Annotated in this window: 101 protein-coding genes and 1 tRNA gene (1 of these 102 running past the window's edge); 55 read left to right on the forward strand and 47 right to left on the reverse strand. The window is 49.1% G+C overall.

The genetic code is table 11. The features are described from left to right. Positions 1–416 precede the first annotated feature (416 nt). Positions 417–488 (reverse strand) — tRNA-Gly (locus CVV44_16090). A gap of 298 nt (positions 489–786) precedes the next feature. Here CVV44_16090 and CVV44_16095 point away from each other — a divergent pair. Next, a complete protein-coding gene (locus CVV44_16095; protein PKL37156.1) occupies positions 787–2,724 on the forward strand; it encodes a hypothetical protein in 1,938 nt (645 codons plus the stop codon). A 3-nt stretch (positions 2,725–2,727) separates the two neighbouring features. Then, positions 2,728–4,314, forward strand: coding sequence for a hypothetical protein (locus tag CVV44_16100; protein PKL37157.1), 1,587 nt, complete (start codon positions 2,728–2,730; stop codon positions 4,312–4,314). An 11-nt stretch (positions 4,315–4,325) separates the two neighbouring features. Here CVV44_16100 and CVV44_16105 read toward each other — a convergent pair whose 3' ends face one another. From CVV44_16105 to CVV44_16120, 4 genes are all read right to left on the reverse strand, one after another. Next, a complete protein-coding gene (locus CVV44_16105; GenBank protein PKL37158.1) occupies positions 4,326–4,649 on the reverse strand; it encodes an anti-sigma factor antagonist in 324 nt (107 codons plus the stop codon). A 167-nt stretch (positions 4,650–4,816) separates the two neighbouring features. Further along, positions 4,817–6,190 (reverse strand): hypothetical protein, encoded by a 1,374-nt coding sequence (locus tag CVV44_16110; protein ID PKL37159.1) that lies wholly within the window; start codon positions 6,188–6,190, stop codon positions 4,817–4,819. A gap of 8 nt (positions 6,191–6,198) precedes the next feature. Beyond that, complete coding sequence (locus CVV44_16115) at positions 6,199–7,107, reverse strand: ATPase (protein ID PKL37160.1); 909 nt, start codon at positions 7,105–7,107, stop codon at positions 6,199–6,201. Between the two features lie 284 nt (positions 7,108–7,391). Beyond that, positions 7,392–8,360 (reverse strand): hypothetical protein, encoded by a 969-nt coding sequence (locus tag CVV44_16120; protein PKL37161.1) that lies wholly within the window; start codon positions 8,358–8,360, stop codon positions 7,392–7,394. A 315-nt stretch (positions 8,361–8,675) separates the two neighbouring features. On the opposite strand from CVV44_16120, the gene CVV44_16125 reads away from it, so the two are divergent. Beyond that, positions 8,676–11,093 carry a hypothetical protein gene (locus tag CVV44_16125; GenBank protein ID PKL37162.1) on the forward strand — a complete coding sequence of 806 codons (2,418 nt, stop codon included), beginning with the start codon at positions 8,676–8,678 and terminating at the stop codon, positions 11,091–11,093. Between the two features lie 227 nt (positions 11,094–11,320). Here CVV44_16125 and CVV44_16130 read toward each other — a convergent pair whose 3' ends face one another. Genes CVV44_16130 through CVV44_16155 form a run of 6 tightly spaced genes read right to left on the reverse strand, consistent with a single transcriptional unit; the run spans position 11,321 to position 17,541 of the window. Continuing rightward, positions 11,321–12,523, reverse strand: a complete 1,203-nt coding sequence (locus CVV44_16130; protein PKL37163.1) for an argininosuccinate synthase — start codon at positions 12,521–12,523, stop codon at positions 11,321–11,323. A gap of 60 nt (positions 12,524–12,583) precedes the next feature. Continuing rightward, positions 12,584–13,522 carry an ornithine carbamoyltransferase gene (argF, locus tag CVV44_16135; GenBank protein PKL37164.1) on the reverse strand — a complete coding sequence of 313 codons (939 nt, stop codon included), beginning with the start codon at positions 13,520–13,522 and terminating at the stop codon, positions 12,584–12,586. Beyond that, entirely contained in the window at positions 13,519–14,799 is a 1,281-nt protein-coding gene (locus CVV44_16140; GenBank protein ID PKL37165.1) for an aspartate aminotransferase family protein, read from the reverse strand. The genes argF and CVV44_16140 overlap by 4 nt, the downstream gene beginning before the upstream one ends. Before the next feature lie 39 nt (positions 14,800–14,838). After that, on the reverse strand, positions 14,839–15,198 hold the full coding sequence (locus CVV44_16145) for a hypothetical protein (GenBank protein ID PKL37166.1): 360 nt from the start codon (positions 15,196–15,198) through the stop codon (positions 14,839–14,841). A gap of 31 nt (positions 15,199–15,229) precedes the next feature. Continuing rightward, positions 15,230–16,306: a hypothetical protein gene (locus tag CVV44_16150; protein PKL37167.1), complete on the reverse strand. Its 1,077-nt coding sequence runs from the start codon at positions 16,304–16,306 to the stop codon at positions 15,230–15,232. A gap of 44 nt (positions 16,307–16,350) precedes the next feature. Next, on the reverse strand, positions 16,351–17,541 hold the full coding sequence (locus tag CVV44_16155; protein ID PKL37168.1) for an ornithine acetyltransferase: 1,191 nt from the start codon (positions 17,539–17,541) through the stop codon (positions 16,351–16,353). Between the two features lie 227 nt (positions 17,542–17,768). On the opposite strand from CVV44_16155, the gene CVV44_16160 reads away from it, so the two are divergent. The 5 genes from CVV44_16160 (at position 17,769) to CVV44_16180 (ending at position 23,417) form a co-directional block, all read left to right on the forward strand. Next, the gene (locus tag CVV44_16160) at positions 17,769–18,107 is read left to right on the forward strand and encodes a hypothetical protein (GenBank protein PKL37169.1); all 339 of its coding nucleotides are present in this window, start codon (positions 17,769–17,771) and stop codon (positions 18,105–18,107) included. 51 nt (positions 18,108–18,158) lie between these two features. Further along, complete coding sequence (locus CVV44_16165) at positions 18,159–18,650, forward strand: NlpC/P60 family protein (protein PKL37170.1); 492 nt, start codon at positions 18,159–18,161, stop codon at positions 18,648–18,650. Between the two features lie 132 nt (positions 18,651–18,782). Then, positions 18,783–19,460 carry a hypothetical protein gene (locus CVV44_16170; GenBank protein PKL37171.1) on the forward strand — a complete coding sequence of 226 codons (678 nt, stop codon included), beginning with the start codon at positions 18,783–18,785 and terminating at the stop codon, positions 19,458–19,460. 25 nt (positions 19,461–19,485) lie between these two features. Beyond that, positions 19,486–22,455 carry a formate acetyltransferase gene (locus CVV44_16175; GenBank protein ID PKL37370.1) on the forward strand — a complete coding sequence of 990 codons (2,970 nt, stop codon included), beginning with the start codon at positions 19,486–19,488 and terminating at the stop codon, positions 22,453–22,455. Between the two features lie 8 nt (positions 22,456–22,463). Continuing rightward, on the forward strand, positions 22,464–23,417 hold the full coding sequence (locus CVV44_16180) for a glycyl-radical enzyme activating protein (protein ID PKL37172.1): 954 nt from the start codon (positions 22,464–22,466) through the stop codon (positions 23,415–23,417). Positions 23,418–23,478: 61 nt separating this feature from the next. On the opposite strand, the gene CVV44_16185 is transcribed toward CVV44_16180, so the two are convergent. The 4 genes from CVV44_16185 to CVV44_16200 form a co-directional block, all read right to left on the reverse strand. Beyond that, positions 23,479–25,038 carry a carbohydrate kinase gene (locus tag CVV44_16185; GenBank protein ID PKL37173.1) on the reverse strand — a complete coding sequence of 520 codons (1,560 nt, stop codon included), beginning with the start codon at positions 25,036–25,038 and terminating at the stop codon, positions 23,479–23,481. 79 nt (positions 25,039–25,117) lie between these two features. Next, on the reverse strand, positions 25,118–26,812 hold the full coding sequence (locus CVV44_16190; protein PKL37371.1) for an FAD-binding oxidoreductase: 1,695 nt from the start codon (positions 26,810–26,812) through the stop codon (positions 25,118–25,120). Between the two features lie 33 nt (positions 26,813–26,845). Beyond that, positions 26,846–28,489, reverse strand: coding sequence for a glycerol-3-phosphate dehydrogenase (locus CVV44_16195; protein PKL37174.1), 1,644 nt, complete (start codon positions 28,487–28,489; stop codon positions 26,846–26,848). A gap of 236 nt (positions 28,490–28,725) precedes the next feature. Next, positions 28,726–30,024 carry a hypothetical protein gene (locus tag CVV44_16200; GenBank protein PKL37175.1) on the reverse strand — a complete coding sequence of 433 codons (1,299 nt, stop codon included), beginning with the start codon at positions 30,022–30,024 and terminating at the stop codon, positions 28,726–28,728. Positions 30,025–30,400: 376 nt separating this feature from the next. Between CVV44_16200 and CVV44_16205 the strand changes: the two genes are divergently transcribed. After that, positions 30,401–31,504, forward strand: coding sequence for a hypothetical protein (locus tag CVV44_16205; protein PKL37176.1), 1,104 nt, complete (start codon positions 30,401–30,403; stop codon positions 31,502–31,504). Positions 31,505–31,519: 15 nt separating this feature from the next. Here CVV44_16205 and CVV44_16210 read toward each other — a convergent pair whose 3' ends face one another. From CVV44_16210 to CVV44_16240, 7 genes are all read right to left on the reverse strand, one after another. Next, positions 31,520–31,768, reverse strand: a complete 249-nt coding sequence (locus CVV44_16210; protein ID PKL37177.1) for a hypothetical protein — start codon at positions 31,766–31,768, stop codon at positions 31,520–31,522. 111 nt (positions 31,769–31,879) lie between these two features. After that, positions 31,880–32,764: an MBL fold metallo-hydrolase gene (locus tag CVV44_16215; GenBank protein PKL37178.1), complete on the reverse strand. Its 885-nt coding sequence runs from the start codon at positions 32,762–32,764 to the stop codon at positions 31,880–31,882. A gap of 7 nt (positions 32,765–32,771) precedes the next feature. Further along, complete coding sequence (locus CVV44_16220; protein PKL37179.1) at positions 32,772–33,020, reverse strand: hypothetical protein; 249 nt, start codon at positions 33,018–33,020, stop codon at positions 32,772–32,774. A 60-nt stretch (positions 33,021–33,080) separates the two neighbouring features. Next, complete coding sequence (locus tag CVV44_16225; GenBank protein ID PKL37180.1) at positions 33,081–33,488, reverse strand: hypothetical protein; 408 nt, start codon at positions 33,486–33,488, stop codon at positions 33,081–33,083. A 284-nt stretch (positions 33,489–33,772) separates the two neighbouring features. Then, positions 33,773–35,158 carry an iron-sulfur protein gene (locus tag CVV44_16230; GenBank protein PKL37181.1) on the reverse strand — a complete coding sequence of 462 codons (1,386 nt, stop codon included), beginning with the start codon at positions 35,156–35,158 and terminating at the stop codon, positions 33,773–33,775. A gap of 170 nt (positions 35,159–35,328) precedes the next feature. Beyond that, positions 35,329–35,742, reverse strand: coding sequence for a DUF2784 domain-containing protein (locus CVV44_16235; protein PKL37182.1), 414 nt, complete (start codon positions 35,740–35,742; stop codon positions 35,329–35,331). Between the two features lie 57 nt (positions 35,743–35,799). Beyond that, the gene (locus CVV44_16240; GenBank protein PKL37183.1) at positions 35,800–36,882 is read right to left on the reverse strand and encodes a hypothetical protein; all 1,083 of its coding nucleotides are present in this window, start codon (positions 36,880–36,882) and stop codon (positions 35,800–35,802) included. Between the two features lie 372 nt (positions 36,883–37,254). On the opposite strand from CVV44_16240, the gene CVV44_16245 reads away from it, so the two are divergent. Both CVV44_16245 and cyaB read left to right on the forward strand, forming a co-directional pair. Then, positions 37,255–38,064, forward strand: coding sequence for a hypothetical protein (locus CVV44_16245; GenBank protein ID PKL37184.1), 810 nt, complete (start codon positions 37,255–37,257; stop codon positions 38,062–38,064). Between the two features lie 4 nt (positions 38,065–38,068). Then, entirely contained in the window at positions 38,069–38,590 is a 522-nt protein-coding gene (cyaB, locus tag CVV44_16250; protein ID PKL37185.1) for a class IV adenylate cyclase, read from the forward strand. A 151-nt stretch (positions 38,591–38,741) separates the two neighbouring features. On the opposite strand, the gene CVV44_16255 is transcribed toward cyaB, so the two are convergent. From CVV44_16255 to CVV44_16285, 7 genes are all read right to left on the reverse strand, one after another. Continuing rightward, positions 38,742–40,301: a hypothetical protein gene (locus tag CVV44_16255; protein PKL37186.1), complete on the reverse strand. Its 1,560-nt coding sequence runs from the start codon at positions 40,299–40,301 to the stop codon at positions 38,742–38,744. Positions 40,302–40,384: 83 nt separating this feature from the next. Beyond that, positions 40,385–40,570, reverse strand: coding sequence for a hypothetical protein (locus CVV44_16260; protein ID PKL37187.1), 186 nt, complete (start codon positions 40,568–40,570; stop codon positions 40,385–40,387). A 131-nt stretch (positions 40,571–40,701) separates the two neighbouring features. After that, on the reverse strand, positions 40,702–41,100 hold the full coding sequence (locus CVV44_16265; protein ID PKL37188.1) for a VapC toxin family PIN domain ribonuclease: 399 nt from the start codon (positions 41,098–41,100) through the stop codon (positions 40,702–40,704). Next, positions 41,097–41,342: an AbrB family transcriptional regulator gene (locus tag CVV44_16270; protein PKL37189.1), complete on the reverse strand. Its 246-nt coding sequence runs from the start codon at positions 41,340–41,342 to the stop codon at positions 41,097–41,099. The genes CVV44_16265 and CVV44_16270 overlap by 4 nt, the downstream gene beginning before the upstream one ends. Before the next feature lie 199 nt (positions 41,343–41,541). Next, complete coding sequence (locus CVV44_16275; GenBank protein PKL37190.1) at positions 41,542–43,938, reverse strand: phenylalanine--tRNA ligase subunit beta; 2,397 nt, start codon at positions 43,936–43,938, stop codon at positions 41,542–41,544. Between the two features lie 14 nt (positions 43,939–43,952). Continuing rightward, the gene (locus CVV44_16280; protein PKL37191.1) at positions 43,953–44,981 is read right to left on the reverse strand and encodes a phenylalanine--tRNA ligase subunit alpha; all 1,029 of its coding nucleotides are present in this window, start codon (positions 44,979–44,981) and stop codon (positions 43,953–43,955) included. Positions 44,982–45,483: 502 nt separating this feature from the next. Further along, positions 45,484–46,335 (reverse strand): hypothetical protein, encoded by an 852-nt coding sequence (locus tag CVV44_16285; GenBank protein ID PKL37192.1) that lies wholly within the window; start codon positions 46,333–46,335, stop codon positions 45,484–45,486. A gap of 304 nt (positions 46,336–46,639) precedes the next feature. On the opposite strand from CVV44_16285, the gene CVV44_16290 reads away from it, so the two are divergent. From CVV44_16290 to CVV44_16305, 4 genes are all read left to right on the forward strand, one after another. Then, positions 46,640–50,746: a hypothetical protein gene (locus CVV44_16290; GenBank protein ID PKL37193.1), complete on the forward strand. Its 4,107-nt coding sequence runs from the start codon at positions 46,640–46,642 to the stop codon at positions 50,744–50,746. 86 nt (positions 50,747–50,832) lie between these two features. Next, the gene (locus tag CVV44_16295) at positions 50,833–52,827 is read left to right on the forward strand and encodes a hypothetical protein (GenBank protein PKL37194.1); all 1,995 of its coding nucleotides are present in this window, start codon (positions 50,833–50,835) and stop codon (positions 52,825–52,827) included. Positions 52,828–53,064: 237 nt separating this feature from the next. Further along, positions 53,065–53,433, forward strand: a complete 369-nt coding sequence (locus tag CVV44_16300) for a hypothetical protein (protein PKL37195.1) — start codon at positions 53,065–53,067, stop codon at positions 53,431–53,433. Between the two features lie 81 nt (positions 53,434–53,514). After that, positions 53,515–53,775 carry a hypothetical protein gene (locus CVV44_16305; GenBank protein ID PKL37196.1) on the forward strand — a complete coding sequence of 87 codons (261 nt, stop codon included), beginning with the start codon at positions 53,515–53,517 and terminating at the stop codon, positions 53,773–53,775. Positions 53,776–53,779: 4 nt separating this feature from the next. Here the strand turns inward: CVV44_16305 and CVV44_16310 are convergent, their stop codons facing one another. The 4 genes from CVV44_16310 to CVV44_16325 form a co-directional block, all read right to left on the reverse strand. After that, positions 53,780–54,679, reverse strand: coding sequence for a hypothetical protein (locus CVV44_16310; GenBank protein PKL37197.1), 900 nt, complete (start codon positions 54,677–54,679; stop codon positions 53,780–53,782). 181 nt (positions 54,680–54,860) lie between these two features. Continuing rightward, positions 54,861–56,141, reverse strand: coding sequence for an alanine racemase (locus tag CVV44_16315; GenBank protein ID PKL37198.1), 1,281 nt, complete (start codon positions 56,139–56,141; stop codon positions 54,861–54,863). A 149-nt stretch (positions 56,142–56,290) separates the two neighbouring features. After that, positions 56,291–57,781 (reverse strand): carnitine dehydratase, encoded by a 1,491-nt coding sequence (locus tag CVV44_16320; protein PKL37199.1) that lies wholly within the window; start codon positions 57,779–57,781, stop codon positions 56,291–56,293. Positions 57,782–57,832: 51 nt separating this feature from the next. After that, on the reverse strand, positions 57,833–58,651 hold the full coding sequence (locus tag CVV44_16325; protein ID PKL37200.1) for a thioesterase family protein: 819 nt from the start codon (positions 58,649–58,651) through the stop codon (positions 57,833–57,835). A gap of 200 nt (positions 58,652–58,851) precedes the next feature. On the opposite strand from CVV44_16325, the gene bfr reads away from it, so the two are divergent. Continuing rightward, positions 58,852–59,322, forward strand: a complete 471-nt coding sequence (bfr, locus tag CVV44_16330) for a bacterioferritin (protein ID PKL37201.1) — start codon at positions 58,852–58,854, stop codon at positions 59,320–59,322. On the opposite strand, the gene CVV44_16335 is transcribed toward bfr, so the two are convergent. Continuing rightward, the gene (locus CVV44_16335; protein ID PKL37202.1) at positions 59,323–59,715 is read right to left on the reverse strand and encodes a hypothetical protein; all 393 of its coding nucleotides are present in this window, start codon (positions 59,713–59,715) and stop codon (positions 59,323–59,325) included. A gap of 61 nt (positions 59,716–59,776) precedes the next feature. On the opposite strand from CVV44_16335, the gene CVV44_16340 reads away from it, so the two are divergent. After that, positions 59,777–62,335: a hypothetical protein gene (locus CVV44_16340; GenBank protein PKL37203.1), complete on the forward strand. Its 2,559-nt coding sequence runs from the start codon at positions 59,777–59,779 to the stop codon at positions 62,333–62,335. A 74-nt stretch (positions 62,336–62,409) separates the two neighbouring features. On the opposite strand, the gene CVV44_16345 is transcribed toward CVV44_16340, so the two are convergent. Further along, positions 62,410–62,664, reverse strand: coding sequence for a zinc/iron-chelating domain-containing protein (locus CVV44_16345; protein ID PKL37204.1), 255 nt, complete (start codon positions 62,662–62,664; stop codon positions 62,410–62,412). Next, positions 62,661–63,614, reverse strand: coding sequence for a hypothetical protein (locus CVV44_16350; GenBank protein PKL37205.1), 954 nt, complete (start codon positions 63,612–63,614; stop codon positions 62,661–62,663). Before CVV44_16350 ends, CVV44_16345 begins: the two co-directional genes overlap by 4 nt. Positions 63,615–63,861: 247 nt before the next feature. Between CVV44_16350 and CVV44_16355 the strand changes: the two genes are divergently transcribed. Together CVV44_16355 and CVV44_16360 are read left to right on the forward strand one after the other, a co-directional pair. Then, on the forward strand, positions 63,862–64,710 hold the full coding sequence (locus CVV44_16355; protein ID PKL37206.1) for a hypothetical protein: 849 nt from the start codon (positions 63,862–63,864) through the stop codon (positions 64,708–64,710). Between the two features lie 176 nt (positions 64,711–64,886). Then, positions 64,887–66,434 (forward strand): hypothetical protein, encoded by a 1,548-nt coding sequence (locus tag CVV44_16360; GenBank protein ID PKL37207.1) that lies wholly within the window; start codon positions 64,887–64,889, stop codon positions 66,432–66,434. Between the two features lie 62 nt (positions 66,435–66,496). On the opposite strand, the gene CVV44_16365 is transcribed toward CVV44_16360, so the two are convergent. Continuing rightward, a complete protein-coding gene (locus CVV44_16365; protein PKL37208.1) occupies positions 66,497–67,633 on the reverse strand; it encodes a hypothetical protein in 1,137 nt (378 codons plus the stop codon). 199 nt (positions 67,634–67,832) lie between these two features. Here CVV44_16365 and CVV44_16370 point away from each other — a divergent pair, with 199 nt between their 5' ends. Beyond that, a complete protein-coding gene (locus CVV44_16370; protein PKL37209.1) occupies positions 67,833–68,828 on the forward strand; it encodes a hypothetical protein in 996 nt (331 codons plus the stop codon). An 84-nt stretch (positions 68,829–68,912) separates the two neighbouring features. Here CVV44_16370 and CVV44_16375 read toward each other — a convergent pair whose 3' ends face one another. Further along, positions 68,913–69,281 carry a hypothetical protein gene (locus CVV44_16375; GenBank protein ID PKL37210.1) on the reverse strand — a complete coding sequence of 123 codons (369 nt, stop codon included), beginning with the start codon at positions 69,279–69,281 and terminating at the stop codon, positions 68,913–68,915. A gap of 37 nt (positions 69,282–69,318) precedes the next feature. After that, positions 69,319–70,002, reverse strand: a complete 684-nt coding sequence (locus tag CVV44_16380; protein PKL37211.1) for a hypothetical protein — start codon at positions 70,000–70,002, stop codon at positions 69,319–69,321. Positions 70,003–70,260: 258 nt separating this feature from the next. Between CVV44_16380 and CVV44_16385 the strand changes: the two genes are divergently transcribed. The 23 genes from CVV44_16385 (at position 70,261) to CVV44_16495 (ending at position 94,406) form a co-directional block, all read left to right on the forward strand. Then, complete coding sequence (locus tag CVV44_16385; GenBank protein PKL37212.1) at positions 70,261–70,944, forward strand: hypothetical protein; 684 nt, start codon at positions 70,261–70,263, stop codon at positions 70,942–70,944. 117 nt (positions 70,945–71,061) lie between these two features. Continuing rightward, positions 71,062–71,574, forward strand: coding sequence for a hypothetical protein (locus tag CVV44_16390; GenBank protein PKL37213.1), 513 nt, complete (start codon positions 71,062–71,064; stop codon positions 71,572–71,574). 239 nt (positions 71,575–71,813) lie between these two features. After that, positions 71,814–74,465, forward strand: a complete 2,652-nt coding sequence (locus tag CVV44_16395; protein ID PKL37214.1) for a hypothetical protein — start codon at positions 71,814–71,816, stop codon at positions 74,463–74,465. After that, the gene (locus CVV44_16400) at positions 74,449–74,751 is read left to right on the forward strand and encodes a hypothetical protein (GenBank protein ID PKL37215.1); all 303 of its coding nucleotides are present in this window, start codon (positions 74,449–74,451) and stop codon (positions 74,749–74,751) included. The genes CVV44_16395 and CVV44_16400 overlap by 17 nt, the downstream gene beginning before the upstream one ends. Then, entirely contained in the window at positions 74,748–75,296 is a 549-nt protein-coding gene (locus tag CVV44_16405; protein ID PKL37216.1) for a hypothetical protein, read from the forward strand. Before CVV44_16400 ends, CVV44_16405 begins: the two co-directional genes overlap by 4 nt. Before the next feature lie 111 nt (positions 75,297–75,407). Then, positions 75,408–76,553 carry a propanoyl-CoA acyltransferase gene (locus CVV44_16410; GenBank protein PKL37217.1) on the forward strand — a complete coding sequence of 382 codons (1,146 nt, stop codon included), beginning with the start codon at positions 75,408–75,410 and terminating at the stop codon, positions 76,551–76,553. 12 nt (positions 76,554–76,565) lie between these two features. Continuing rightward, on the forward strand, positions 76,566–77,762 hold the full coding sequence (locus CVV44_16415) for a propanoyl-CoA acyltransferase (GenBank protein PKL37218.1): 1,197 nt from the start codon (positions 76,566–76,568) through the stop codon (positions 77,760–77,762). Positions 77,763–77,772: 10 nt separating this feature from the next. Then, positions 77,773–79,311, forward strand: a complete 1,539-nt coding sequence (locus tag CVV44_16420) for a hypothetical protein (protein ID PKL37219.1) — start codon at positions 77,773–77,775, stop codon at positions 79,309–79,311. A gap of 11 nt (positions 79,312–79,322) precedes the next feature. Further along, positions 79,323–80,747, forward strand: coding sequence for a hypothetical protein (locus CVV44_16425; protein PKL37220.1), 1,425 nt, complete (start codon positions 79,323–79,325; stop codon positions 80,745–80,747). Between the two features lie 75 nt (positions 80,748–80,822). Continuing rightward, complete coding sequence (locus CVV44_16430; protein ID PKL37221.1) at positions 80,823–81,602, forward strand: hypothetical protein; 780 nt, start codon at positions 80,823–80,825, stop codon at positions 81,600–81,602. A 31-nt stretch (positions 81,603–81,633) separates the two neighbouring features. Further along, positions 81,634–83,454, forward strand: a complete 1,821-nt coding sequence (locus tag CVV44_16435; GenBank protein ID PKL37222.1) for a long-chain fatty acid--CoA ligase — start codon at positions 81,634–81,636, stop codon at positions 83,452–83,454. Positions 83,455–83,515: 61 nt separating this feature from the next. Then, complete coding sequence (locus CVV44_16440; GenBank protein ID PKL37372.1) at positions 83,516–84,520, forward strand: CoA transferase subunit A; 1,005 nt, start codon at positions 83,516–83,518, stop codon at positions 84,518–84,520. Then, the gene (locus tag CVV44_16445; protein ID PKL37223.1) at positions 84,520–85,290 is read left to right on the forward strand and encodes a 3-oxoacid CoA-transferase; all 771 of its coding nucleotides are present in this window, start codon (positions 84,520–84,522) and stop codon (positions 85,288–85,290) included. The genes CVV44_16440 and CVV44_16445 overlap by 1 nt, the downstream gene beginning before the upstream one ends. A 28-nt stretch (positions 85,291–85,318) precedes the next feature. Further along, a complete protein-coding gene (locus CVV44_16450) occupies positions 85,319–85,801 on the forward strand; it encodes a DNA-binding protein (GenBank protein PKL37224.1) in 483 nt (160 codons plus the stop codon). A 15-nt stretch (positions 85,802–85,816) separates the two neighbouring features. Further along, the gene (locus CVV44_16455; GenBank protein PKL37225.1) at positions 85,817–86,962 is read left to right on the forward strand and encodes a propanoyl-CoA acyltransferase; all 1,146 of its coding nucleotides are present in this window, start codon (positions 85,817–85,819) and stop codon (positions 86,960–86,962) included. An 11-nt stretch (positions 86,963–86,973) separates the two neighbouring features. After that, entirely contained in the window at positions 86,974–88,134 is a 1,161-nt protein-coding gene (locus CVV44_16460) for a propanoyl-CoA acyltransferase (protein ID PKL37226.1), read from the forward strand. A gap of 33 nt (positions 88,135–88,167) precedes the next feature. Next, positions 88,168–88,608, forward strand: a complete 441-nt coding sequence (locus CVV44_16465; GenBank protein PKL37373.1) for a hypothetical protein — start codon at positions 88,168–88,170, stop codon at positions 88,606–88,608. Positions 88,609–88,664: 56 nt separating this feature from the next. Next, entirely contained in the window at positions 88,665–89,507 is an 843-nt protein-coding gene (locus CVV44_16470) for a hypothetical protein (GenBank protein ID PKL37227.1), read from the forward strand. Between the two features lie 179 nt (positions 89,508–89,686). Continuing rightward, positions 89,687–90,307, forward strand: a complete 621-nt coding sequence (locus CVV44_16475; GenBank protein ID PKL37228.1) for a hypothetical protein — start codon at positions 89,687–89,689, stop codon at positions 90,305–90,307. Between the two features lie 180 nt (positions 90,308–90,487). Further along, complete coding sequence (locus tag CVV44_16480; GenBank protein ID PKL37229.1) at positions 90,488–90,922, forward strand: hypothetical protein; 435 nt, start codon at positions 90,488–90,490, stop codon at positions 90,920–90,922. Between the two features lie 44 nt (positions 90,923–90,966). Beyond that, positions 90,967–92,118 carry an acyl-CoA dehydrogenase gene (locus CVV44_16485; protein ID PKL37230.1) on the forward strand — a complete coding sequence of 384 codons (1,152 nt, stop codon included), beginning with the start codon at positions 90,967–90,969 and terminating at the stop codon, positions 92,116–92,118. 13 nt (positions 92,119–92,131) lie between these two features. Next, entirely contained in the window at positions 92,132–93,304 is a 1,173-nt protein-coding gene (locus CVV44_16490) for an acyl-CoA dehydrogenase (GenBank protein ID PKL37231.1), read from the forward strand. 142 nt (positions 93,305–93,446) lie between these two features. After that, positions 93,447–94,406: an enoyl-[acyl-carrier-protein] reductase FabK gene (locus tag CVV44_16495; protein PKL37232.1), complete on the forward strand. Its 960-nt coding sequence runs from the start codon at positions 93,447–93,449 to the stop codon at positions 94,404–94,406. 364 nt (positions 94,407–94,770) lie between these two features. Here the strand turns inward: CVV44_16495 and CVV44_16500 are convergent, their stop codons facing one another. After that, positions 94,771–96,066, reverse strand: coding sequence for a hypothetical protein (locus tag CVV44_16500; GenBank protein PKL37233.1), 1,296 nt, complete (start codon positions 96,064–96,066; stop codon positions 94,771–94,773). A 62-nt stretch (positions 96,067–96,128) separates the two neighbouring features. Continuing rightward, entirely contained in the window at positions 96,129–97,010 is an 882-nt protein-coding gene (locus tag CVV44_16505; GenBank protein PKL37234.1) for a hypothetical protein, read from the reverse strand. 387 nt (positions 97,011–97,397) lie between these two features. On the opposite strand from CVV44_16505, the gene CVV44_16510 reads away from it, so the two are divergent. Then, complete coding sequence (locus CVV44_16510; GenBank protein PKL37235.1) at positions 97,398–98,015, forward strand: hypothetical protein; 618 nt, start codon at positions 97,398–97,400, stop codon at positions 98,013–98,015. Position 98,016: 1 nt separating this feature from the next. Here the strand turns inward: CVV44_16510 and CVV44_16515 are convergent, their stop codons facing one another. Next, on the reverse strand, positions 98,017–98,793 hold the full coding sequence (locus tag CVV44_16515; GenBank protein PKL37236.1) for a cyclase: 777 nt from the start codon (positions 98,791–98,793) through the stop codon (positions 98,017–98,019). 29 nt (positions 98,794–98,822) lie between these two features. Then, entirely contained in the window at positions 98,823–99,521 is a 699-nt protein-coding gene (locus tag CVV44_16520) for a hypothetical protein (protein PKL37237.1), read from the reverse strand. Between the two features lie 251 nt (positions 99,522–99,772). Between CVV44_16520 and CVV44_16525 the strand changes: the two genes are divergently transcribed. From CVV44_16525 to CVV44_16560, 8 genes are all read left to right on the forward strand, one after another. Then, complete coding sequence (locus tag CVV44_16525) at positions 99,773–101,647, forward strand: acyl-CoA dehydrogenase (protein PKL37238.1); 1,875 nt, start codon at positions 99,773–99,775, stop codon at positions 101,645–101,647. A 90-nt stretch (positions 101,648–101,737) separates the two neighbouring features. Then, a complete protein-coding gene (locus CVV44_16530; GenBank protein PKL37239.1) occupies positions 101,738–102,367 on the forward strand; it encodes a dephospho-CoA kinase in 630 nt (209 codons plus the stop codon). A gap of 51 nt (positions 102,368–102,418) precedes the next feature. Beyond that, the gene (locus tag CVV44_16535; GenBank protein PKL37240.1) at positions 102,419–103,261 is read left to right on the forward strand and encodes a hypothetical protein; all 843 of its coding nucleotides are present in this window, start codon (positions 102,419–102,421) and stop codon (positions 103,259–103,261) included. A 163-nt stretch (positions 103,262–103,424) separates the two neighbouring features. After that, positions 103,425–103,808 carry a hypothetical protein gene (locus CVV44_16540; GenBank protein PKL37241.1) on the forward strand — a complete coding sequence of 128 codons (384 nt, stop codon included), beginning with the start codon at positions 103,425–103,427 and terminating at the stop codon, positions 103,806–103,808. A 77-nt stretch (positions 103,809–103,885) separates the two neighbouring features. Then, entirely contained in the window at positions 103,886–104,269 is a 384-nt protein-coding gene (locus CVV44_16545) for a hypothetical protein (protein PKL37242.1), read from the forward strand. A gap of 128 nt (positions 104,270–104,397) precedes the next feature. After that, positions 104,398–105,357 (forward strand): hypothetical protein, encoded by a 960-nt coding sequence (locus CVV44_16550; GenBank protein PKL37243.1) that lies wholly within the window; start codon positions 104,398–104,400, stop codon positions 105,355–105,357. A 78-nt stretch (positions 105,358–105,435) separates the two neighbouring features. Beyond that, positions 105,436–106,491, forward strand: a complete 1,056-nt coding sequence (locus tag CVV44_16555; protein PKL37244.1) for a hypothetical protein — start codon at positions 105,436–105,438, stop codon at positions 106,489–106,491. Positions 106,492–106,500: 9 nt separating this feature from the next. Then, the gene (locus tag CVV44_16560) at positions 106,501–109,281 is read left to right on the forward strand and encodes a hypothetical protein (protein ID PKL37245.1); all 2,781 of its coding nucleotides are present in this window, start codon (positions 106,501–106,503) and stop codon (positions 109,279–109,281) included. 2 nt (positions 109,282–109,283) lie between these two features. Here the strand turns inward: CVV44_16560 and CVV44_16565 are convergent, their stop codons facing one another. Next, a complete protein-coding gene (locus tag CVV44_16565; GenBank protein PKL37246.1) occupies positions 109,284–109,820 on the reverse strand; it encodes a hypothetical protein in 537 nt (178 codons plus the stop codon). A 185-nt stretch (positions 109,821–110,005) separates the two neighbouring features. Here CVV44_16565 and CVV44_16570 point away from each other — a divergent pair, with 185 nt between their 5' ends. Then, positions 110,006–110,476: a hypothetical protein gene (locus CVV44_16570; protein ID PKL37247.1), complete on the forward strand. Its 471-nt coding sequence runs from the start codon at positions 110,006–110,008 to the stop codon at positions 110,474–110,476. Positions 110,477–110,644: 168 nt separating this feature from the next. Then, positions 110,645–111,913, forward strand: coding sequence for a hypothetical protein (locus tag CVV44_16575; protein ID PKL37248.1), 1,269 nt, complete (start codon positions 110,645–110,647; stop codon positions 111,911–111,913). 6 nt (positions 111,914–111,919) lie between these two features. Here CVV44_16575 and CVV44_16580 read toward each other — a convergent pair whose 3' ends face one another. The 3 genes from CVV44_16580 to CVV44_16590 are packed head-to-tail and all read right to left on the reverse strand — an operon-like array spanning position 111,920 to position 113,697. Further along, on the reverse strand, positions 111,920–112,357 hold the full coding sequence (locus tag CVV44_16580) for a hypothetical protein (protein ID PKL37249.1): 438 nt from the start codon (positions 112,355–112,357) through the stop codon (positions 111,920–111,922). A 1-nt stretch (position 112,358) separates the two neighbouring features. Then, positions 112,359–112,775: a hypothetical protein gene (locus CVV44_16585; protein ID PKL37250.1), complete on the reverse strand. Its 417-nt coding sequence runs from the start codon at positions 112,773–112,775 to the stop codon at positions 112,359–112,361. 10 nt (positions 112,776–112,785) lie between these two features. After that, complete coding sequence (locus CVV44_16590) at positions 112,786–113,697, reverse strand: serine/threonine protein kinase (protein ID PKL37251.1); 912 nt, start codon at positions 113,695–113,697, stop codon at positions 112,786–112,788. Positions 113,698–114,008: 311 nt separating this feature from the next. Between CVV44_16590 and CVV44_16595 the strand changes: the two genes are divergently transcribed. Then, on the forward strand, positions 114,009–115,343 hold the 5' portion of the coding sequence (locus tag CVV44_16595) for a hypothetical protein (GenBank protein ID PKL37252.1). 1,437 nt of this gene lie beyond the right edge of the window; 1,335 of the gene's 2,772 nt are visible here — the first part of the coding sequence; its start codon is at positions 114,009–114,011; the stop codon falls past the right edge of the window.

Below are 115,343 nucleotides of genomic sequence, written 5' to 3' on the forward strand. Positions count from 1 at the left end.
CGAGAAAACGGCTTGATTTTTCAACACCGATGGAATTGTTTTTGAAGAAAGGTGTTGCACTTAATTGTTGAATCTAAGTAATCAAACTAATTTGAATTTTAAATTTAGGTCATTGACCGATTGATTCATGAATTTTCACTGCAGGGATTTCCGCTTCAACAAGGACACTGTTGGCCGGATACCTGAAGCTGTGAAAGGAAATACACCGTTCTTGCCGTTCCTCCTCGGTTATGCCGATCTTTTCAAGGGCCTTCAGGAATGGTTTTATTATTACGTTTTCGTTAGTTGGGTTTACCGGTCATTTCTCTTTCTCCTCGTGGCACAAATTTTTGCTACATTTGTGCTACATTTGGGTATTTTAGAGAAACGCCAGTTGTCTGGTAGCTTCTATCTCCTGAATATATCAGGAGTTGATGAGCGGGTGACCGGAGTCGAACCGGCGACGTTCAGCTTGGGAAGCTGACATTCTACCACTGAATTACACCCGCAAAACTTCGTACAGACTAAATATCAGCATCTTTTTTTCAAGACTTTTCCGAGGGGAAGGGGATATTTTTTATAAACAGAGTATGTCATTTTAATGATATGAGCATTCAAATGATCCATATATCATCGTTTTCAGCCGGTATCAGGAGCATTTATCAGTGCTGATAATGCTTGACTGGAGCCGATAATAGCAATATATCAGTGCAGCGGGTTAAAAGTACGGATCTTTTTATTAACTAATTTCACCGCGCACTGTCTAAATAATGAAAAGTAAAATCCCTTTATAATATGTATCAAGACATGAAAAAACCGGTCAAAAAATTGTTCATACCATGTATTACAGCCGTCCTTACGGTTGTTGTTTTCATGACCGGATCGGTCCATTCCCAGAATATTAATGAGCTGGATAATCGCGCGCAGGAGCATTTTGATAAAAAAGAATTCAGCAGCGCCATAGCCCTGTGGCTCAACATCCTGGACATTGAGCCTGATAACGAAAAGATCCAGAACAAGATTGAAATGATATATGAGCTCAAGCAGAGAAAGGATGTGGCCCTGCAGACGGCCAAGCTGAATTACCAGATTGCAAAAAAAATCCTGGATACCAATTACGAACTGGGAAAGTCTAAAGCGAAAATTGCAATCAACAGCTATATTGAGGCTTACCGTATAGACCCCGAGGATCAGGAACTACAGGCGCTGAAGGACGACATGAGACGGCTTAATGACCAGATCTCTGCCGAGGAGGAGCGGCGGCGCCTGTCCAGAGAACTGCAGGAGAAAAACCTTCGTCTCAGGGCCATGGCCCAGCAGCACATGGAGGAAAAGCAGTATGAGCAGGCTCTTAAAATATGGAATGATATACTCTCTTTTCTGCCCAGCGACGTAATCGCCATAGAGGGAAAGAGGACCTGCAGGCTGGCCATTGACAATAGGCTTAAGTTTGAGAAGATACAGCAGTTCATGGCGAAGGGGAAGGAGCTTTTTGCGGCGAAAGAGTTCAAGATGGCACACCTGGAGTTTGTTCAGGTGCTGAGTCTTGACCCCGATAACCGTGATGCGAAAGAGTATATCACTGAAGTTAATGATGAGCTTGATAAGATAAGAAGGTTCGAGCAGCGGAAGCTTCAGGCCGAGGATTTTTATCAATCGGGGATACGAAATGTCGATGCGAATAATTTCGACCTGGCCCTTGAGGATTTTGAAAGCGCCCTGGCCCTTATAGAGGACTATAAGGATACAAAGCAGCGGATCGCCGGCATGGACAGGTTAAGAAAAGACTACCGGGAAAAGGAAAAGGAGCGCCGTCTTTTTACCATCAACAAGGAATTTCAGGACGGGATACTGGCCTTTTCCGAAGGGAATTACCGTATAGCCATCTCCGCCTTCAGTAAAACACTCAGTCTTGACCCGGACAATAAACCGGCAAAGGACTACCTCCAGAGAGCCCAGGATGCCCAGAGACAGCTGTCGGAGGAGGAGGTGGACCAGTTTTCTCCTTATTATGACATAGTCAATTCGCTGGTGATTTCAGGTAAGGGTCTGTATAATAAAGGCAAGTATTTTGAATCCCGGAAAAAGTGGGACCAGATATTGAAACTTTTTCCCAAGAATAAAATTGCCACGGAATACATATTAAAATGCGACTTGAAACTGAGTCCTGATTCCTATAAAGAATTTTCATTGCGGATCATAAATGAAGGCAAAGATTCGCTGAAAAAGAAGAAGTTTCCCGATGCATTGAAAAAATTCGAGTTGATTAAATCAATCGATGCCAATTATCCTGGTATAAATCAGTATATAGCCGCGGCCCGTGGCGGTATGACCGCGGAAAAAGACAACCTGACCGTGGCGGATAAAAGAGAAGTTGAACGTCGTCTTCAGCTGGCGGGAACATATTACCAGAGGGGCGGCAGGGATAATTATGAGCAGGCCCTGGTTCAGTATCGCTGGATAACCCAGCGGGACCCGGAAAATGTCAAGGCCGTAATCGGGGCCAATAAAATTGAATCAATGCTTCGCATTGAACCGGGACAGGGAGCGGCGGGGAAAAAACCCAGGCTTACGCCTGAACAGAATCAACTGGTTAAAAAATATTATTACAGTGGAATCAATTATTATACCAGTAATAATTTCCAGAAGGCTATTGATGAGTGGCGTAAAGTCCTGGCCATTGATCCGACACATGTGAAGGCTAAAAATAATATCAGGAAATCACTGGCATTTCTTGGAAGGTAATGGATGAATAAAAAGGAAGCGGCAGACAGGGAGCAGGATAAAAAAGCAGAGCCGGAATCGGGCTCTCCGGAAACGAAACGGGAGAAGATCCGATTCGGCCTTCGCCTTAAATTCACCCTGGCTATAATATCCCTCGTTTCCATTATCCTCCTGACCATAACTGTCTTTTTTGTCTGGCGGGAAAGCAACCTGCTTTCCTCCCAGGTTTTTGAATCGATGCAGCGTGAAATGGTTCACCTGTCCAATACGGCCCAGGAATCAATAGGCATTGATGAACTTGCCATTATAGCAGCTGTGAATGATCTCAAGAAAATCTCCTACCTGAAATACGCATTTGTCCTGAATGCGAAGGGACAGATCATACAGTATTTTGACCACCGCGGAGAGCGCGCCATCGGGAGCCCCATTGAGGATAACGTAAACCGTTCTCTCAATACGAAAAGTGGAGAGACAAACGCAACCATCGTAAGCTACAAGGACCCACAGGAGAGGGGAGGTAAAATATATGATTTTGCCCGTCCCGTTCTGAACAAGTTCGACAAGAAGAATATCGGTTTTGTTGTTATAGGACTCTCGGACATTATCATACGGGAAGAGGTGGCCAGGGTCGTGAAGATTATCGCCCTCATTTCATTGTCTTTTCTTTTTCTGTCCATAATAGGCACCATTATTCTCGCCGGCATCATCATCAAACCGATCCAGAAGCTTTCATCAGGGGCCGCTGAGATCGGCCAGGGCAACCTGGATTACCGCATCGAGATCAGCAGTTCCGATGAACTGGGGATGCTGGCCCGGGAATTCAATGTAATGACCGCTCAGATCAAAGAGGCGAAAAACAAGGAAATCGAATCCAGGATCATGGAAGAACAGCTCGAGATGGCCAAGGATATCCAGGAGGGCCTCAATCCCATGGAATATTACAACAAGGGAGGGGTGCAATTAAAGGGATATACCAAGGCTGCCAAGGGGGTCGGCGGGGACTATTTCGATTATATCGATATTGATGAATTCCGCGTCGGGGCCCTCATAAGTGATGTTTCCGGTAAGGGGGTTCCCGCATCGCTTGTCATGGTTATGATCCGTACTGTTTTTACTTCCTATATCACCCGGACAGATATTGACTGCGCCAGCGTGGTAAAGGCCATCAATGATTCGCTGAGCGCCGATTTCGCCATAGATAAATTTGCCACGCTGTTTTTCCTGATATACGACCGGAGGACCGGCGAGCTCTCCTTTTCTAATGCCGGTCACGGGCCTCTTTACTGTTACCGGGCAAATCTTAATGCCGTTACTACGGCAAAACTCGACGGGGTTCCCATTGGCCTCATGGAGGATGTGGATTATACCCAGGCAAAGGTAAAACTCAATCCCGGGGATATCGTTATCATGTTTACTGACGGTGTTACGGAGATGCGCAACGCCCAGAGAGAAGAATACGGACTGCACCGTGTTCAGAAGATGATTCTCGACAATCACCATCTCAATGCTGAAGAGTTTGTTGAATTGCTGGTTAATGATATTGACGCATTCAGGGGGGATGTTCCGCCGCATGATGATACCACCATGCTTCTTATGAAAAGGGAAAGTTGATCAGCCAGTTGTTATAAAAGTTCGTCCTCGGTATCGTAGATTTTAAAGAATTTATCCAGTGTTGCCAGCTTGAGAATGTTGAGAACGTCATCATGTATGTTCATCAAGGCGAATTTCCCATTGTGAGCCTTCATTTTTTTTTGTCCAGCCACCAGGGCCCCGATGCCCGAGGAATCCATGTAATTAACATTGGCCATGTCCACAACCACGCTGGTAAATTTGCCGTCGGTGATGCTGAAAAGGGCTTTTTTTAATTCACTGACATTATAAAGATCCACTTCTCCACTGACCAGGATGATTTTGTGTTCACCCAATTCTTTGAAAGAAATATCCATCAAGTCCTCCCCTGTACATCTGCAAGAATCGAATCTTATATGTTGAAACTATCGGGCTGTCAACATTTATTTGGAAAAATTATGTCGTTTATGTCACATCTTAGTTAAGATTATAAAGTAGCGCCCATTTTGTAAAGCAGAAAAATATTCAATTTGATCATAATCTTTCATTTATCAAGGAATAGTTTATCAATAAACTCAGAAAGATCAAGAAAATTATTTACTTCCTTCATTTCTACACAATGTTTTTGGTAAACCGAGGCAATGCTGTCACTCCAGTCCCAGAGATGTTTCCTGTCGGGATTGAGCCAGAAGATGTTGCGCGATCGTTCCTTTATTTTGATAAAGGAGTCCAGTCCGGGGTCCTGGTTGTTGTTGCGGGCATCGCCCAGCACGAGAACGGAGGTCTTTTTATTGAGGGCATCGCTGTAATTGCCAATGAACTGGTCGAAACAGCGGCCGTAATTACTGCCCCAGCCATAGGTGAAATCTGTATCGGCGAAGATGGAATTCATGGCCCGCTCCGGGTCCATCTCCCTGAAAAGGGGGGTGATTTCCACCAGGGTGCTGATAAAGGCGAAGGTGCGCACCTTGCTGAAGAGGCCCTGCAGCGTATGGGTCAGGAGCAGCATGAAGCGCGTATACTGGCTTACGGAACCGGAAATATCGCAGAGGACGACGAGCTGGGGCCGGTCGATTTTCATGTTGCGGTTATATATCTTGAAGGGAATGCCGTCATACTGCAGGCTGCTGCGGAAGGTCCGCTTGATGTCAATACTGCCGTGCTTCATCTTCTTTTTTCGGAGAGATATCCTGTTTTTCAGTTTCTGGCCGAATCGCTTTATGAGTTCGCGCATTTCCCGTATTTCTGCCGGGGTAAGCTGGTAGATATACTTGTTGAAGAGATAATCCTCCCTCTCCTGGAGAGATGAGCCGATCTTTTTCTTGTCGAGGCGGTTTTTCATCATGCCCAGGAGCAATTGGTCGTAAAAATTATCCCTTTCTCCCTCGCCGAGACCCTCTTCGCCGTCACGGCGCGCCGGACTGCTATAGGACTGTTGTACCGAACTCCGCGACTGGAAGAGCATCATCCCCATGCCGCCGCCGCCCGAATCGGACTCCATCAATTCATCGAGAAAAAGCGAGAGGAGCTCTTCGGCGGTTTTTTCGAAGATATCGTTTCGTGTCAGTTCATCGAGGAAGGAATCCATGCGTGATTCCAGGTCCCTTTTCTGTTCATCGGAAAGATCCTGCTCCCTGGTGTTATCAGCCTCGTCAAGAAAGGCTTCGAGGGAATCGCCTTTTTCAAAAAAACGGGTGAAGCATTCATCAAAAAGGGGAATATCCGTATAGTCTTTTATGAGTGTTGTTTTCAGTGTCTGCCTGAAGATGTTTCTGTCTTCAATAACCGTGTGGGACAGGGAATTGAAAAGGGAGAGTATCTCATCGGTGGAAATACGGATATGGGCATCGCGAAGAACGTCGATGAAATCATAAAACCGTGATTGGATGGGAGGTGTGTTGATTTTTGCCGGCATCATGGTCCCTTTTAATGGACAAAGATTTCCCTGGCATGCTTTTTGACCAGTTCTATGTCCTTTTCATATTTCAGGATGCAGTTCAGCGTAGTCACGGCTATATCATGATCCAGGTGTTCATAGCCCAGGAGTACCAGGGCCCTGGCCCAGTCCAGTGTTTCGCTTATGCTGGGTTCCTTTTTGAGCTGAAGCTCCCGGATTTTATGCACGGCCCGGACAACATCGTTGATCATGGTATTGCCGCATTCCGGGACTTTCAGCGAAACGATCCGCTCCTCCAGGTCACGGCTGGGATAATCTATGTAAAGGTGCAGGCACCGCCGCTTCAGCGCGTCGGACATTTCCCTGGCGCTGTTGGAAGTGAGTATTACAAAGGGTTTTTTCTTTGCTACGATGGTGCCGATTTCCGGAATACTCACCTGGAAATCCGAGAGTACCTCCAGCAGGAAGGCCTCGAATTCCGAGTCGCTTTTATCTATTTCGTCAATGAGCAGTACGCTCTGTTTCTCGCTGGTAATGGCCTTGAGAATGGGCCGGGGTATAAGAAATTTTTCTGAAAAGAACACGTCTTCTTCGGAGGATAGTCGGTTGACTGCCTCGGTCAGGGTTTTTTCATCCTGCAGCAGGGCCGAGAGTTTGTCTTTCAGAATCTGCGTATACAGGAGCTGCTTGGCATATTCCCACTCGTACAGGGCCTTGGCCTCATCGAGTCCTTCGTAGCACTGCATGCGGATCAGGTCCAGGTTCAGCGCCGAGGCCACGCATTTGCCCAGTTCCGTTTTCCCCACACCGGCGGGGCCTTCCACCAGGACAGGTTTTTCCATCATGAGGGCCAGGTACACCGTGGTGGCTATTTCCTTGGAGGAAATGTATCGTTCCTTCGCGAGAGATTCTATGGTGTGTTCAATACTTTTAAACATGACTGTTACCATCCGGGGAATCAAGAGTACGTTTATTCAGCCAGGGAATCGGACTCCCATATGAACATTGCATAAGAGTATGTATATTTTGCAAGGAATTAATTGTAAATCAGGGGGTCAGAGCCCTGGAAGGGGATTGGGGGTCAGAAATTACTTGCAGTGTGCTCGGCTATAGTGCTTAACTGTTTCAGGCTGCCATGTAGAAAAAGAAAAATTCAGGAGATTTGTGCTGATCACATCAATTGAAAACATATATTCGGAACAGGGGACCTCCACGGCCCCCTTTATTTTTTCCCCGCCATGGATAGGACAAAATCCAGGTCCCGGAAACGCAGCCCCATGTCTTCAGGCATGGAATCCCCGACAGCGGCGCCCCGGTCTTTCAGTTTCGTGATGAACGCCAGTACGGCGCCGAAGCTGCTGTAATCCGGTTCAAGCCGGTCGCCCTTAAGGGCCTTTGCAATCAGTTCATTGTTATTCCCAATCATCGTCGTCAGTATTTCTTCCACGGCAGCCTGCTCATTACGGTTTCCGGCAGCGGCGCCCGTGAGGATAGCCATGTCCTGGTCCAGGCCCAGGGCAAAGGCCGCATAAGCTTCCATTATCAGGGCGCGCTCCACGACACCCCATACCTTGATGTTTTTTCGTATGACCGGCGGCGCCATGGGTATGACCAGTCCCGGCGGAAGCACTTTCTCGCGCAGGATGAGGCGGCCGTGGGTCGTCGTATCGAGGTATCCCAGGTCCAGGTTCTCCATCTCTCCCGTTGATATTTCCGGGGAGGGGATGAAGACGAGGCGCGATATTTTTTCCTCGCCGCGATGGCGTGCCGTGAGAAGAATGAAGTCGGCGTTCATACCGGCCGTTATGTATTTTTTTACGCCCGAGATAACAATGGAATCGCATTTTTCCGCAATGGTCACCGGTTCATGGCCTGCCTCGGAATGGGCCAGGGCCCCGAGAGCGGCTTTTTTATCTCCGCCGATGATGGACAAAATCGACGGGGACTGCACCGGCACTTCTTTTACGGCCCGCAGCAGGGACTGTATCAGTGTGGCCTGTACGATCCAGAGCAGGGCCAGGCCCATATCACCGCCATGGCGGGCCAGGAGGAGGGAGGGGCGAAGGTTATCGTATATATCGATTTGAGGGGGATACAGGGCAGCCGCGCGCTGCCAGGCAATTTTCTGTTCCGCCGGATTTTTGTATCGCGCAATGTAGCTTTTTTTTATTTCTGCTAAATATGATTTCATTGTCATGCACCGTCCGGGATAAGTCTTGTGCCGCTGTAATATCCTCATGATACTTTTGTTTTTTTGGCTGTCAATGCAAATGTAGGGGACACAAATAACCGGTGAGAAAAAGGGCGGTAATCAAGGTATGGCGGGGAGTAACTGTAGTTGGTAATAATAGCCATAAAAAACCAACCGGACGGTTTCTTGATTGACAGAATCTATAAGCTGTTCTATAGTGCAGCATGTAGTTTTTACATTTATTTTTAAAGCAGCAATCAAGCCAGACAACAAAGATACCGCGGCACACTTCAATGCGGCAGTGGGGGTATATCTATGAAAAAAATACTGTTTTCATTATGCCTGATCCTTATAGGGATAATTCCCGGAAAACTCATGGCCCAGTCGGCCCTGGAAGGCATGTTCAGCACTGATCCCGTTACAATGGAAAGCATTAATCAGGACCTGGCTAATGCGGGCATTACAGGCGCCACGGTCTATTTCAACCAGGCGGTGACGGTACCTGCCATTGACAATCCGCATTCAAACGGTGATATAAAACTCTGGGCTACGGTGATCACGCCCGCATCAGCGGCGGCAAAGAAACTGCCCACGATCCTTATAGCTACGCCGTACCGCAGGGATGGTATGATCAAGGGGCTTTTCCCCTTCCTGAAAATGGATTATGCCGTCATGGTCATCGACATCCGGGGAACGGGCTCGTCGGGGGGATACTGGTGTTCCTTTGATCTTTGTGAACAGTATGATATCAAGTATGTCGTGGACCGTTGGATCCCGGCGCAGAAATGGTCCAATGGACAGGTGGGGATGTACGGGGCGTCCTATATGGGTATTATCCAGATGCTCACGGCCGGTCTTGTCGATGTCGATGAGGAGACCGGTGAGCCGGTACACCTGAAGGCCATATTTCCGGCCGTTCCCATGAGCGACGCATACCGGGATATAGTGATGCACGGCGGAAATGTGGACATGGCCTTCATTCCCCAGTGGATGGGAACCGTGGACATCATGGCCCTCATGCCGTCCCTGCTGTACCGGCAGGATGATGACGGTGTCACTGCCTATGATATAGCCGAGGCTGTTTTCAACTGGACGGCCAGCATGGAGCAGCTTGGCATCACCGCGGGATGGATCATGGACGCCGGCCATATTGAAGACGGCCCCTTTTATGACCGGAAATCGCCCATGATATACTGGCCCGTGAAACCGCAGGCCGGCTGGGGATTCACCGAAGGGGATACTCGGACAATTTCGACTTCACTCCCCGTTCTGACCATTGGGGGCTGGTTCGATATCTTCACCAGGGGCACACTCAATAATTTCCAGTATGGCCTGGCCGATCATGCGGCAGCCGACAAGGCCATGATAGTGGGAGAATGGTATCACGCCACGGCTGCCATGGGACCGGGAGTAACATCTCTGAGTAACGGAGAACTGGCAGTCCGCTGGTTTGACTGGAAGATTAAAAATAAAAGTGATTCCTTCATGGCGGAGTATCCCGTCCTGCTTTATGTTATGGGTGTTGACCGGTGGCGCGCTGAAAAATCATGGCCCCTGCCGGGAGACCGTGTGACGGGAAAGACCATGTTCTTATCCAGGGCGGTCATTGATCCCATAGAAGGTGACCCTTTTACAAACAGGGAGGGTAACCTGATTTACGGCCTTTGCGGGGACTCCGGCGCGGTTGATTATGATGGAGAAGATCCCGTTCTCAATCATTCCGAGTACCAGTATCTCCACGGATGGTCCTCGCGGTCCGACTGCCGGTGGATGGCCGGTCTTTTCGCCATTGAACAGCAGACCTCGAAACTGGAACAGGGTATAAATAACGACGCCGATTACTGGTTCGAAGATGAACGCAGCGACGACTGGAAGATACCGACTTTTACGACGGAGCCGCTCGAGGAGGATATGGAGATCACGGGACCGGTCCTTCTGAAATTCTGGGCCAGGACTGAATTTCCCAACACACTGTTTCCGCTCAAGATCGATGCCCTGACAAAACTGATTAAATTCAAGACCGGGATGAGTGAAAATCTCATCCTGGATATGTTGAATGACAAGGATGTCCAGTTTGTGGCTGAGCTGAATGATGTATTCCCCGATGGAAGGGCCAGAAATATCACCTCGGGATGGCTCAGGGCATCACACCGTCAAAAAAATTCTCAGGAATCACCGGCTGAAACGGAACATGCCCTTGACCCGGCATATGTTCCCTTTGATCCCTTCTACGATTCACCGGACAAAACACCTGAAAAAATCAGCGAGGGTGAACTCTATGAATACGCCATTGAACTCTGGCCGACCTGCAATGTATTCAGAAAAGGCCATCGTATTCGTGTAACGCTCAGCGCCTCGGATTTTCCCCATCTGCTGCCGATCCTGCAGCCTTCAAAAACGACCCTGGTCATGGATGAAGATCACCGGGCCGTCGTGGAGTTCTCCGTTACCGGCAGTGAAGGTGAGGGTGAGTCCTGGAAATGGGTAGATGATGTGGACAAATATCTGACAAAAGAAAAGGATGATCCCCGTTTTGGCGGTTATGACGGCAGATCGGCCGTTGACGATACGGCCGGTTCCCGGAATGCCGGGGGATGCGGATCGGCCGCCCATGCCGGGACAGGGCACGGTGTCGAAACAGCCATGCCCGGGCTTTTAAACCTCATGGCAACAATGCTGATTCCATTAATATTGGTACTACGGAGGCGATGGATAAAATATCCATCGCGATGATATAAGGATATACCGGAATATGCTTTGACCGATGTGTCCAACTGCTGCCCTTCTTTTACTTCCTTGATAGTTTTATACTATATCGTCTGGTATGGACTGCATCGGCAGGGCATGCCAGACGTTGTTTTTGTATCGGGGAGGATGAAGGCACCTCCATTAATTAATAATAGAAGAGGGATGCCCGTTGACGAGCATCCCTCTTCTATTATTGGCAGGTTTAACCGGAATTATCTTTTCTTTTTCAGCAGGGCTTCCACTCTCGATGGCAGACCGAAGATACGGAGAAATCCACTGGCGTCTTTCTGGTCATAGAGGGCGCTTTCATCAAATGTGGCGATATCGGGCTCATAAAGGGTGACGGAAGATTTTCTGCCCACAACCACGCAATTGCCCTTGTAGAGCTTGACCCGTACCGTACCGGTGACGTTTTTCTGGGTTTCGTTGATAAAGGCGTCCAGGGACTCGCGTCTCTTGGTAAACCACAGACCATTGTACACGATTTCCGCATATTCATTGGACAGACGGTCTTTCAGGTGCTGCGTATCGCGGTCCAGGGTGATGGATTCCAGGTCGCGGTGGGCTGCCAGGAGTACCGTTCCCGCCGGGGTTTCATAAACTCCCCGGGATTTTATGCCCACGAGACGGTTCTCGACGATGTCGATGCGGCCTACGCCGTTTTCACCGGCCGTCTTGTTGAGTTTTTTCATCAGCTCGACGGGACCCAGGCGTTTGCCGTCCAGAGCCACGGGGGTGCCCTGTTCGAAATCGATTTCAATATACGTGGGCTTGTCCGGCGCCGCTTCCGGTGATTTGGTCAGTATGAACATGCTGTCATCGGGCTCCCGGTAAGGATCCTCGAGAATGCCTCCTTCATAGGAAATGTGGAGGATGTTCCTGTCCATGCTGTAGGGCTTGTCCTTGGATACGGGAACGGGGATGCCATGCTTCTGGGCGTAGTCAAAGAGAGAGCTTCGGGAATTGAGGTCCCATATGCGCCAGGGAGCGATAATTGTCAGTTCCGGTGCCAGCGCCATGAAGGCCATTTCGAAACGAACCTGGTCATTTCCCTTGCCCGTGGCTCCATGACAGACCGCGTCTGCTCCTTCTTTAAGGGCGATTTCCACCTGTCTTTGGGCTATGATGGGGCGGGCCAGTGATGTTCCCAGGAGATACCGGTCTTCGTAAATTGCGTTGGCCTTGATCGCTGCGAACACGTAATCTCTGACGAAGGCCTCGGTGAGGTCCTCGATATAGCATTTGCTGGCGCCGGTCTTGATGGCTTTTGCCTCCAGGCCGTCGAGTTCCTCTTCCTGGCCCACATTTGCTGCGTAGGCTATTACTTCACAGTTATATGTATCAATGAGCCACTTTACGATAATGGATGTATCCAGTCCGCCTGAATACGCCAGTACTACTTTTTTAACCTTCATTGTATACCTCTTTCATATTGTGGAATGGTTGTTTACCCTGTATTTATTTAGTTAATGATTTCAACTCATGAGAGCGCACATGATAGATTTCTGCACGTGCAGCCTGTTTTCCGCCTGGTCAAAGACTATGGAGTGGGGAGAATCGATGACATTGGCGTCGATCTCCTCACCGCGGTGCGCCGGAAGACAGTGCATCACCTTGCATCCCGGGGCTGATTTTTTGACCAGGTCCAGGGTAATTTTAAATCCGGCGAAATCTTTTTTCCTCCGGGCCGTTTCTTTTTCCTGGCCCATGCTGATCCATACATCGGTATAGAGGTAATTGGCGTCCCTTACAGCGGCTTTAATATCACTGGTTATGGTTATCTCCGCTCCCGACAGGGAGGATATCTGATATGCCTTTTCCACCACGGCTATATCGGGCTGATATTTTTTCGGCGTTGCCACGGATATTTTTGATCCAAGTATGGCGGCGCAGAGCAGGAGTGAATTGGCTACATTGTTTCCGTCTCCCACATATGCCATCTTTACATTTTTCAGATCTCTGTTTCGTTCGTATATGGTAAAATAATCTGTCAGGGCCTGGCAGGGATGAAACGAATCGGTGAGACCGTTGATGACGGGGATAGAGGCCTCCCGCGCCAGGTCAGTCACTTTCTGGTGATTATCCGTTCGTATCATGATGCCGTCCACATAGCGTGACAGGACCTTGGCTGTATCGGTGAAGGTTTCCCCTCTCCCGAGCTGAATATCCGACGTGCTGAGAAAAAGGGCCTGTCCTCCCAGTTGGTAGATGCCGGCCTCGAAGGATACCCGTGTCCGTGTTGAACTCTTCTCGAAAATCATTGCCAGGGATTTTTTCTTGAGATAGGTATGCCTTTTCCCTTTCTGGCGTTCTTTTTTCAGTTTGACGGTAAAATCAAAGAGATTGAGAATTTCCTCCCTGCTTAGATCCGCTACATTCAGAAGGTCCTTTGTCCTTACTTTTGGTATCTTCACTGTGCCTTACCTTCTTCCATAATGATTTTTTCCAGAATATTCATACCCGCTTTTACAACGGGCATGGGAATGGTCAGTGCCGGCATAATCCGTATTACTTTTTCGGAAGTGCAGTTTATTACGAGGCCTCTCTGGAGAGCCTTTTTAACGAGTCCCGCTCCCGGTATGGTCAGTTCAAATCCGATATGCAGACCCAGCCCGCGTATGTCCTTGATGATATCGGTCTTTTTCTGTATGTCCGCAAGCCGCGTTACTATATACTGGCTTGCCTTTTTTACATTGTTGAGAACTTTCGGTTTTTTTATTTCCTTGAGCACCGCTTCGGCTGCGGCGCAGGCAAGGTGATTGCCGCCGAAAGTACTGCCGTGAAGGCCTTTGCTGAGATGTTCAACAAGGAAATTCTTTGTATGCATGGCTCCAATGGGAACTCCTCCGCCGAGTCCCTTGGCCATGGTGACCACATCAGGGATGATATCATACTGCTGGAAGGCAAACGGCGTTCCCGTGCGCCCGATCCCCGTCTGAACCTCGTCGATGATGGTGAGGATGCCGTACTTTTTGCATAAGCTGAAGACTTCTTTTACAAAAGATTTTTCAACGGTGATGATCCCGCCTTCGCCCTGGATGAGCTCCAGTATTACTGCCGCGATATTCCGGTTTTTTTTGACCTCCCTGGCAAAGGCCTCGATGTCATTGTACGGGAGGTATTTGAACCCGCGGGGAAGGGGACCGAAGCCTTCATGGATTTTTTTTTGCGCCGTGGCAGTCATGGCTCCCATGGTGCGGCCGTGGAATGAATTGGTGAAAGAAAGTATTTCATATCTTTCAGCATCCAGGCTCATGCCATAACGGCGTGCCAGTTTGATAGCCGCTTCATTTGCCTCGGTGCCGCTATTGGCAAATAGGGTTTTTCCCGGAAATGACAATTCCGAAACGAGGCGTGCCGCGTTGATCTGCTGCAGATTATAGTAGTGGTTCGAGGAATGCAGTATGGCGTCAACCTGGCCGTGCAGCGCCTTTTGAAGCGCAGGATTGCCATACCCGAGATTCGACACGGCTATGCCGGTGAAGAAATCTACGTATTCCTTCCCGTCCTGGTCATAGAGGTATGCACCGGAACCCCTGGTAAAACAGACCTGCTGTCTTTCCCCATAATTCTGGTAGAGGTATTCCCTGTCATTCTGTATAATTTTATCTAATTTGGATGCCGGCACGGTATTTTTCTCCCCAATCCCATAAAAATAAAAAATCGGGTTTGGCCCGATAAAAACAGTAATACATTATAGGGGATAAAAAATGTCAAGAATTAATTTTCATCAATGGCAGGCGAGGATTTTGTCGTGAATGAACTCCACCAGGTCATGTTCCATTTCACCGGCCGCTTCGAGAAATTTTTTTGCGATGATACCACCGTGGAACAGACCGTCCTTTGTCAGTATGGGGGTTTTCTTATGCCGTCCCGGGACTTCACCGTCATCAATATTGTCGTGGCTGTATCCCTTGTGCTTTTTCCAGGTCAGGACCTTTTCAATGCCTTCTTTGCCGTAGCATAGCTGGAATCCCTTCATGGTCTTATTGTCATCATACCAGACGATGAGATCGAAAAATTCATCACTGAACCATCGGCGGAATCCTTCTTCTTCTATCTGGCGTACGTGGGGTACTTCACGAAGCATAACGGGTCTCCTGTTGTTGAGATGGTAAATTTTAAAGATGAAAATCGAAACCGGTCATAATGGATAAACCGTCAAAACCCTGGTCGGTATAGAATATTCTTCTATAGGAAACACCAAGGCGGAATACAAAGGGACTGAAGTCAAAATGCAGGGCGCAGGCGGCGTCGGTGGAAAAATTGACAGTCTTCACATCGGCAACAATGGGGTCATCGGGGCCTCCCCCGCTGGGAAGAAAGAACCTGGTGCGTGTGAAAGCCGTGCCGGCTCCTGCAGTGAAAGCGAGTAATATATGGGACCGTACGGGATAAGTGTATTCGAAATCGATATATGTGTTCCAGACCTGCATGGTGGAATTGCTGGGGACATCCTTGTCCTCCGAATCGATGGAGAAAAATTCGGCGTTGAAAATGAAACCGGTTCCGGCCAGGAGCCTGTTCGAATCGTAACGGAGGTGAGGAGTTACAAACCAGGCATTGTTATAAATGTCGTGCCATGGACCGACGATGAACATTCTTCCCGCGTTGACACCGAAGGAAAAAGGCGAGAATGTGTTGTACAGCGGAATGTACGGCGACGGCGTGAGCAGTTTGATGTTTTCTTTTTCAAAGAGTTCAATCTGTCTGCCCAGTTTCGTGGAAAAAAGATCCATGGAGTTTTGCATGAGAACGCCGGTCTCTATGGAATTGTCGGGGAAAACAGCAGATTTGCCCGTGATGGTGTTATAGGCGATGACATCAATAAAGGTTTCATTTTCCCTGGTATGCATAAATCCGACGATGAAAAGGTCCGGAACGGGATATTTATCCGACATGGAATCCATGAGCTTCAGAAGTTCTTCGGAGCCTTCCTTCTCCTGGGCTGCGTTCAGGGTTATTATTTCATCATTCTTTATTTCAATTATATAGGATGTATTGTTTTGAAGGTACTTTTTCAGCGTTCGGGGGATGATGGACGAGTAATACTGAAAATCATTGTTTTCCATGCGGATATCGAATCCGAATATGGTGATATTGGTTTTAATGGGCTCCTTTTTTTTTGATTCCGCTGCCGTGAGGGGAATGGCGATGATAAGGATTCCCGCTATTATGGAAACTGTAGCTGTTCTCATATACTATCGGTAAACCATCCCGGGCATTCTGTCAATATGAAAATCTATGTTGTGTACTCGGCGTTGATTTTGACATAGTCGTAGGAGAAGTCACAGGTCATCATCATGGCCCCTGCCGTTCCCATGCCCAGATCAATCATCACATCGAATTCACGGTTCTTCATGATATTTTTCAGGGTTTCGTGGTCAAAGGGGACGGGCGTACCGTTTTTAAGCAGTGTGATGTCGCCGAATGATATGGTCAGGGTTTCCTCGTGAACATCGGCGCCCGAGTAGCCCGCAGCGCAGGCAACGCGGCCCCAGTTGGGGTCCTGGCCGAAAAAAGCGGTTTTTACCAAGGCGGACTGAGCCACGGCCCGGGCGACACGCCATGCGTCGTCGTCATTTTGCGCGCCCGTAACCCTGACCCTTACCAGCTTTGTGGCGCCTTCGCCGTCGGTTACCAGCATGGCGGCAAGCTCCATCAGGACATGCTCCAGCGCCGCATAAAAGGAAGCAAGATCGCCGTCTTCTTTAAGGTGCTCGGCCCCTGCCGGTGACAATATCAGGGCCGTATCATTGGTGGACATGTCTCCGTCGATGGTTATGGCATTCAGGGTTTTTTTGACGGCCTTCCTGAAGAGTGCCGTCAGGTTTTCCGACGCTACCGGGGCATCGGTGATGATGAAGGCCAGCATGGTGGCCATGTTGGGAGCTATCATACCCGAACCCTTGGTGGTGCCGGCAATGGTGTATGTGCCTTTTGACGTCTCGAAGGAGACCGATATGCTTTTCGGGAAAGTATCCGTTGTCATAATAGCTTTGGGGATAATTCCGCCGTTTTCCCGTGATAGCGAACCGGCCAGGTTTTCGTGGGCCGCCAGCATTTTTTCGACGGGGAGCTGGTGGCCGATAATTCCCGTGGAGCACATGAGAAGCGACGAGGATTCCGTGCCGAGCTTCGCGGCCATGTCTTCGGTCAGCGTCAGGGCATTGCCGTATCCCTGGTTACCGGTACAGGCATTGGCGTTCGTGGCATTGATGAGTATGCCGCGTATTTTATTGCCGATCCTTTCCCTGCAGAGTTTTACCGGTGCGGCTGAAACCCGGTTGGTGGTAAAAAGTCCCGCGGCGTTGCACGGTATATCGGACACAATGAGGGCGTAATCGAGCCTTCCCTCATACCTGATATTGCATGATAAGGCTGAAAATTTGAATCCCGGTACATTTTCAAGGCCGCCCTGAAGCACTTTCATATGATTTCTCCACTATGGAATGAGGATAACACTGTAAAGAAATAGCATATGCAGTAATGTCAATGATTTATGCAATTATTATTTTATGGAATCAGGGAAAACATGGATAGATGTTTATCCCGCCGATGCATTTTAATTCATCTTATTGGTGATATATATTTTTATAAAAATTGGTTTGATTTCATGATTATTCTTGATTATATGCATACATCGTGGTGAGATGAGTCATGGAAATAACAGTCAGGGAAAAGGGGTCCGTGGTTATCATGGACCTGGTAGGGCATTTCACGATCTATGATATTACGGATATCGAGAATATCTGGAACGGGTATCTGAAGAAAAATATCATGGTAATGGCTTTGAACTGCCGGGAAATACAGTTTATTGATTCCTCGGCCATTGGGAGCCTGGTAAAGATGGTAAACCTGGTAACGGGTTTCGGTATTCAAGTCATTTTCTATGACCTGGGTGAACCCGTTCAAAGAGTTTTTGCCGTGACCGGCCTCAACCGGATCCTCAATATAATGACCGCCGCTGCCTTTGAAGAGCGGTTTGCTGTCCGATAAATTCATCGCCAACCGCTCAATTTCGCCCGATCCGGGGCCGATAACTGGTATATGAGGACCATTATTCTGTGCATGATTTTTTCCCTGGCTGCAGCGGGATGTTCATCGGGCGGATTTCTGTACCGTGACGGGTGGATGTTTTCCCGGCCCGGGAATATACGCAGTCATGTCCCGGCGCGGCGCAGCAATATCGTCGAAACGGCGAAGCAATACCTGGGAACTGACTATCTCTATGGAGGGGTAACCCCTAAAGGATTCGACTGTTCCGGTTTTGTCATGTACGTGTACCGGCAGAACCGCATCACGGTGCCCCGGTCCACGCGGGACCAGTTTGAGGCGGGAACAAGAGTGGCATTGCGCAGGGCCCGGCCCGGGGATCTCGTATTCTTCCAGACATCGCGGAAAGGCATATCCCACGTGGGCATCTATCTGGGCAACTACCGGTTCATTCACGCTCCCAGTACGGGTAAAACCGTGAGTATTGCTGAAATTAAAAATCCCTACTGGCATAAACGCTTTCGGGGAGCCGTGACCTTCCTCTGACCCCGCCTGCCGATCGCCTGTTTCCGATAGATAAATATCCTGCTCAAAAAGAATAAAAATAGCTTGACTTTTACATTAACACTGTTATTCTAACACTGTTAATTGATAAGAAAGCATAACATGGACTGAAAAATGCCCAAATCACCGCGATTACCCCACGAGATTGAAGCTGTCCGGGAAGAAATTCTCGATACGGCCCTGGAGCTCATTATCGAAGACGGCTTCAACAACCTGAGTATGCGCCGTATCGCCGCAAAGCTGGGCATCACGGCCACCACCATCTACAACTATGTGACGGGCAAGGATGAACTGAACCTCATGATCCGCATGCGGGGATTCGACATGCTTTATGAACGGCTCGAGAAGGGGTACGGAAAACATGCCGGCCTGGTTGAACGGCTCGAGGCCATGATTCACGGGTATGTGGATTTCGGCATCACCTATCCCGCTTACTATGATATCATGTTCAATCTCACCACACCGAAATATACCGACTACATTGGGACCGATATGGAACCCATGGCGCTGCGTGAAAAAGAAACGGCCATGCGGTGTTTCGGGATTTTCAACAGGCTCTTGGGGGATTACGCCGCGGAAAACAATTTCGTCGTGGACGGGGACCTCATAGGGTATACCATCACAAAGATGTGGTCCGATCTTCACGGGATCATAAGCCTTTATAACAGCAGGGTGCTCTTCGAGGTGAATGAGGAGAGCAGGTCCGTGCTGGACCGGCGTGTGGAGGATATTATTGCCGCCGCCGTATATCTAAAAGAAATCCTTGAATCGGCGGGAGCCGGTAATAAATAAGGGAGGCAACGGTATGAACAGCGGCATGACAGGACGAAGCGCGGCAAGGGGAAAAGGGGGAACCAACGTGATGGTGCATCTGCTTTTAAAGCTCATGGCGGCCGTGTATAACCGCCGCGCATCGCTGAAGGAATATCTCCGCTGGGACGGGGGATGGATGAACTTTTCCATCGGTATCGAAACAGAAAAGGGAACGGTTCGGCAGGGCATCTCCTTCAGGGACGGCCGTGTCTCGGTTCATCCCTTTGTGCCGGAAAAGGCCGACGCGGTCCTGGTTTTCATGGACGAGGCGGCGGTGCGGAAGATGGTGTCGAGTCCTCCCAATGAGCTGTTTAATCTTCTCATGAAAAACCGCATGGTTCCCCGTGGCAACCTGGCCCACCTGCAGCTTTTCAACTTTCTCCTGTCGGTCCTCTTGAAGAACAAACACATCAAGATACTGCAGAAAGAATTGAAAAAAGAGAGGGCCGGCAAGAATGCCTCTTCCGGCCTTACCGTTCCGGTGAAGAGAGCGTCCTATCTTAAAGCATCCGTCAGGGATAAGGGAGTGAAGTATCTCGATGATGCGTATCTCAGCGCCTACAGCCTCGATGATTTTCCGCGCCTGAAGGAATTTCTCGACATACACTTCACGGCGCGGCCCGCTCTCTGTCATGAACGGCCCCTGCTGCTTACGGAGTGGTACCGGGAGCATGGCTTTGAGGAAGATGTTCACGGCAATGCCTGGATTCCCGAAGTGCGCCAGGCCCGGGCCTACCGGCATCTCATGGAGAATAAGAAACCAATAATACGAAAGAATGATCTTGTGGCCGGCACCACCACCACGAAGGAAATCGGCGTTGTTCTCTATCCCGATTCTCACGGCACCATGATCTGGGGCGAGCTCTTCACAACACCCTACCGTTTTCTCAACCCCTACGATGTGGATCCCGAAACCGTGGAGGTGCTGCATAAAAAGGTATTTCCCTTCTGGTTTCACCGCAATATCCGGGAACTAGTCCGTGACACCGAGTCCTATCCCCTGTGCCAGCAGCTCGATGAGCGCTTTGCCGTCTACTTTCTCTGGAAGACCGTGGCCCTGTCCCACACCATCATTGATTATCCGAAAGTTCTGTCGCAGGGAACCGCGGGAATAATGAGGGAGATAGATGAAAACCTGGGGAAAACTTCCGGAAAGGACGCGGGGAAAAGGGCATTGCTTGAGGCCATGAAGGTATCGTTTCAGGGGATCAATGCCTACGCTGCAAACCTGTGGAAACAGGCCGCCCTGGAGGCCGGAGCCGAAAAGGACCCCGTGAGGAAAAAGGAGCTGGCCCGTCTTGCCGCCATATGCCGCCGCGTACCCCGGTCCCCGGCCCGCACCCTTGATGAGGCCGTGAACGCCCTGTGGATCATTTGGGTGGGGATACACATGGAGAACACCAACGCGGGATTTTCCCTGGGACGCCTGGACCAGTGGCTTCAGCCCTATTTCGCCGCCGACATGGAAAAGCTCACCACGAAAAAGGCCCGGGAGGAATACACGCGCCATGCCATAGAACTCATCGGCTGCCTGTACATGCGCTGCACCGATCATCTGCCACTGGTTCCCGATATCGGGAACTATCTTTTCGGGGGCAGTTCTTCCGACCAGGCCATCACTCTGGGAGGGGTGACCCCGGACGGGAAGGATGCTGTGAACGACATGACCTACATTTTTCTTAAGGTGACGGAAATACTGAAGATCCGGGACCCCAATGTGAATGCCCGGTACCACCGGGGAATCAACAGCGAGGCTTACCTGCGGCGTCTCAGTGAGGTGAATCTCAATACCACGGCCACCCCGTCTATACATAACGATGAAGCGGTCATGGCCTCGCTGGGTGAGTTCAATTACCCGGTGAAGCATCTCCGGGACTGGTCCGCCACGGGGTGCGTGGAGCCGACGCTTTCGGGCCGCCACATGGGCCACACCAACTGCATGATGTTCAACATGGTGGCGGCCCTGGAAATGGCCATGAACAACGGCAGGCATCCCCTCATGCGCTGGAATGTGGGCCCCGAAACAGGGAGCGTAAATGCCGGTGATTTCGACACCTTTGAAAAATTTTACCGTGCCTTCTGCGCGCAGTTCGATTTTCTTGCCGGGCAGTCCTGTGCCTACAACAATATGCTGGGCCGGGCCCACCAGGTGATAAGGCCCACGCCTTTTATCTCGGGAATGATCGACGGCTGCATGAAGTCGGGAAGGGACGTGACCAAAGGAGGGGCCCGCTACAATTCATCGGGAACAGCCTGTATCGGCCTGGCCGACGTGACCGATTCCCTCATGGCCATAAAGAAACTGGTTTTCGAGGATAAGAAGATATCCTTCCCCGAAATGCTCCGCGCCGTGGAACGCAACTTCAGGGATGACGCGGCCCTTCTGGCGCTGATAAAAAACCGGGTGCCGCTCTTCGGTTCCGGCGATGCGGGGGCCCTTGCCATGGCAAACCGTGTGGTGAAATTTGCCCATGACTGTTTCGGGAAAAGGATCAATTACCGGGGAGGGAAATACACGGCCGGGTTCTGGTCCATGTCCAACCACGTTGCCTTCGGGACCCTCACGGGGGCGCTGCCGTCGGGACGGCTGGCCGGGAAGCCCTTTACGCCGGGACTTACTCCCGAGGCCCACGCGTCGAAAAGCCTCCTGGACAACATCCGCGACGTGTCAATGCTTAAGGCTGAAAACATGAATAATAACATCGCCTTCAACGTGAAGGTGGTGCCGGCCCCCGGGGACAGCCACGAAGAGGCCGTGGAGCACATCCACTCCTACGCGAAAAGCTACATGGACCTGGGCGGCATGCAGATGCAGTTCAACGTTGTCTCATCGGCGGTACTGCGCGACGCCATGGCCAACCCGGACCAGTACCGGGACCTCCTGGTGCGCATCTCGGGATACAATGCCTACTTCGTGACCCTGAACCGGGATATGCAGATCGAGCTTATTGAAAGGGCCGAGTTCGGGGTATAGGGGGAGTGATGCAGCGGCTTAAGGGAAAAGTAAATGAAAAAGCAACGGGAGTCCCCCTGATTCTTGAGATCAAGGGAAACAGCCTCGATGACGGTCCCGGTATCCGCTCTGTAATATTTTTCAAGGGATGCCCCCTGGACTGCGCCTGGTGTCATAATCCCGAGAGTAAAAAAAGAGGCGTCGAACTTTCTTTTGACGCAGGGCTCTGTATTGCCTGCGATGCCTGTATCGGTGCCTGTACCGAAAAGGCCCTTTCCCGCAGGGTAAAGGGCTTTGTAAAAAGGGACCGCTGCACCCTGTGCTTTCAGTGCACCGATGTGTGTCCCTCGGGCGCCCTGAGCCGCGTGGGCCGCGATATGACGGTTGATCAGGTCGTGGAAAAGGTGAAGCGGGACATTCCCTTTTATAACAGTTCGGGCGGCGGTGTGACCCTTTCGGGCGGTGAGCCCACGGTTTCCATGGAATATCTTTCCGGCATTGTCCGTGCCCTTAAAGCGGAGAAGATACACACACTTATAGAGACCTGCGGTCTTTTTGACATGAAAAGATTCAGCGAGATGGTCTATCCCCATATCGATTCGATTTATTTCGATATCAAGTTTATCGATGAGGCGCTGCACCGGAAATATTGCGGCACTTCAAATAAAATCATTCTGGAGAATTTCTCGAGGCTGCAGGATATGTTCCTGAAGGGGGGCATTTCCTTGCTGGCCAGGACGCCCCTCATACCGGGTATCACCGACAGTGATAAGAATCTTTCCGCCATTGCCGGTTTTCTCAGCGGCAGGGGCGTGCAGAAGGCGTCACTTCTCGCGTATAATCCCCTCTGGCATGAAAAGAACGGAAAGATCGGTGTGGAAAACCGCTACTCGAAAGAGAAGGCCATGAAGTCCTTCATGAAACAGGAAAGGATAGAGGAATGCTGGGATATTTTTCTTTCGGCAGGAATTGAGGTGGTGTAGGGGATAATTCCTGCCAATCCTCACATGTTGAAATTGTTTTTCCTTTCCTGTCGTCTCCTGCTTATTGCGCCGGTGGATATCCGGTTATTGAGGCGATTTTCATATAGAGAGGCTCAAGTTTTTCGTATGTGGCAAGAAATACCTGACGGTAGAGATCATCATAGATACGGCGGTTTTTGGGATCCGGTTCAAAGGTGTGGATTTTTTTTACCATTGACGATACCGCCTCATCGAAAGAAGAAAACATACCGCTCCCCACCGTGGCGCTCACCGCGGCTCCCAGTGAACCGATCTCCGAGGTTGCCATACGCGATACGGGCAGGTTGAATATATCGGCAGCGATCTGCACAGCCGCATCACTGCGGGAGCCTCCGCCGCCCACACGAAGTTCTTTCAGGGTGATGCCCGTTTCGGCATTGATGATTTCGTACAGTCTGCGCAGTTCAAATCCCAGGCCTTCTAGAATGGCCCGGTAGATATGAGCCCGCGTATGCACATCGCCGAAGCCGATGATGGAACCCTTGGCGAATTTATTGTTTGACAGCGGGCCCCAGTGCGGCTGGAGCATGAGGCCCATGCTTCCGGGAGGGATTGATCTGATCACTTCATCGAGAACCACCTCGGGAGCTACTCCCCGCCTTTCCGCTTCAATTGATTCCCGGTGCCCCAATTCTTCCTTGAACCAGGTAACCATCCAGAACCCGCGGTTGATATAGGTTTCTATATTCCATGTGCAGGGGATGGCGCCTGGCCAGGCAAAGAATCGCCATTGTTTGTCCGTGACATATTTTTTTGTGATGACGTTAAGGGTTGTCAGGGTACCGAAGCTTATGACTCCCGTCTCGGAATTCAAGCCGCCTGCTCCAAGCAGCTCTGACTGCTTATCCCCACCTCCTACAATAACGGGCAGTCCCTCGGGAAGCCCTGTTTCCCGTGACGCCGTTTTTGTTATGTATCCCAGAATTTCATCCTGATCGCAGAGCTCGGGCAAATGATCGGGTTTGAGACCGAAGATCTCGTATAAAAATTTATACGTATACCAGGCGAATTTTTTCAGGTCGATGGGCCAGAGTACATTGACCATGCCGCGGGACTCTCTGAACTCACCTGTGAGCTTTTTTACGAACCATCCTGTGATCAGAAGAAATTTTGCCGTTTTTCGATAGATATCAGGTTCATTGCACTTGATCCACAGATACTTGGAATTTTCGCGTACATACTTCATGAGCCCGGAAATTACCGGAAGGTTGAACACCGCACGTGCCCCCAGGGAGAGGGGAGGAGGATATTCCACCCTTCGCTGGTCAAGCCATACAATGGCGGGCCGGAGCGGAGTTCCTTCCCTGTCAACAGTGAGAAAGGTTGTGCGCTGGGAGGTTATTCCCATGGCCCCGATCTCTTCCCGGGGGACCTTCGCCTTTTTCATCATTGCCCGGGAAGCCTGGCAGAGCTTTGACCAGTAATCCGAAGGATTCTGTTCCGCCCATCCAGGATGAAGAGAGAAATAAGGCTCTATGGGCGCCTCTGCTGACGCCACTTCCTTCCCGGTACGGTCAAACATAATCGCACGAATGTTCTGTGTTCCTGAATCAATCGCTATCACATATTTCTTGTCAGCCATTTTTAACTCCTTCAGACAGATCAAAGGCGCGCCGCAGCGGTCATCCACAATTCCTTAATTCATTATTTTTCATGCCTTCTCATGTATCCGATGAATCCGTGCCCAGGGGATGGCCCGGATTCATGATATTGCCCGGATCAAAATAACGCTTCAGAGCCCTGATGGCGCCCATCTCCTCCTTTCCGAGAAAACGTTCAATCCAGGGCGCCATAAGTCTGCCGACTCCGTGATGATGACTGCATGAACCGCCGGCATTGACCATGGCCTCAATAAGGCCTGAGCGGTAGGCCATGTAGTCATCGACATTTCCCCTGACGCCGAAAATGAAATAGAGATTCGTACCGGACTGATAAAAGTGAGAGGCGTGGCTTATACACATGGTACCCGGAACAGAGTTGGCGTATTCGTAAACCTTTCTGTGTATTTCATGAATGTTGTCCCACCGCACCGGGGTCTCCACGGTGTCCAGAATAATATCATAATCGGTGACCGTTTCACCCATATAAAATGTCTTATAGCGGTCCTTGTACCATTCCTTCGCCGAGTATCCTGTCGTGGTCATGCCCCCGAAGCGTCCCATGATTTTTCCAATTTTTCTGCGTACAAGCGCTGTGAAATCCCTGTCGCCTTCGATTGTACCAAGGCACAGGCACCGTTTGCCCGGCTTGAAGCCGCGCATTTTAAGAAAGCTTTCAATAATCGAGGGAACGGGATAGAGTTCAAAGGCATGCTCCGTCTCTTTCGCGTCGGATATGCGCAGGACCGCCGGGAGCCCGAACTGCCCCTGGGTTATCTCCCGTGTGGCATTGACAGCTGATTCAAAATCAGGGAAGATGTAACCGAAATATTTCCTGTTTTCAGGCATGAACCGGAATATCTTGATTGTCAGCTCCACGCATACGCCGAAGACTCCTTCACTTCCTTTCATCATATTCATGACCCGGGGGCCGGTGGCCGTACTGGCATAATCGCTGGTGTTGATGACTCCCGCGGGGGTGATGATCTCCATGGCGAGCACCAGGTCCGCCGCGTCACCGTAATAGGTCGAGGCCTGGCCGCTTCCCAGGGCCATGGACCATCCAGCTACGCTGGAGAGTTCGAAGGACTGGGGAAAATGCCCGCAGGTAAAGGCATGGGCCGTGCCATACATTTTCGGCGCGTTATTCAGGGCGTTCTCAAGATCAGGGCCCATGCATCCTGCCTGGACACGGCAGGTATGACTCTTCTCGTTCACTTCAAGAACCCTGTTTATATGGGTGTTCAGCACCAGGGTCACACCCCCTTTTTCAGGGAGAAATCCCTTGTTGCAGCTTGATCCGCCGCCGTAGACATAAACGGGAATGTCTCTCGTGTTGCACAGCGATACGATCTCCTTAATCTCTTCCTTGTCACGCGGATGGACCACAACCCCGGCGGTTTCGTGGACAACGCCTCTCTTGAGACTGAACATCTCCTCCTGGAGCTTGCCATGGCTGTACTTGATTCGGTTGTATGCATCGCTCTGGACATTTTCAGAACCGGAAATTTTCACCAGGGCCTCAATAACATCCCCGGGGACATTGCTCTCTTTATCGAGACGCACGGCCATGTTTCCGTCATTGCGTTTTCCGGCGAAATAGGAATCTTCCAGCTTCAGTTCATTTTTCAGAAGCGCATAATACTTTTCCGAGGGCAGTTTTATTTCATCCATCCTGCCCTGTTTTGCGATGGACCGATAGGAGCCCGGCACGGGCGGCGTATTCGTCCATTCAGGAATAAATTTTTTTTCAGACATATTGTTCTCCTTTATAATAATTTTCATTTGATTTCAGTCCCGCGGCAGTGTCAGCATCTCCGATACTATGGAAATCTCTTTTTCCATGTGTTTCCTGTCCCAGTTCAGCTCTCTCATTGCGATAAGGGCTAGCTTGAGAAGCACGTCATCGCCGGGATGCCCCAGGGTGCCCATACCAGTGCGGCGCATGACAATATCCGACAAAGTGCGAGCCATTTCATTGCGGATGGCGTACACGGCCTGGGCGAGAATCTCACCGTCGGCGTTGACACTTTGTGATAGCGCCGTGTCCTCCCGCGCAACTTTAAGCACTTCCCTGTATTCTGTCCCATAATTGCGCGCAAGGTAATCCAGCGTGGGAACACTGAAATCGCTGTTATCGCGCAGGACCTCTTCAAGAAAAGTTTCAATATCTTCAATGGAACACCCTGAGAGATAACGTTTTTTCGTAAATGAAGTAGAGCGGTTTCTTCCCAGTTTGCGTTCAACGAGTTTTACACAATGTTCAGCAAGATTGCGGCTTGTAGTATACTTCCCGCCCTCTACGGTGACCAGTCCATCGATCCCGTCTTTCTTGTTGTCATATATTTCATATTTTCGGGAAGAGCTGTAGGTCTCCTCGGTCTGGTCCTCCACAAGGGGGCGCAGTCCGCCATAGGTATGTTTTACATCGGAAAAACCGAGGCTGCCGTCACCGAAGGCGCTGTTCACATCGCTGATCAGTTCCATGATGCGCCCCCTGGTAACGTGATATTTGTCCGGGTCTCCCGTGTAGGGCTTGTCAGTGGTTCCGATAAGGGTATGCCCCCGCCAGGGGGTAAGGAAAAAATGACGGCCCGAAGGGGTCATGGCACCCACGGTATACTTGCCCGATATGAGCTTTTTGGTGGTGATGATATGAATTCCCTCGGATCTCTGGAGAGAAGTGACATTGCTTTTTGAATCAGCCATTCCCATAACAAAGTCGGCCCAGGGCCCGGCGCAATTGATGGTAACGCCTCCTCTTATGGAGTATTTTTTATCGTTCAAGAGGTCTCGCACTCTTATTCCTATGATGTTTTTTCCCTTGCCGGAAAGGAAACCTTCCACGGCGCAGTAATTGGATACGCTGGCTCCGTACGCCACGGCGGACTTTATGAACGCCAGGGTGAGTCTTTCGGGACATATGCTTTTACAGTCATAGTACATTGATGCTCCGGTGAGTCCTTCCCGTCGCACACTGGGTTCGAGAACCTGCACTTTTTTTCTGGAGATGGTCCTGTGCATGGGAAGACGTTTGCTTCTATCCCAGGTGAAATTCTTGTCATAGGAGAGTAGATCATAGAGAGTCATCCCTATCTTTACGATCCATTTGCTGTTGTTGAGAGGTCTTTTGCAATGAGTGATCATCACGGGCATAGGATAGACAAAGTTAGGAGCGATATTTTCCATCACCCTTCTCTCACGCAGGGACTCACGCACCAGTCCAATCTCCCCATTCGCCAGGTACCGCAGACCGCCATGGATCATTTTTGATGTGGCCGCCGATGTGGCCCAGGAGAAATCCTTTTTTTCGAATAAGGCGACTTTCAGACCACGCGAGGCCGCTTCGTAAGCCACGGAAGCCCCGGTGATTCCGCCCCCGATGACAATCACATCGAAATTTTCATCTTTATAGGTTTCAATAAATCGTTTCATGTCGTATCCGCCTTTTCATGAATTATCGGCCGATGCAAATGGCCGGCACTGAATGTTAACAGGTTTTCGCCCTGCATCTATCATGGATTATAGGCGAAAAATATCCCCGTGTCGTTTATGATTATAATCATGAACCTATATTTCCCGGAATTATCAGAATTATTCGTTGAATCGGGAATATGCTCAAAGAAATATTTTCATGGCGCTCATCTACACAACGGCACTCACGGGAAAACTCAGGTTAACGGAACAATGTTGGCCTTCGAGCCTTTCAGCTTTGCCTTGATCAGAAGATAGGCCGATGCAAGTAAGTTTGTCTTCGACATGCTTATGGGATTGACTTTCATTTGTTTACACAGCCCCGCAAGACTCAACGCCAGGTCATTGCAGCCCGGGCTTATGGTGATGTTCTTTTTCCCCAGGCGGGCCTGGAGGGCGACGGCATGGTCCTGGATGGCGCAGCTGCCTGCGATATGGACACGGCCCTTAGTGGCGTCCACGTCGTTTCGAGGAATGCCCTTTCCCATGAGCACGGTAAATCCGCCCCTGCCGTTATAGTCACGGTAGAGTGATTCCATGAGGCTCTCCGTGTTTCTTCGGCAGCCTTCGTCGCAGCATCGCTCCTTTCCCCTGAGAATGGTGACATCGGGAGGCAGGTCATTAAGAAGGTCGTAGCTGAGATGTTTTTTTCTTTCATTGAATAGGTTTTTGTTCACTATGTCGATGGCCTTTAAATCAGCTACACCCAGTCCCTTGGCACTGCTCTGAGCAAGATGCTTAACCTTTTTCAGGCTGAATCCCAGGAGTGCCGCGCCCACAACATCAACGGCAAGGGGATCGGGGCCGCCCAGGAGCAGGTCCATGGGAACAACGCATTTATCGAGATTGTAGGCCGTGGGATAGTGCCCATGGGTCGTGGCGATCAAACCGTCGATAAGGGCGAAGTCAGGGCGGATCACCTCGTATATATCGGCGAACTTCTGGTGCAGGCGGAAATTATGGTCGGGTATACGGCTTTTCTGGTGAACCAGGCCGAACTGGTTTTTAATGGAGAGCGTGACCTGGGACATTGAATGTGTCTTGAGCTTTGGGATAGAAAGGTAGAAATTTTCCCCGCGATTCTCGATGAGCCTCTCATACACGAAGCGGGAAATATCGATGAATTCCTGGACACCGTTAAGAAAAACCGGGACTGCCTCGGTTTCGTCAAGAAAGACAGGCATCGCTCCGGTTTCTTTGCAGACCTTCGTATAGCCCGTAACATGAAAGACCAGGCGTGTGAAATTGGCCTGTGTGCTGTTTTCCATAACATAAATCGTTCGCGCCCCGCATTCCCGGAAATAGAGTATGGTCTGTCTCAATACTTCCGGGTCCGTATACACGCTGGTTTCGGAACCCACACCGTTCACCTTGATGTAAACGTCCCGGCTCGAGCGCAGGAATTTCGCTCCGCCGCCGAAATGATCAAAGACTTCCCTTACGGCTCTGTCTATGCCTTTTTTAGTATCAGTAAGAATTACTTTTGTTTTTTTCATGACTGTTTCTCCATGATTAATTCATCCGGGTTCATTTATTTAAACAGCACCTTGTAGAGTTCCAGGTAAGCAAAATATGCCGCTCCTCCTGCGTCATGCTTCCCATTCAAAAACCTCAATGCCATTATTTTATGACTTTATTATAGAAAAAAAAGACCTGATGTCGTTCACAATTATAATCATGAACTGTTTTTATGTCTTTTTTCAGATTATCCCTGCCGCGCATGAGCCGCTCATAGGGGGATAAATATAACTCCCGTATGAAAAAATAACGTTGACTCGAACTGTGGGGTCTTTTATAAAAAAGTTGCTGAGTCCATCCTGTCACAGCATATGTAATTATCATATATTCAGGGATAACGAAAGGGAATCTCTCATGACGACAATGCATGCAATCATGGCAGTGCTCATAGTGTCGGGCCTGGTGCTGGGCGTGTTCACCGCCATTGAGCATATTACGGGGCATACGAAAAACCATCGAAGTTATTTCCGGTTCGCACGGGGTATGATAGTGAGCCTCCTCATGGGACAGCTGGCGGTGATTGGTTTCGGCCTGTATGAGCGATATCCTTCGCTGTTGTTCCTTTTTTTTACATTTCTCTATATCAGCGGCCCTCTGGATCGTATCCGGTACCATGCTCTCGTGTATTCGGAAAAGAAAATCCCCGTGGCACTGAAGATTCCACTTCTGCCCCTTGCTCCACTGCTTGTGCTGGAAGTTTTTCTGCTGACGCGTTCCCTCGACCAGAAATATATTATATATAGTGAATTTTTCAGAGACCCGCTGCATCACTGGTTGATCTACGTTCTCTTTGCCTGTCTGGCGGTCAATGTTACTTACTCGGGCATCATTCTCTATAACGAGTTTGTCTCCATGCGGCAGAGCAGCAATAAACCGCCCCTGCTTTTTTCCATAATAATGTCGGGGATGCTCATTGTTTCAACGACCATATCGTGCCTTTATTTTTTCACCCTGAACAGGGAATTCATCCTGCTGGGAGCCACGGGCAACAGTTTGCAATTCATCCTCTATTTTCTGTTCAAAAACCGTTTTCCCGATTTCTTCAAACTCTTTGTCAGGGAGATGAAGCAGAATCGATACAAGCGCACGATAATAAAAGGAATTGATCAGTCGGCCGTAAATGAGCGCCTCACGGAGCTCATGGAGGAAGAGAAGATTTATCGCGATATGGACCTGAGGATGAAGGATGTGGCGGAGCGCCTGCTCATTACCCCCCACCAGTTCTCCCAGCTTGTTAACGAAAACATCAAAACTGATTTTCGAAACTACGTGAACACCTACCGGGTCCGGGAAGCCAAAGAGCTGCTCGTTGAAAATCCCGAACGGAGTATTATTACAATCTGTTTCGAGGTGGGGTTCAGTTCTAAAACATCCTTCAATGTCACCTTTAAAAAAATGACCGGATTGTCGCCGAAGGAATACCGTCAAAAGCATGGATTGCGGGAACAGGTGGATTGAAAATTCCTGAAAGAATTACCCCTCCATGAGATATTTCGCGTTGGGCACCACTTCCAGTATTTCGCTCTCGCATACAATCACGGGAACACCCCGGTGATTGAACCTGTACTTTTTGGCATCGTTGAGTTCAATGAGTCCCTCACGAGTCATTTCCATGAGCCATTCCATGCAGAGGTTTCGTCCCATGATGACGTATTCGGGCTTCTGCTTCCGTTTCTTCAGTTCTTCCATGAGTTTGTCGATGTGTGCTGATATTTTTTTCATGACTTGAGCATGGGAGTTTCCCGGGTAAAGTCAAGCATTTAAGGATTTTTCGCCATTGAATTTACTGGACTTTTTGATACCTGGCATCGGTTGTCGGGAGACTGATTTCACTCAGATCGTGATATAGCGGTCGCCGGTCTTTTTCAGACGCCCCTTTTTTATTGAATAAGCAAGATGTTTTTTTAACATGACTTCTTCTGCATATGTATAAAAATTCAGCGGTTCATGGGGCTTTTCGTAAATCAGCCATTTCTCCCGCATCACGGGAATCGTGCTTTCATTTTTCAGAAAATCGAGCACCCTGTTTTCTCTTTCTTGTATTACATTGAGGTATATTTCGGCTTCCCTGTCGATATTTCCCTTCATGACCCCCCTGTGGTGAGAGGTAATAAAAAATTCAGCGGGGATCTTCTGCAGCATATGGACCGATGCTATTGTCTGGTCGATGTCGGAGTATTTGTCGCCGTACCACGGTCCAAAGGGCAGAAGGTCAAGATCGGCGGTAAAGAGCAGTTTCTGCTCCTCGCAGTAAAAGCATGAATGCCCCGGTGTATGACCGGGCGCGTGAATCACCCTGAGTTTTGTGCTTCCAAAGTCGAGAATATCGCCGTCACGGAATTCACGTGCGGGAACGCGTTCCTGGTAATTGAATGACTTGAGATACTCATCAAACCCCGGTTCAAGCGACGTGCCGTAAATGTCCCAGAATTCGTAAAGGCTTTCGAGCGACTTGAAGCACGGAGCATCGAGCTCATTCACCCAGAGTTCAGCTTCGGGGAAGAGATAATTGAAGGCGAAATGATCTTCATGGTAATGCGTGTTGATGATGACATCAACGCCTTTTGTCTTTTTAATGTTCAGCAGCACATCGCGACTGCACGCCGGATCAATGACTGCTTTTATCGTATCGTCGATAAAAAGAGAATTACAGTAAGGATATCTGCCCTTGTTGAGTCCCGGCAGGAACACGATATTTCCGAATCTGATTTCTTCCATGGAGGGCTTACCCCTCCATGAGGTATTTCGCGTTGGGCGCCACTTCCAGTATTTCGCTCTCGCACACGATTACGGGAACTCCCCGGTGATTGAACTTATACTTTTTGACGTCATTGAGTTCAATGAGTCCCTCCCGGGACATCTCGATGAGCCATTCCGTGCAGAGGTTCCGTCCCATGATGACGTATTCCGGTTTCTGCTTCCGTTTCTTCATATCCTGAATGAGGAGATCAATATGTTCCGATATCTTTTTCATGGTTCGAACATGGATGATTCAGGAGCAGAAGTCAAGCATTTCAGCGTATCGCTTTATTTGTCACCATTCTCTTTCCAGTGTTCCCGATAGAATAAGGGCGATGCTCTGCAGAACGGTTGTGGCAAGGGGTATTTTATAAGGTCCGCCGCCGCAATATACGATGTATGTCATGGGAAGATAAAATGTAAATAATACAACGAACATGGTTATCCATGATGCCTTATTTTTCCAGGCGAGAAAGCCTGAATAAATGCCGAATATTCCGATTGTAAAGAATGTAACTCCCAGCACATCCACAAGAGTGACGATGAGTCCACTGAGTGTTGCATAATTCGCAGCCAGCGCTGAAGCAGTCATGCCGATAATTTTTTCATGGTAGGAAGCAATTGGTTTTATTACATAGACAATACCGAACAGAAAGCAGATGACAGACAAAATCCAGAACAGGATAGTTGATTTTTTAATCATGTGTAACCTCTATATTATTCTATTTAGGGATATTTATCCTTAAATAGAATAATAGTGTCAATTATAAAATGTTATATATTTAATTTGTGACAAAAAATAAAAATATTAAAAATTTATTAGTAGAGGAAATAAATCGGAAAGAAGCGACAGCCGGAAGCTTAACTATGAAAAAACATGGAATTAAGGAGATACGATAGAAAAATATCCAGGGTCATAAATAGCATCGTGCAAGCAAATTAATGCATATCTCAGATTGAGCCTCATATTACCTGAGAAAGATAATGTCATCCGGGTTTTTCAATAAATTTTCTGAGCGGTTTTACCATTTCTTCCTTCATCCTGTGCTTGTAGATTTCTTCGCGGAAAGCAGGTATTTTGACCATGAATGTCAGGATTGAGCCGATAATCCGTGCCTTGCGGTTTTTCTGGGGGAAGTCAAAAATACCGTTTCTCTTGTAAAATTTGTAATCGGCCACGAAGGGAAATTTCAAGCGAGTGAAGACATCGTCGCGGAAGATCTTTTTCCCGCCCAGGGAAAGGAAGGTATGTGGCCTGATATAGTTGGCCTTCGAATACCGTACCGCGCTTGCGGCCATGGCGCCGGTGAGGGAATCGATCAGTTTTGAATCACCGCTTTCATCGGTAACGATATCGACGAGGTTAGCGTACATCATCTCGGTGTATGCCTCGAATATTTCCCGCACGAAGGGCAGGCCCGCGAAATTTCCCGAAATGAGAAAGCCGATCTGTTTGCCCGCGTATACCGGGACATGGTTGTTGAAAAAAGACCTGTCGAAATACTCCTTCCATTTAGATGAAAGGTACCTGTCCCTGACGCTGCCGCATATGAACAGAATGTCGGCCTTTCTCACCTTCGTGTTGAAAAACTCACGGTAATCGTCGCCCGATCCGTACACGCAGGTGTTGTCATAGCCGCACTGTATGCATCCAAGGCAGCCCCCCTTAATATCGAGATCACGCAGGTTGATGATTTCCGGTTTGCTCGTGAAGGACGCAGCAAGCCGGCTTACCATGCCCCCGAGGTTTTTGTCTCCTTTCTGCATATCCGTCAATATGAGAATATTTTTATCCCCCTGGTCTATCCCTTTGTTCGTTTTGCCCGGTTTATAAGCGGACCGTACGGGTATGAGCGGAGGATAGACCCGGTTGGCGGGGATCCTGTTTTCAACGGCAAAAAAGAATTGATTCGCGAACTGGAGTAGGTTGAGGCGGGCAAGCCTGTGTGTCAGATCATACATGTCAGGGGAATGCGATCCGGCATATTTCATCCCCAGGTCATCACATATGGCCCTCATGTAACTGTGGGCGGTGTGATCAAAAAAATGGATGGATGTTGTCAGGACCGCAGCGTATTTATTTTTAAAGGCGGAATCGGCCCCGCGTTCTGATACAAGCTCGATAAACCGCTTATACTGCGACGGCACCAGAAAGTAGTACAGGGGAAAGGCCCAGATAACGGCGTCCGATGACCGGACATCATTGATGATTGTCTTGAAGTTTTCCCGGTCTCTCTCGATTTTTTTTATATCATGGGAGATGTTGTGGATTACAAATTCATGAGCGGGATAGTGCTGCTGAATATAAAGAACATACTGCATGGTGGCGCTAAGATCACCCTTGGGGCTTCCATTGAGGACCGTTATTTTCATGGTTTTTCTCCTCGCGGTTATGTAGATTGTCCCACCGTTACAAATTGGATTAAAAGCATTGCATGAACTGAACTTTCTGTCAACAGTTAAACACGGGGCAGCAGTTCGGGCAGAAGCCCATCAGTTTTTTGAAATGGTCCGCCGTCTTCCGGTGAACTGCTGTTTAAAAGTCATTTCACGCTGATTCGTGAAGCGCTGTCCCTGCTTTTCCGCCGGTCGCGAAGATTCAGATGAAGAGTCAGAGTCAGGGCCGTGATGAATACCCCCAGCGTGGCCCTGTCCACCAGGTCCGGGTCGAGCCACCGGCCGCTGATTTCATGAATGAGGAAGTGTATGTAGGAGTAAGAGGCTATGGGGTTGTGCAGAGCCTCCCGGACCTGCCAGTGCCAGTCCGTGCAGAAGCAGTATCCCCATCCGTACCAGATGCCCAGAATGAACCATGACATGGCCGTGAGGCCCATGGTGACGAGGTGAATTTTACGGGTCTTTCGCCATATCCATCCGAAAATGTTGAAGAGAGTGAAGACCGTATGAAAAAGAAGGAAAAAACGGTCCAGGATGGTGAGTAGTCCTGCTGGTATCATTCCTGCGATTCCTCCGGGACTGGTGACGATGGCCGGTTGCCCGGTTCTCCGGGGTGATCAATCCATTCTGATGAGCATTCCCTCGGCATTGTAGCCGTAGATATCGCCGGTGCGTGTTTCCTTGGAGGCGTACATGGCCGTATCGGCCTGGACAATGAGTTCCTCGTGCGTCATTGCCGTGTTGGGGCTGGGATAGGTGGCGATACCGATGGAGAGGGTTACATCCTTTACATCATTGTTGATATTTTCTTCTCCCACGATATCGGCCAGCTTTATTTTTTTTATCACGTCGCGGATTCTTCTGGCCACGACCAGGGCGCTGCGGTGGTTCGTTTCAGGGAGGAAAATGGAAAATTCATCACCGCCGAATCGCGCCGCGATATCATAGGGGCGGATGATATACTTCACCGATTCGAAATTATTCTCCAGGACCTTGTAGAGGTTTTCATCGATGAAGGAGCCCGATATTTTTTTCAGGACCTGATCGCCCACGAGGTGGCTGTAAGTATCGTTGATGTATTTGAAATTGTCGCCGTCGAGGAAAAGAAGGGAAATGCAGGATATATTCATGTCGTCGTTGCACTCCCTGACGATGTTGTCCACTTCCTGGTTTTTACGCTTGACCCGTTCAAATTCCGATTTCAGTCTTTCGATAAAGGTACTTTTATTAAGCAGGCCCGTTAATCCGTCAAATCCCGTCATCTGGAAAGTCGTGGCGTTGCGAACAATGGCCGAAAGAGACTTGCTCCTGAGCGGCTTTGTAAGAAAATAGTACGCCCCTATATCCAGAACGGTTTCCGAGAGTTCTTCGTCGTCTTCATGTCCCGTTATGGCGATGATGGGTGCGTCAATTTTAAAATCGTTTTTCAGGCGTTCAAGGGTTTTCAGCCCATTGTGGGGGTCTGGTTTTTCGCCCTGGGAAAGGGGCAGGGACAGGTCCAGGAGGATGGTGTCCCAGTAGGTTTTTTTAATCAGGCCCAGGGCTGATTCAACACATGAGGCCGATTCGATGTAGTATCGGGGATTGGAATCCTTCAGTATCTTGGTTATTATTTTTACAACTTTGCTGTCATCGTCAATAATGAGGATATTGAAGTCTCTCCTCGTTTTGTCATACTCCCGAAATTGATCACTCTGCATAGTATTCCTGAATTCCCGGTTTAAGTTTATATATACACCAGACCCATACTTCCTGTCAAGAGTGTATCAAATATCCCAAAAAAAAGATAAAAAGTCAAGACAATTTAATACAGTCTAAAAAATGAAATTGGGTATGCAATATTTTATATTTGTATATATTAAAGGATTCTGGTTAATAATTAAATAAAAAAGTAGAAAAATAAGAAAACATTAATAAAAACATCCAGACATGAAAAGGTGTTGAAAAAAGCAGATGCATGGGGAAAAAGAACACATAGAAAGATTTTTCCGTACAGGTTATTATTGTTTTATGGTCCTGCAATGTATCCGGGACTATAAGGTTTTATCAGGAAGTTTACAAGAGGCGGCATCATGGCGGTAAAAAAAACAGGAACAAAAAAAGGCAAGGCAAAGGGGGCCGGGGGCGGGAAGGGCAAACCGGCTTCACAGAAGAAGGCCCCGAAAAAAACGGCGTCCACGGCAGGGTCCCGGGGAGTAAAACCCGCAGCGAAAGGGGGTGGGCCCGGCAATACGGCCTTCTACGTCCTGGTGATCATGATCCTGGCTACTATTGTGGTACTCCTTTCGGGGAATTATATAAAAGAAGTACCCCGTCTCTGGGAAAGGGTAAAGAATGAGATGGCTTCAGATAAGGACAAAGTCCCGGAGAAAAAAGACGATCATAATAAAGAAATACAAAAAGCGGCGGAGGACCTGAAAAAAGAACCGGAAACGACAAAGATAGATGATGGAGTGCCGGTGAAGAGAGAGATCGATGCGAGGATCTACTTCGTCAGGTTCAATGACGCCACGGAGAAAACCTTTCTCTCATCGGTACGGCGAAGAGTCCGGGAGGATAAGAAAGTAGAGGATGCCCTGAAACTTCTTATCAAAGGGACCAGCGGCGAAGAGAAGAAAAAGGGATATCTCTCGGCGATACCGGAGAGTCTCAGGATCAATGATGTCAAAATAAGAAACAGGACCGCGGAGATAGATTTCAACAGCGCCATCGAATACGGTGCCACGGGAACCATCCTGGTGAACAGGATAGATCAGATCGTGTACACGGCCACGCAGTTTGAAGACATTGACAGCGTGGTTATCAAGATAAACGGCAGAAGGCAGAAGACCCTGGGTGCCGACGGCATTGCCATTGACGGCCCCCTGCACAGGAGTAAGTGAGATTATGCTGGAGATAGAGATAAAGTCGCCCTGCGACGGCCATGAGAAAATCATGGCCCGGCTTGCGGACATGGGGGCCCTTTTGACGACGACCAGGACCGAGGAGGATCTCTACTTCAATCATCCGGCCCGGGATTTCCGTGAGACCGACGAAGCTCTGCGCATCCGCCGGATCGATGCCGATTCTATCGTCACCTACAAGGGGCCGAAGCTTTCGGGTCGCGCCAAGACGCGTCTCGAGGTGGAGACCGCCGTGGAGAGCTTTCAGTCCATGCGTGACATCCTGGAACACCTGGGATTTGTCAGTTCAGGGTCGGTTCTCAAGGAGCGGAAAATTTATCATCTCAAAGACGTGGAGGTGTGCCTGGACTCGGTGCAGGGCCTGGGGACATTCGTTGAACTGGAAAAGATGGGTGAGGACCGGGAAAGGATCGAGGATGAACTCTTCGGACTGGCGGCGCGCCTGGGACTGGAGAGCTTCGAGCGGCGGTCCTATCTGGAGATGGTGCTCGAGGCCGGCAAATGATTCCTGTAAACTGAGCCGCGGCTTGCGGGATAAGTTAAGGTGATGATCATTGCAGTTCTTTAAGCCGTGTCATGTGAAGCGCTTTAACCCAATAGCAGCCAATGCCGATGATTACATGATACTAATGTGCCCACACGGGAACAGCCAAAACTTACTTGTTAGAGGTTTTCTTATGATATACTGCTAAGGCTAAAAGGACAAAGAATCCTGCTAAACCGATCCAGCCAAAAAGATCGCCGATACGACTATAGAGAGTATTTACACCTTTGGAAGGCACATCAGTAAACATAATCCTTGAATCTGATCTAAAGTAATCCTGCGATGAGAGGAGGCGTCCCTGATAATCCACAGCTATCGACAAACCATGTCCCGTGCACCTCACGAATGAAAAACCGTTTTCCGCGGCCCGGAATGTAAATCTCCAGGCATTTACCGGGGAGATTCTTTCCCAGTCCAGAGACGGGTTCAGCATGATGTCAACTCCCCGAGCAGCGCGGCGAATGAAATCGTGAAACAGTCCATCATAACAGATGACAGCGGCAATGGTCCCATAGGGTGTTTTGACTACCGGCACAGGATCATTGCTTGCTTTGAAAAGGACAGTTTCCAGCATGGGCACAAGATGCCTCTTGCGATAACGCGCGACTACGGTTCCGGACGGTTCTATTATATAGAGCACATTCTCCGCCATTTCCCGCATATCCGGATCGACAACAGCCATGCACATGACAAGATAAACCCTGAAATCACGGGCAAGATTACAATATGTTTTGATCAAATTTTTTTCCTGATCGTATTCGACAATCGTGGCCAATTCATTCCACATTATTATATTTGCTCCGGCCATTGCCGCTTTTCGTGTTGCATCGTGGAGCTCTTTATTCGTTTTGTCTATCCTGTTCTTTATGGCATTGATGATATGCTGAGGCGGTCTTTCCCGGGCGGTCACAGAGGGCATTATATCCCTGAGTATGGACGCATCTATAGTCGAGGTTATTGAGGCGATCTTGATTGTCGATGCCGATGGCGGAAAAAAACTCAACCGGGCACCTCCGAAAAGAAGCACCGTGATTATCAATCCGGCATACACTGCAGGAACGCCTTGCATGATCGCAGGATTAAATTTACGCTCCCATAACAGGTTTATAATCGGTCCAGGCCAGGTGACCAGGAAGAGCAGTCCCCACTGTCCGGTAATCGGTAATAGCTGCTGGAAAGGCAGTAAACCATAGAACTTTTCAAGAAATATTCCGCCACCGGGAGATCCCAGCATATAATAGTTAATTGTCTCCACAGCTATTGAGGCCAGGGGGAATACCAGGGTGGTAGGGATACCCTTCAGGCGTGTAGACATCAAACGATCTGCCAGATATGGTGTCAGGTGAATTGGCATGAATTGCAGGGTAATAAGCAGGTCAATATAGAATGGATATGGGGGAAAGGGTATCATTCTCTGCCAGATGCTTATAAGGCATGCACTGTAGCTGATCAATAGGACTATCAATAAACCGGGTAAAGGTTTCATCGAACGTGTGAAGCGGATTAAAAAAACCGGAGCGAGCCATAATGCAATGGATACCGGGGGATTCCACCAGCAAAGCAACAATAGTATGCCGCCAATAATAAGATACATGTAGTTGACGGCTTTTTTCATTTTGACATCATTTTTCGAGGTGCCCATAAAAAAGTTTTTCATGCATTTATTCATCATTAAGCAGCACACGGATGCACTGATCAATCAACAAAGAGTCGGCATACCGTTTCATATAACTATTTTTTATCCGACTCAAAGCCCTAATCCTTCCCACCACACCTTTTGTATCCCGAAACCCGCAGCTGCGGATCAACATTGGGATTGTAACTTTCCGAATCGCTGTAAATAACATTGCCGCTTTGATCGACCCAGCGATACCGGTAATCGGTACTGTCCTGTTCCGTTTTGCCGCTGTAGGGATTGACATAGTCGGCCCGGCCTGTCAAGCTCTATTATGATACTGATACCGAGAAGGATGACTGATCAAATAGTGAACCGTTCCTCTTTCTTTAAAACCGAATTGAGCTTTTTATCCAGGGACCAGATGCGGGCAAGGGCACGGTGAAAAGGGGAATTTTTAGTACAGCATTTCAAACAGTTTTGATGCCGCTGCCTTTTTATCGAACGTAATTGTGCTCTCACAGCCATATTCTTTCGCAATAATGCCTATGAGCAGGTCCTCAAGTTCTGTTTTTGATTTTCTGCCCGAGTTGATGAGATGATGGACTACGTCTGGATTTTCAAAAATAATGATTTTCATCATGGACATCAGCTCCAGTGCATTCAGTATTTCCTTTCGCTCATATTCATAGACCGAATCGAGTACGTAGATTGTTTCAAGCAGAACCGTATTGGTAATAAAAAATGATTCTCCCTTTTTTTCTGTTTTAAGAAACAGCGTCTTAACGGCCTCACCCTGCTTTTTATCATCATTAACCAGAAATCGTATTATGATATTAGTATCAAGAGCTTTCATGTGTGGCTTTTTCTCAATCTTTCTTTTATGGATTCGTTCATCTGATCAATGGTAACGGCCTTTTGATTGTCTCTTGAAAGAACACCGAAGACTTCAGTCGTTTCTTTTGATATGGGAACAAGTGTGATTTCGCCATCCCTGATCTTGAAATCAATTTTATCACCTGTTTTAAGATTTAGTTTATTTCTGACCAGCCTGGGGATAGTAATCTGACCCTTGCTGGTTATTTTGGAATGAGTCATAATGGTCCTCCTGTTCCTTACCTAAGGTAAGGAAATTATAGTTGCATGTCAAGGAATATTGTATTGATAGTGAAGTAAAAAATGTGGCATGAGGCGGGAAATGCCACGGAGTCGGGACGACCAGAGAAACTTTCTTCCTTTGTGTCTCTGTGCCCCCGTGGCATTCTTTTCTTTTTTTAACTCATCCTGTAAGTCCGGTTTACCGCAGCGGAAATCCCTTGGCCTTCAGGTCGCCGATGATCTTCTTCTGCATCTTGTCGATCTCGGCGGGCTCCAGGGTCCGGTCGGGAGCGGCCAGGATTATCCTGAAAGAAATGGATTTCTTCCCTTTTTCGATCTGTGTTCCTTCGTAGATAGTCAGGACATCGGTTCTTTTGATGTACTGCCTGTTGGCGTTGGCGATGATTTTTGCGATATCTCCGGCATAGACCATACTGTCGGCAATAACGGAAATCTCGAAAGGGACTTCAGGATATTTCTGCAGTTCTGAGAAAACGGGTACGCTTTTCTCCGCGCCGTAAAGGGCCGTGATGTCCAGGTCGAAGAGGGCGGCCGTACCGCTTATCTCCAGAGCCCGGGCTTTGCGGGGGTGCAGTTCGAATATGAGGCCCATAGGCTCGCCGTCCACCGTAACGGACATGGAGCGGCCCGGGTGCGCGTAGGGAGGCAGGTTTTCACTCTGGGGCGACAGGACCGCGTTCTTCACGGCAAGCATGTCCAGGAGCCCTGTCACGGTGCTTTTGGCCTGATAGAAAAGGGGCTCGGCCGTCTTCCGGGCATAGATGACGCCCGCGATCTTTGTTCTTTCTTTTATAAGGTCCGGCGATTTCCTGTCGTCCTTGATATAGACGCGGCCCATTTCATAGGTGATGCAAGTTTCATGGTAACGCTGGTTCACGTCGATGTTTTTCACGGCATTGGGAATAAGTGACCTGTTCAGGCGGTCGTGTTCACGCGACAGGGGATTCTGCAGCCGCAGCTCCCGGTCCTCGTTGATGCCCAGCTTGTTCAGGATATCCTCACCAACGAAGGAATAGCCGCTGGTTTCCGTCATGGAAAAGTCCCGGCTCAGTATCTGTTTTACCTTTCTTTCGAAAGTCCTGATCCCATTAACCGCCGGAGGGGAGCAGGGTACGTAGGGGGCCTTGGCGATGATATTGTCGTAGCCGTATATCCGTCCCACTTCCTCCACGATGTCGGCCGGTATGGACACGTCTTTCGTGGCGCGGTAGGGCGGCACTATAATGGAAAGCGACGCTCCATCCTGCTTCACCTGGAAGGCCAGGGAGGTGAGAATTTCCATGATCCTTGCGTCGGCGATGTCGTTTCCCAGTTTCTCCCGTATGTAATCCATGGTCATTTCGATGGTGACGGTCTTCTGTGGCACCGGGTAGGCATCGATGATTTCGGTCATGGCCTCGGCTTCGGGGAGGCATTGTTTTATCAGGTCGTAGCAGCGGATGAGCGCCGACGGCGTGATTTCCGGCGACAGCGATTTTTCGAAGCGGATGGCCGCTTCCGTGCGGTTGTTGTGCTTCTGGGCCGTTTTGCGGATGAGGACGGGACTGAAATTGGCCGCTTCCAGAACAATTTCCGTGGTGCCGTCTTCTATCTCGCTGTTGCCGCCGCCCATGACGCCAGCCAGGGCGATGGGGACACCCGTGTCGGCTATGACAATATCATCCTCGAAGAGGGCGTGCTCCTTGCCGTCCAGGGTCATGATGGTTTCGTTTTTTCCCGCCAGGCGCACGATGATCTCGTTGCCTCGCAGTTTTTTCCGGTCGAAGGCGTGCATGGGTTCGCCCAGTTCCGCCATGACATAGTTGGTGACGTCAACGATGTTGTTTATGGGCCGCATGCCGATGCTGGTCACCATGGCCTTGAGCCATTCCGGCGACGGGCCGATCTTGATGTTTTTTACGGCAAGGCCGCTGTATCGCGGGCAGGCCTCGGGGTCTTTTATGGTCACCTTCAGGTCTGCGGTGTTTTTAAAGGTTTTGGCCAGGGAATGGTCCACGGGGTCCTTTACGGGTCTTCCCAGGAGAGCCCCTATCTCGCGGGCGAAGCCCACATGGCTCCACAGGTCGGGGCGGTGCGTTATTGATTTATTGTCGATTTCAAAGCGGATATCGACCCACTCGCCGTAGAGCTCGCTCATGGCAACGCCGGTTTTCGTGTTTTCCGGAAGAATCATGATGCCCGAATGGTCGTCGGAGAGACCCATTTCCTTTTCCGAGCAGAGCATGCCCGACGACTCCTCGCCGCGGATTTTGCTTTTTTTCACCGTGAATTCTTCGTTGAATTTTGTTCCCACCGTGGCCAGGGGGACAATATCGCCCTTTTTGTGATTGGGGGCCCCGCATACGACACGCAGATTTTCGCCGCCCGCTTCCAGGTCCACCAGGGTGAGTTTGTCGGCATTGGGATGGGGTTTCACGTCGAGTATTTTCGCCGTGATGATGGTTTTCAGGTGCTGGTTCATGTATTCAATAGAATCTATCTCCGCCGTTGACATGGTTATTTTCAGCGCCAGTTCCCCGGGATCGACCCCGTCGAGATTCACCATTTTTGATATTATATTCCATGATAACCACATAATCGTACTCCCTGTTAGAATTGATTGAGAAATCTGATGTCGCCGCTCAGGAAATGCCTGATGTCGTTGATGCCGTAACGCATCATGACCAGCCTGTTGAGTCCCAGCCCGAAGGCGAAGCCGGACCACTGGTCGGGATCAATGCCGCCGAAGCGGAGTACATTGGGATGGACCAGCCCGCAGGGGAGAAGTTCCACCCATCCGCTCTGCTTGCACACGCTGCATCCCGATCCACCGCAGATGAGACAGTTGATGTCCAGTTCAAAGCCCGGCTCCACGAAGGGAAAGTAGCCGGGACGGAGGCGTATCCTGACATCACGCCTGAATATTTCCTTGAGAAGCTGTTTCATGAAATAGATGAGATGCGATACGGAGATGTCCCTGTCCACCATCATCCCCTCGACTTGGTAAAAGGTGTTCTCGTGGGAGGCGTCGGTGGTTTCGTAGCGGAATACCCTGCCGGGACCGATTACCCTGAAGGGAGGCTTCAGCTTCTCCATGCCCCGCACCTGGATTGCCGAGGTATGGGTGCGCAGAAGGTTTCCGTCCTCGGTCCAGAAGGTGTCCTGCATGTCCCGGGCCGGGTGATGCTTGGGAATGTTCAGGGCCTCAAAGTTGTAGTGTTCGGTTTCCGCCTCGGGGCCGTCGAGGATCTCAAATCCCATGGAAGTGAATATATCTTCAATTTCATACTGTATCTGCGAGATGGGGTGGAGGTGCCCGGTGTTGTTCTGCGCGGCGGCGCGGGGATTCAGGGTGACATCAATCCACTCCTTTCCCAGGAGTTCATCGATGGTGGCGTCGCTGAGCTGGTTTTTTCTCTCGTCCAGGGCCTTTTCCAGCTCATTCTTTATTTCGTTAGAGAGTTTTCCTATCTGGGCCTTTAATTCATGTGAAAGTGCTCCCAATGAACGGAGGATCTGCGTCAGTTCTCCCTTGCGGCCCAGTACCTCGATGCGGACGGCCTCAAGTTCGTCGAGCTTTCCGATGGTCTTTATGCGTTCAAGAGTTAGTTTTTTGATATTTTCCAGTGCTTCTTTCATGATAAACTCCTGAAATAGATGATTAAATTAAGTGCAATTGACCGGTAAGGGCGGAAAAAGTCAAGGAAAACAGCAATTATTGTGTATACCCGTACCGGAGATGTCGATATTTACCTAGGCTAATAATAAGTATCAGAAATGCTATTTTTTTTTATTTTTCCTAAAAATTTCAGTGTGCATAGTTTGATTTTAAAAAGTTTTTTTGTATCTTGTACCTTAAGCGCTCATAATAATAATTTTAAAAACAGGAGTTTTTTATGCTGCGGAACAGGGAACTGGTCAAGGCGGAGCAGAAGCTCAAAGTAAAGGAGTCTTTGGCAAAGCAGGCCAAATCCAGAGGTATGGAAAGTACCTACAATAATTATATTGAAGACATCGCGGAATTAAAAAGCTTTATCAAGAGACTCAGGCAGCAAACCGCCTGATATTATTTTTCTCTCACTTCCCCATCTTTTCACTGTAGTCCCGAGGTTGTTTGCTGTATTTTTAATTGAAATGGGGACTACAGTGAAAAGGTCACTCCCATTCGTATTCCCATATATCGTGTATAGAGTTTATCCCTGTCAGTGAAGGTTCCCGCGGGCGATGGTCCGCTGATTACGGGGATAAGTCCCAGTTCAGCCACGAGGCCTGCCTCCAGGGATATAAGCGGGGTAATACCGTAGGATACTCCCGCGCCGACATACAGGGCCAGGTTGTTTTTCAGGTCCGTACCACTGCTCCATGCAGCCTCGCTTTCCTCTCCCGAAGGGCTTTCGCGGCTCCAGTCCCCCACTTTCAGGCCGTATGACAGGCCCCCTTCGTAATAGAGATATATGGCGTGAAAATATCCCCGCACTCCCAGGGCAAAGTCGAAAAATCCCGTATGATAGATATATTTTCCGCTGCCCGCTCCGGAATAGGTAACGGCAAGGTTTTTCCCGCTGTATTTCATGAGGAGGTTGATGCCCACCATGTCATTGAGAAAGAGATAGGAGGCACCCAATCCGGCGTCAAAACCGCCGTTGACTGAACTGTCAGCCGAGGTCCCGGGTTCTACGGCAATGTTTCCACCGGGATAGGTGAGTCCTCCACCTCCCAGGACATGGAGTTTGATATTCATGCCATAGATGCCCGTTCCCGGTTTTTTTGCCTCCGCCGTTTTCTCTTTTACCACAGATTTTTCTTCTTTTTTAACTGCTTTATCAGTTTTTATCGGCAGGGCCTTACCTGTCTGGGCATGCACCTGGTTTGCCAGGAAGAAGATGGCTGAAATCAGTGCAAAAAGGTGTTTTTTATTCATGATATCCTCCGCTTTGTACAGTAAAAAGCTCTTCATGTTACGATCGGGGCTCTGACCCCGCCATAAAACCATTCATCCCTGTATAAAATTATACATAGAAAGTATGCCCTGTCAATTAAATCACCTGTAATGGACCCCGGCGGAGACAACAGGGCTATCAATAAACAGGGGATCGCCACCCCTGAAAGGGGTTAATGAATTTTAAGACCTCATCCAAAGTCCCCGTCCATGGAGTTAAGGGGCGTGGGGAGCCGTAATCAATACCCGATATGTCGCATGACGCTCTATGCCGGGAAAAAAACTTTACAGATCGCCATTTTTGTGTTATGCTGTAACCGGAGTACGAATCTGCCTGTTTTATTGAAAAAAGGGGGGCATGATGAGGATACAAAGAAAAGCGCGATTATTTTTTGCCGTTTCGGTTCTGTTGTACATAAGCGCCAACAGCTGCGGTATTAAAACACATCCCGGGAAAGAACCCTACGTTGACCCCAATCCCATTACAAAAGACACATCTCCTCCCTTTATAAAAAATGTAACGGCGGTTTCGGAGAACAGTGTCGTTGTTGAGTTCTCCGAAACAGTTGAAGAGGCCGGGGCCCTCTCGGCGGCGGGATATATCGTAGCGGGAACTGACAGTGCCCTTGCAATTGACACCCTTTCACTCGATTCCGATACCGCTGTACGGCTGGTCCTGCGGGGAAGCATGGAATTCGGGAGGATATACAGCTGCTTCGTGCAGGATGTTTCGGACCGCAGCGGCAATAAAATGCCCGGGTCTTCGATGGAATTTTCAGGCCGGGGACCGGTACTGGCCGTTATTTCCAATATGCCGGCATCTGTGACTAACAGGACCGACATACATGCCGATATATCGGGAGAGGATGTCATTGCCTATCGTTATCGGCTCAACGGGAACACCTGGAGCGGTGAGCGTGATGCCGGTGCCTCCGTGGAGAAGGCCGGGCTGAGTGAAGGAACGCATGTCCTGGAGGTAATAGGCAGGGATTCCCGGGGTAATTGGCAGCCCGAGGCTGCCCCGACCAGGCATATATGGTCCGTGGATACCACTCCTCCCGTGGCTTCCTTTGAAAATCTTCCCGGTACTGTCACTTCAGATAAAGATATCGATATCGTCGTGCAAAACGCCTTTTTGTATAAATACAGGCTCGACGACGAGGACTGGAGCGAGGAATTGAACGGCAGCATCGTGAGGACCGATATCGATGACGGGTCGCATGCCATAACCGTAGTTGCCAGGGACGCGGCGGGAAACTGGCAGAACGAGTCCGAGGCCTCAACATATTCATGGAAGATAGATACAAGCTCGCCCGTGGCAATCCTCAGCGGTGTTCCCGCAGCCCGGACTGCCGATCGGAATGCCGATATTTACGTGGGCGGTGAGGGAATTGTTTCATATAAGTACAGCGAGGACGGGGGTTCGTGGAGCGCCGTGATTCCCCATACGGAAGCAATATCACTCTCTAATCTTTCCGAGGGGAATCACGCGGTTGTCGTCATCGCCTCTAATGAGGCCGGTACATGGCAGGATTATTTGTCGGGCACTACCTGTTCGTGGACCGTGGATATTACACCTCCGGCGTCAATTGCTTTCGCAGCTGTTCCCCGGGACCCGTCACCGGACAGGAGCCCCGTTTTTCTCGTCGAGGGTGATGATGTGGCCTGGTATACGTTCAGGCTTGATGACAGTGACTGGAGTCCCCTCATTTCCGTCAGCAACCCCGTTCCCCTGGCGGATATTACCGAGGGTGGACATGTGCTTCGGATACGGGGTGCCGACAGCGTGGGGAATATACAGCCGGAGGCCTCGGCAGTGAGCCATTCCTGGACCACGGATCTGACACCGCCCGCGGCCCTTTTCGACGAGTCGTCGCTTCCCAGGGCGCTGACAAATTCCCGGAGCGAGAGCTTTATAGTTCGTGGTGTCGATGTTACGCAGTACCGCTATTCTCTTGATTCCGGGATCTGGAGCGCCGATACGGATATGACGGTAAACACCTTTTCCCTGGGGAGTGACAGTCTCACTGAGGGAGAACATACCGTGAGGATAATCGGCAGGGACGCCGCCGGTAACTGGCAGCCCGTTGATGAGGCCACGGCATTTACGTGGACAGTTGATCTTACTCCTCCCGCGGCTGAAATGGAACTGCTCAATATTCCGCCCGATCCGTCAGGTTCCGACACCGTCAGCATAAGCGTTACGGGCTCTGATTCTTCGGGATACCAGTTCAGAATAGACGACGGCGTCTGGCAGAACAGGGATATGACCGATAAAATTATGATTACCGGTATGGCCGAGGGGAGCCACATCCTGGAGGTGCGGGGATTCGACGAGGCAGGCAACGTGCAGGAAGACCCGGTCAGCTATGAATGGCGCATAGACCGTACCGCCACAACGGCCGTGCTTTCCAATGTTCCGCCCATCGTGACGAACCAGACCGGCACTGCCGTCAAGGTCGGCGGTGACGATGTTGTCGTGTATAAATTCAGCCTGGACGGAAGCGGCTGGAGCGGCGAGACCGCGGTTTTGGAGAATATTATCCTGGGCGGTATTACGGCGGGCGATCATGTGCTTTCCGTCATCGCCCGGGATTCGGCCGGCAACTGGCAGGATAGTGATGAGGCCACGACCTGCTCCTGGACCATCGATCTTGAGCCGCCCGTGGCCCTGCTTTCAGGATATCCCCCGTATCCCGTGAATAACGGGGCCGTCAGCATTGATGTTACCGGTGACGATGTGACAGCGTACCGGTACCGCCTTAATGGCGGAGCCTGGAGCGCCGACAGGGATGTAGCGTCTCCCATAGTTCTCACCCTGAGCGAGGCTTCCTATACGATCCAGGTAATAGGCAGGGACCAGGCAGGTAACTGGCAGGGAACAGCCACGACGGCATCCTGGACCATCGACAAAACGCCGCCGTCAAGGATCACGGTCAGCGATACGGGAAATGCCAGTTCTATTACGGCGCTCACCTTCAGCTGGGCGAATGGTTCCGATGTGGACAATATCCGGATACAGATTGCGTCGGATCAGTCCTTTGCATCGGTGGTTTTCGGCGGCGATGAAGGGGCTGAGCTGGGGAAGGTGGAAAATTACACGTATCCTGCGAGCATTTCATCGGGATCCCGGTATTATGCACGCGTAAAAGCGGCTGATGCAGCCGGGAACTGGAGTGATTTTGGAACAGCCTCGGATGGAATAATTCTTGTGGGTTCCATATCGCTCAATGTTAAAAATACCTCCAACACTGTGATTGCCGGAGCCGTGGCTGAACTTAAAAATTCCGGAACCGGCAATATCATTCAGACACAGAGCACCGACGCATCGGGTAATGTGAAGTTTGATCAGGTGGAGGCCGGTGACAACCTGTATTTAATGGATATCAGTGCCGGCGGTTACAGCGGCGCCGTAAAGAACAACATATCCGTAAACGTCGGGATCGTGTCCAACCAGGGCATCATCTTTTTGGTGCCGGCCGGGGCGTCGCCGGGTGTCTTTACGGGCAAGGTTATCAGCGCTAATAACGGATCCAGCATAGCAGGTGCTATGATAAAGGTCCAGAACTGGAACGGGACCGTGGTGGATACGGTGAACTCGGCGTCGGACGGCACCTTTACCTCGAAGTCCATGGATGCCGGCACCTACAGTCTGAATATATCGAAGGATAACTATTATTCCCTCCAGGTGGATAACCAGGTACTCAACGGTGACAAGGCCCTGGGGCGCCAGGCGCTGAGTGAGGTGCTTCAGCCCTACAGGCTGCGTGTCGTGCTTTTGTGGGGTGATACGCCCAAGGATTTCGACCTTCATGTCGTGGGTCCCAGCAACGGTATTGTAACCGGAGATTCTCCGTCGAACAACCGGTTCCATGTCTTCTATACCCGGAAGTCCTTTACGGAGTCGACCCTGCAGTATTCAAGTTCAGCCGATCCCGTGGGTTCCTTTTCCACTACGTCACTGGTGCAGGATGCCGTCCAGGGATACGGCCCCGAGAGTATAAATCTCTTCAAACTTGCCGACGGCACGCAGTATGCCGACGGTATCTATACCTTTACCGTACACAAGTACACCAGTACCGGGAGCTGGTATGACCGGCCCATCACGGTGCGTATTTACGATACCCAGGGGCTCTGGCAGGAGATACCCTTTCCCGCGGGGGCCGGCGATACCCTGCGTTACTGGAAGGTTTTCCAGGTCAATATGCGCGGTGTGAGCAGGTCCGACAGGAGCCTGGTAATCGTCAATGAATTCGCCACGCTGGATTACCGGTCCAAGGAATCCATGGACTGGCAGGTCGCGCCGGGAGGTCTGGCTGGATATCTGCAGGCCATGGGACGGGGTGACGTGAAGACCATACTGTTGACACTGGCGGTTCTTTTGATGCTTCTCGCCGTCACCTATTTTCTGAATAAAAAACGGATGGAAGGGGGAGTGAAAGGGGATACGTCAATTGCGAAGTGATATTTCTTTTTCAATGTATGCCGCATCTACGGGCAGGGCCCCGGTCATGCCGTGGATGATGGCGGCGGTACGGATATGGTAGACCTATGACCTGGCACAGAATGTTCCTTATACTGTCACCCGTCGTTATTTTCTATGCCCTGTACTGGCGGTATTTCCATTTCAGGCCTGAATATATCAAGCATCTCCAGGCCTTTCTTGCCGGCCTGGCCGCGGCCCTGGTGATTGTACTTCTGTCTCCTTTCGCGCTGCACGTCACGGGGGGCGATAATATCCTTATACGCGGCTTCATTAATGCGGCCTTTCTGGAAAAGCTTGTGGCCCTGGCTGTTCTGCTCATGGTTCACCGCCAGTATCCCAATTTCAGTATAGTGGAAGCCGTTCTTTCCGCCATGCTCTATGCCCTGGGATTTTCGGCCGTGGAGAATATATTTTATGATATTAATTATGGTCTTTCCGATTCGATCATACGCATCTTTTTTTCCGTGCCCATGCACGCCACCACCTGCGGCATAATGGGATATTTTCTGGGAGTTATGCGCATGAGTTCAACGCGCATAGGAAAAGCCCAGGTGATGCTTACGGGTTTTGTCCTGGCCCTGGTGATGCATGGCATTTTTGATACGCTGATTTTTACCGGCCGGGAAACGATCTACCTCATAGTGCCGCTCCTTTTCATGATGGTAATCCTCAATGAGATGTATCTCTCCAGGGCCGAAACCGTTCCCGGGTATGAGGTCATAAAGGCGCTCAACATCCGCTTCGAAGACTGGCTCATGATGTGGCGACAGCCGAAGTATGAACGGTGGATCATTCAGTCAACGGGCAGGGAATCGGTGATGCCCATTTCTCTCTTCATATGGAAACCCGGGGCGGCGAGGATAATACTCTTTGCCTTCTTTATAATTCTTACCGGTGCGGGACTGTACTTCAGGAATACCCTGGTGTATATGTATGACCTGCATCTTTCATCTCCCGATGAAATGCTCGTCTTTTTCATTTTTCCCCTTTCCATGGCTATTTTTACCATAATTGTCGGCGCCATCAATCCGGAATTTTTTAAATACAGCGAGATAAAAATTCCCGTCATCACCGATGTCGTGTTTAACAGGGACCAGCGTGACGAGGAAACCATGATAACCTATGATGTTACTTTCACGGGATGTTTTCTCAGAACCTTCGAGCCCTTCGGCCTGGGCCGTGAAATACGGGTCGTTTTTGATTTTCCCGGCATCTCGCGTGTTGAAATAACGGGGCAGATTGTGTGGGAGCGGCACGATGTGGGGACGAGCCCTTCGGGGTCCATCATACGGTTTACGGATCCACCGGTACGATTCTATTATTTCATCGTCCGTCATTATTTTTTCAGACTCAGAAAAGGAATAGTGTTTTTCCTGAAGCTGCCGGGTTTCGAAAATATACGGAAACTCTTTGTCAGCCCGGCATCCACCATGCAGGACGATGTCATTGTCAGAGCGGGTGAAATTATTTATTCCGCCGGCGACCCGTCTCGCGAGTTCTATCTCCTGAAAAAAGGCGAGGTGGAAATTTTTATGAGCAAGGAAAACGAGGAGAGCATCCAGCTCAATATTATCGAAGAGGGGAGCATCTTCGGAGAGGTATCGGTTTTTACCGGCGACCGGCGCAAGGATTCGGCACGGGCGCGCTGCGACTGCATACTGGCCAGGGCCGACAAGAACAACCTGAAGGCGCTTATTCGCGGTAATCAAGATTTCGCCCTGGGCCTGTTCCAGACACTATCGGAGCGGATACAGGAGAGCGAGTCGGTGTTAATGAACAATATCAAGTATCTTGAAAATGAAAAAATTGATAAGCAGAGACTTCTCGATTCACTCTCCTTTTTTCTGCTTATTATTCTTGGGAATAAGCTGGATATTCACGGCAAGGGAATCGACCTTCTTGACCTGAACAGGATCGTGAGAAACGTCGATGACCGGATTTCCATGGAACTGGCCCGGATCATTCTCATGGAGAGGAAGGAAAACGAAACTGAGGAAGAGTATAATACCCGCGTCATATCGGACTTCTTCAAGCTCTATGGTGAAATATACGACCGGTGACCGGCTAACGGACCACAGCAGGTTGGGCGATATATGCGTCGACTATCAGCGTTGTGTATCTTTGCCCATTCCGTACGAATGAGAGCTGTACCATATTGACGGATATTGTCAGAGCATATCCGACGTTGTTGTGATTACAATTTGCACATTATTCGCGAATTATTAAAACATTATATGCCATAAAATGGAAAAACTTGAATTATCATTCAATATCTTTTATATTTAAATATAAGCACGATGCTAAAGGAGGCTATTATGGAATTATACACTACTCTTAATAATGATGAACATAATGTATCATTAGAACAATTCGGTGAAATTCTTGAAACTGGAGATTTTGTTGTTCGTAAATTTATTGTGGGGAAACACTCTCTTCTGGATGGAGTGTTGCTTAAGAACAGCAATATTCCGGTAAATATCTTAATCGGGCCGCTCATTAGAGAAAATGAAATTATATTAGCTGATGGGAACACCATTCTTCTTAATAATGATATTCTTATTCTTGTCGGTAAAAAAGATGATATCGGAATTTTTAAAGGTCAATTGAAAGAAATTACAACTTTGAAAAAGATAAAAAATTTCATTTTTAAACTATTCAGAAAATAATCATTAATGCGGCTATAGGTATGTATGCAATTTTAAATTCTTTAGTTTGATGAAGTCAGTATAAAGAGGAGGTATTTTGCTATGGGTCAGCTTGATAAAACCAAGGAACAGCTTGCAAAACAGGCAGCCGGGTTATTAACGGGAAAGCCTATCTGGATGTGGTGGATAGCTTATACGGTTTTAGTCGGGCTTTTATTCGGTTTATTCTATTTTGCGATGACTCTCCTGACTGAAAAATGGTGGGCCGTCGCTGTAATTATTCCCGGTGCAGGAATAGCTTGGGGAACTATTTTATACTTTAACCAGAAACCCGTACCCGCAATTTCTCCTCCTGATGAATAAGCAATCAGAAAATAACCATCACGCCTCTTTTCTTCAGGGCCTCAATCTGAGTTTTGTCCGTGACGGGGTTGCCCATGATGTTGACATACACAAGAGCGTCCAGGGCGAGGAGCGGTGATATGTCGTGGATGTCATTAAAGGAGATATCCAGTTCTTTCAGTTTCCAGAGTTTTTCCAGGGGCACGATCGATTCAATATTGTTACCGGCCAGGTAGAGGTATTCCAGGTTTGTCAGGTCGGCCAGGTGATGAATTTTTTCAATCCGGTTTCCCGAGAGGTTCATGGCGATGATGTTGACGCAGTTTTCGATTCCGCTGAGGTCGCTGAAATCATAATCGGATAGATCGATATCGCCGTCCAGGCCCCGGAGGTCCGTGGCCGTCAGTGTTATGTCCAGGTCGCCCAGAAGAACCTGCGTTATGACTTCGGCAAATCCGAATTCTTCATCGTTTTCATGATCCTCATCTTCCCGATCGGTTTCGTCCTCGTAACCCGCGTCATCATCGAAGGACCGTTCATTGTATCCGAAATCGTCGTGGCTGAAGCGGTACTCCTCGTCGAATTCGACACGGTAAGTGTCGGGAAGTTTTGCCTTACGGCCCCTGGAGAGATATATTTTTTTCAGGCGCGTCAGTTCGTTGATATCACCCGTTTCATAATATGCATCAATGTCACGGTGGATTTTGGCAAACCTGTCGGGGTGATATACCTGAATGATGGCGGCAAAAAGCCTGGCCGTGGACCCGCCTGCCGTATTGATGTCCAGCAGTTCGGCATAGCGAGCCAGGTCATTATATTTTTTTTCCCTGTACCGGGCGATGATTCCCGCCGAAATCTCCTTCAGCAGGTCTCCGCTGATTTTCTCTTTCAGTTCATCATAGAGGGATTGAATATCTGAAGCCATGTACTTCCTCGGGGAAATAATTATTAAGATCTCTTTCTCCGCTTCTAAAATGCGGTCAAGGGAGAATTGTTCACGGCAAAGAGAATACTGTTGTCCCATGGTGTCAAGGATGTTTATGATGAAAATTGAGGGGCATGGAAATGATTCGGGAAAGATGCTTGATAAGCATAATCCATGGCTGTCAGCCCTGCCTGAGAATCGGCCATTGCCCCGTAATTTTGCCGCCGCGCAGGGGCAGGATGTCTCCGAACTGGAGAAAAACAAATTCGCTCTGTTCGGGACGCAGGAAAATGTGGTCGCCCACATTGAGCGGTATCTTTCCCGAGCCGTTTACCATGTGCTGGTTGGTGCTCTGTCCGTAGAGCCCGTTGTTCTGCAGTCCTTCCGGTGATTCATACCTGGCCATCCACTTGCCGCCGTAAATGAAAAATGATTGCTCCGAATTCGGGTCCCACCAGGATGTCAATCCTTCGGCCGCTTCGATACCCGGGATGAAAGTATGGCCCAGTTTTTTCAGGACGGGCGTGGCGATAAAGGAGGCCGGGATAAAATCGTCAAGGCTCGTGATATCGAAATCCGTGGGTTTTACAAGGCAGGAACCGGCTGAAAGATCCCTTGCCAGGCTTCCGGCCTTGTGAAGTCTCAGTGTGGGGCTGCCCGCACCGTTCAGACAGAGCCCGTCGATTCGTATTCCGCCGCGGTGTTTTCTTGCCATGTCGATGAATTCCCCGTAGCGTTTCTGGGAGCGGGCATAGGCCGCGGCCGGACTGGTTATGATGCGGGGAATTTTTACAACGTGGGGATCGTATCCCATGAATCCGGAGAATTCCAGGTGCGCCGGGTCAGCGAGAATCCTGTCCAGAATGGGAACAAGGTCTGACGGAGCCCTGACTCCTCCCCTGTGCAGTCCCACATCGATCTCTACATTGATTTTCAGTTTCAGATTCTGCGCCCGTGCCAGTTCCTGGTACCGGCTGAGCCTCTCTTCCGTATCGACGAGCCATTGCAGCTGCCGCGATGGATCAAAGCCGGAACGCCGTGAAAAACGGCGGTAAAAAATATGGGCGCTTTCTACGGGCATGGGCTTTCCCATGAGCACATCGGAACGGGGGAATTTTTCAGCTACGTGGCTCAGAAAGGGCTGGTGGAACACCATGAGCCGCGGGGTTCGGGCCCTTTTCATAATGTGGTCCAGCAGGTCCGGGCTCGGCAGGGATTTTACCACAACGCGGTACTGTTGGTCTCTGCCGAATCCTTTCATGAGCGTGTCTATGTTGCGGTCAAGAATGTCCAGGTCAACCAGCATGGCGGGTCTGTGGGTTCCGTTCTTTTTCAGTTCTTCATTGAGCGATTTGAAATAAGGAGAGTAGGGAGCGCCTTTTCGTGATGGCTTGAAGGCATATACCGAGGCAAGGCCGGCCCCGGCTCCGGCCAGTAGTATCAGGAACTGTCGCCTGTTCATTACATCCTCCCTTCTGATCGGGATAAAATAATTATGAGTGATTAAAGGCAGGAATAAGACACAATGTCAAGGAATAAAATTAGCAGATAAATGAGAGGATAAGGATACGGGAGGGAGCGAGTCCCTCCCGTATCTGAAGTAAAACCATGTCAGCCAAGGATTCCCGAGGATTTTATTTTTACATATTCCTCCGGCTTTTTCCCCAGGATGTCCCTGATAACGCTTTCATTATGCTCGCCCAGTTTCGGCGCCGGACCGCGGGCCTTCATGACGCTGTTCCTGGCCTTGTATGCCGGTCCGGGAATGGTAAAGGTTCCTGCCCCGGGCTGCTCCAGTTCCTGCAGGAGTCCCCGTTCCCTGGTATGGGGATGTTCTATAACGTCCTGTACGGAGTGCACCGGCGCTCCCGGGACACCGTTTTCGATAAGGATGTTCCATAACTCCTTTGTTGTATAAGCGCCTGTCCATTGTTCTATTATCTCCTTCAATGCCGGTTCATTGGCGTTCCGTTTCATGAAATCCTTGAAGCGTTCGTCATCGGCAAGTTCCGGCCGTCCCATTGCGCCGGCCAGCATTTTGAAGGTGTGGTCTCCGGCGCAGATGATCATTATGTGGCCGTCGGACGTTTTGTAAGTGTCGAAAGGAGTAACAAAGGGATAACGGTTTCCCGTGCGGGGAGACATCTTTTTGTTGATGGTGTAGTCCATGAATTTAGCCTCGAGAAACTGGACCGCCACATCATACATAGCTATATCAATATAATCGCCGCGCCCGCTTTTTTCTCTTCCATACAGCGCTGCTGCGATGGCATAGGCGGAAAACATTGAGCTGGCCATGTCCATGATAAGCGTGCCTGCCCTGACTGGAGGATTCTCGGGAAAACCCGTGGTGCTCATGAGCCCGCTGGCCGCCTGTATTACGGAATCATAAGCGGGAAGAGGTGAGAGCGGGCCGTACTGGCCGTAACCTGAAATGGAGCACATGACAAGACGGGGATTTATCTGGCACAACGTATCGTAATCGATACCCAGCTTTTTCATGACGCCGGGACGGAAATTTTCCACCAGGACATCGGAGGCCGCAACGAGTTCTTTAAAGAGCTGCACCCCCTCGGGTTTTCTCATGTCCAGGGTCAGGCTCTTTTTGCCGTGGTTCATTACCACAAAGGAGGCCGACATGCCATCCTTGTATGGAGGGAAAAAGCGCGCCTCATCGCCTGTACCCGGCCGCTCAACCTTGATTACTTCCGCACCCATATCTCCCATGAGCATTGTGCAGACCGGTCCTGACACCGTGTTTGTAAAATCTATGATTCTGGTTCCTTCAAAAATATCCATCATGATCACACCTCCAGTGTTGTCTATATCTATGGGGCTTTTGGAACCGCCGGCGAAGCTCCGCTCCATATATGAGCCTGTGCGGCGCCTGCCTTTCCGGCGGGAGCCACACAGGAACAATGGATATATTGTGCAGCAGGAGAAATATTTGTCAAGAAATAGTTGTAAATTGCAAATAAAATAGTTGAAAAATGCAAGTAATATTGTATTATTAAATTGGGGCATTGATACAGGCAATTTTCCGGTCCGGAGGAAATATTTACACGTTCCCTGTAAAAGAGCCTGTTCTCCCGGAGTTTTCATTTTCGATCGGCTGCAGGAGTTGTAAAGTGAGGATTATCTTTAAAGCGACAATCAGTTTTTCCTGAAGAGGGAAATCTGCCTTGATATGGCCACAAGCTCTCCGCTAGTATCCCAGAGTTCCCCGTCCTCTTCGCAGATCCCATGGCTCACGAAGCGTGTTTTGAATACGGCCCGGAGTGCCTCGTCCCCCGCGGGGATGCTTCTCACGTTGAGGCTGAATTCGATTGTTGGAACCCAGGCCACGGGTCCCTGGCTCACGAATACGGGGGGAGGGAATGCATCGGTAAACAGGGAAACGGACATGAGGTCATGGTCTCTTTTCTCCTTGAACGAGATCCAGCCCCGGTGTTCCGAAACATCGGTAAGACTCCCCTTCATCCATCCGGCGCAGCAGGGATCGAGAAGTATATCCATGTTGTCGTAGAGCGTATAATTGGGAATGCTCGGGATGAGGAAGCATTCTTCGGGCGGCGCGAGCTCGGGCGGTCCCGATTCAAAGCGTTTGTCCATGCCGTTGTTTTTCGGATCAATGAACGTTCCGCAGGCCCGGACTTTTTCCGTACCATCCTGGATAATGCGTGCCTGTATGCGGTCGAACTGGCTGGATTGCGTTATCCTGTCCACGGCGATGACGGCGGGGCCCGGCTTGCACCGCGAGATGAAATTCGCCGTGATGATGGGCGTGGATTTTTTCTCGCTTACGTGGTCCATGGCTGCGGCCAGGAGAGCGATGAGGTAGCCGCCATTGGGTGCTCCGTTTATGAGCCACCTGTCGGATATGACGGCATCATATACGCCATCGGTGTTTTTTACCAGGTTCATGTCACTGTCAAAGGAATGCATTGATATCCTCCATGTTGAAGTACTCATAAACTGCTGTTCAGATTTGGCAAGAAGAATATTTTGTTATGCCCCCTAAATCCCCCAAAGGGGGACTTTTAAATATTTGCACAAAAAGTATATTAGCCGGGGGCAACGACTCTCAAAGTGATGAGGAGAAAAATCGGGTTGACTTTCGGCTGGAAACAGGTATGATCAATACCATCATATATCGCTAAAAGGAGAAAATAATGAAAGGTAATGAAAAACTGATCAGCGCATTGAACGTTCTGCTTGCCGATGAACTTACGGCCATCAATCAGTACATGGTGCATTCCGAAATGTGCGATGACTGGGGATATGAAAAACTCCACAAGCATTTTGAAAAACGCGCCATCGACGAGATGAAACATGCCGAGATCCTCATCGGACGGATACTTTTTCTCGAAGGGACTCCCACGGTGTCGACCCTGAACAAAATTCTCATCGGCGCTAACGTGCCGGTTCAGCTGAAAAACGATCATACCGCCGAGGAAGGAGCCATCAAGGCCTACAATGACGCCATCGTACTGGCCGGCGAAGTTCGTGACTACGCCACCCGCGACATCCTTCAGCAGATTCTCAATGATGAAGACCAGCATATGGACGACATCGAAGGGCTCCAGAGCCAGATCGAACAGATGACGCTCCCGGTGTTCCTCACCACGCAGGTCACGGAGTAATCACACCTGAAAAGGGGAGTGGCCGGTGCGCACGTCACTCTGAAAATTTCGGGAGGGGCAGGATAGGGGCACGCCGTCATGCATCGCGGATATACCGGGGCCCGGAGACCCGGCGATATACGTGCTTTGCCGCTTCGCCCGATAGGGTTTCGGCGTACCTGTATCACCCTCCTCTTGAATTTTTAAAAGCTCAGTCCGACCAAAACCATTTTTGTATATTCTATTTTGCAGCCAATATTTTTCCCTGTGAAAACAAATGCGGTTCCCATGCCGGTACTCGTGTGATGCCATATAAATCCTGTTTTTTACAAACGTTAAAAATAAAACCGTCTCGACGGTTTTTATCTTGACATTGTTTTTAAAGTGTCTTATTCTCATGATAGAAAAAACCATCAATGGAAATCAGTACTTTTTGATGGTATATAAATAATCATATATCAATTTGGAGGCGGCAATGGGATCGAAGCGGTATTTATTTATAGCTTTCCTGTCTTTCCTGCTCGCATGGGGAGTTTTTACCGGCAGGGCAATGGCCACGGAACAGCTTGATGATTCAGTCAAGACAGAGGTTGAGAATGAATTGAAAAAGGCCGGGATCCTGGGATGTACGGTAGATATCAATGTGCGCATCGATGTTCCCGAATCGGAGAACCCCTACCTTGCTGAATCGAAATACGCAGAAGACGAAAAAGAAGCCTCACTCTGGGCGCTGGTTATAAAACCGAAACGGGTCCTTACCCAGGGACCGCAGCCAACTATATTCATGGCCACGGCCTACCGGCGTGAGATTATGGGCATGCTTGTCATCCCCATGATTTCTTATGGTTACAATGTAGTGGTCTGTGATATGCGCGGTACCGGTTCTTCCGAAGGTCACTGGAACACCATGGGATTCATCGAATCCTATGATGTGAAATATATAATAGACGACTGGATTCCTGCCCAGTCCTGGTCCGACGGCTCCATCGGCATGGTGGGCCCTTCCTATATGGGCATCCTGCAGATGCTCGTGGCGGGCCTCGTGGATTGTGATGCGCAGGGGAATCCCATACACTTCAAGGCCAGTATAGCTCAGGTTCCCTACAGCGACGTCTACGCCGATATCGCCCTCCACGGCGGAAACTTTGACCTGGAATTTATCACTTTCTGGATTTTGCTTACTGAAGGCATGAGCTCTATGCCCGGCCTTATCTTTCTCGGGGAGGACGCACAGCTTCCCTATCCCTTCATCGCCAAGGACCTGGCGGACATTCAGGAGGGTGTTGACGAGTTGCTGGCTTCAATAAATCAGTTCCCGGAACCGCTCGTTGATCTCATTCTTGAGTCCAACAACGACATGCGCAGTGAGGAGTTCCTCCAGAAATCACCCTTCATATTCTGGCCCGATAAGCCCGCAGGCGGCTGGGACGTGGGCATCCGCGACGAGGGAAAGCGGGTTTACCCAAAGAATCTCCCCACGGTTATAACGGGAGGATGGTATGATATATTTACCCGGGGATGCCTGAACCAGTACACCTACGGACTGAAAAATCACTCGGCGGCCGACAAGGCCCTTATCGTGGGTGAGTGGTACCATATCGACGGTTCCATGGGCCTGGGAGTCAACAGCTTCATGACTGGCCAGTTCTATGCACGCTGGTTCAACTGGAAGATCCGCGGCAAACAGGACCCCTTCATGGCGGAGTACCCCGTCATGCTGCGCGTCATGGGAGCCGAGCGCTGGCGTGCCGAGAAGGAATGGCCCCTGCCGGAAAGCCGTGTGGAGCATAAAAGTCTTTTCTTTTCCAAGAAAAAAGCGGAGCCCATTGCCGGTGATGAGTTCACGGAGAACAAAGACTTTTTCGGCATAATCGGCAAGGGCGAAAACCAGATATATTCCCTGGAATGGGACCGCGCGAAGTGCGATCTGGCTTCGGCCAATCCCGTCATGGAACACACGGCCAAAGCCGGTGACTTCCACGGTGAGAGTTCACGCTCGGCAGCGCGGTGGCTTATGGGTATCCCCGCCCTGGTGACACAGGTTTCGAAAAACCTCATGGGAGTAAATATCGGCAACGGCAAATATTTTGAGGATGAGCGCAGCGACGACTGGAAAATCCCCACCTTTACCTCGGAGCCCCTTGAAGAGGACGTGGAGATCGTTGGTCCCGTAGCCGTCAGGTTCTGGGCACGCACCACGTTCAAAGACAGGTCAGACGCTCTTATCGCCACACAGGATGCAATGATCGATCTGCTGGGAAATCTGCTGGGAATTGATACCAGCACCGAGATTCTCAACCGCACACTTTTTGACGATGATGTTCAGTTTGTGGGAGAACTCTGTGACGTGTTCCCCGACGGCCGTGCCAGGGGCATCAACTCGGGCTGGCTCAGGGCCTCGCATCGTCAACGCGACAGGGACGAGTCCATGTTTGCCACTGAGCATGCCGTGGACCCGGACTATAAGCCCTTCGACCCTCTATACATCGAACAGGATTTTGATCCCGAGCTTATCGACGAGGGCGAACTTTATGAGTATGTCATTGAACTGTGGCCCAGCTGTAATGTATTCAAGAAGGGACATCGTATACGTGTGACCCTTACGGGTTCGGACTGGCCGCACCTGCTTCCCATACTGGTACCGTCTTCGAATGAAATTGTTATAGATGAAACCCATGTTGCCCGTGTTGATTTCACCACGACCAACACGAAGGATGAGGGAAAGACCTGGAAGTGGTTGACCGAAACAGGATACAATTACGCCTCTTTCAATGAATACCTGGTTAATCATAAGGAGACAGTTTCTTCGGCAGGAACTGAAGATTCTGAAACCGATGCTGCTTATGTCGGCGTTGATACGGAAAGTTCCATTGCGAACGACTCCAGCGGCGGATGCGGTTCTTCCGCCGGTGCATCGGTCTACGCGGGAGGGACCAGTTCCATTCTGCCGGGCATGATGAACCTTCTTGTCACCATGCTTATTCCCCTTGCTTTCATTGCAGTCCATCGCCGGAGAAGACGCAGACGCGTCTGATTTTCCCGCCACGTTCCGGTCACTGAAGCGGTCCCGATCAATAAGCGGATTGCTTCAGTGACATATCTCTTTATTTATGGACGCGTCAGCGTCTCAAGTTCCGTCAGGTATGCCATGGCCTCGTCAAAATCACGGCCGCACATTTCTGCTGCCGCGTGCAGGTTCCGGCAGACCGGCGGATAATCGTCCCTGTCATGGATGGCGCAGATATTGTTACCGGCAAGATGAAGGCACCGCATGCCTGCCGGTTTGCCGTCAGGCATGTCCGGAATGGGAGAGGAGATTGATATGGCGATGCAGCATGCGCCGCAGCCTGGCCTGCATTTCATAGGTTTGCATTGAGACTGTTGATGGCCAGCTTTGCCGCTCCCAGGGGGGCGAATTTTTCCTGGTCCCGCAGCGCAATATACTCGATATTTTCCTTCATGCCCGGCAGCGCCCTTTCATTGACCACCTTTTTGATCCGGGGGATCAGGAGTTTACAGGCCCCTGAAAGCCCGCCGCCCAGGATTACCGCTTCAGGATTGAAAATATTCACCAGGTTGGCCATGCCGATACCCAGAAATGTGGCAATTTCATTTATGGCGTTTTTTGCCAGGTCATCTCCCCCCAGGGCCTGCTCATACACAATTTCAGCCGTGAGAGTATCGTCCTTCAGGTGTTGTTTAAGAGTTGTATCTTTGTGCTTCTTTGCATGTTCCTTCACGTATTCCATCAGGGCCGTGGCCGATGCATACCGCTCAAGACAGCCCCTGTTGCCGCAGGAGCATTCCTTCCCGTCGTAGGAAATGGTCATGTGGCCAATTTCCATGGAGCTGCCTGACCGGCCAGTGTACAGGTTGTTGTCTATTACAACGCCGCCGCCTATTCCCGTACCCAGTGTGAGCAGCAACCAGTTCCGGTATTTTTTTCCCGGTCCCTGCCACCAGGTTCCCACTAGAGCGGCCGTAGCGTCGTTTTCCAGAAACACGCGCAGTCCCGTGACCTTTTCAAAGCGTTTTACCAGGGGATAATTATTCCAGGCCTTTACATTGGGGCTCAAGATGACCGTCCCTTTCTTGCGGTCTATGGAGCCGGCGGCCCCCACACCCATGGCCTTGATGTCAATCTTGGAAACCGAAGCCGAGGTGGCCAGGGTTTCGATGATGCCGTAGATGCTCTTCTCGATATTTTCAGCCTTGTCTTCCGTGGGTATTGATTTGAAAGAAAGAATTTTTCCCGATTTTTCCGTCAGCACGCCCTTGATGTTGGTGCCGCCTATGTCAATGCCAATAAACATATGATCCTCGTCTCACATAAAAACTCCAGAATAATTGAAATTACCTATATTATTCGTAAAGCTTTTTTTACCGGAATGGTCAATAAATAGACATTCAGGTTACGACAGACTGACAAAATATTACTGAACAAAAAATAGAATATGTCTGATATGTGTGGCAGCCCATGGTCCTGGCGTACAAAAATATAGATTGACACATGCCCGTTGAATGGCCGAGATTATTCAATTTACCTGAAAGGAAAAACGAATGACTGAAAAACGAATAGACCTCCATACCCATACCACGGCTTCGGACGGAATAGTGACACCATCGGGGCTCATCGACTTTGCCCTGGAGAATCATATTGAAGTCCTTGCCATAACCGATCATGACACCGTTGCCGGCCTGCCCGAGGCCATGGAACGCTCCGTTAACAGGAACATCATTCTCATTCCCGGTATCGAATTCAGCGTGCAGTGGGACAGGGGAACATTCCATATCGTGGGTCTTTATATCGACCATGAAAACGGGCCGTTGCGAAGCAGAGTGAACTGGCTGGCGGAGCGTCGTTCTTCCAGGGCCCAGCGTATTGTCGAAGACCTGGACGGGCATGATATCCGCATATCCTTTGACGAGGTCCTGGATGAGGCCCGCGGGGGTGTAGTGGGCAAGCCCCATATTGCCAGGGTCCTGGTTCGTCACGGCTACGCTTCGAATACAAAGGATGTTTTTTCCCATTTTCTGGAGAAGGGGAAGCCTGGATATGTGCCAAAGGAGAAAGTAACATACGAGGAGGCCATCGCGCTGATAAAGGGTGCCGGCGGTATCCCCGTGTTGGCCCACCCGGGGTCCCTGGAGTACAGTGATTATGATGATTTTGAGAACATGCTCCGGCAGTTCATGAAGGCGGGCCTGGAGGGTGTAGAGGTGTACTCCGAAATGCACAGTGCCGGGGATGTCTCGGCTTTCCATGATATCGCCACAAGGAATAATCTCCTCATCTCAGGCGGCAGCGATTTTCACGGCGACAAAGAGGAGAAGATAGGATATTATGCACCGGAGAATCCCATTCCCTTCGGCATATATGAGGCTCTCGTCAGATACAGGATGCCGTAAGGGCCCGGCAGTATTATCCCCCATTATTCCATTACTTTTTTTGTCTGAATTTATCAATCCAGATGACAGAATCCTATTGTTCAATTACTATACGTCCCGACGGTATTAAAATACGACAAATGATTGATAGCCTGGCGCTGCATGCGAAGGTATCATTATGACGGATGGAGAAGTGCATGAAAACAATGAGATTTTTTCCTCTTTTCTGGGTTCTTTTTATCCTTTCTTCTTTTATAAGTTGTGATATGGGCGCCGGCGATACTGATAAGGAAGTTCGGCAGCGTCAATCCATAGCAACTGTCGCAGATGACGGTTATGAACCGCCCCAAAACCCCTTTCTCGCCGATTCTCCCTGGCCCATGAGCCACCGGAATCCCTACTGTCAGGCCTCTTCTCCCTATCCGGGACCGGAGAGCGCCATGTATAAAAAATTCGGCGATTATCTGCCGGGTATGCCGGGACTCATCACCATGGCCGTTTCCGGAAAATATGTCGATGGAAGCCGCGTCATCTGGGGGAACAATGTAACGCACGTTTTTAAAATCAGCGCCGAGGGGGAAATCATTTCCTTTATAGATACACAGCTCAAGGATAGTGAGGGTAGCGCAGGCCTGGTCGAACGGGCCACTTCCGGTGCCTATACGCTCGTGGACTGCGAAAACATATTCTATGTTCCCGATTTCACGCGCATCGTGGCCTATGGTGATTCAGTCGCAGATGATCCTCTTTCCGAAGTGGAGAAAAAGCGACACTATGAAATACCGGAAGAACATCTCCGCGGCGACGACCGCATCGTGGGACTCGTCATTACCTGGGACGGTATGCTGGCCTGGGCCACCAATACGGGGACCGTGGCTGTTGTATCGCGGAACTTTGACAGGGCCGTCTATCTGCATCTCGGCGACGGTGAGGAAATATCCAACTCAATCGCCTGCGACGAAAAGGGCGGCATTTATGTCGTCACCGGCAAAATGATGTACCGGGTTCAGTGGACCGGATCGGAGCTTACCATCAACGATTCGAAAGGCGGCTGGAGCGCGAATTACGAAACGGGGAATGGACAGTCGGGAATAAGGCTGGGGGCCGGTTCCGGTTCAACACCGACCCTCATGGGCACGGGCAGGAAAGACTCCTTCGTGGTTATCACCGACGGCCAGGACCTGATGCACCTTGTGCTTTTCTGGCGTGATAAAATTCCTGCAGACTGGCGGCAAATACCCGGTACAAAGGACCGTCGTATTGCCGCCCAGGTTCCCGTGACCTTCGGAAACCCCGATGCCCAGATTTCCCTGTCTGAGCAGTCCGTCTGTGTCAGGGGATACGGGGCTCTGGTAGTGAACAATCTCATGAAGGTTGACCTGGGCAGCCAGATGTTGAATATCCTCGCGTCGGGAATCCCCGGTATAGCCCCGCGTGGCGCCGAAAAATTTCAGTGGGATCCCGCGGCAAGAAAGCTGGTAAGCGTGTGGGCAAACCGGGAGATATGCCTGCCCAATGGTATTCCCGCCATGAGCGCCGCAACGGGGCTTATCTATGACGTGGGCTACCGATTTCCTTTTTGGACCATGGAGGCCCTGGACTGGGAAACGGGAGAAGAGGTCTTCCACGGTGTTCTTGGACCCACGGCCATATTCAACAGCGGATATGCCGCCACGGAAATCGGCCTCGACGGATATCTCTTTTCCGGGACGGTACTGGGGATGGTTCGTGTCGGTGAAGAATAACGATAAACAAAAATGAGGGCCATGCCGGCGGGTACTGAAAAGACGATTGTCTGTACTGCGAATTACAATTCAAGGTTTTTCCGGTACCTGGCCGGAGACATGCCGGTATATTTTGTAAAGGCATCATAGAATACGGAGCGCGTATTGAAACCAACGCCAAAGGCAATGGAGAGGAGGGAACGGCCGGGATGGGCCTGCATCAGCTCTTTTGCCTCCTCTATGCGATATCTGTTTATGAAGCTGTTAAAGTTTTCCTTCAGGTGATTGTTTAAAAATTCCGAGAGCTGGTGGGCAGATATAGAAAGGAGATGGGCCAGCCGGTGCAGGGTCAGGTCCTCGTCGCAGTATATCTTGTCTTCCTCCATGAGTTCCATGAGGCGCGCCTTGAGCGTGTGCATGTCGATGCCGTGCATGATCGATCTTTCATAGCTGTTTTTCCGGACGGCCCGGGAAACATCGTGCAGCAATCCGGGATGATTTTGCATGGCAATAAAACGATACATAACATGGAAGCTCAGCAGAACAAAGGCCGCAGTGATGAGGGCGCCATTTCGCAGCACTATCCCCGAGATGAGCAGTACCAGTGTCATAATAAAAATTACCATGAGGATGAAGGCCTGCCGGTATTGCGCGCCGGTGATTTTTTTAGTCACCACCGAATATATCCTGAACTTGACGAAGAGGACTATCACATATGCCAGTATGATGACCAGGGAACTGAAGTGGAAAAATTCAAGGAAGCGGCCGGCCTGTAGTGCATGTACCGCCTCTATAAGGAGATTGTTGTCCGTCAGGGGGGCAACAAATATCAAACATGAAAAAATAACGGCAAGAAACGCCGGAATAAAATGGAAGAGGTTCTTTCTGTTCATGCTGAATCCGGGGGTAAAAGCAAGCATATAAAAAAGATATGCCGAAGGCCCCACGATGAATTTCACCCAGGTAATGGGCCGCAGACTCAGGTCCGGGACCAGCCGGGAGTAGGTAACCAGGTAGTACTGCTGCAGCAGTATGATGCCGACGCACGCATCTATAATAAAGAGCAGGATATTTCTGAGCCGCCCCTGTTGCTGCATCAGGGGCAGAATCGACTGTATCAGAGAAAGGGCTCCGCCGAAAAAGATAAACAGGCGGGGGATATCCTGTACTATGGATGCATTGTTTGTCATGATTTCCAGGCCTGTTGTTATATCCATCATGGGAATAATACTCCTGTTCTTTGCGGCTAACCGGAATATTTTCTGCACGGATGAAATAATCTGTCAATGCTATTCCGGGTTTGCTTGTTGAATTCAGCTCCATGTTCACTTTTGCAGGGTAAAGAAGTGATTGACTTTTAGTTCTCGGGAAAGCCATATAGACTGATAGGATGAATAACTTTTTATCGGGGAATGACACATGAATAACAGGATCATTATCGGTATTCTTCTTTTCCTGATTCCGCAATTGCTGTTTTCTCAGAAGGCCAGTGAGTTCATGCCGGGAAAACCCGGTACCTGGAAGGTGGAGAGCACCCTGGGGAAGCTTGGCGGGACCGAGAAAGCGAACTATGAAAAAAATCTGACCGCCGTTGCCGAATGGTTTCATAAAAACAATGCCGTGATGAAGGCGCCAAAGGGGTTCGACCTGAAAGCCGTTATTTTTGGCATGTACGATGATAATTATAAAAAGCGGTCGTGCAATTACGGCCTGCGGAGTGAAATTCGTTTTGACTTTGAACTATTTCTGAAGGAAAAGGGAAAAGAAGGGAAGTGGACCGTAGAGCCTCCACACTGGACACTTCAGATCAATAATACCGCTTCGGGGCACGGTACAAACTTCTGTAATTACGAAGGATACCAGGCTCAGGTTGATGATCCATCTCGCGAGGCCCCCCTTAATAAAGCCATTGCCGATCTATGCGACCTCTTTGCCGTTTTCCCCCTGGAGCGTGAAATAGCGCCGGGAGTCAGGCTTTATGGTGACGGGAACCTCGTTGTTTTCAATCCGGACAGGCCGCCATACTGGGTACCCGTTAAGGTAAAGGAGGTGCTGGAATTGAAACTGGCCTATTACCGCATACGGCGCAACGATAAAGATCTGTATGATTATATAAAAGCTGCTTATGCCAGGATGAGTTCCGAAGAGCTGCTGGCACCGGCTTACGAAGGCAGCGAGGACGGAATTATTAAAGTGAACGGTCAAAAAGATGGTTTGCAGATAATGCGTTTTAACAAGGAATACTGGAACCGGTCACTGCCCACGACGGCCGTGCAGTTCATGACCGCATACTATATCCCCATGTCCGACTCCGAAATGGAAGAGTCTACGGCGAACAACGGGCATCCCCCGTATTCCCGGCTGGCCATGAAGGAATTGAACCTGGCGGGACTTGCCGCATTGATTAGCCGATAGTAACGCCGTAAGCGATGAACGGCATCCACAGGATCAAGCCGGAGTGAAGCATGTCGTTGACGGAAAAGTCCATGCGTATCAGGATTACCGGTAACACTCCACCATGGTTTTAAAGATTTGCAGGAACTTCGTCACCTTTCCGGCGTCTCCGTCGAGCTTCAGGGAACCGTCTTTAATGGCATGCATGATGGCTCCCGGTTTCATCTTTATCATGTAGTGATACCCGGCCCCGGCGTCCTTCCATATGAGGGAAAAATCCGGCACGGAGCCGTTCCCCTTTTTTGATGAGATGGTTCCCCCGGTCCATGCATAGTGGCGCGCGTTTTTATCGTCGGCGGTTCGTATAACCATGGACAGGTCCAGGTCCTCTATGAGGGTCCTGAAAGACTCGTACTTCCATGCGGTAAAGCGCAGCAGGATGTAAAAACCGTATAATAGAATAGAGAATTTCATGATGGATTCCTTCCTTGTTTAAAAATTGTGGTATCGATTATCGTATATACTGTCCTGTCCACATGGCTAGAAGGGACTGTTTGAGATCATATTTAAGACCGGTGTAGTTTTCCCTGTTTTTTCCCGCCAGATCCCGTGCCAACTGCAGAGTTGAAGGCATCAATTCTTCTTCGGGATATATGGCTGTGATCACATTGTTATTCAGGCACTCAACGCCTTTCCACTGTGCCCCGGTCAGTACTAGATGTTGAACCGCATGAGGGCTCGGTATGTTATTGATGACCGCCATGAGCGTGTCGCCCAAGGGCATGCCGTAAGTCACCTCGGGCAGGCAGAATTTTGCCCGGTCGTTTCTCATGGTTCTGAAATCCATGGATGCGGCCAGTATGGCCCCGCCGGCGAAGGCATGTCCCGTGAGACATCCCACCGTAGGCAGGTTCAAAAGGCTGGCGCGCAGGAAGGTGCGCTTGAATTCATGGAGAAAAGTTCGCCGATCTTCATCGCCCTGGCCGGCAAGCCACTGGAGGTTGATACCATTGCACCAGAATTTCGCACTGCTGCTGGTCAGTACCAGGGCCGCATTTCCCGGGGTTTTCTCGATTTCATCAAAGAGCAAGTTGAGTTCCTGCAGCATGCCCGTGGTGATGGTATTGGCATTCGCGTCATCGGTCATGGTGATGATGAAGACGCTCCCGTCTCTTTTAAAATCCATGTATTCCATAATGGCATTCCTGGCTATAAGGTCTCGGATCGCCGGAAGGGTCGGGGTTGAATCGGCATCCGGTTACAGAACTGACATGTCAGTACAGGGTGGTTATCTGTTTCAGTCAATGATTTTTTTCCAGCATCTTGAATAATCACGATTCGTGTGAAAGAAGAGAAACGCCCATAAAACTTGTTGCATTTCCCGGATATTTGTGTTATGACCATAAAGGTCAGCAGTATTATTGCGAGCAGGTGATGCAGGTAGTATAATAAAATGAAGGCAGTGGAAAAAATAAATCAATTCATGGAGTGGATTGCTGACTACTCTTTCCCTGAGCTCCCGGAATATTTTATCCGGTTTGCCCATGCCGGAGAATACCTGGAGGCTTACAGGGAACTCGAAGAGAAAATAGGCCTGCGGCTTCCCCGGGGATTTTTTGAACTTATAGAGAGTGTCGGCATACCTTCCTTTGATCTCGACTTCATCGATGCCATAGACGTGTTGCAGAATAGTGATGATAATTCCGCTTCAGTACAGGCATACCGGAATATGAGCGGTCCCCTGTTTAACGGACTCATTATCATGAAACCCGGTGAAATGGCCGCTGCCCATGAGGAAATTCTTTCCGTTCTCGGCAGCAGCCATCCCCGGGGCAGGTACTGGTATCCCGTCGCCACGACGCGCGGGGATCGTGACGAGGGCTGGCTCCTGGATACCAGGTTTGCCGCGGAACACGACGAGTCACCCGTGGCGCCCTACCGGCTCGAAGATATCTACAGCTATCATGAAACTCTGGAAGAGGATGAACCGCTCGCCATGTCCATCGCCACCTTTGATGCATATATCGTTGATTACCTGGAGCGCCTCAGGAATCAGCTCATGACTGCCGATGCGGCCGCTGTAAGAAAAAATATTAAGGAACAGATCGAGTATATGAAGAATCACGGCTTGTACTAAATATCTTCTTAATGCAACCTGGGTGCATCCCCCTTTTTTTTTCAAAAACTGCTTATGTCATTTTACGCTGCAGCCGATCTATTTAGAGATGTTATACCATCTGCAGGGAGCGATAAAATGGAACAGATAATCAACGACGCATTGATTCCCATGATGAACGAAGGCATGCTCAGCATAGAGCGGATCCATGATCTTATCTATATAAAGGAACTCATTGATCGTGTATCCACAAGAAAATATATTGAATCGAGAACGGCCGAGGATCTCTTCAGAAAATACGGCGTTATGCCCAATATTATCACCTGGGGGGACTATTTCCAGACCGAAATGGCCTCGTCGCTCCTGGAGCTTGCCGACGCCGATTTTAAACGCGCCGTTTCCACGGTAAAGTTCGATATCATTTCATGCCTGCAGATATTTTCCAACAAGGAATCGGATTTTTTCAACTGGGTCGATACATCATACTATGAAATAACGGCCGAAGGTCGTGAATATTTTGATGAAGATGAGGAAGAGATCATCCACCTTAAAATATTGAAAGATTATTTTGTGGACCTTGGCGTCATTGATAATTTCACCGAGGCTGAAATTCAGTGGTACGGCAGCTTCGATGAAGCAGTGGCCATGTAGCGGAATGCATAAGCGACGATAGAGCGACAAGCCAGATTTGACATTTTCCAGACAGGCTATTCAGCACATAACAATATAATACCATACATTTCAAAGAAAAGGACTCCTGCGGGGGTCCTTTTTTTATAACCGGAAAGGGTTTCCGTGCCAGTGTTCACCGGTGCGGCATATAATGAGCTTTAGAAATAATTACTTGTGTCGAAGCGAATCATGCGGTATACTTTCAGCAGGATAGAAAAATGGCAATGATCGATATGCTGCAAAGGGAACGGCAGGCCCGGGGACTGCGCTTTATAATTATCAATATACTTGTGGCCTTCATATATGGCATGCTGGCGCTGGCAGGCATGTCATTCGTCATTTCCGGAACAGGAGCTTCTCCCGTATGGCCTGCCGCCGGTTTTGCCCTTGCCGCAGTCCTTCTCCTGGGTCATCGGTACTGGCCGGGGATATTCCTGGCAGCCGCTGCATTGTCTTTCATTGATTTTCTGATGAAAGGACAACTATTTTGTTCCGCTGCCCTTGTCGTTTCACTGGCTACGGGCATGGGAGCGGTTCTGGAGGCCCTGGCAGGGTTGTATCTCCTGCGGTATTTCCTGGGCAGGGGTAATCCCTTCGACACTGTCCGGGGCGCCAATATCTTTTTTGCTTCCTCCTTTATGATATCCCTGGTGAGCTGTACCATTGGGCTTGTAGCCCGCATGATGGGAGGAGCGGTATTGTCGGGTTACATGAATATCTGGTTCACCTGGTGGATGGGTGATGTAACGGGTATCCTTGTTGTTACACCTTATATTTTCAGCCTTACACAGCACCGGGAAATCAAGTGGACCGTTAAAGCTGTATTTGAGTATTTTGCCCTGACGTTTTTATTCATCGCGACCGGTTTTATTGTAATGGGAATTATTCATTCCCGGGTTGCGCATCATGCACTCTTTTTCCTTCTCCTCCCGTTTCTCCTGTGGCATGTATTCCGTTTTTCGCAGCGGGAGGCATCACTGGCCGTTATAATCATTTCAGCCATGAGTATGTACAGTACCATTCATGGGATGGGGCCCTTTGTGTCCTTTTCGGTCAATACATCGCTGATAATGCTCCAGTCTTTTATCGGGGTCATGGCCTTTATCGTCAATATGGTGAACGCCTACGCGGCGGAGCGCGATAGCTCCAATATTCAGCTCAATCAGATCAATGCGGCGCTGGACAGGATTATAACCGAAAGGACCGAGGAGCTGGAGCAGTCTGAAAAGAGGTTTCGTAATATATACAACCAGTCACCTCTGGGCATTATGATTTTTGACGTTAAGGGCGACCTTGTGGATTTGAACCCGGCCAGTCTGGGGATTTTCGGTATCATGGAGATCGATGATGTGCTGGGGTTAAACCTTTTCCGGATCCGGGTCATTGATGCAAAACATAAACAGGAACTCCTTGACGGCAAACCGGTGCATTTTACCACCTTCACGGACTTTGAGGAAATACGCGTCAGCGGACAGTATGAGCCGGCCCGTCAGGGACGGGCGTATATAGAAGCGGAGATATCACCCATTGAAAAACTTGGGTATCTCACTCAGGTGAAGGATATCACCGGCCAGGTTCTGGCTGAAACGGCATTGAAAGAAAATGAACAGCGTCTTCGGACCATTTTTGACAATGCGGGCATAGGCATCATGATCGTCAACGATAAGTTCCGGTGCCTCGATGCCAATAATCAATGGCTTTCCATATCGGGATACAGCCGGGATGAAATGATGGCACTGTCCATTCTGGATATAACCCACCCCGACGACCTGGTGATAAGCCGGGAACATCTGTATGCCCTCACCACGGGAAACATTGACAGCTACAATATTGAGAAAAGGTATATCAAAAAAGATGGAAGCATCATGTGGGGAAACCTTTCCGTTACACCCATCATGGATTCCCGGGGCGGGGTGAGCACCATCATTGCCGTTATCGTCGATATTACGAGGCGGAAGAATATCCAGCTCCGTTTAAAGGAAAGCGAGGAATTTCTCCGCAGGGTCGTGGATACAACCCCCAATCTCATTTTCGTAAAAAACAGGAAGGGGGAATTCACCCTTGTCAATAAGGCCGTGGCCGATATATACAATATCGGCATTCAGGACATGGTGGGGAAAAAAGACACGGATTTTAACACGCACCCTTCCGAAGTGGACGGATATCTCAGGGACGACCTGGAAGTTATGGACTCCCTTAAAAATGTCTTTATTCCTGAAGAATCGATAACGGCGCCCGACGGCACCTTGCGGTGGCTCCAGACCATCAAAGTTCCCATTATTGACAGCGACGGAGTGGCACGGCATATCCTGGGTGTCTCGGCCGATATTACCATGTTGAAAGAGGCTCAAAAAAAACTTATTGAGATGGCAACCCACGATTCCCTCACGGGTCTGCCCAACCGGCGCATGCTCAATGACAGGCTCAACGAGGTTATTGCCAGATCCAAAAGAAATGAAAGACTTATTGCCGTCCTTTTCATGGATCTCGACGGATTTAAGGAGGTTAATGATAATTTTGGCCATAATGCCGGTGATATGCTGCTGAAGCAGGTGTCGGAACGGCTCATGGAAACAGTCCGGGAGATAGACCTGGTTTCACGTATGGGAGGCGATGAATTCACCATTATACTTGAAAGCGTGATCACGGTTCAGGACGTTATTGTCGTGGCTGACAGGATTATCGAGATAATACAGAAGCCCTTTGATATAGGGGGTACCGGCGCCCATGTCACTACCAGCGTTGGGATCAGCATTTTCCCCAATGATGGCCTTGATGCCGAGACACTGCTCAGGAAAGCTGATAATGCCATGTATAAAGCAAAGAATTCGGGAAAAAATCACTATACTTTTTATGCTGATCTGCTATGATGTTCCATCGCTTTTGCCGGTTCGTGTGAGAAAACAAGTGAAATTTTTTTTAAGTATAATATTTGTTTTTTTTCTTGACATTTATAGTTACGGGTTGTACCAGTTAATTGGACGTTCAACCAAAATATTGACTGTCTGTTCAGTCGGGAAAAATGGAATAGTGGTAGAAAAAATTAGCATACAATGGATAGAATTATTTGAATATTCATATTTTTTTTTACTAATATTGATTGGACGTCCAATTAAATCAATCGTTCTTTTACAACAAATGCGGGAGGCGCAATGATTTTAAAGGGGTGCCTTCATACGCATACAACATTTTCGGACGGCAAGCTGACACCACAACAGGTAGCAGATGCCTATGAAAGACTGGGATATGATTTTCTGGCCATAACCGATCATGATTATCTATTGAAGGAGAATTATCGTCAGAATCTGGAGAAGGTGAGGACGAATATGCTCCTTTTGCACGGTATTGAACTGACCGTTTTTGTAAAGGGGTATATTCATGTGAATCGCATAAGCGGCGATAAGGAAGAACTTCATATTTTTAATCATATTGGTGAATATGATCTTTCCATCGATCAGGTGAGGGACAGACTGAATGAGCTGGAAAAGAGATATCCCATAGACGCCGTTGAAATCACTTCCAAGGGGTTCAGGGAAGCGGACTTTGATGAGATTGATTGGGGGCATCCCAGGATCGCATCGGACGACTCTCATGACCTGGTAAATATCGGAAGAGCGTGGATAGAGATGGATACCGCCAAGGACAGGGATTCTATTATCCGGGCGGTTAAAAACGGTGATTTCTGGAATTGTTACATATGAATTTACGCGTAATTTCAGTGAGGGGAGTTTCGAGGCCGGAGATTCCCTGTGAAGTAAGGAATTGGAAATAGTCTTTTCTTTTATTCTAGTTTAAAAGGAGGAATAGAAACTATGGGTAATCGCGTAGCATTGTGCGCAGTTGCACAGATAAAGAATGAGGGTGATGCCTGGCATGCTCGATTTCAAAACATGCTGCATGAATGTTTTGAGTCTATTATAAGCCAGACAAAGGTTACCTTTGATATGGAAAAGGGGATACGGAACGTTATCACCTGTTCGGACGATGTTTTCGACGCCCGTACCATTTCAGATAACGGTGTGACCGATGTTGTCGGTGCACAGTTCAGGGGTGAGGAAAAAATGGCCCAGGAAAGTATAAACGGCCTGGGATATGCCATGTCCTGCATTCTTTCCGGACATGATGATATCATCCTTTTCATGGGGCATGCCAAGGAATCGCAGACGGAAAGCAGGAATATGGTCACCAATCTGACCTTTGATCCCTTTTACTGCAGGCCCCTGGGTATGGATCACGTGAATGTGAACGCCATGCAGGCCCGATCATATATGGCGAAGGCCGGCGTGAGTGAGGAACATCTGGCAAAAGTTGTTGTCAGGTCAAGGAAAAACGCGGCGAAAAATCCTTATGCCCGCGAGAATAAAATGATAGATGAGAAGGATGTCATGAATTCGCCGCTTTTGGCCGATCCCATCCGGGAGCTTCATTACTATCCCGTTACGGACTGGGCATATGGCATGCTCCTTTGCAGTGAGGCACGGGCTAAGGAATTCACCGATAATCCCGTGTGGCTGACCGGATACGGCAGTTGCATGGACAGCTATTTTCTGGGAGACAAGGATATTACATCCAATTTTTCACTGAAAAACGCCTCGTCCAGGGCATACAAGATGGCTGGTATAAAGGATCCCAAGAGTGAAATCAATCTTTTCGAGCTCTGTGATCATTCAGCTTATCAGCTTCCCATGTGGGCTGAAGGCATCGGAATTGCCGATGAAGGGAAAGGTGGAAAATGGATAGAGGATGGCGGCATGGACAAGTATAATGTAAACCTGTCCGGCGGCATGCTCAATGGAAATCCCCTGCTCCTGGGCGGCGCCGCACGCGCCATAGATTGTTTTTTACAGCTGCGTGGAGAAGCCGGAGATCGTCAGGTCAAGGGCGTGAAGAAGGCTTTGGCGCAGGCGTCATATGGTCCAGCCGGTCAGCACCAGGCAGTGGTAATAATGGAGAAATAGGGAGGTTGAACCATGGCACATAAAAAAAATAGAAATGTCGGTATCATTGGAATAGGCCAGACAAAATATTCCAGTCACCGCGAGGACGTTAATCAGCCTGAACTGGTTCACGAGGCGGTTAGGGCCGCCCTGGATGATGCCGGGCTGACTATGAATGATATAGACTGTATCGTACACGGGAATATGGAGCTTTTTGAAATGGTCCATCAGCCCGATTGTTGGCATACACTTGGTTCGGGAGCACTGGGAAAAGATTCCATCAGGATAACCACGGGAGGGACCGTCGGAGCCACAACGGCTTGCGCGGCCGATAATCTCGTTGCTTCCGGTATGTATGACGTGGTAATGGCAATCGGCTTTGAAAAACTGCAGGAAGGCCATACCACGGGCGGTATCACCAATATGGCTGATCCCCTCTGGTTCAGGAACCTGCAGACCGGTGCACTTACGGGCTCCAAGGCCTATGATCTTATAAGGGAGTTCGGCGAAGAACGGGCAAAAAACGTGTCACTCATGTATCGTGTTATCATGGATAAGCACGCCACAAAGAATCCCCTGGCTCACCGGGCTTTCGGGCTGGAATTTGAACAGATTCCCGATCTTATCAACACATCGCCGAAACTGGTTGGTGATCTGAAGCTTATTGAAATGTGTTCCCAGTCTGATGGGGCCTGCGTGGTTATTTTTGCCTGTGAAAAGAAGGCGAAAGAGCTGTCAAAGAAACCTGTCTGGGTCCGCGACCATATAACGGTTCACCGAGAGGAGACATTCGTAATTTTCGGTTATGATAAAAAATATCCCTTTCCGCAGACACACCGCTTCGCGGCGAAACATTTGTACGCAAGGAATGAGATAAAGAAACCGTTGGAATATTTTGATGTATTCGAGATGTATGATCCGGCCTCGTGGTGGGCAGTAGACTGGATACGGGACTTTTTCCAGCTTGAAGGGGATGAACATCTCAAACTGGTGGAAAATAAGGAGATTATGATCGGCGGGAAGATGCCTATGAATCCTTCCGGCGGTGTTATTGCTTCGAATCCCATCGGTGCCACGGCTCTGGTTCGTGTGGCGGAGGCAGCGCTGCAGGTTCGCGGTGACGCCGGTGATCATCAGATACCCACTGAAGTAAATCACGCGCTCGCATCCGGTTTCGGTGGAACCATGTGGACGGTGCTCATGATGCTTGAAAAGGAACTCAACTGGTAAGGGGGAAATTATGGCTGAATACTGGGGAGTAAAGGTAGAAGATATATTCAACACCATGCAGGAGCGTTTTCGTGTTGAAGGTGCCAAGGGAGTCGATGCCATGTTCGGTTACGACATCGCAGGCGCCGGAAAATGGAAGCTCACGGTGAAGAATGATACAATGAAGATTGAAAAGACTGACGATCTGGCCGGCTGTGCATCAACAATGATAGCCGATTCGGAAACATTCGTCGGTGTCAACATAGGCAAGGTTGATGGAACAAACGCCTTCATGTCGGGTAAAGTCAAGGTCGACGGCGACCTGGGCGCTTTCGGAAAAACATCCAAGATGTTTAAAAAGTATGTTCCGGCCAAAAAGGAAATGACTACGGCCGATTACATTCAGGATATGTTCTCCACGCTGGTAGAGCGTTTTCAGCCGAAAGCCGCTGCCGGGCTCGATGCGACCATCACCTATAATATCGGTGGTGAAGGCGGTGGAATCTGGACCGCCTACATCAAAGACGGAAAATGCGAACTGAAAACGGGAAAACCCGACAAACCGACCACGGCACTTAATATTAATGAGGCAAAGGACTGGGTCGATGTCATGCTGGGCAAAAGTGATCCTTTTTCTCTGCTTTCTGCGGGGAAAGCTTCTATCGAAGGTGAGACTGGACTTGCACTGAAGCTCGGAGAGATTTTCGCCAAGTACGTTGCTCCCGTGCAGGAATTTAGTGTTCGCGATTACATTCTCGATATGTTCAGCACGCTGGTGCAGCGTTTTCAGCCTGCAGCTGCTGCCGATCTCGATGTCACTATCACCTATGATATAGGTGGAAAGGACGGCGGCGTCTGGACTGCCACGATCAAGGGCGGGAAGTGTACGCTCAAGGAAGGCCAGCCCGACAAACCAACGACCAAGCTGTGTATCAACGAAGCAAAGGACTGGGTTGATGTCATGCTGGGTAAGAGTGATCCCTTCTCATTGCTTTCGGCTGGAAAAGCTTCCATCGAGGGAGAGACGGGGCTTGCACTTAAACTGGGAGAAATATTTTCGAAATATATTCCACCCACGGGCGGCGGGACTCCGGAGCAGGAACTTCTGGTTCTTAAGAAAACCATTTCCGTAAATATGAGATATGCAACGGGCCCGGTTATGGGCAAATTCCTCCACATGATGAAGGAAAAGAAAATCTATACGAATAAATGCCCGAAGTGCGGCAGGGTTCACCTTCCCGCCAGGGAAGTATGCGCCGAGTGCCGCATCCCGGCAACGGAATGGCTTGAAGTGGGACCCAAGGGACAGGTCAGGTACATGGAATATGTATACTATGCCAGTCCGGACCCGCTGACCGGTGAAACAAGGGAGACGCCTTACGGTATGCTCAATATCCTCCTCGATGGCTGTGTCGGTAATGATACTTTCGCTCATTATATCCGTCGGGATCAGATTGACCGGATTAAGAATGGCAGTAACGACGTATCGGGCACCCGCGTAAGGCCGGTCTGGAGTGACAAGCCTACGGGCAGTGTTTTTGATATCAAGTATTTCGAGATAGACGAATAAGGAGGGGAACGATGAGTCTTAATTATGATAAGAAAGATTGTTTCGTAGTGGATGGGAAACTCGCACTCCCCTATTCATACTTCGCCGGCAGGGTGGGCAGTAAATTTATTACTACCATCCGTGACCAGAAGAAGATTATGGGTGTGAAGTGCCCCAAATGCAATAAAGTCTATGTTCCGCCGAAGCAGGTATGTGAAAAGGACTTTACTGATATACGTGATAACTGGGTTGACCTGGGAAATGAGGGCACAGTGACCAATTTCACAGTGGTCCGCTACAATGATAAGCATCTGCCCAGGAAGGCTCCATTCATCATGGCGCTGATAAAACTCGACGGAGCAGACTCACCATTCATGCATATACTGGAAGAGGTCGAGCCTTCGGAAGTAAAAATAGGTATGCGTGTTGAAGCGGTTTTCGCAAAACAGCCTACCAATACAATACTGGATATCGATCATTTCAAACCCGGTAAACCGGGCAAGGTTGAGGTTAGGGACAGGTCTGAATCAGCAAGTTCAGGTCCGCGTACGGGTTCCGCTCCGCAGCCAAAAAAACAAGCAGGAGGGCGTGGGGACATGTCACAAAAAGTAATTATTACTGCGGCTCTAACCGGGGCCGCCACCATGAAAAATCAGAACGAAAACGTACCTTATGAACCGGAAGATTTTGCAAAAGAAGCGGAAAAATGCTATAAAGCCGGTGCTGCCATGGTACACGTTCATGCCAGGGAATCGAGCGGTTTCGCAACGCACGATCATGCCAGGATCAAGGCAACGCATGACGCGATCAAGGACAAGTGTCCTGACCTGATTGTGAACCTGAGTTCGGCTGTTGGTATGGGGAAAACCGCAGAGCAGCGCATTTCCCAGATAGTTGCCATCAAGCCAGAAATGGCTTCATTGAACACAAACACGATGAACTTCAGTATCATCGACCGTAAGACCGGGAAAATATTCATCGATTTCGTTTTTGAGAACACCTTCACCATGCTCCAGGATTTTGGTAAGGCTATGGAAGAGAACGGTGTCAAACCCGAAATAGAAGTTTATGACATGGGCGGTCTGGACAACTGGATGCTCATAGCCAAGCAGGGAATTTTCAGCGCTCCGTACAATTTTAACTTTGTATGGGGTGTAGCCGGCGGCCAGTCCTTCAGGGCGGAATCCTTTATAGCACTGAAGAATGCCATTCCGGACCAGGCAAATTTTACGACATGCGGCGTAGGAATCGATCAGTTTCCGGCCATTACCCAGTCATGTCTCCTGGGCGGACACATGAGGGTGGGTCTTGAGGACAACATCCGTGTTCCGACCGGTGAACTTGCCAAGGGAAGCTATGAACAGGTTGAATGGGCCGTGAGAATTGCCGAGGCCTTAGGCCGTGTTCCTGCCACTCCCGATGAGGCGCGGGAAGTCATGGGATTGAATAAAAAATAGAATTATACAGACATTCATGCAGGGGAGCCCGGTGCTTCCCTGCATGAATACATGGAATATGTTAGAGGTACGAAGATGGGACAGAAAGTCAATTATGAGGTAAACGAAAAAGGGGTTGCCACCCTGACTATAAGCAATCCGCCAATGAATGCCCTGGATGAGCTGACAATGCTGGAACTGGAATTTTCCATGCATCAGATCGAGGTTGATGAGCGGGTGAAAGTTATTATAATAACCGCAGCGGGACCTACGTTTGTCGTGGGCGCTGATGTTAACAAGGTTCAGAAAGTGGATACCGCCGAGGAAGGGGAACGGTTGTCAGGCCGGGCCCATGAAATAACCAGGCTTATTGAAAACTCCAGGAAACCTGTTATTGCAGCCATAAACGGCGCAGCATTGGGAGGAGGAACGGAATTGGCTCTGGCATGTCATATGAGGATAGCAAGCGAGGGGGCCCAGATGGGACTTCCCGAGGTAGCACTTGGCATTATGCCCGCTTTCGGCGGCGTGGTCAGGATGACCCGTCTGCTGGGCACTGCCAGGGCACTGGAATATATGCTTACGGCGAAATTTATCGGCATGGAAGAGGCAGCCAGGGTCGGTCTTGTGAACAAGGTAGTACCTCAGGACAAATTGATGGAAGAGGCAATGAAACTGGCAAAAGATATATCATACAAAGGACAGCTTGCCGTTGCAACAATACTCGAAGCTGTTATGCAGGGTATAGAACTTTCAAAAGAAGATGCTTTAATACAGGAAAGAAAACTATTCGGGAGACTTGCAGAAAGCGAAGATAAGAAAGAAGGAATAACCGCTTTTCTTGAAAAGCGTAAACCAAATTTTAAAGGCAGATAGCTTAAACGCAGAAGTCTGCCAGGGGGGGTGGATGGAAGAGAAAACGATTAATCAGGTCTTCAGGAACCGTACAAAAAAATACGGAGACAGGCTTGCTATCGAGAAAAAGCTTAACGGAAAATGGGAAAGTGCTACCTGGAATGAATACTATGAGCGGGCCCGGGCTGCCGGTCTTGCGCTGCATTCAATGGGAGTAAGCAGGGGGGACAGAATTATTATCCTCTCCGAGAACAGACTGGAATGGCTTTATTCGGATATGGGAGCTCTGGGAATTGGAGCCTGTGTTGTTCCTATCTATCCAACATTGACAGACGAAGAGGCAGAATATATAGTCGGTAATTCCGACGCAAAAGTCATGATTGTTGAGAATACTGTTCAGCTGAAGAAGGCATTATATGCCAAGGAACGCTGTGCCGGTCTCACTCACATCATTGTTATGAAAAACGAGGATTCCGCCAATACTCCAGATTATGTGTTGAGCTATAAAGAATTTCTTGATATAGGACGCAGGGAATTTGAAAAATCTCCAACTCTGTTTGAAACACTGGCGGATCAGGTTGAACTGGAAGATTATGCTACATTCGTTTATACATCGGGTACTACCGGTGTTCCCAAGGGAGCTATGATAACGCACAACAATGTAATTTCTGTTATTAAAGCTCTTGACGCTGTAGAGCCTCATTATGCTTACGATACGGATCAGACTGTGCCGTTTCTTCCGCTCAGTCATGTTTTTGAAAGGGTTGCCGGGCACTGGTATGGCATGTATGTGGGGATAACCTCCTCGTATGCCGAAAGCATCGACTCTCTTCTTTCAGACCTGGCTGAAAAACGCCCCACGGTCGTCCTGGCAGTTCCCCGGGTATGCGAAAAGGTGTATCAGAAAATAATTGCCAAGGTGGAAGAAGCCTCTCCATTTAAACAAAAAGTTTTCTACTGGGGACAGAAGGTCGGAAGCCGTATCAGCGAGTTTCGTGAAGCCAGAAAGAGAATTCCTCTTTTGCTCAGAATAAAATATAAAATCGCCTATAAAATGATTTTCGCAAATGTGCAGAACGCACTCGGCGGGCGGGTTAGATGGATGACAGCTTCAGGTGCGCCAACGGCCAAGGAAATCATCCAGTTTTTTAATGCTGCGGGGATTATGGTAATATCGGGATACGGAATGACCGAGACCTGTGCGCCGGCCACAATGCAGAACATATCGCATTACCGGATTGGAACCACGGGAGCGCCGATTCCCTGTACGGAAATAAAAATTGCCGATGATGGTGAAATTCTTATGAAGGGCGGCAACGTCTGCAAGGGCTACTGGAAAATGCCTGAAGAGACAAAAGAAGCATTTACCGAGGATGGGTATCTCATGTCCGGTGATATAGGCTACTTCGATGAAGACGGGTTTCTCCTCATCACCGACAGGAAAAAGGACCTTATCATAACCTCGGGCGGAAAGAACGTGGCTCCACAGAAGATCGAGAACCTTTATAAGGCAGATCCTCTGTTCACCCAGTTTATTGTAATCGGCGATCAGAAGAAATATCTTACCGCTCTTTGCAATATCAACCCGGATCAGGCTGTAAAGATTGCCCAGGAAAAAAACATTTCGTATACAAGCCTGGCAGAACTTATGGCCAATGAGGCTTTTCTTAAAGTTCTTCAGGAGCATATTGATGAGAGGAATACGAATCTGGCCCGTTATGAAACGATCAAGCAGGTTAAAATTGTTGATCATGAATTTTCACAGGAAACGGGTGAGCTGACGCCTTCTTTAAAAGTAAAAAGAAACGTCGTGAAGCAGAAGTACAAGGATCTTATTGATTCAATGTATGAAGATGAGATAAAAGTTAAATAGAGAAGTATCACATAGCCAAATAAAAATGCTAAATTAAAGTAGCAGGGGGAAAGGTATGAATATGAGCGTACAATTAAAATCGGGAAGGAACGAATTGTTCACAGATCCGGATCCCGATAAGGCAAGGGAGTTTTTCAGACATAAATCCCGTGCGATGAAATCAAAACTTTCAACACCGGAAGAGGTCGTTAAGACCATGGTTAATGACGGTGACTACATTGCCATCGGCGGCTTCGGTGCAAACAGAATACCGACAGCAATAGTACATGAAATAGCACGTCAGAAGAAGAAAAACCTTGGATTTGCCGGACATACGGCGACCCACGACTTCCAGATACTGGTGGGCGGGGAATGCATCGACAGGTGCGACATAGCCTATATCATCGGTCTCGAGGCACGCGGTCTTTCGCCCAACGCGAGGCGTGCGGTACAGGACGGAAAGATCAAACTTACGGAATGGACCAATGCAACGCTGTCGTGGAGGCTGAAGGCCGCAGCTATGGGATTGTCATTTATGCCGGCAAGAAACATTCTCGGCACCTCGACATTTGAATACAGCGCGGCGAAAGAGATAGAGTGCCCCTTTACGGGTAAAAAGTTCGCGGCATTTCCCGCACTTTATCCCGATTTTGCGGCGATTCATGTTCATGAATGCGATATCTACGGAAACGCCCATGTGTATGGAGCGTCAGTATCCGATCAGGATCTGGCTAAGGCTGCAAAAAGGGTTGTTATAACCACGGAGAAGTTGATCCATACCGATAAGATCCGGCAGAAACCTGAAGAAACATTTATTCCCTTCTGGTGTGTTGATGCCGTCATAGAGGTTCCTTACGGCAGTTATCCGGGCAACATGCCCTATGAGTATTTCTCCGATGAAGGACATATCAAGGAGTGGCTCACGGCGGAAAAGGACCCCGAAGAATTTAAGAAGTTTTATGATAAACAAATATACAGTACGAAAAATTTCAATGAGTACCTGGAACTGAACGGGGGAATAGAAAAAATCAAGAAGCTGAGAGCTCAGGAATTGTTGTTAGATATGGGCAATGGAGGGAAAAAGTAATGGCTGATTATAATACAATGGAATTGATGATCTGTATCTCCGCCAGAAATCTTGAAGACGGCGCGATAGTAGTCGTGGGAACCGGTGCTCCCTGCGCAGCGGCGATGCTTGCGCAAAAAACCAAATCTCCCAACCTCTGCGTAATGTTCGAGGCCGGCGGAGTAGCTCCAATTCTGCCTTCAATGCCGATCTCCGTTGGTGACTCAAGGACATTCCATAAGGCAATTATGGCAAGTTCCATGCCGGAAATTATGGAAACATGCCAGCGTGGTATGGTGGATTATACATTCCTGGGCGGCGCTCAGATAGACATGTACGGGAACATCAACTCCACCATGATAGGCGACAATCACGCGAAACCGAAAGTAAGGTTTCCCGGATCAGGCGGAGCCAATGATCTTGCTTCCCTGTGCTGGAGAACCATGATGATGACTCCCCAGGATTCAAAGCGTTTTACCGAGAAGTGTGATTTCATAACTTCTCCGGGTTACCTCCAGGGAGGCAATTCACGGTATGAAGCAGGTCTTCCCCTGGGAACAGGCCCTTACCGGATTATAACCAATATGGCCATCATGGGTTTTGATGATGAATCGAAACGGATGAAAGTCGTTTCCATCAATCCCGGTTACAGCAGAAAGGATGTTCAGGATAATTGTGGATTTGAACTTCTTTGGGCGGACAAAATCAGCGATACGGATCCTCCTCATGCTGATGAGCTGCGAATTCTCAGAGAAGATGTCGATCCCTATAAATATGTTATTGGCCGTTGATGGATACTGAAAAGGGGAGGCTGAATAAATGAAAGATAATGAAAGGACCGCGCTTGAGCAGGGATTCGACGGAATCGAGCCCATGGTGTATGAGAGCAAAATAAGTGTTCCCTACAGCTGGTGGGCCGGAGAGACGGCGACGCATTTCCTGAAATCACTGCGTGATGATAAAAAAATACTGGCCCTCAAGTGCTCAAAATGCGGGAAGACATTTGTTCCTCCGCGGAAGGTGTGTCCCACATGCTTTGTTAAGAATACTGAATGGGTTGAGTTGTCGGGCAAAGGGACGCTGCAGTCATTCACTGTTGCGCGACGGCAGCTTGCGGCAATTCAGAAGAAAGTGCCGGTGATTTACGGACTCATAAAACTGGATGGTGCTGACACGGCAATGCTCCATTATCTGGAGGGTATTGCTCCCGAAAAAGTTAAAATCGGGATGAGGGTCGAGGCTCAGTTTGCCTCTGATCGCAATGGCACCATTCAGGACATTGAATTTTTTAGACCGGTATAAGTGAGGTGGATGACAATGAATAATGCCGCAATAATTGGTATTGGAATGACTTCTATCGAGGGCAATAAAGTCCGTGATACCTTTGCTGACATGGCATGGGAAGCGGTCAACAAGGCCCTTGATGATGCCGGAATGACAATTGATGATATTGATAATGTAGTAACCACGTCAAATGATTTCTGGGACGGCAGGACCATATCCTGCATGGCTGTCGGAGACGCCAGCGGTGCCGCTCATAAGAACGTTTCCTGCGTAGAGGGAGACGGGACGTTCGGCGCATTTTACGGACTGACCAGGGTTCTTTCCGGGTCTTATGGGACCACTCTGGTAACTGCCCATACGAAGGGATCACAGAGCATTTCGAGTCTCATAACGAACGGCGCGTTTGATCCCATCTATGAGAGGAGTATGGGGATGGATATGATCACGGCCTGTGCCATGCAGGCAAACGCATATATGCACAGGACGGGAGCGACGGCGGAACAGCTTGCCATGGTATCGGTGAAGAATCATGGAAATGCTAAAAAAAATCCGCTGGCCCAGCTTCCCATGGACATAACCGTTCAGGATGTTTTAAAGTCAGAAATGATTGCGGACCCTCTTCATAAGCTGGATTGCTCTCCCGTGTCCGATGCATGCTGTGCCATTATAATCGCCAATGGTGATAGAGCCGGCAAGTACAAGGGAAAGCCGGTCTGGGTTAAGGGAGTATCCTTCTATTCCGACGCTTTCTTTTTCGGTGACAGGGATCTGTCAAAAGCTCCTTCGCTGGAGAAAGCCGCACAGAAGGCTTATGCAATGGCCGGGATAAAAAATCCCGGGAAAGAAATTGATGTTGCCGAGCTTTATGACGCCTTCACATACCAGGAACTCTTGTGGCTTGAAGCCATGGGACTCTGCGGCGACGGAGAGGCCGGAAAGCTCCTGGAAAAAGGGGAATTCAATGTGGGTGGAAGACTGCCCGTCAATGCTTCGGGAGGCCTCCTGAGTGGTCACCCCGTCATCGCCGCCGGTCTTATTCGTATGGCCGAGGTCGTAAAACAGCTTCGCGGCGAAGCCGGAGCCTACCAGGTTGCAAAAGCCCGGACGGGTGTTGCCCAGGGAGTCAACGGACTCTGCGGGCAGTCGCACTGCGTATGGGTTCTCGGGAAGGATAAATAGGAGGATATGATATGGCAAAAAGAGTAGCAATCGTAGGCACCGGGCAGACCTATCATAAGAGCCACCGTCCCGATGTCAACGGGCAGGAACTGATTAATGAAGCGGTACAGGCCGCTTTGAAAGATGCGGACATGACCATAAACGATATTGATGCCATTATCATCGGCAACATGGATCATTTTGAAGGTATCAATTACGTGGATTGCTGGAGCGTCGACGGATCGGGCGGAACCATGAAGCCCATAATAAAGATTACCACCGGTGGAACCACGGGATGTACTATCGCTATCGGCGGCTATCATATGGTTGCTTCGGGTCTGTTTGATAAAGTCCTGGTCATCGGCTGGGAAAAAAATTCCGAATCCGATACGACCGGCGCTATTACAACGGCCTTTGATCCTGTCTGGGACCGCCTGGTATTTGCCGGCGCCATCTCGGGTCTGGCCGTTGAGGCACAGGCGTATATAGCCAGGTATGGGGCAACTGACCGAGACGGTGCAAGGGTTTCCGTCAGGGACAGAAAACATGCTATGAACAATCCGCATGCACAGCTTAGGAAAGAAGTATCAATTGAAGATGTACTCGCTTCTCCCATGCTTGCCGATCCCATTCACCTTCTCGATGTATGTCCCAGGACAGACGGGGCAGCGGCGGTGATTATGGCCAGCGAGGATTTTGCGGAGAAAATAACGTCAAAACCTGACTGGATATGGAGTACATCCAACAGGCACAGTTATTCATATCTTGGTGATGCCGACTATGGAAGACTTACCAGCATGAGGGAGTGTTCACAGGAGATATTCAAAAAAGTTGGAATCAAAGAACCCCGGAAGGAAATCGGCGTCATAGAGCTGTATCAGCCCTATTCCTTCGCCGGCATCATCTGGATAGAGGATATGGGGATCGTGGGACCCGGAGAAGGCCCTCAGTATATCTGGGACGGAAATACGGACATGGGCGGCGAGCTGCCCGTAAATCCCTCGGGCGGCGTTATATCCTGTAATCCCATCGGCGCGACGGGACTTATCAGGTGCTGTGAAGCGGCCATGCAGGTCATGGGTAAAGCGGAAGGAAGGCAGGTCCCCGATGTCAACTTCGCTGTCAGCACCGGCTTTGGCGGATGCTGGTGGACCGATATGATACTTCACGGCAAAAAGAAACCGAATTTTTAAGGGGGAACCATGAGTGATAAAGATTATATCATAATTGAATCGGGAAAAGCTGTACAGCCCTTCCATTACGCCGTGGGCATGCATGGCAGCAAATTTTTTAAAGAAATTAAAGATAACAAACGTTTCGTCGGGCTCAAATGTCCGAAGTGCGGCAAGGTTTATATTCCTCCCCGCGGTGTCTGCGGACAGTGCTTCGTGGAGATGAAGGAATGGGTTGAAGTGGGACCCGGCGGAACTATCGGTTCCTTCACCATCCTCCGTTATGCTTTTATTGATCCTGAAACGGGTCAGCAGAAGCCGGTGCCCTATGGCTACGGTTTTATCAAACTGGATGGGGCCGATACGCTGTTTCAGCACTATATCAACATCGAGGATGAATCAAAAATCAAGGTCGGTGCGCGTGTTGAACCCGTATTTTCAGAAGTGAGAAAAGGGACCATCAGAGACATCGAATACTTCAGGGTTGTAGACTGATCGCCATGTCGTCCAATGGACCAATACTGATAAATGCCTCGAGGCGTTCCCTGAAGATGGAACAATATTTTTCAGGATTCATCGCCACGGGTACAGAGAAGGTGCGGTGTGGTTTCGGAAATGGAGACTGCCTGCTCTTTGATTTCGGACGGCGTGTTTTCGCCGCCGCCGACGGTACCGAGCGGTTTCCCTGGGCTTCCAGGGAACTGCTGGTGCGTTATCAGCATTTACTATCCGGGGGGCCGGCAGTTCCCGGTGTGGATGATCTGCGTGAGTATGTTAAAAAGATTTATTCAGATCAGGAATACAATCACAAGACAACCTTCAGTTCGGTCTGTATTGATCGGGACGGTGATATATTAAATCTCCATATCGCCAACGGTGGCGACAGTATGGTGATGGTCATCAACACCGAAACTAAAGCAGTCGTTTACCAGACGGTTGTTGATATGAATTTTGCGGGCCGGAGCATTATGGAAGCAGCTGTCCAGACAATAAGCCTGTCGGATGATGTTTACAGGGTTGTACTGGCAACGGACGGTTATGCGGATCTCATCAAAGAGTTGGACCGCTCCGTTGGCGGCGCGCTGCAGGAAATATTGTTTTCAGTGCCGGTCCATGAAGTAGCCGACAGGCTTCTCAATGAACTTGATATGCTGAACGAGGGCATTGAATATGATGATGTGGGATTTGTAATATTCAATCCCTTTCATCAGCATGAATATTGTCCCATGAGTATTATATCGGGAGGAACTACTTCCAGGGAAGAGAAACTCTTTAATAAAAGCAGTATTGGTGATGTGCCTGATGAATGGCATGAAACCGGTTACTGGCAAGAAAATGAGGAAATCATCAAAACCGCGGGAATCGGATTTTACTGGGATGGGAACCGGTCATGAACAGGCAAAAGACATTAAACGTTATTGTCCCGGGAAAGCCCACTATAATAAAGGTATTTTGGAAATTTTCTTGACCGGAAAAGGCGCCTGAATAGTTTGGTTGGATGTTCAGTCAATAGTTTTTATACTACATACACAAGAAACATGACTGAGAAATAAAATCAAGAGGTTTATGAGTGATGAACGAAAAAAGTAAGAGCGAGATAATCAATATCAGGCGCTCGCAGCTGATTAAGGCCGCCTATAGGGTACTCAGTAAGAAAGGTTACCATGATTTTACCATACGGGATATAGCCAAAGAGGCAAACCTTTCCACGGGCCTGGTTCATTATTATTTCAAAAATAAGCAGGATCTTCTTGTTTCAGTTTTGAAGGATATCAACGAAAACCTGCGCCGTTTCCTGGACAAAAGTTTTGAACAACTGGACAGCCCCGTTGAAAAGCTCAGAGTTTTTATGACTCACGCCTTTGAGCTCGCAAAGGACGAGGAGTATTTTTCCGTAATATTTGATTTCTGGACACTGTCAAACAACAACGACCGGATGCACCGGGCTAATATGAAGCTTCTGAAGAGCTATCGCGACGAATGTCGGAGAATAATCGAAGAGGGTATCAGGCAGGGTGTGTTTAACACTATAGATGTGGAATACACAACGGCAATTATCATTTCAGTTATTCAGGGTATGATAATACAGTACGTGATTGATAAAGGTGCCTTTGATTATGATGAATATGCTGAAAAGGTTACGAAACAGATATTTGTTCTGCTCGTGAAAAAGGACGGTAATAAAAAGAGCTGAAAGGTGTTTATCCGGTTCGTCCTGCAGTTACAATACTCTGTCGGCAAAGGTTGCGGTACATTCGGTATAGCAGCGAAGTTTGTGAATTAACGTGTTATCATTCGGTAAGATGCCGGATGATAATACCGGTAAAATAAAAATCAGCCTTGCTGAATTAAAAAAAATCTAAGGAGTAAAACTATGGAATACGAACTGGGTAAATCATATGATGAAATTCAGGTCGGTGATAAGGCATCATTTTCAAAAACAGTCACAGAAACTGACATTGCATTATTTGCCGCAATCACAGGGGATTTTAATCCCATGCACATGAATGAAGAGTTTGCTAAAATGACACCCTTCAAGACCAGGATAGCTCACGGAGGAATTCCTCACAGCCTGATCGCCCCTGTATGGGGAACAAAACTTCCCGGTCTTGGAACTGTAGCCCTGGAAATCAAAACACGGTTTAAGGCTCCTACGTATCCCGGTGATACTATCACCGCTACCACTGAAGTTGTTGAAAAGATGGAAGAACGAAAATGGATAAAAATGAAGCTCACCTGGACAAACCAGAAGGGTGAGATCGTTGGTGTCGGTGAAGGTCTTGTCATTCCTCCACCCAAAATGAAGTAGCCTAAGTAGCTGAATATACCTGCAACTTAAAAAGGAGGAAACGTATGGAATTCGGATTTACAGAAGAACAATTGATGTTTCGTGAAACAGTATATAAATTCGCGAAAAATGAGATCGTCGATCTTTGCGAGCAGGCGGACCTCAAGAGCGAGTTTTCATTTGAATTGTGGAAAAAACTTGGAGCGATGGGCCTGCTGGGGCTTCCCTTTCCCGAAGAGCTGGGCGGTTCAGGCGCTGATGTCGTAACCTGCTGTGTGGCCGCTGAAGCACTGGGGCACGCCGGAGTAGACCAGGGACACTTGCTTGCCCTGGGAGCCCACACCTACCTGGGAACGGACACGCTGTACAAAAACGGTACCGATGCTCAGAGGAAAAAGTATATTCCTAAACTGGCCAGCGGTGAATGGATATGCTGTATGGGACTTACCGAGCCGGGTTCTGGTTCTGATGCAGCTTCCATGGCAACGACAGCTGTTAAAAAAGGCAATAAATGGATCCTCAACGGATCGAAGACCTTTATCACCAATGCCCCCATATGCAATGTGTGCATTGTTTTTGCTACAGTAGATAAAAATCTCGGCAATGCAGGCATCACTGCGTTTATAGTTGAAAATACTTTCCCGGGATTTTCAACGGGTGAGCCTTTTCACAAGATGGGTGTACGTGCTTCCACGACGTCGGAAGTATTTTTTGATAATTGTGAAGTCCCTGAAGAAAACCTGTTGGGTGAAGTGGGTAAAGGATTCAGCTATACTCATGAAACACTCTCATGGGATCGCAGCGCCCTTTTGGCTCCCTTTGTGGGCGGACTGAGATACATGATGGAAGAGGCCGCGAAGTATGCCACGGAACGCGTTCAGTTCGGCAAACCTATAAAGAGTTTTCAGGCCATTCAGCACAAACTGGCCGACATCAAAGTCACCATGGAAGCGGCGAAGCTGCTGGTTTATCAGGTGGCTCACGACAAGGATACGAATAAGCCTCTCAATCATCGGCATCTTTCAACGGCCAAGGCCTTTGTGGGTGACATGGGTCTTCAGGCGGCTTCCGAGGCTATCCAAGTGTTCGGCGGTTATGGTTATATACACGACTATCCAATAGAGAGAATGCTCCGCGACGCTAAGCTGGCTCAGATAGGCGGCGGTACATCGGAGATTCAGAGATTTATCATCTCTCGATTGCTGAGTTTCGGTTGATAAGGAGGCAGATATGAATTACGATTACAATGAAGAACAATGGATGATTGCCGGAAATTTTAAGAATTTCTGTCAGAAAGAACTGGAGCCGCGGGCCCATCAGCTCGATACGGCTTCCAAAGAAGAAGTCGATGTCCTGATCAAGGAAAACATAAAAAAACTGGCCTCCATCGGATACCTGGGGATGCTCCATGAGGAAAAATACGGCGGATCAAACAATGATCTGGTCAGCCATGTGATCGCCAGTGAACAGGTTGCCAAGGCCTGCGCGTCATCTTTTCTGTCGGCCGGCGCCAGCTGCGGACTTTTCGGTATGCCTCTGAAGCTTTTCGGATCCGAGGCACAGAAGCAGAAATATCTTCCCGGGATTATCAAGGGAGATATTATCGGCGCATTCGGCCTCACGGAACCGGAAGCCGGTTCCGACGCCGTCTCTATTAAGACGACGGCTGTTAAAAAAGGAGATAAATGGGTCCTTAACGGATCAAAGACGTTTATCACCAACGCCACCATATGCGATGTGGCCCTTATTTTCGCCTATAATGACAAGGCGGCGGGTCCCGGCGGCGGAGTAACATGCTTTATCGTTGATAAAGGTACAAAAGGATTCAACGTGGGGAAAGCCTTTGATAAAATGGGTTTCCGTGGATCACCCACGGCTGAAATATTTCTTGAGGACTGTGAAGTTCCAGAAAGCGCCGTGCTCGGCGAGGTAGGCAAGGGATTCATCCAGGCTATGAAAACTCTGGAATATGGACGTATCGGTATGGCTACGGTGTCTCTGGGTATTGCTACTGCATGTCTTGACTATGCCAATGCCTATTCCAAGGAGCGCAAGGTTTTTGGAAAATTTCTCAACAGGTTCCAGGAAATAAGCTTCAAACTGGCCGATATGGTCATTCTAATCGATACGGCGAGGCTTCTCATTTTCCAGGCAGCCTGGGCAAAAGAAACCGAACAGGCCGACGCGCAGATTCTGGCCTCGTGTGCAAAACTTTTTGCCAGCGAGAGCGCGGTGAAGATTTCTAATATGGCTGTACAGATATTTGGTGGATATGGATATATAAAAGAGTTCCCCGTCGAGCGGCTCTATCGTGACGCGAAACTGGGGGATATCGGGGAAGGTACCTCGGAAATTCAGCGTGTGCTGATTGCCAGGGACGTTCTCAGCAAATTTGCTTCATAACCTTTTGTGTAAATCTTAATTAGACATTGGGGATGTCCCTGGAGATTTTTAAAAGTCAGGTGAAATCGTTGAACCCCGTTTTTCCAGGGAGAAGACATTTTTTGCTTGCATCTGAGGGGCAGCCCCAATGTAATTTTTTATTATGCTACAAACACGACTGTGCCACATATTCAATATACAATACCCTATAATCCTGGGCGGGATGGCCTTTGCTGGAGATTACCGTCTTGCCGCCGCTGTCAGCGAAGCCGGAGGGCTCGGCGTTATCGCCTCGGGCAACCTTGCTATTGATGAGCTTGCGGAACAAATAACAGCATACAGAAAAAAAACGGATAAGCCTCTGGGTGTTAACTGTTTTATTAAAGATACGGAGTGCCGGGAAAAGGCGGACCTGGCGTGCCGCATGGGCGTCAGCGCTATTTTTACCGGCATCGGCAATCCCGCTCCGGTAATGGAGTTTGGGAAAAAGGCGGGAATACCGGTTATTCCCACGGTTGCCACGGTTCGGCACGCCCTTGCTGCCATTGAAGCGGGTTCGGGGATCATTGTTGCTGAAGGGCAGGAGGGGGGCGGTCATATCGGCCGAATCGGAACACTGCCCCTTATTTCACAGGTCAGGAAGGCTGTAGGTGACCGGGTCCCCATTATCGCCGCGGGAGGAATCGGCGACGGTTCGCAGATGATTGCATGCCTGGTGCTGGGCGCCACGGGAATCATGATGGGAACACGTTTTCTTACTGCACTGGAATGCCCCATTCATGACAATGTAAAAGAAGCGCTTATTCGCTCCGGTGTAGATGATACTACGGTGACCGGGCAGTTTACGGGTCTTCCCATGCGATGCCTCAAAAATCAATTTACAAGCGAGTATCAGAAGAAGGAAAAGGCAGTTCCCAGCTATGAGATGCTCATGTTCGGCAAGGGAAAGATCCGCGAGGGTCTTATGGGCGGCGACGTGAGCAATGGGTCGCTGCCGGCGGGGCAGGTGATCGGTCAGCTGGAAAAGATACAGAGCGCCGGAGAGATTATCAGGTCGATTGTCGCTGAGGCTGAAGATATCAGTCGTAAAATAACGGAAAATGCCGGGTTCAAAAACTGGTAAGACGGTAAATGCAGATAATCGATGGTAAAATATGCCAGGAGTGCGGCAAGGTTGAGTCTGCCGTTATCTGCGACGGCTGTGGTAAGATTTTGTGCGTCGAGTGTCGTACCTATGATATATGGTGCTATGGCTGCGGCCATGGCGACACAAAAGCCTTCTGTAAAAAATGTCATAATGATCCTGAAATCAATGTCTGGCGTCTCGCATGAACTTCCATTCGCTTCCAGCGGTCCCTGTTATTAATCCTCTGTATCCCTGATGAGTATCTCCATCTCTCCCGGCTGGTCGCAGAACCAGGAGGTGCAATCCGGGTGGTATCTCCCGCAATATGCATCCCCTGGTCAGCGTATGAGGTTTCTGCCGGTTATACCTTCACAGTATCGAGATGTTTAGCCAGACGTTTGCCCAGTGACGCAGCGGTCCATACCACGGGGAGTCCCAGTGACGATGGGAATACACTGGCATCACAACAGTACAGGTTCTTGATGCTTGTTTCCAGGTTTGTATCCACAACGTCTCCTATCCTGCAAGTTGAAGAGGGGTGAGCCCCCGATGGTTTGAGCGCCAGAATACTGCTTTCATCGGCACCGGCCTTCACGAGTATTTTCTTGATAATCCCCACACCCTTATCGAGTTTTTTCTGATCCGCAACAGTAACGGGTTTGGAAAATCTGTTACCCTTGTAAAGCTCTCCCACGGTTTCGTCACGTATCTTGACCATGATACCCGTGTATTTCCAGAAATCAAAGAAACGGGGAAGATACTTCGGTCCCATCATGCCCATGATCACCAGGAACTGTGACCAGTTGGGGAAAACGGGCACGATAGCTATCCCGTCCGATTCATAATGCTCCAGGGTGCCTACTGACATGGGAGTTGCCTTTGATGTACTCATTCCCGGCACAATGCCGCCTACGAACTGGAGCCAGTCACAGCAGAATCCCCTGCCTGCCTCTTCAATACCGGCCCTGCGCAGGATATGGGCATTGCTGACACCCGAGGACAATACCACGATCTTGCCACGGTACGTGACGGGTTTTCCAAAACTTGTTCCCCTGACTCCCGTGACTTTTCCATTTTCCACGATAACTTCTTTAATGTTTGTATGCAGCTTCAGTATGGCTCCATTGGCAATGGCTTCATCTCCATAGGTTCTCGCCGTGAATTTCGCGCCGGTTTTGCATCCAAGCATGCAGTTTCCACTTCCGGAGCATTTATCACAGTCGATAAACTTTTCCATCTTGCCCCAGTTATATCCCAGATCGTTGGCAACCTCGATCAGCCGAAGGTTTTCTTTGCCTACCAGATGGTCGGGCTGAACCTGGATCTTCATGTCAACACGTGCTTCTGCCGTCTCTTTTGTAAGGTCAATGCCCACCGCGTCAAACACGGTCTTAGGCGGGGGGGCAGCGCAGCCCGCTGAAAGATTAGAAAGCCCTCCGTAGTTGTCTCCTACAGTCACAACATATTTTTCCTCACTTCTCAGCAGCCCGAAATTTTTTAATATGAAAGCCATGGTGAGAGTGTTCCCCATCATTTCGGTTCTTCCGCCTTTTTCGAGGATGAGCACCTTCTTTCCGCGCCGGGTCATCTCCCGGGCTACCGTGGTCCCTCCAATGCCGGAACCGACAACGATGACGTCAAATTCTTGATTCTTCATAAAAGTCTCCTTTTCGGTAATGCTGCATTGCCGATTTTGATTAAACAAGATATTTGGAATTTCTAATTTTTCAATTCCGTTTCTTTTATTTTCACTTTTACATAATCCATGTCCAGGGGCAGGGGCTTCGCTTTATCAATAAACAATGTCAGCGCGCCATTGGGACAGTGTTCAACGCATAGCTCGCATCCCATGCATTCCTTCTGATCATAAATGCGGCCGTTTTTATCCAGCTTGATATTTCCGAAGTTACATGTTTTGATACAGGTACCGCATTTTTTGCATTTCTTCTCATCCCATTTCACCGAGTAGCCTGATTTCATGGTCATGGTCGTGTCGGGATGTATTTTTCTGGTCAGTTTTGATGCACGGAGACTGACGCAGTAATCGGGATGGCATGTGCAGATAACTCCCGTGCTACCGCCAGTGGCGACCTTGAAAAATGCCTGCGTTATGTAACCTTCTTTTCGGAAGTCCTTGATAATTTGCAGCGCCTCCTCGCGTTTTACCTGTCGGGGATTGTATTTTTGGCAGGAATCAAGCCAGAATTTACCGGTACCGCTTCCCACAACAAAACATGAGTTGATTTTTTCCTTGGGGGCATTAAATGTTTTTTTGCACGGGCAGTCCATTACAACGATAAATTCGTGATCTTTAAACAGTATCTTATGTGCGTATTTATAGGGTACAATTTTTTTGTTTTCATCAGATACAAGGTTTATATCTTCGTTGAGCGTGAATATTTTAGTTGTGTCTTCACTGGACAATACCTTACTGTGATATCTGTTAAAGACGAAATTACCGGCATATTTCAGCGGCTTGAACCAGGTCAGGTATCCAAGTGGAATGAATATCTTTGAAAGTATGCTCACATAGGGGTAGTAAAATTTGAAATAAAGGTAATTATGGATGGCCTTATCCCATCGCCATCCATGTTTTTTCATTAGTACTTTTGTCGATTCTTTCACGTTATAGACCTCCTCTCTGATTTATTTGTTTTAAAGCAAGGTTATTAACCTTATGTTTGTCACCAGATACAGCCAAATGAATAGTAGGAATAAAAAAGTACTTCCTTTATAATGAATTAACTTTTATATTAATAGACCTGACGCGTCAGGTCCATATCTATATTCCGGCAAATTAAATGTCAAGAAGAAATGGATAAAAATATATTTTTAAACGTGGAGATACTACGGATGTTTTTCATTGGGGTATAAAACAGACTGCATATATTAAAAAATCATGAGTAGAAAAGACTATCCTTAAATATATTATTGACGTTATCCATAGAAATATAGTAGATATGGGAAAAAATCAACCGGGTAAAAGGCATGACCAGTAAAGGAGAACAGAGGAAAGAAGAGCTGCTTGAAAGCGCAAAAAAGATATTTGCGCAGAAAGGATACTATGAAACCTACGTGGAGGAAATCATACGTGATGCAGCCATTGGGAAGGGGACCTTCTATCGTTATTTTAAAAATAAAGAAGAAATATTCGTTGCTCTGCTTCACCGTTTTCTTGATCAGTGGGAGGTGCAGGTGCTCTTTGATACGGAGGAGCAGAGGCAGAAGAATCTGCTTGGCTATTTCAAGATATTGATACGCCGGAGCCTGACTTTTTTTATGAACAACGAGGACCTCTGCAATATCTATCTGCGTGTGGGACCGGGTCTCAATACCATCTATGAACCATTTCTGGGCAAATTCGAGAACCGTATGCTGCGTTATATTGTCAATGAACTGGAAGCTGCGGAAAAGAAAGGCATTCTCACGATCAATCTGGATATCGAGCTTGCATCCAATATGATAGCCGGCGCTTTTCTCCGCGTTGATTACTATTATTTTGTCCTGAAAAAAAATAACCGTAAGTCAATAGATTTGGACAGGCTCACCGATGATTTTTATACTATCATCATGAACGGGATTCTCGGTTCTCTGGCCCGGGCATGACTCAATCGTCCACGAGGGCAACGGCTCGTATCCAGCCGGCGCTTGCTTTCCGTATCTTGACGGGAAAACAGAAAAAGGTGAACCCCGAGGCCGGAAGGCTTTCCAGGTTTGTCAGCTTTTCTATATGACAGTATCCTTTTTCTATGCCGGCGAAATGACCTTCCCAGATGATTGAATTGTCCTTTGTCTTCGCGTATTCCCCGGCGATGATGGGTAGCGGCCGGTCCCAGCTCCAGGCATCGGTGCCCACGACTTTTACTCCCTGTGAACAGAGCCAGAGTGTGGCTTCTTTTCCCATGCCGCATCCCTTCATGAGATATTCCGGCTTGCCCCAGTATTTGTCCGCCCCGGTATTTACGAGTACGATATCGCCCTGCTGTAATTCATAGCTCATGTCGGAAAATGACTTTTCAATATCCCGTGCCGTGACAAGGTACCCGTCGGGAAAGTGCCTGAAATCCAGTTTGACCCCCCTGCCCATGCACCATTCCAGGGGTATTTCGTCGATTGTCAGCGCCCGTGCCCCCCCATCCATGGTGGGATGGTAGTGCCAGGGGGCATCGAGGTGCGTGCCCGAATGGGTGCTGAGCGAGACAAGCTCCATGGCCCAGCCTTTTCCGTCAGGCAGATCCTTCTCCGGGTCTATGCCGGGGAAAAAAAGTTTCATCTGCCCGGCCCCCTCGCTGTGATCCACATATTGAATTTTGGGGATCATCATGGGAGGGTCTGAAGGCAGGTCGTTTTCAACGGCAATACTGAGGTCGATGAGATGCGCCATGTGTGCCTCCTTCCGGTTTGAATTTTGTTCTACAGGCCGGCCCTTTTTTTATAGATATCCTTGCCTACTTCACTCTGAAGTTTTTTAAGGGTATTGAAGGGCTGTGCTGTAGCGAACATGTTCAGTACCCATGCGGGAAGTGCCACTCCAGGCTCTGCGTGAGCATTATAGATGAATTTTGTCTTGTCAGGTCCCTGTCGTGTGGCGGTGAAAATAGCGAACATTTTAGGCATGCGTACCCGGTTATTGTCTTTGGTCTTTTTTTCCATATTGTACTGTTCAACATCGGGGGATGATATGTTCCTGACGCTGACCGTGATAGTCCCCTTGGCGAAATCTTTGTTGTAATCACATACGGCGACAGTGTCACGGTCGCTGATGGGCCAGGGGACGTCTACGACATGATATACGACTTTCTTCGATGGATTGATCATCTTGATCACCGTCTGTTCAATGCAATCGGCGAACCAGAGTTTCCAACGGGAGTTGTCGTACAGCACTTCCCAAACGACTTCAAGCGGGGCGTTGAGGGTACATTCGGCTTTCAATTCTTTCATGGGAGAGCCGGGAACCGGTTTGTTGAGCACCAGAATACCATCACCCTGTTTTGCGGTCTGCCATTCCGAGCTTGCAAACAGTGTGATCGAAGAAAGAAGAATAACGGCTGTTAGTAAATTATTTATTTTCACGGGAACCTCCTGATATATGATTGTGCGGTGATTGCTCATGCAGCATGTTGGACTTGTATTACAGACACCACGTTACTTTTATATGGTCACGATTTGTAAATGGCAATAAAAATTTTCCGGAAGCGCGTTTTCTCTTGCGAATCCGGTTCAGCACACTATCCCCGGTTACCCGCATCAGCCTAATTTTTTCTTGACTAAAATAAAACGCTTTATAGCATCGGAGAAAATTGGTTGGATGTCCAATCATTTATTGGATGTCGGAATAAAAACAGGGCTGTTAGGAGGTGACTATGGCCATAAATCCCATTATTGATTCACGAGATGTGAGGTTTGTTCTTTTTGAAATGCTTGAAACAGACAAACTCAAAGACAGATACCCGCAGTATGCTGAGCATGACCGGGACGTATATGAAGAAATACTCGAGTTGGCGGAGAGGATAGCCGTAGAGAAAAATTATCCCGCCAGTGCAGAAGCCGACAAGATCGGCTGCTCCTATGACCCGGCTACCAAATCGGTGAAGATTCCCCAGTGCTACAAGGAGCCCATCAGCGCTTTTTACGAAGCGGGATTTCTCGCCCTGGGAGAATCGGAAGAGATTGGCGGCATGGGAATGCCTCAGAACATCACACAGGCCTGCAACGAAATGTTCATGGCCGGCAGCATGCCCATGATGATGTATCCGGGTCTGGGACATGGTTCCATGATGCTCATACACAACTTCGGCACAGAAGAACAGAAGAAAATATATACCGGGAAAATGCTTGAGGGAAAATGGGGAGGCACGATGTGTCTGACCGAGCCCGAAGCCGGTTCCGATGTTGGTGCCCTTAAGACAAAGGCCGTTAAACAGGCCGACGGATCATATCTTGTCACGGGACAGAAGATATTCATCACCGCCGGAGACAATGATTACTATGAAAATATAATTCATCCCGTTCTTGCCAGAATAGAAGGGGACCCTGTGGGAACCAAGGGAATATCCATATTCCTGGTTCCGAAATATCATGTTAAAGCCGACGGCTCTCTGGGCGATAAAAATGATGTTGTCTGTGCCGGTATCGAACATAAAATGGGCATAAAAGGGTCTGCGACCTGTACCATGAGTTTCGGTGAAAACGGCAAGTGTGTCGGTTATCTTCTCGGTGAGGAACGTCAGGGAATGAAGATCATGTTTCAGATGATGAACGAGGCCCGCCTGGGTGTGGGCGTACAGGCCCTGGCTCTTTCTTCATCGGCTTACATGCATTCGATTACCTTCGCCAGAAACCGTGTGCAGAGCGTGCACGTGACACAGATGATGAATCCCGAGGCGAAGCCGGTGCCCATCATACAGCACCCCGACGTCAAGCGCATGCTGATGTGGATGAAGTCCCATGTGGAAGGCATGCGGATGCTCTGCTACCTTATGGCTGACTGTCTCACGGTCGAGCATGTGGATAAGGGTGATACAGGCAAGGAAGCACGCGCGCTTGCCGAGTTCGTACTTCCTATCTGCAAGGCGGGGAACACCGATACATCGGTGCTGGTTACTTCCGAAGCGGTACAGGTCTACGGCGGTTCGGGATACTGCTCAGATTATCCCGTGGAGCAGCTCATGAGGGATTCCAAGATCACAGCTATATACGAGGGAACTAACGGTATCCAGTCTCTCGACCTCATGATGAGAAAACTTCTCATGAACAAAGAGCAGTACAATTATTCCATTTTTGTGAAAAATGTGAAGGGAGTCATTGAAAAAGCCCGCGGTATCGTTGATGATAAATACATCACCTCGGTGGAGCGCGGACTGGCTAAAGTTGATGAAATAGTAAATAAGAAGAAGGAACTCATGGCCGGCATGAAGATAATGCAGATTCTCATGAATGCCAAGCCATTTCTGGATATGATGTTCGTTATGACCCTGGGGTGGCTCCATCTCTGGTCGCTTACCGTGGCCCAGCCGAAAATGGCGCAGCTTATCGGTGATAAGAAGGGAGAGGAACTGGACAAACTGCTCATGGACAACCAGGAAGCCGCCTACTACCGTGGACGTGTTCTTTCCTCACAGTATTACATCGGCGCACTGTTTCCGGAGCTTTTTGGTAAAGCCGAAGCCATTCTCAATCTGGAATCGGCTGTTGTCAAAGCAAATGAATACATTTTCACGGGTGCTCCGGCAGAGTAAGTAAATTAAACTGAATTTTTGATACGGGGAAGCATTTCCGGGCGTGGGGAACGTTAATCTCCTCCGCCCGGAAATTGCAGGAGAATCATCATGAACCAGGAAACTATTGCTTTTATACGAAAGTGCCCGGCATTAACGGGAAGCATCGCCACGGGAAAATCAACAGTGGCGCGTGTTTTCATGAACCGGGGAGGGCATGTGATCGATACGGATATCATCGCCAGGGAGGTTGTGGAGCCGGGGCAGCCGGGACTGGAAGAGCTTCGGCAGGCCTTCGGTGAAACGATAATCAATAGCGACGGCACGCTGAACCGGGAGGCTCTTCGTGCAATAATGATCAGTGACGGGTCAAAGCGCAGGCTCCTGGACAGTATCCTCCATCCTCATATCAACAACAGGGTTTTGCAGCGTATTGAATATCACCGGAACAACGATGACGGCAAGCCCGTCATTATTGATGTCCCGCTTCTTTTCGAAGCGGGGTGGGACAAGCTCTTCGGAAAGGTCATAGTCGTGCACGTATCACGGGAAGCCCAGATTGAGCGGCTCATGAAAAGGGACAGGGTCGACCGGGTCACGGCTGAGGCTACCATTGCCACGCAGATGAGCGTTGATGTAAAGAAGGAAAAGGCCGGTATTATCATTGATAATTCAGGAACATTGAAAGAAACGGAAATCCTGGCGGAAAAAGTGTTTGATATGCTGTGCAGTGAGTGGTAAAACCCTTTTCGTACGGGCTCAATAATATTTTTCTCCCGGGAGGTGGCCTCCGTGAAGTATTTCGGCAGGTATGGAACATCAAAGAGATTTGCCAGGATTCTCGTTGCCTCCTCGTGGCCCGTCATTATTGCCGGAAAAAGACTCAGCAACGTACCTCTCCTTCGTTGGATAATCAATCCTTTTTTTAAGCGGCCCCACAATGAACTCACCGTCATACCTATTCAGGCCGCGGTGGAAAAACCAGAATCGGCCCTGATCCCGCGGCGTGTAATGGAAGGTCTTCTGTCCATGATCGATGATATATTTATTTTTGATGAATGTGTCTGTCGCAGTATATGCGGGTGCTCGGAAAAACCGAAGAACATCGGCTGCATGGCCCTGGGCCCCTCTGCTAGGCGGATTCACCCGAGCCATGGACGGTGGGCCTCGCAGGAAGAAGCCTTTGCTCACGTGGACAGGGCGGCCCGGGCCGGGCTTGTCGCCAATGTGGCTCATACCTGGATAGATTCCGTCGCGTTCGGTCTCTCGGATTTCCGATCACTCATGTTCATCTGTTTCTGTGACGACTGCTGCTGTATTTTCCGCAGGCATATGAAGAGCCGGGGGCCTAACCTCGATAAAGCCTACCGGAAACTGCCTGGCATCGGAATAACGGTGAATGGGGAGCTTTGCACGGGGTGCGGTTCCTGCGTGGATGGGTGTTTTCTTCATGCCATTGACCTGCGGGATGGGACTGCATATATAACTGGAGACTGTGCCGGATGCGGCCGGTGTCTCGACGCATGCGCACAGGGAGCTCTTGCTCTGCACATGGACAGTGAGGGTGAGCTGCTGGACCAACTGGTGAGAAGAATTAAAAGCTTATCAACCATACCTCTCAACAATCCACGATAAAATTCGGTTCTTTCGTCGCCCGGTATCTATTTTTAACAATCCATCTTGACACGTGGCGCGGAAGTGATATAATCAAAAACCGGCGTGTCTGAAAAAATCCGTCGCTGTGTACATTGTGCTCCACAGTTATGTTGTTATTGTAGAAACAGCGGTAATATAGAACATGATTTTTAATATAATCGATAAAAGTGCCAGGCAGCGGGAAGATCTCGACTATACTTTTGTTGTTTTCAAAGCGGCAGCCGCAGATGTTTTTGATATGGACAGGGCCTTGGATTTCGGGCTCATTGTGAGAACCCTCATAAAGGGTGGTGCTGTGAAGATGATTATTGATATGTGCGATCTCCAGTTTATCGACAGTCAGGGGATCGGTATTGTCATCAACGCGGCCAAACTTATACGCGCCGGTCATGGCGATCTGGTGATGATAAACGTCGATGAAAATATCCAGAATATCTTCAGACCTCTCAATCTTCATAAATTCATAAAGATCTTTGACACTGAAGAAGAGGCCATGAATTATCTGAGGTTTGCCTGGCGTAAATAGATACATGCCGGTCCCTTATGTTATAGACAGGCAGCAACGGGGATAGTATAATAATACAGACTGCAACGGGAGAATGCATGAACGTCAATATCGAAGTTGTTAAAGTGTCCCCCATAGTAAAGGATGTTATTGATTACAGTACTATCATTTTTAAAATACGATTTCCTAAAAGGGTTGATTTTGAGAACTCCAGGGATTTCTGGATATTTTTTAATGCACTCATTGAGGGCGGGGCTTTGAAATTGCTGCTGGATCTTCATGATCTTGAATATATCGACAGTTCAGGTATAGGTGTTCTGATCTCAACTGCAAAAGCCCTGCGGAAAAATTCCGGTGATGTTGTTCTCGCCAATGCCTCTTCGGATGTCCGGAATGTTTTCAAGGTGGTTAATCTTCAGAGTTTTATCAAGCTATTCAATACCGATGGTGAGGCCTTCAATCATTTTCGTCTTGTAACATGATGAATTCGTCGATAGTAAACTCTATTTAGGTGTAATATCAACCTGTTGTTTTTATAACCGCCGGTTTTTTATTGATTGCTCATGTGTATCATAATAGTTATATTGAATGTAACCGGGACGTTCCGGCCATGATTAATCCATTATGTGCGCGGGAGGATGACGCCAAATTTTACTATATGAAACAGTGCTGTTCCATTCGGAAGGCGGGGTACAAAAAAATTATTTCGGGAAGCGTTTTGCTCGGGAATATTCGTTCTATTGTAATAATTATTCTGGCATGCATAACCGTATTCTGTCAGGGATGCAGCGATGATTTTGACCGGCTGATTGTTGAAGAGGTTGAGGCCGGCGGCGGAGTTGTTCCCGGCGGCCCTGATGACACCCTGGCGCCGGTAACGGGAGGCTCGGGCCTATTGACCATAGCCGATACAAGGACTGATTCCATCACCGTGGAATGGGTGCGAGCCTCTGATAACGAAACAGTGAGTGCGGAGCTTCTTTATAAAGTAATTATGTCCGACAATTCAGACATAGCTAACTATGCGGAAATTGTTGAAAATGGAATTGAATATACCACGGGTTGGAACCTCGATATACAGACCATAACTCTGCGCGGACTTGAACCGGACAGAACCTATTATTTCAATGTGCTGGTCAGTGACAGGGCTGGGAATGTTTCCGCATATGTTATGAACTCAGCCGTGACCGATGAGATTCCCGCCATCGACACTGAGCCGCCCGTTCTGGTGAACGACGGTGAACTGACTATATTTCAGCCCCAGACCAACTCCGTGAAGATAAAATGGCAGAAGCCCAGTGATAATGTAACCGCTTCCGATGACCTGGAATACCAGATATATTATTCCTTGTTGCCCAATATTGAAACTTATACCGATATAATGAACAACGGGACCTATGCCTCGCTGCTTAATGGAATAAGCTACACGGTCGGTGAATGGATCCCGGGCCTTAACAATGAACTTATCGGGGGCCTTGCTCCGGGAACGACATATTATTTCAATGTTATGGTCCGTGATGAGTACGAAAATATCGCCGTTTTTACCATGGAAGAGGGTGCAACCGAATAATTGCCGCCGTTAGCGGGGCGATGGCGTTGTGCGAAATATTTCCACTTCGCCCTAATACGAGTGAGAGTGGAAGAAACATTGAGAAAGATTTTATTGATAGCGGCGGTTCTTTTTCTTTTTTCCGGCCGGGATGCACGGTCTGAATGGGCAGGGAATAATGATCCGATGAATCCCCTTATGCTCGGTGTTTCCGGGGGATACGGTATGCTCTCGGGATATTATGACGCCACTCTGACAGGGGCATACTCCCTCGGTGTTTTTATCATTCCCTATGCCGGTGAATTTCTAATGGGCGAAGCTGATATGACTTTCGCACGATACGGTATCAGGAATACGGAATCATCATCCCTCATGTCTTTTTCTGCCAATATCGGGCCGGTTCTTTACTATTCTCCGTGGTCGTTTTTTCGCGTATATGCATCAGTTTCCTTCAGGGGGAGCGTCTTTCATATAGACGCAAGAAATACCGGGAAGCAGGACAGCACATTCAAGGCGGGATTTTCTTTTGGGACCGGTTTTTATATTCCTGTTATGCAAAAAATCCAGGCGCGCTTCTCATACCGGTTTTCAGAAAATGATCTTTCCGACAGGGCATTCATGAGCCATGAATTCAGCATGGGCATGGTATACAGCTTCGGCAGGGCAGGTATCAACGGCCGTGAAGGGAAAATTCCTTATTCCGAACTGAAGGGACACTATGACGAGGGCGTGGTCCGCTTCGAAGAAGGAGATTTCGCCTCAGCCGGGGATAGTTTTCAGAAAGTGCTGGCGCTCGATTCGGGTCACCGAGACGCGCAAAATTATCTCAGGATTATCGGGGAATCGGAAAAGGCCTATGGAGAAGCCAGGGTGCTTATGGAACGCCGGGATTATTACGGGGCTATCACAATACTCGAGAGTATACATCCGAAAATGAACGCGGCCAGGGAGAGCCTGGCCGGTGTTCGTCAATTACTTGCTGATCGTGTAGAAGGCATGGAGGGTCAGTGCGTTAAAGCTTATGATGATAAGAATTATGAAATGTGCATTGCCGTGTGCAGAAAACTGCTGCTTATCGATCGGGAAAACCAGATAGCAGGGCTGTATCTTGAAAGGGCGGAAAAACGGCTCAGAACCATGAGAAAACTGAAATAGGTCCTGCCCATGAAGCTGAAGTATAAGCAGATCATCATATTCATAGTCATTATAATCGCATCGTCGCTTCCATTATCGCTTTTTATATTGAACCGCCAGGAGGCCGATAGCATTGATATTCTCAAACACCGCGGTGTGATTGACGCCCGGATGCTTGCGCGCTCTACGACGAACATACTTTTCATAAATGGCGGCGATATCATGAGTTCGCGGATTGACGCTGCTGAAATGATCACCATGTTCTCTCCTCTGAATGAAGATGGCCTTGTCTATGCCGACTCCATCCTTATTTCTTCGCGGAAAAAGTATAACGGACTCATCCTTGCCTCCTATGTGAACGAAAATATTCTCAGGCCCGGATTCGTTGATTCCCTCAGGGTCGACGATGAAACCATTGAAAGGCTTCTCCGGCAGGAAAGCGTATCGGAACGGTACATGAAGGGCCTGAATGATATATGCTATGAGTTTGCAGCCACTGATTCGTTGCCTGGAAAGGCCCCCCTGTGCATTAGCCGCCTTGTGTTTTCAAAAAGTGCAGTCCAGGCCCCCATAAGAAAAATGAAAAGTATTGTTTATGGTGTTACTGCCGCGGCCATAATCATTGTCACTATAATCGGTTATTTCCTGGGGCAGATAATTTCCAGGCCGGTGGAAAGCCTGATCAGCGGCGTTGAGCATCTTGGAGGAGGCGACTTCAGCTATCGGATTCCCGTGAGATCCGGTGATGAGTTCGGGCGACTGGCCACCACATTCAACCATCTTGCCCATGTCGTAAGCCTGGAAATTTCGGAAATGCGGAAAAAAAATGAAGAGCTGAAAAGACTCGATATCCTGAAGGATGAATTCCTGGCTAATATATCGCATGAACTGAGAACACCTCTTTACGGAATCATCGGGCTCACCGAATCCCTCATTGAGAGCGTCAGGGGTGAATATGGAGATGACGCCATAAGGGAATTGACTCTCATCGCCGTCAGCGGCAGAAGGCTTTCCCAGCTGATCAATAATATTCTGGATTTCTCAAAGCTGAAACACAGCGATCTCGAACTCCAGGTTAAGTCCGTGGATATGTACTCCGTAACCCAAATGGTCATCTCCATCCTCTATCCCCTGGTTCTGGAAAAGGGTCTCATCGTGGAGAACCGTATCGCCGTTGAATCGGTGTATGTATGGGGCGATGAATACAGGCTGCAGCAGATTATGCTGAATCTTCTGGGCAATGCTGTTAAATTCACTGAGAAGGGAACTATTATCATTACATCGGCAATAACAGTCAACGATGAAGGCAAATCTTGTACCGTGATAACCGTGGAGGATAGCGGTATCGGTGTACCGGAAGACAAACGGGAATCTATATTCGAATCCTTCGAACAGGCAGACGGGTCCATTGACAGAATGTATTCCGGTTCGGGACTTGGCCTGGCCATAACAAAAAAGCTTGTGGAGCTTCACGGGGGCAGGATATGGATGGAGGAGGTGCCGCAGGGCGGTTCGCGTTTCAGCTTTACCATGAGGACAAGCACTGTCATGCCTCTGTACCTTGCCAGTGAACGGCAGGGCGTAACCATGGAGGCTCAATACTATTTTGACGGTGATGCCGGGGTCCCTGGGAAGGATGAGACGAATGTTGATTCCATGCCGGACCTGGAGAACAGCGGAAAATCCCGCCTTCTCGTGATTGATGATGAGCACGTGATTCTGCAGGTCCTGAAAAAGAATCTGCAGCTCGCCGGGTACCGCGTCGATACCGTCATATACGGGTCCGATGCACTGGAATATATCGAGCGCCAGGGCCCGCCTGACCTTATAATCCTGGATTTAATGCTGCCGCGCATGTCGGGCTATGAGATATGCCGAAAGGTCCGGGAGCGGTATTCGTCCTATGAGCTTCCCATATTGATGCTCACGGCAAGGAATAAACAGGAAGACCTTATGGCGGGTTTCGAAGCCGGCGCAAATGATTACATAGGGAAGCCCGTGGAACGGCAGGAGCTGCTTGCCAGGGTCAACAGCCTCCTTTCTTTTAAACAATCCGCAGCGCTTGCCGCAAGGCTTGGCGTCATAAACCGCGATATCGAGATTGCCCATGAAATACAGCAGACCGTTCTCCTGAAGGAAATTCCCCGGATCGAGGGTCTTGATATCGCCGTTAGCTACAGGCCCATGGAAAAGCTGGGCGGTGATTTTTACGACATACAAAGGCTTGCTGACGGACGAATTGCCGTGCTCATTGCCGATGTCTCAGGTCATGGGATCCCGGCCGCCTTTATCTGCGCAATGTTGAAGGTCGCCTATTCATTTTACCTGGAGCTTGAGGAGGACCCGGCGCTGATCTTCGCCCGGGTAAACCGGATCATGTGTTCTTATCTGAAAGACCAGTATATCACGGCGGCCATGGCGATCCTCGATATGGAGAAAAACATCGCCCATATGACAAATGGCGGACACTGGCCTGTCCTGATCGCGAAAAAAACAGGGGGAGAGATACAGTCCCGGGAAATAAAGGGATTCCCCTTTGGCTGGGTCGAGGATGTCGCGTATAAGACCATGGAGGTGAGTCTGGAAAAGGGCGATCGCCTCATTTTTTACACCGACGGTATTGTCGAAGTCAGGAATTCCGCGAACGAGATGTTTTTTACGGACAATTTCAATATTTATATCGGAAGTACATTGCATCTTTCCGCCGGCGAATTTGTGAACGGTGTCATGGAGACTGTGGCTTTATGGGGAGATGCGGTGCAGGGTATGCTGGACGACGACGCGACAATTATCGCCGTGGATATACTGTAACACTATTTTTTCTTATCTGTGAAGCCGTAATGTTTCCGGGCGCAATCGGGGCATACACCGTGGGAGAACCGGGCCTGGGAATGATCGGAAATATACTCCTCCATCTGATGCCAGTTGTTGTCTTTATCGCGGATCTTTTTACAGAAACTGCATACGGGAAGAAATCCCTCGAGAACCTTGATTTCTTTTTTAAGTTCCATTGTCATCCGGGAAATCCGGTCAATTAAAAAGGCGATGAGGATAAAAACAGATAGTTGAATAAAGGCGTTTGTCCCGTTTTCAATCACGTCAAATTCTTTGAACCATAAATAATGAAAGAGAAGTCCCGAAACCGCGACGCTCAGTATGGACAGGAACATGCTGAAGGCTTTGCCATTGTACCAGGCTGCCAGGGCAACGGGAAGGACAACGAATACGGGGAACGAAATGGCCGGTCCGGTAATGAAATCCACATACAATACAATGGCCGTCAGGATGAGCCAGCACACCGCTGATATTGTATGAGATTGTAAAAGGGTTTCAATTTTGGTAAACCACATAAATACTACACTACGCGAGATCAAATAATATAACGAATTATGGATTTTGTCAAGAATATTCAAGCATGTAAATCATCACAGTTATAGTTTAATAAAGGGAACTATTGTACGGAAAAAACTTGATTTCAGGAGCACCGATGTTATACTTTTAAACATACGGGCCGCATTCCAGGCTGGATTGACGTTTGAATATTATTGTCGGGAACGATAAAAGGTCTGAGACTGTTCGTGGCATACTGGAGGGGGAAGATATGGGTACATGGGGACCGGGAGTTTTTGAGGACGACTGTACACTGGAATGTTTTACCGATTTGCGTGATTCAGAATCCATCGAGTATATCAGCAATGCCCTGGAGGATGCCGTGGATTCCATTTATCTCGATTACGAAACCTCGTGTGCCGCTGTGGTTGCCGCGGCGGTCATAGATGCCCTTGTCAATGATATGGATTATGATTCCGGGAACGGACAATTTATGGAGTGGGTGAACCAAAACCGTAAGATGCCCGTGGTGCGCTTTAAGAACGAGGCCGTGAAGGCATTGCGGAGGGTACTCTCCGAGGATTCTGAACTCTATGAGCAGTGGCTGGAAAATGACAGCAGCTTTATGGAATGGAAAGCGGGCCTGGAAAATATTATCATGAGACTTGCCGAATAATGTTATAAAAAAATAGAACGGGCAAAGAAAATATCCCCACCCATCATACAAAATATATTCAATTCAGTATTTGCCGTGCTTTCATTATCCCTTGACAGGGGCGGGCCCTCGTGAGAGATATGCCCGTGATGTATTAATATTGCCTGATGATGCGGAGGAACATTGACTATGGATCTGTGGTCTGATATTTCGCTGGGTGAAGTGACCCATGATTATAATTCGTTTTCGGCGGAGCAGCGCGAATCGCTTATCGGGTATATGAACCGGCATTTTCCCCCGGCGGTTTTTTCTCTGCACCTGCAGCATCGTAGAAAGGCCCTGGCCAACATGGAAGGAGAGAAGAACGTCCTGGACGGGGCAGTTCAGGAATTTCCTCCTTTTGTTCCTGCAGCGGGAATCGATGCATCCCCCGCCAATCTTCGCGGGCATGCCCTGGTGTTGACCGCGGGAGGCGAAGGTGAGAGGCTTCGCCTGAGTCTTATCAGTGAGGGGGTGCCGGCCCGCGAACTGGAGAATTTCACCAAGGCAACATATTCGCTTCCCGGATTCTACGGGGATTTCGGCACGCTACAGACAAACCTGGCCATGATTGCTTTTTTTTGTGCTGAATATGGTATGGATATTCCCGTGATTGTAACCACGGGATCAGAAGGGTCCGACACGGCCCGGGTTATCCCCGGCCTGCTGGAGAGGTACGAAAATTTCGGACTGGCCAATATTCGTGTGGTCATGCAGGACGAAAGGCTTCACTTTACCGTGGATGAAAAGATTGTCTGCCGTGCCGACGGAGGGAATATAATACCGGTTACTCAGCCCGATGAAACGGGCGGCCCGCTCATGAAACTCAGGGAAAAGACAGGCGCAGGCGGCCCATCTGCGCTGGAGTGGCTTGAGACCCTGGGCTGTGATAAAATAATTGTTGTACAGGCAACGGCGCTCTATGATCAGCGCCTTCTTCCCCTCATAGCAGGGGCCCTGCGGGGACATGACTGCATCGGCGCGGGTATTCTCCGTGAAGGCTTTCCCGTCGATGATCCCTACGGGACCTTTGTTTCGCTGAAGCGTGGAGGTGAAAGCAGGACGGTTATAATCGAGCAGCATACCAGGAACGATGCGACACGGGCTGTCAGGGACGGATCGGGGAAATATCATCTTCCCTATAACACGGGATTCTATGCCTTTGAGAACTCTCTGCTGGCCGGGCAGGGCCTTCCCGATTATGCCACGTCTCCCAAGGAAATACTGCCGGGACTTCCCCGTTCACCCAAGGCGGGCTATGCTGCCACGGCCCTTCTGCCCCTGGCGAAAAACCCACAGGTGCTGACTATTGATCCGGACATGTTCCATGTACTGAAAACCACCGAAGACCTGGGGCCGCTGGCAAAACTGGGGAAACGCAGGGGCCTCGATGAGATATGCAGAAAAATGGTAAAATAAGACGCCTTATTTTACATTCGAGAATTTTAGATTATCAATGCCATGGGCCGATGTTTCCCTGTCGTATTTTTCAATGAAGGCATCTTCTTTCTCGTCCCTTTCAGCGGGCTTCATCTTTTTAACGGCTGCCTCACCGAATTTGCCGAGAAAATCCCTGCGGGCCATGCGGTGCACCAGCTCATCCCAGAAACATTCATCTTCAAAATCAGTCATGATAAGATCCAGCTCATCGGCCAGTCCCTTGCCCGGTACAAGAATATCATCGTCCTTTTCCACCAGTTCTTTAAAGCCGAAATCCCCTGCCAGGGACAGGAGGTACTGTTCGGCTTTATCAAGCTCTTCGATCCGCTCATCCTCGTCGCGGATGTCGTTGGCTACGGTGTTTCCCAGACATGCCAGTTTCACCAGGGCAAGATACTGTTCTCTGGTCAGTTCAATTTTCATGTTACATCTCCTTGTGTGATTTCACCATAAGGGTGAGCCCTTCCATGTCAACAACAATGATTTTTCCGCCACTTATTATGGTGTCATGGTCTGCGGTGGAATAGGCCTGCCACACTTCATTGCTCACGAGCACGCGGCCACGGGGAGCCAGGGTATCCACGGCCGTTCCGGTTTTTCCGATCATGGAATGAACCGTGTCGTGGGGCCTCGTGGAATAGGAGCGCCACACAAAAGGAAACATGATGATGTCCTTCAGGGCCCAGGCAGAGATGATGATCAGTTTCCAGTACCAGGCCAGGTTTGTCCGTCCGCCGAAAAAAAGAACGAGAGCCGTAACCAGGCCCAGGGCCGGCAATTGCAGCAGCGTGTAGCGGATGATAACGGGCGCCGCAATTTTTCCCCGGCCTGGTGTATTCATCACGTTGCCGTCACTTGTTCAGAAGGGGGGCGATATAGCCGAAGCTTTCCACGATGGAACCGAGGGTTTTCGGTTCCTCCAGGGCCGTTATTTCATTCCAGTGACTGCGTATTTCCTCCGGCGATATATTCGTCTTTCCGTCACCCAGGAGTACTCCTTTTGAGCAGACAATGGCGGTCCGGCTGTAGTACCCGCTGAAGCAGTTAAAAATCATGCCGTTGTCATTATTCTCTTCAGAGGCAAGGTAGAGCAGGAGAGGCGTGATGTATTCCGGTTTTAAAAGCTCGGCCAGGTTCGGCGGGAAAATGCTGCTGGTCATGCGGGTCACGGCATTGGGAGCGATGGTATTTATCCTGATATTGTTTTTCGCCGTTTCGAGTTTCAGCACATTCATGAGGCCGATGAGTCCCATCTTGGCCGATGCATAATTGGCCTGGCCGAAATTGCCGTAGAGCCCCACACCCGATGAGGTGAAAATAATTCTTCCGTAGTTGCGCTCCTTCATGGCAGCGAGTGCCGGCCGTGTGACGCAGTAGGCCCCCTTCAGGTGGACCGTTAGCACGGCGTCCCATTCATCTTCGGTCATTTTGGTGAAGGAGTGGTCGCGCACAATACCGGCGTTGTTGACGAGGATGTCGAGGCTGCCGAAGGTATCCAGGGCGCAAGCCGTGATGTTTTCACCGCCCTGCACCGTTGAGACACTGTCGTAGTTGGAAACGGCTTTCCCTCCGTCTTTGATTATTTCTTCGACAACGGAGTCAGCGGCTTTTTGTGTCTGTCCGGAACCGTCCAAAGCGCTGCCCAGGTCATTGACCACTATCATGGCTCCCCTGCGGGCAAGCTCAAGGGCATGGATTCTTCCCAGACCGGCACCGGCGCCGGTTATAACCGCTACTTTCCCATCAAATCGTATGTCTGACATGGAGCCTCCTGATCATTTTTGCCATATACTATTATCCGGTTTTTCAGTTGTCGACCGATTTTATCCTGGGATTGTAAAAAAAACGCTATTGCAGCTTTTTTAGCTCCATTGAAACGACTTATGCAAGACTGAGAAGATACTATATGCGGTCATGTTAAAATAAGGAATAGGGATAATTTTTATTATTGTTCTTCCATCTTTCTGATGGTATAATCATAGGTCAAACCAAGCGCTTTTCAGCGATAAGATTTCGTAGATGAATACTATTTAAACAATTTAATAAGATCGTGCTGAATAAAGAGCGATTCAATATGAAAAGTGACATGAACTGGGAATCGGTTTTAAAACATCATCCGGATGCTATGTTTATAATATCACGGAGTGGAGCATGCAAAACCTTAAATAATGGTCACCGCAGCTTAAGTGAGTATGCCGGCGTCCCGCTGCATGAGATAAAGGGAAAAGAGGGGGTGGAGAATTTACTGCCGTTGTCAATTAATGAAGATGTGCTTGAGGTTTTATCACGCGGGGCAATAAAGAAATATGAATATGACCTTGAGTTGAATGAGTCCGTGATGCACCTGGAGGCCCGTCTAATTCCCTGTGATGAGGATGAAGTCCTGGTCATTGTCCGTGATTATATGGAGGAGTATGCCGGCATAAAGAAAATTATGCGTGAGAGCGACTTGAACAGTACTATACTCCTTGCAAGTCCCACTCTGTTTGTTGCGATTGATGCGCAGGGAAAAATTATTTCAATGAATGAGAGCATGCTCACACTGCTGGGTTATGAACGGCATGAGGTTGAAGGCCGGGATTACCTGGAAAACCTGGTGCCGAAAAGCGACTGGGAAAAGCTGAATGCTGTATTCCGGACGCTTGTGGAGAAGAACGAACCGACCATCAATGAAAACAGGATACTGGCAAAGGATGGAAGGGAATTCCTGGTGGAATGGCATGGCCGTCCCATTTTTAAGGATAACGGCGAGTTTGATTATTTTTTCGGCATTGGTATGGAAATAAGCGACCGGAGACGTGCTGAAGAGACACTTCAGCAGAACCGAGATATGCTGAATGGGACCTTAAATTCAACGGCCGACGGTATTCTGGTGGTCGATGAAGATGGAAATGTCATCACCAGCAACAGGCAGTTCAGTGACATGTGGCGCATTCCCCGGAATGTTGTAGCAAAGGGCAGTGACGAGGAACTTCTCAGGTATGTGATCGACGGCCTTGAAAATCCGGGACAGTTTCTTGCAAGGGTCGAGGAGTTATACAGGACCAGGGAGGAAAGCAATGAGGAAATTCATCTTAGGGACGGTCGTGTCTTTGAACGTTATACATGTCCTCTTGCCAGCCGTGGAAAAATAATTGGCCGTGTCTGGAATTTCCGGGACATAACGGGCAGGAAACTTGTAGAGGAAGAGATAAAAGGGAAGAATAGAGAATTGGAAAATCTGAACCGGCAGTTGATTGCCTCCCGGAATGAACTGGAAACGGCAAACATCCTGCTCAGGAAAAGCGAGCGGCGGCTGACAAATTTTCTCGACAACCTGCCGGGCCTGGCATTCCGCTGCGCCAATGACATCCAGTGGAGCATGGAGTATGTTAGTAATGGATGTTACGTTCTGACAGGTTATAACCCT

It is taken from the genome of Spirochaetae bacterium HGW-Spirochaetae-1, assembly GCA_002839375.1.
Lineage (GTDB): Bacteria > Spirochaetota > UBA4802 > UBA4802 > UBA5550 > PGXY01.

Bases quoted from the DNA above. Each gene is read 5' to 3' on its own strand.
- CVV44_16095 (PKL37156.1), top strand. From the start codon at position 787: ATGAAAAAACCGGTCAAAAAATTGTTCATACCATGTATTACAGCCGTC.
- CVV44_16100 (PKL37157.1), top strand. From the start codon at position 2,728: ATGAATAAAAAGGAAGCGGCAGACAGGGAGCAGGATAAAAAAGCAGAG.
- CVV44_16105 (PKL37158.1), bottom strand. From the start codon at position 4,649: ATGGATATTTCTTTCAAAGAATTGGGTGAACACAAAATCATCCTGGTC.
- CVV44_16110 (PKL37159.1), bottom strand. From the start codon at position 6,190: ATGATGCCGGCAAAAATCAACACACCTCCCATCCAATCACGGTTTTAT.
- CVV44_16115 (PKL37160.1), bottom strand. From the start codon at position 7,107: ATGTTTAAAAGTATTGAACACACCATAGAATCTCTCGCGAAGGAACGA.
- CVV44_16120 (PKL37161.1), bottom strand. From the start codon at position 8,360: ATGAAATCATATTTAGCAGAAATAAAAAAAAGCTACATTGCGCGATAC.
- CVV44_16125 (PKL37162.1), top strand. From the start codon at position 8,676: ATGAAAAAAATACTGTTTTCATTATGCCTGATCCTTATAGGGATAATT.
- CVV44_16130 (PKL37163.1), bottom strand. From the start codon at position 12,523: ATGAAGGTTAAAAAAGTAGTACTGGCGTATTCAGGCGGACTGGATACA.
- CVV44_16145 (PKL37166.1), bottom strand. From the start codon at position 15,198: ATGCTTCGTGAAGTACCCCACGTACGCCAGATAGAAGAAGAAGGATTC.
- CVV44_16150 (PKL37167.1), bottom strand. From the start codon at position 16,306: ATGAGAACAGCTACAGTTTCCATAATAGCGGGAATCCTTATCATCGCC.
- CVV44_16155 (PKL37168.1), bottom strand. From the start codon at position 17,541: ATGAAAGTGCTTCAGGGCGGCCTTGAAAATGTACCGGGATTCAAATTT.
- CVV44_16160 (PKL37169.1), top strand. From the start codon at position 17,769: ATGGAAATAACAGTCAGGGAAAAGGGGTCCGTGGTTATCATGGACCTG.
- CVV44_16165 (PKL37170.1), top strand. From the start codon at position 18,159: ATGAGGACCATTATTCTGTGCATGATTTTTTCCCTGGCTGCAGCGGGA.
- CVV44_16170 (PKL37171.1), top strand. From the start codon at position 18,783: ATGCCCAAATCACCGCGATTACCCCACGAGATTGAAGCTGTCCGGGAA.
- CVV44_16175 (PKL37370.1), top strand. From the start codon at position 19,486: ATGACAGGACGAAGCGCGGCAAGGGGAAAAGGGGGAACCAACGTGATG.
- CVV44_16180 (PKL37172.1), top strand. From the start codon at position 22,464: ATGCAGCGGCTTAAGGGAAAAGTAAATGAAAAAGCAACGGGAGTCCCC.
- CVV44_16185 (PKL37173.1), bottom strand. From the start codon at position 25,038: ATGGCTGACAAGAAATATGTGATAGCGATTGATTCAGGAACACAGAAC.
- CVV44_16190 (PKL37371.1), bottom strand. From the start codon at position 26,812: ATGTCTGAAAAAAAATTTATTCCTGAATGGACGAATACGCCGCCCGTG.
- CVV44_16195 (PKL37174.1), bottom strand. From the start codon at position 28,489: ATGAAACGATTTATTGAAACCTATAAAGATGAAAATTTCGATGTGATT.
- CVV44_16200 (PKL37175.1), bottom strand. From the start codon at position 30,024: ATGAAAAAAACAAAAGTAATTCTTACTGATACTAAAAAAGGCATAGAC.
- CVV44_16205 (PKL37176.1), top strand. From the start codon at position 30,401: ATGACGACAATGCATGCAATCATGGCAGTGCTCATAGTGTCGGGCCTG.
- CVV44_16210 (PKL37177.1), bottom strand. From the start codon at position 31,768: ATGAAAAAAATATCAGCACACATCGACAAACTCATGGAAGAACTGAAG.
- CVV44_16215 (PKL37178.1), bottom strand. From the start codon at position 32,764: ATGGAAGAAATCAGATTCGGAAATATCGTGTTCCTGCCGGGACTCAAC.
- CVV44_16220 (PKL37179.1), bottom strand. From the start codon at position 33,020: ATGAAAAAGATATCGGAACATATTGATCTCCTCATTCAGGATATGAAG.
- CVV44_16225 (PKL37180.1), bottom strand. From the start codon at position 33,488: ATGATTAAAAAATCAACTATCCTGTTCTGGATTTTGTCTGTCATCTGC.
- CVV44_16230 (PKL37181.1), bottom strand. From the start codon at position 35,158: ATGAAAATAACGGTCCTCAATGGAAGCCCCAAGGGTGATCTTAGCGCC.
- CVV44_16235 (PKL37182.1), bottom strand. From the start codon at position 35,742: ATGATACCAGCAGGACTACTCACCATCCTGGACCGTTTTTTCCTTCTT.
- CVV44_16240 (PKL37183.1), bottom strand. From the start codon at position 36,882: ATGCAGAGTGATCAATTTCGGGAGTATGACAAAACGAGGAGAGACTTC.
- CVV44_16245 (PKL37184.1), top strand. From the start codon at position 37,255: ATGGCGGTAAAAAAAACAGGAACAAAAAAAGGCAAGGCAAAGGGGGCC.
- cyaB (PKL37185.1), top strand. From the start codon at position 38,069: ATGCTGGAGATAGAGATAAAGTCGCCCTGCGACGGCCATGAGAAAATC.
- CVV44_16255 (PKL37186.1), bottom strand. From the start codon at position 40,301: ATGATGAATAAATGCATGAAAAACTTTTTTATGGGCACCTCGAAAAAT.
- CVV44_16265 (PKL37188.1), bottom strand. From the start codon at position 41,100: ATGAAAGCTCTTGATACTAATATCATAATACGATTTCTGGTTAATGAT.
- CVV44_16270 (PKL37189.1), bottom strand. From the start codon at position 41,342: ATGACTCATTCCAAAATAACCAGCAAGGGTCAGATTACTATCCCCAGG.
- CVV44_16275 (PKL37190.1), bottom strand. From the start codon at position 43,938: ATGTGGTTATCATGGAATATAATATCAAAAATGGTGAATCTCGACGGG.
- CVV44_16280 (PKL37191.1), bottom strand. From the start codon at position 44,981: ATGAAAGAAGCACTGGAAAATATCAAAAAACTAACTCTTGAACGCATA.
- CVV44_16285 (PKL37192.1), bottom strand. From the start codon at position 46,335: ATGGTTTTATGGCGGGGTCAGAGCCCCGATCGTAACATGAAGAGCTTT.
- CVV44_16290 (PKL37193.1), top strand. From the start codon at position 46,640: ATGATGAGGATACAAAGAAAAGCGCGATTATTTTTTGCCGTTTCGGTT.
- CVV44_16295 (PKL37194.1), top strand. From the start codon at position 50,833: ATGACCTGGCACAGAATGTTCCTTATACTGTCACCCGTCGTTATTTTC.
- CVV44_16300 (PKL37195.1), top strand. From the start codon at position 53,065: ATGCTAAAGGAGGCTATTATGGAATTATACACTACTCTTAATAATGAT.
- CVV44_16305 (PKL37196.1), top strand. From the start codon at position 53,515: ATGGGTCAGCTTGATAAAACCAAGGAACAGCTTGCAAAACAGGCAGCC.
- CVV44_16310 (PKL37197.1), bottom strand. From the start codon at position 54,679: ATGGCTTCAGATATTCAATCCCTCTATGATGAACTGAAAGAGAAAATC.
- CVV44_16315 (PKL37198.1), bottom strand. From the start codon at position 56,141: ATGAACAGGCGACAGTTCCTGATACTACTGGCCGGAGCCGGGGCCGGC.
- CVV44_16320 (PKL37199.1), bottom strand. From the start codon at position 57,781: ATGAAAACTCCGGGAGAACAGGCTCTTTTACAGGGAACGTGTAAATAT.
- CVV44_16325 (PKL37200.1), bottom strand. From the start codon at position 58,651: ATGAGTACTTCAACATGGAGGATATCAATGCATTCCTTTGACAGTGAC.
- bfr (PKL37201.1), top strand. From the start codon at position 58,852: ATGAAAGGTAATGAAAAACTGATCAGCGCATTGAACGTTCTGCTTGCC.
- CVV44_16335 (PKL37202.1), bottom strand. From the start codon at position 59,715: ATGGTTTTTTCTATCATGAGAATAAGACACTTTAAAAACAATGTCAAG.
- CVV44_16340 (PKL37203.1), top strand. From the start codon at position 59,777: ATGGGATCGAAGCGGTATTTATTTATAGCTTTCCTGTCTTTCCTGCTC.
- CVV44_16345 (PKL37204.1), bottom strand. From the start codon at position 62,664: ATGAAATGCAGGCCAGGCTGCGGCGCATGCTGCATCGCCATATCAATC.
- CVV44_16350 (PKL37205.1), bottom strand. From the start codon at position 63,614: ATGTTTATTGGCATTGACATAGGCGGCACCAACATCAAGGGCGTGCTG.
- CVV44_16355 (PKL37206.1), top strand. From the start codon at position 63,862: ATGACTGAAAAACGAATAGACCTCCATACCCATACCACGGCTTCGGAC.
- CVV44_16360 (PKL37207.1), top strand. From the start codon at position 64,887: ATGAAAACAATGAGATTTTTTCCTCTTTTCTGGGTTCTTTTTATCCTT.
- CVV44_16365 (PKL37208.1), bottom strand. From the start codon at position 67,633: ATGATGGATATAACAACAGGCCTGGAAATCATGACAAACAATGCATCC.
- CVV44_16370 (PKL37209.1), top strand. From the start codon at position 67,833: ATGAATAACAGGATCATTATCGGTATTCTTCTTTTCCTGATTCCGCAA.
- CVV44_16375 (PKL37210.1), bottom strand. From the start codon at position 69,281: ATGAAATTCTCTATTCTATTATACGGTTTTTACATCCTGCTGCGCTTT.
- CVV44_16380 (PKL37211.1), bottom strand. From the start codon at position 70,002: ATGGAATACATGGATTTTAAAAGAGACGGGAGCGTCTTCATCATCACC.
- CVV44_16385 (PKL37212.1), top strand. From the start codon at position 70,261: ATGAAGGCAGTGGAAAAAATAAATCAATTCATGGAGTGGATTGCTGAC.
- CVV44_16390 (PKL37213.1), top strand. From the start codon at position 71,062: ATGGAACAGATAATCAACGACGCATTGATTCCCATGATGAACGAAGGC.
- CVV44_16395 (PKL37214.1), top strand. From the start codon at position 71,814: ATGGCAATGATCGATATGCTGCAAAGGGAACGGCAGGCCCGGGGACTG.
- CVV44_16400 (PKL37215.1), top strand. From the start codon at position 74,449: ATGCTGATCTGCTATGATGTTCCATCGCTTTTGCCGGTTCGTGTGAGA.
- CVV44_16405 (PKL37216.1), top strand. From the start codon at position 74,748: ATGATTTTAAAGGGGTGCCTTCATACGCATACAACATTTTCGGACGGC.
- CVV44_16410 (PKL37217.1), top strand. From the start codon at position 75,408: ATGGGTAATCGCGTAGCATTGTGCGCAGTTGCACAGATAAAGAATGAG.
- CVV44_16415 (PKL37218.1), top strand. From the start codon at position 76,566: ATGGCACATAAAAAAAATAGAAATGTCGGTATCATTGGAATAGGCCAG.
- CVV44_16420 (PKL37219.1), top strand. From the start codon at position 77,773: ATGGCTGAATACTGGGGAGTAAAGGTAGAAGATATATTCAACACCATG.
- CVV44_16425 (PKL37220.1), top strand. From the start codon at position 79,323: ATGAGTCTTAATTATGATAAGAAAGATTGTTTCGTAGTGGATGGGAAA.
- CVV44_16430 (PKL37221.1), top strand. From the start codon at position 80,823: ATGGGACAGAAAGTCAATTATGAGGTAAACGAAAAAGGGGTTGCCACC.
- CVV44_16435 (PKL37222.1), top strand. From the start codon at position 81,634: ATGGAAGAGAAAACGATTAATCAGGTCTTCAGGAACCGTACAAAAAAA.
- CVV44_16440 (PKL37372.1), top strand. From the start codon at position 83,516: ATGAGCGTACAATTAAAATCGGGAAGGAACGAATTGTTCACAGATCCG.
- CVV44_16445 (PKL37223.1), top strand. From the start codon at position 84,520: ATGGCTGATTATAATACAATGGAATTGATGATCTGTATCTCCGCCAGA.
- CVV44_16450 (PKL37224.1), top strand. From the start codon at position 85,319: ATGAAAGATAATGAAAGGACCGCGCTTGAGCAGGGATTCGACGGAATC.
- CVV44_16455 (PKL37225.1), top strand. From the start codon at position 85,817: ATGAATAATGCCGCAATAATTGGTATTGGAATGACTTCTATCGAGGGC.
- CVV44_16460 (PKL37226.1), top strand. From the start codon at position 86,974: ATGGCAAAAAGAGTAGCAATCGTAGGCACCGGGCAGACCTATCATAAG.
- CVV44_16470 (PKL37227.1), top strand. From the start codon at position 88,665: ATGGAACAATATTTTTCAGGATTCATCGCCACGGGTACAGAGAAGGTG.
- CVV44_16475 (PKL37228.1), top strand. From the start codon at position 89,687: ATGAACGAAAAAAGTAAGAGCGAGATAATCAATATCAGGCGCTCGCAG.
- CVV44_16480 (PKL37229.1), top strand. From the start codon at position 90,488: ATGGAATACGAACTGGGTAAATCATATGATGAAATTCAGGTCGGTGAT.
- CVV44_16485 (PKL37230.1), top strand. From the start codon at position 90,967: ATGGAATTCGGATTTACAGAAGAACAATTGATGTTTCGTGAAACAGTA.
- CVV44_16490 (PKL37231.1), top strand. From the start codon at position 92,132: ATGAATTACGATTACAATGAAGAACAATGGATGATTGCCGGAAATTTT.
- CVV44_16495 (PKL37232.1), top strand. From the start codon at position 93,447: ATGCTACAAACACGACTGTGCCACATATTCAATATACAATACCCTATA.
- CVV44_16500 (PKL37233.1), bottom strand. From the start codon at position 96,066: ATGAAGAATCAAGAATTTGACGTCATCGTTGTCGGTTCCGGCATTGGA.
- CVV44_16505 (PKL37234.1), bottom strand. From the start codon at position 97,010: ATGAAAAAACATGGATGGCGATGGGATAAGGCCATCCATAATTACCTT.
- CVV44_16510 (PKL37235.1), top strand. From the start codon at position 97,398: ATGACCAGTAAAGGAGAACAGAGGAAAGAAGAGCTGCTTGAAAGCGCA.
- CVV44_16515 (PKL37236.1), bottom strand. From the start codon at position 98,793: ATGGCGCATCTCATCGACCTCAGTATTGCCGTTGAAAACGACCTGCCT.
- CVV44_16520 (PKL37237.1), bottom strand. From the start codon at position 99,521: ATGAGCAATCACCGCACAATCATATATCAGGAGGTTCCCGTGAAAATA.
- CVV44_16525 (PKL37238.1), top strand. From the start codon at position 99,773: ATGGCCATAAATCCCATTATTGATTCACGAGATGTGAGGTTTGTTCTT.
- CVV44_16530 (PKL37239.1), top strand. From the start codon at position 101,738: ATGAACCAGGAAACTATTGCTTTTATACGAAAGTGCCCGGCATTAACG.
- CVV44_16540 (PKL37241.1), top strand. From the start codon at position 103,425: ATGATTTTTAATATAATCGATAAAAGTGCCAGGCAGCGGGAAGATCTC.
- CVV44_16545 (PKL37242.1), top strand. From the start codon at position 103,886: ATGAACGTCAATATCGAAGTTGTTAAAGTGTCCCCCATAGTAAAGGAT.
- CVV44_16550 (PKL37243.1), top strand. From the start codon at position 104,398: ATGATTAATCCATTATGTGCGCGGGAGGATGACGCCAAATTTTACTAT.
- CVV44_16560 (PKL37245.1), top strand. From the start codon at position 106,501: ATGAAGCTGAAGTATAAGCAGATCATCATATTCATAGTCATTATAATC.
- CVV44_16565 (PKL37246.1), bottom strand. From the start codon at position 109,820: ATGTGGTTTACCAAAATTGAAACCCTTTTACAATCTCATACAATATCA.
- CVV44_16575 (PKL37248.1), top strand. From the start codon at position 110,645: ATGGATCTGTGGTCTGATATTTCGCTGGGTGAAGTGACCCATGATTAT.
- CVV44_16580 (PKL37249.1), bottom strand. From the start codon at position 112,357: ATGAAAATTGAACTGACCAGAGAACAGTATCTTGCCCTGGTGAAACTG.
- CVV44_16585 (PKL37250.1), bottom strand. From the start codon at position 112,775: ATGAATACACCAGGCCGGGGAAAAATTGCGGCGCCCGTTATCATCCGC.
- CVV44_16590 (PKL37251.1), bottom strand. From the start codon at position 113,697: ATGTCAGACATACGATTTGATGGGAAAGTAGCGGTTATAACCGGCGCC.